The sequence below is a fragment of the Nocardia sp. NPDC052254 genome (genome assembly GCF_040679495.1).
In the GTDB taxonomy this organism is placed as follows: domain Bacteria; phylum Actinomycetota; class Actinomycetes; order Mycobacteriales; family Mycobacteriaceae; genus Nocardia.
The window spans coordinates 133,101-222,696 of the sequence record NZ_JBFAUW010000004.1; the positions used below are offsets into that span (position 1 = coordinate 133,101).

73 protein-coding genes and 1 pseudogene are annotated in these 89,596 nt (G+C 67.3%); 14 read left to right on the plus strand and 60 right to left on the minus strand.

Annotated elements, in window-relative coordinates; all coding sequences use genetic code 11:
- Together AB0L57_RS12790 and AB0L57_RS12795 are read right to left on the minus strand one after the other, a co-directional pair.
- A pseudogene (locus tag AB0L57_RS12790) lies at positions 1–1,941 on the minus strand (hypothetical protein); the annotation flags it as partial.
- Positions 1,942–1,946: 5 nt separating this feature from the next.
- Positions 1,947–2,420, minus strand: coding sequence for a YbaB/EbfC family DNA-binding protein (locus AB0L57_RS12795; protein ID WP_364960821.1), 474 nt, complete (start codon positions 2,418–2,420; stop codon positions 1,947–1,949).
- A 297-nt stretch (positions 2,421–2,717) separates the two neighbouring features.
- Between AB0L57_RS12795 and AB0L57_RS12800 the strand changes: the two genes are divergently transcribed.
- Complete coding sequence (locus AB0L57_RS12800) at positions 2,718–2,915, plus strand: hypothetical protein (protein WP_364960822.1); 198 nt, start codon at positions 2,718–2,720, stop codon at positions 2,913–2,915.
- Positions 2,916–2,976: 61 nt separating this feature from the next.
- Here the strand turns inward: AB0L57_RS12800 and map are convergent, their stop codons facing one another.
- From map to rpsH, 9 genes are all read right to left on the minus strand, one after another.
- Positions 2,977–3,777: a type I methionyl aminopeptidase gene (gene map / locus AB0L57_RS12805; RefSeq protein WP_364960825.1), complete on the minus strand. Its 801-nt coding sequence runs from the start codon at positions 3,775–3,777 to the stop codon at positions 2,977–2,979.
- 5 nt (positions 3,778–3,782) lie between these two features.
- The gene (locus tag AB0L57_RS12810; RefSeq protein ID WP_364960827.1) at positions 3,783–4,328 is read right to left on the minus strand and encodes an adenylate kinase; all 546 of its coding nucleotides are present in this window, start codon (positions 4,326–4,328) and stop codon (positions 3,783–3,785) included.
- Positions 4,325–5,644, minus strand: a complete 1,320-nt coding sequence (gene secY / locus AB0L57_RS12815; protein ID WP_364960829.1) for a preprotein translocase subunit SecY — start codon at positions 5,642–5,644, stop codon at positions 4,325–4,327. Before secY ends, AB0L57_RS12810 begins: the two co-directional genes overlap by 4 nt.
- A 200-nt stretch (positions 5,645–5,844) precedes the next feature.
- On the minus strand, positions 5,845–6,291 hold the full coding sequence (gene rplO, locus AB0L57_RS12820; RefSeq protein WP_364960830.1) for a 50S ribosomal protein L15: 447 nt from the start codon (positions 6,289–6,291) through the stop codon (positions 5,845–5,847).
- Positions 6,288–6,473 carry a 50S ribosomal protein L30 gene (rpmD, locus tag AB0L57_RS12825; RefSeq protein WP_364960832.1) on the minus strand — a complete coding sequence of 62 codons (186 nt, stop codon included), beginning with the start codon at positions 6,471–6,473 and terminating at the stop codon, positions 6,288–6,290. The genes rplO and rpmD overlap by 4 nt, the downstream gene beginning before the upstream one ends.
- 1 nt (position 6,474) lies before the next feature.
- Positions 6,475–7,113 carry a 30S ribosomal protein S5 gene (gene rpsE, locus AB0L57_RS12830; RefSeq protein ID WP_364960834.1) on the minus strand — a complete coding sequence of 213 codons (639 nt, stop codon included), beginning with the start codon at positions 7,111–7,113 and terminating at the stop codon, positions 6,475–6,477.
- Between the two features lie 49 nt (positions 7,114–7,162).
- Positions 7,163–7,570 (minus strand): 50S ribosomal protein L18, encoded by a 408-nt coding sequence (rplR, locus tag AB0L57_RS12835; RefSeq protein ID WP_364960835.1) that lies wholly within the window; start codon positions 7,568–7,570, stop codon positions 7,163–7,165.
- Positions 7,571–7,573: 3 nt separating this feature from the next.
- Positions 7,574–8,113, minus strand: a complete 540-nt coding sequence (gene rplF / locus AB0L57_RS12840; protein ID WP_364960837.1) for a 50S ribosomal protein L6 — start codon at positions 8,111–8,113, stop codon at positions 7,574–7,576.
- 14 nt (positions 8,114–8,127) lie between these two features.
- Positions 8,128–8,526, minus strand: coding sequence for a 30S ribosomal protein S8 (rpsH, locus tag AB0L57_RS12845; protein ID WP_364960839.1), 399 nt, complete (start codon positions 8,524–8,526; stop codon positions 8,128–8,130).
- Between the two features lie 307 nt (positions 8,527–8,833).
- On the opposite strand from rpsH, the gene AB0L57_RS12850 reads away from it, so the two are divergent.
- The 3 genes from AB0L57_RS12850 to AB0L57_RS12860 all read left to right on the plus strand — a co-directional run bounded on the left by AB0L57_RS12850 (position 8,834) and on the right by AB0L57_RS12860 (position 10,502).
- The gene (locus tag AB0L57_RS12850) at positions 8,834–9,088 is read left to right on the plus strand and encodes a prevent-host-death protein (RefSeq protein WP_364960840.1); all 255 of its coding nucleotides are present in this window, start codon (positions 8,834–8,836) and stop codon (positions 9,086–9,088) included.
- Positions 9,081–9,500, plus strand: coding sequence for a type II toxin-antitoxin system VapC family toxin (locus tag AB0L57_RS12855; protein WP_364960842.1), 420 nt, complete (start codon positions 9,081–9,083; stop codon positions 9,498–9,500). The genes AB0L57_RS12850 and AB0L57_RS12855 overlap by 8 nt, the downstream gene beginning before the upstream one ends.
- Before the next feature lie 252 nt (positions 9,501–9,752).
- Complete coding sequence (locus AB0L57_RS12860) at positions 9,753–10,502, plus strand: YoaK family protein (protein WP_364960844.1); 750 nt, start codon at positions 9,753–9,755, stop codon at positions 10,500–10,502.
- A 22-nt stretch (positions 10,503–10,524) separates the two neighbouring features.
- On the opposite strand, the gene AB0L57_RS12865 is transcribed toward AB0L57_RS12860, so the two are convergent.
- From AB0L57_RS12865 to rplN, 9 genes are all read right to left on the minus strand, one after another.
- On the minus strand, positions 10,525–12,441 hold the full coding sequence (locus AB0L57_RS12865) for an FtsK/SpoIIIE domain-containing protein (protein WP_364960846.1): 1,917 nt from the start codon (positions 12,439–12,441) through the stop codon (positions 10,525–10,527).
- Positions 12,442–12,752: 311 nt separating this feature from the next.
- Positions 12,753–13,124, minus strand: a complete 372-nt coding sequence (locus AB0L57_RS12870) for a hypothetical protein (RefSeq protein WP_364960847.1) — start codon at positions 13,122–13,124, stop codon at positions 12,753–12,755.
- A 22-nt stretch (positions 13,125–13,146) separates the two neighbouring features.
- Positions 13,147–13,614, minus strand: a complete 468-nt coding sequence (locus AB0L57_RS12875; RefSeq protein ID WP_364960849.1) for a roadblock/LC7 domain-containing protein — start codon at positions 13,612–13,614, stop codon at positions 13,147–13,149.
- Positions 13,611–14,387, minus strand: a complete 777-nt coding sequence (locus AB0L57_RS12880) for a hypothetical protein (protein WP_364960851.1) — start codon at positions 14,385–14,387, stop codon at positions 13,611–13,613. Before AB0L57_RS12880 ends, AB0L57_RS12875 begins: the two co-directional genes overlap by 4 nt.
- Entirely contained in the window at positions 14,377–14,766 is a 390-nt protein-coding gene (locus AB0L57_RS12885) for a hypothetical protein (protein WP_364960853.1), read from the minus strand. Before AB0L57_RS12885 ends, AB0L57_RS12880 begins: the two co-directional genes overlap by 11 nt.
- 514 nt (positions 14,767–15,280) lie before the next feature.
- Complete coding sequence (locus AB0L57_RS12890) at positions 15,281–15,466, minus strand: type Z 30S ribosomal protein S14 (protein ID WP_025347225.1); 186 nt, start codon at positions 15,464–15,466, stop codon at positions 15,281–15,283.
- A gap of 4 nt (positions 15,467–15,470) precedes the next feature.
- Entirely contained in the window at positions 15,471–16,043 is a 573-nt protein-coding gene (rplE, locus tag AB0L57_RS12895) for a 50S ribosomal protein L5 (protein ID WP_364960856.1), read from the minus strand.
- A gap of 2 nt (positions 16,044–16,045) precedes the next feature.
- Positions 16,046–16,360 (minus strand): 50S ribosomal protein L24, encoded by a 315-nt coding sequence (rplX, locus tag AB0L57_RS12900; protein WP_364960858.1) that lies wholly within the window; start codon positions 16,358–16,360, stop codon positions 16,046–16,048.
- A gap of 1 nt (position 16,361) precedes the next feature.
- Entirely contained in the window at positions 16,362–16,730 is a 369-nt protein-coding gene (gene rplN, locus AB0L57_RS12905; protein ID WP_025347222.1) for a 50S ribosomal protein L14, read from the minus strand.
- Between the two features lie 364 nt (positions 16,731–17,094).
- On the opposite strand from rplN, the gene AB0L57_RS12910 reads away from it, so the two are divergent.
- The gene (locus AB0L57_RS12910; protein WP_364960860.1) at positions 17,095–19,137 is read left to right on the plus strand and encodes a M13 family metallopeptidase; all 2,043 of its coding nucleotides are present in this window, start codon (positions 17,095–17,097) and stop codon (positions 19,135–19,137) included.
- A gap of 74 nt (positions 19,138–19,211) precedes the next feature.
- Here AB0L57_RS12910 and AB0L57_RS12915 read toward each other — a convergent pair whose 3' ends face one another.
- From AB0L57_RS12915 to AB0L57_RS12985, 15 genes are all read right to left on the minus strand, one after another.
- Positions 19,212–21,320, minus strand: coding sequence for a glycogen debranching N-terminal domain-containing protein (locus AB0L57_RS12915; RefSeq protein WP_364960862.1), 2,109 nt, complete (start codon positions 21,318–21,320; stop codon positions 19,212–19,214).
- A 231-nt stretch (positions 21,321–21,551) separates the two neighbouring features.
- On the minus strand, positions 21,552–22,739 hold the full coding sequence (locus tag AB0L57_RS12920; protein WP_364960864.1) for an alkane 1-monooxygenase: 1,188 nt from the start codon (positions 22,737–22,739) through the stop codon (positions 21,552–21,554).
- 224 nt (positions 22,740–22,963) lie between these two features.
- Positions 22,964–24,259, minus strand: coding sequence for a lipase family protein (locus AB0L57_RS12925; protein ID WP_364960866.1), 1,296 nt, complete (start codon positions 24,257–24,259; stop codon positions 22,964–22,966).
- A 128-nt stretch (positions 24,260–24,387) separates the two neighbouring features.
- Positions 24,388–25,287: an ABC transporter permease gene (locus tag AB0L57_RS12930; protein ID WP_364960868.1), complete on the minus strand. Its 900-nt coding sequence runs from the start codon at positions 25,285–25,287 to the stop codon at positions 24,388–24,390.
- 49 nt (positions 25,288–25,336) lie between these two features.
- Positions 25,337–26,140, minus strand: coding sequence for an ABC transporter permease (locus AB0L57_RS12935; RefSeq protein WP_364960870.1), 804 nt, complete (start codon positions 26,138–26,140; stop codon positions 25,337–25,339).
- Positions 26,137–27,120: an ATP-binding cassette domain-containing protein gene (locus AB0L57_RS12940; RefSeq protein ID WP_364960872.1), complete on the minus strand. Its 984-nt coding sequence runs from the start codon at positions 27,118–27,120 to the stop codon at positions 26,137–26,139. Before AB0L57_RS12940 ends, AB0L57_RS12935 begins: the two co-directional genes overlap by 4 nt.
- Before the next feature lie 119 nt (positions 27,121–27,239).
- The gene (gene nbtC / locus AB0L57_RS12945; protein ID WP_364960874.1) at positions 27,240–30,314 is read right to left on the minus strand and encodes a nocobactin polyketide synthase NbtC; all 3,075 of its coding nucleotides are present in this window, start codon (positions 30,312–30,314) and stop codon (positions 27,240–27,242) included.
- Positions 30,307–31,611: a polyketide synthase gene (locus AB0L57_RS12950; protein WP_364960876.1), complete on the minus strand. Its 1,305-nt coding sequence runs from the start codon at positions 31,609–31,611 to the stop codon at positions 30,307–30,309. Before AB0L57_RS12950 ends, nbtC (AB0L57_RS12945) begins: the two co-directional genes overlap by 8 nt.
- The gene (locus AB0L57_RS12955; RefSeq protein ID WP_364960878.1) at positions 31,608–32,363 is read right to left on the minus strand and encodes an alpha/beta fold hydrolase; all 756 of its coding nucleotides are present in this window, start codon (positions 32,361–32,363) and stop codon (positions 31,608–31,610) included. Before AB0L57_RS12955 ends, AB0L57_RS12950 begins: the two co-directional genes overlap by 4 nt.
- 138 nt (positions 32,364–32,501) lie before the next feature.
- Positions 32,502–36,896: a nocobactin polyketide synthase NbtC gene (gene nbtC / locus AB0L57_RS12960; RefSeq protein WP_364960880.1), complete on the minus strand. Its 4,395-nt coding sequence runs from the start codon at positions 36,894–36,896 to the stop codon at positions 32,502–32,504.
- A gap of 75 nt (positions 36,897–36,971) precedes the next feature.
- Positions 36,972–38,282 (minus strand): polyketide synthase, encoded by a 1,311-nt coding sequence (locus AB0L57_RS12965; protein WP_364960882.1) that lies wholly within the window; start codon positions 38,280–38,282, stop codon positions 36,972–36,974.
- A 44-nt stretch (positions 38,283–38,326) separates the two neighbouring features.
- Positions 38,327–39,073 (minus strand): alpha/beta fold hydrolase, encoded by a 747-nt coding sequence (locus AB0L57_RS12970; protein ID WP_364960884.1) that lies wholly within the window; start codon positions 39,071–39,073, stop codon positions 38,327–38,329.
- Between the two features lie 70 nt (positions 39,074–39,143).
- Positions 39,144–43,727 (minus strand): amino acid adenylation domain-containing protein, encoded by a 4,584-nt coding sequence (locus tag AB0L57_RS12975; protein WP_364960886.1) that lies wholly within the window; start codon positions 43,725–43,727, stop codon positions 39,144–39,146.
- A 70-nt stretch (positions 43,728–43,797) separates the two neighbouring features.
- Positions 43,798–49,899: an amino acid adenylation domain-containing protein gene (locus AB0L57_RS12980; RefSeq protein WP_364960888.1), complete on the minus strand. Its 6,102-nt coding sequence runs from the start codon at positions 49,897–49,899 to the stop codon at positions 43,798–43,800.
- A 43-nt stretch (positions 49,900–49,942) separates the two neighbouring features.
- Positions 49,943–53,425: an amino acid adenylation domain-containing protein gene (locus AB0L57_RS12985; RefSeq protein WP_364960890.1), complete on the minus strand. Its 3,483-nt coding sequence runs from the start codon at positions 53,423–53,425 to the stop codon at positions 49,943–49,945.
- Positions 53,426–53,572: 147 nt separating this feature from the next.
- On the opposite strand from AB0L57_RS12985, the gene AB0L57_RS12990 reads away from it, so the two are divergent.
- Together AB0L57_RS12990 and AB0L57_RS12995 are read left to right on the plus strand one after the other, a co-directional pair.
- Complete coding sequence (locus AB0L57_RS12990) at positions 53,573–54,271, plus strand: siderophore-interacting protein (RefSeq protein WP_364960892.1); 699 nt, start codon at positions 53,573–53,575, stop codon at positions 54,269–54,271.
- A gap of 99 nt (positions 54,272–54,370) precedes the next feature.
- Positions 54,371–55,162: an SDR family oxidoreductase gene (locus tag AB0L57_RS12995; protein ID WP_364960894.1), complete on the plus strand. Its 792-nt coding sequence runs from the start codon at positions 54,371–54,373 to the stop codon at positions 55,160–55,162.
- 48 nt (positions 55,163–55,210) lie between these two features.
- Here AB0L57_RS12995 and AB0L57_RS13000 read toward each other — a convergent pair whose 3' ends face one another.
- From AB0L57_RS13000 to AB0L57_RS13040, 9 genes are all read right to left on the minus strand, one after another.
- Entirely contained in the window at positions 55,211–55,456 is a 246-nt protein-coding gene (locus AB0L57_RS13000; protein WP_364960896.1) for a type II toxin-antitoxin system prevent-host-death family antitoxin, read from the minus strand.
- 162 nt (positions 55,457–55,618) lie between these two features.
- Positions 55,619–57,349: an ABC transporter ATP-binding protein gene (locus AB0L57_RS13005; protein ID WP_364960898.1), complete on the minus strand. Its 1,731-nt coding sequence runs from the start codon at positions 57,347–57,349 to the stop codon at positions 55,619–55,621.
- Positions 57,346–59,247 (minus strand): ABC transporter ATP-binding protein, encoded by a 1,902-nt coding sequence (locus tag AB0L57_RS13010; RefSeq protein WP_364960900.1) that lies wholly within the window; start codon positions 59,245–59,247, stop codon positions 57,346–57,348. The genes AB0L57_RS13005 and AB0L57_RS13010 overlap by 4 nt, the downstream gene beginning before the upstream one ends.
- 22 nt (positions 59,248–59,269) lie before the next feature.
- Complete coding sequence (locus AB0L57_RS13015; protein WP_364960902.1) at positions 59,270–63,889, minus strand: AMP-binding protein; 4,620 nt, start codon at positions 63,887–63,889, stop codon at positions 59,270–59,272.
- On the minus strand, positions 63,886–65,535 hold the full coding sequence (locus AB0L57_RS13020) for a condensation domain-containing protein (protein WP_364960904.1): 1,650 nt from the start codon (positions 65,533–65,535) through the stop codon (positions 63,886–63,888). Before AB0L57_RS13020 ends, AB0L57_RS13015 begins: the two co-directional genes overlap by 4 nt.
- A gap of 77 nt (positions 65,536–65,612) precedes the next feature.
- The gene (locus tag AB0L57_RS13025; protein WP_364960906.1) at positions 65,613–66,617 is read right to left on the minus strand and encodes an ABC transporter substrate-binding protein; all 1,005 of its coding nucleotides are present in this window, start codon (positions 66,615–66,617) and stop codon (positions 65,613–65,615) included.
- 113 nt (positions 66,618–66,730) lie between these two features.
- Positions 66,731–69,814, minus strand: coding sequence for an amino acid adenylation domain-containing protein (locus AB0L57_RS13030; protein ID WP_364960908.1), 3,084 nt, complete (start codon positions 69,812–69,814; stop codon positions 66,731–66,733).
- Positions 69,811–70,752, minus strand: coding sequence for a methionyl-tRNA formyltransferase (locus AB0L57_RS13035; protein WP_364960910.1), 942 nt, complete (start codon positions 70,750–70,752; stop codon positions 69,811–69,813). The genes AB0L57_RS13030 and AB0L57_RS13035 overlap by 4 nt, the downstream gene beginning before the upstream one ends.
- Positions 70,753–70,811: 59 nt before the next feature.
- Positions 70,812–72,101, minus strand: a complete 1,290-nt coding sequence (locus AB0L57_RS13040; RefSeq protein ID WP_364960913.1) for a SidA/IucD/PvdA family monooxygenase — start codon at positions 72,099–72,101, stop codon at positions 70,812–70,814.
- Positions 72,102–72,317: 216 nt separating this feature from the next.
- On the opposite strand from AB0L57_RS13040, the gene AB0L57_RS13045 reads away from it, so the two are divergent.
- From AB0L57_RS13045 to AB0L57_RS13070, 6 genes are all read left to right on the plus strand, one after another.
- Entirely contained in the window at positions 72,318–72,782 is a 465-nt protein-coding gene (locus AB0L57_RS13045) for a hypothetical protein (RefSeq protein ID WP_364960915.1), read from the plus strand.
- A 67-nt stretch (positions 72,783–72,849) separates the two neighbouring features.
- Positions 72,850–73,815, plus strand: a complete 966-nt coding sequence (locus tag AB0L57_RS13050) for an RluA family pseudouridine synthase (RefSeq protein WP_364960917.1) — start codon at positions 72,850–72,852, stop codon at positions 73,813–73,815.
- 69 nt (positions 73,816–73,884) lie between these two features.
- A complete protein-coding gene (locus AB0L57_RS13055; protein ID WP_364960919.1) occupies positions 73,885–74,688 on the plus strand; it encodes a CPBP family intramembrane glutamic endopeptidase in 804 nt (267 codons plus the stop codon).
- 204 nt (positions 74,689–74,892) lie between these two features.
- Positions 74,893–76,950, plus strand: coding sequence for a hypothetical protein (locus tag AB0L57_RS13060; RefSeq protein WP_364960921.1), 2,058 nt, complete (start codon positions 74,893–74,895; stop codon positions 76,948–76,950).
- Between the two features lie 249 nt (positions 76,951–77,199).
- On the plus strand, positions 77,200–78,462 hold the full coding sequence (locus AB0L57_RS13065; protein ID WP_364960923.1) for an acyltransferase: 1,263 nt from the start codon (positions 77,200–77,202) through the stop codon (positions 78,460–78,462).
- A 60-nt stretch (positions 78,463–78,522) separates the two neighbouring features.
- On the plus strand, positions 78,523–79,014 hold the full coding sequence (locus AB0L57_RS13070) for a DUF4231 domain-containing protein (protein WP_364960925.1): 492 nt from the start codon (positions 78,523–78,525) through the stop codon (positions 79,012–79,014).
- Positions 79,015–79,079: 65 nt separating this feature from the next.
- Here AB0L57_RS13070 and AB0L57_RS13075 read toward each other — a convergent pair whose 3' ends face one another.
- Both AB0L57_RS13075 and AB0L57_RS13080 read right to left on the minus strand, forming a co-directional pair.
- Positions 79,080–79,751 (minus strand): YdcF family protein, encoded by a 672-nt coding sequence (locus tag AB0L57_RS13075; protein ID WP_364960927.1) that lies wholly within the window; start codon positions 79,749–79,751, stop codon positions 79,080–79,082.
- 195 nt (positions 79,752–79,946) lie between these two features.
- On the minus strand, positions 79,947–80,765 hold the full coding sequence (locus AB0L57_RS13080) for an NAD(P)H-binding protein (protein ID WP_364960929.1): 819 nt from the start codon (positions 80,763–80,765) through the stop codon (positions 79,947–79,949).
- 81 nt (positions 80,766–80,846) lie between these two features.
- Between AB0L57_RS13080 and AB0L57_RS13085 the strand changes: the two genes are divergently transcribed.
- The gene (locus AB0L57_RS13085) at positions 80,847–81,236 is read left to right on the plus strand and encodes a helix-turn-helix domain-containing protein (RefSeq protein WP_364960931.1); all 390 of its coding nucleotides are present in this window, start codon (positions 80,847–80,849) and stop codon (positions 81,234–81,236) included.
- Between the two features lie 7 nt (positions 81,237–81,243).
- On the opposite strand, the gene AB0L57_RS13090 is transcribed toward AB0L57_RS13085, so the two are convergent.
- From AB0L57_RS13090 to AB0L57_RS13155, 14 genes are all read right to left on the minus strand, one after another.
- Entirely contained in the window at positions 81,244–82,494 is a 1,251-nt protein-coding gene (locus tag AB0L57_RS13090) for a flavin-dependent oxidoreductase (RefSeq protein ID WP_364960933.1), read from the minus strand.
- A complete protein-coding gene (locus tag AB0L57_RS13095; RefSeq protein ID WP_364960935.1) occupies positions 82,491–83,039 on the minus strand; it encodes a hypothetical protein in 549 nt (182 codons plus the stop codon). The genes AB0L57_RS13090 and AB0L57_RS13095 overlap by 4 nt, the downstream gene beginning before the upstream one ends.
- 268 nt (positions 83,040–83,307) lie before the next feature.
- The gene (gene rpsQ, locus AB0L57_RS13100) at positions 83,308–83,604 is read right to left on the minus strand and encodes a 30S ribosomal protein S17 (protein WP_364960937.1); all 297 of its coding nucleotides are present in this window, start codon (positions 83,602–83,604) and stop codon (positions 83,308–83,310) included.
- Entirely contained in the window at positions 83,601–83,840 is a 240-nt protein-coding gene (gene rpmC / locus AB0L57_RS13105) for a 50S ribosomal protein L29 (RefSeq protein ID WP_227984360.1), read from the minus strand. Before rpmC ends, rpsQ begins: the two co-directional genes overlap by 4 nt.
- The gene (gene rplP, locus AB0L57_RS13110) at positions 83,840–84,256 is read right to left on the minus strand and encodes a 50S ribosomal protein L16 (RefSeq protein ID WP_025347180.1); all 417 of its coding nucleotides are present in this window, start codon (positions 84,254–84,256) and stop codon (positions 83,840–83,842) included. Before rplP ends, rpmC begins: the two co-directional genes overlap by 1 nt.
- A gap of 3 nt (positions 84,257–84,259) precedes the next feature.
- Positions 84,260–85,066 (minus strand): 30S ribosomal protein S3, encoded by an 807-nt coding sequence (gene rpsC, locus AB0L57_RS13115; RefSeq protein WP_364960940.1) that lies wholly within the window; start codon positions 85,064–85,066, stop codon positions 84,260–84,262.
- Positions 85,067–85,474, minus strand: a complete 408-nt coding sequence (gene rplV, locus AB0L57_RS13120; protein WP_364961355.1) for a 50S ribosomal protein L22 — start codon at positions 85,472–85,474, stop codon at positions 85,067–85,069. It abuts the gene before it with no gap.
- A gap of 26 nt (positions 85,475–85,500) precedes the next feature.
- Complete coding sequence (gene rpsS, locus AB0L57_RS13125) at positions 85,501–85,782, minus strand: 30S ribosomal protein S19 (protein ID WP_364960942.1); 282 nt, start codon at positions 85,780–85,782, stop codon at positions 85,501–85,503.
- Positions 85,783–85,796: 14 nt separating this feature from the next.
- The gene (gene rplB, locus AB0L57_RS13130) at positions 85,797–86,627 is read right to left on the minus strand and encodes a 50S ribosomal protein L2 (RefSeq protein ID WP_364960944.1); all 831 of its coding nucleotides are present in this window, start codon (positions 86,625–86,627) and stop codon (positions 85,797–85,799) included.
- A gap of 33 nt (positions 86,628–86,660) precedes the next feature.
- Entirely contained in the window at positions 86,661–86,966 is a 306-nt protein-coding gene (gene rplW / locus AB0L57_RS13135; protein WP_025347175.1) for a 50S ribosomal protein L23, read from the minus strand.
- Entirely contained in the window at positions 86,963–87,634 is a 672-nt protein-coding gene (gene rplD / locus AB0L57_RS13140; RefSeq protein WP_364960946.1) for a 50S ribosomal protein L4, read from the minus strand. The genes rplW and rplD overlap by 4 nt, the downstream gene beginning before the upstream one ends.
- Positions 87,631–88,296 (minus strand): 50S ribosomal protein L3, encoded by a 666-nt coding sequence (gene rplC, locus AB0L57_RS13145; protein WP_364960948.1) that lies wholly within the window; start codon positions 88,294–88,296, stop codon positions 87,631–87,633. The genes rplD and rplC overlap by 4 nt, the downstream gene beginning before the upstream one ends.
- A 41-nt stretch (positions 88,297–88,337) precedes the next feature.
- Positions 88,338–88,643, minus strand: coding sequence for a 30S ribosomal protein S10 (rpsJ, locus tag AB0L57_RS13150; RefSeq protein ID WP_003938093.1), 306 nt, complete (start codon positions 88,641–88,643; stop codon positions 88,338–88,340).
- A 399-nt stretch (positions 88,644–89,042) separates the two neighbouring features.
- Entirely contained in the window at positions 89,043–89,561 is a 519-nt protein-coding gene (locus AB0L57_RS13155) for a hypothetical protein (RefSeq protein WP_364961357.1), read from the minus strand.
- Between the last annotated feature and the right edge of the window lie 35 nt (positions 89,562–89,596).

Genomic DNA, 89,596 nt, shown 5'->3' on the forward strand with positions numbered 1-89,596 from the left:
ACGAAACCCACCACCATGCACCGGCGGCACAGGCGCAGGCCGCGACGGCGTCATATAGTTCGGATCCGACGGATCACGAAACCCACCACCATGCACCGGCGGCACAGGCGCAGGCCGCGACGGCGTCATATAGTTCGGATCCGACGGATCACGAAACCCACCACCATGCACCGGCGGACCATTGTGTGTCGTCCCGACCGACGGGTGCGGTGTCGATCCATCTCCGCCGCCCAGCAGAGTCGACTGCAGCCCGGTCGGTATCCGGCTGTTCGGATTCGGCGGCATCGGCTCGAACAACGGAGTGCGACCACCGCCTCCCCCGCCAGCATTCACCGGCGGCGCGGGAGCGGGCCGCGACGGCGTCATGTAATTCGGATCCGACGGATCACGGAAACCACCACCACCCGCGGCATTCACCGGCGGCGCAGGCGCAGGACGCGACGGCGTCATGTAATTCGGATCCGACGGATCACGGAACCCACCCCCACCGTGACCACCATCGTTGTGCACCGGCGGCGCGGGAGCCGGCCGCGACGGCGTCATATAGTTCGGATCCGACGGATCACGGAAACCACCACCACCCGCGGCATTCACCGGCGGCGCAGGCGCAGGACGCGACGGCGTCATGTAATTCGGATCCGACGGATCACGGAACCCACCCCCACCGTTGGTCGAATTCGCCCCGTTACCAACCGAATTCCCCGCTCCACCGGCCGGGTGGACCTGCCCACCGCCCGAGTTCGTCGTCGGGCTGTTGCCGGGTACCGGTCGCGGTGTCAGTGGGTTGTTCTCGGGTGGGGTCTTCGGCGGCGCCCAGGGCGCCTTCTTGTTCATCCACAGATTGAATCGGGGGTCGTTGCTGTTGGGGCCGGTCGTCTTCGTGCCCAGACCACGCATCCCGCCGACCATGCCGCCGCGGGCCGCACCACCGACCCAGCCCTCGGGGCTGGCGAATGCGCCCGCGATATCGCCGGTCACCGCACCGGCGCCGATATTGCCGAACACATTGCCGAACACGCCCGCGGTCGCACCGATGGTCGCGCCCTGCAGGAAGAACCCGGACCGGAATGGCATATTCGTGATCGCGCCGCCGAATTTCTTGTCCAGATTGCTGATCCCGAAGCCCATATAGCGGCCGAGTTCGCGGCTGGGGATGGTGCTCAACGCCGATGCCGCCCAGGAAGCGCCGAACTCCTTCCAGTTGAAGCCGTGCCGCTTACCGTCCGCGATCTGCGCACCCTGCACGATCGCATTGGTCACCGGCCCCCACAGCGCGCCCTCGCCGAACTTCAGCGTGTAGACGCCCATCCCCTTGGCCGTGGGCAGGATCGTCTTGGCCTTGTACTTCCAGGTCTGTCCGCGCATCCCCTTCCAGGTATCGGCGGACAGGATGTGCTTGATCCAGTACCGCGAGGCACCGTTGAGCTCGGCGCGGGTGGCGAATCCCAGCTTCGACCAGGCGCGTTCGAGCGCATTCTGCAAGGCGTCGGCGATGAATTTCACGATCGAACGGGTGGTGCCGACGGCCGCCGCCTCCACGGCCGGCGCGGTCGGGGGGAACAGCCAGGCCCAGGCGATCTCGACCAGCAGAATGCACAGCGACACAATGATATTGATCTTCGCCGACTGCAGTTCGGTACCGACGTCGAAGGTCGAATCGCTGATCGTCTTGAAGCCCTCGGCCATCGTGGCCAGCGACTGATCCCCCTGCAGGAACGCGTCGAACAGGTGACCGATCTGATCGGCCGCATCACCGGACGGAAATGCCGCCATGGCAGCCGATTTCGCGCTCTCTATCCCGGACACCTGCGCCGCGAGGTCCTTGTGCGCCTGGTCCCACGCGCGAGACACCGCCCACATCTTGTCCTCGTCACCATCGGGCCAGCTCGCGCCGGCGACCCAGGCGATCGGTCGCACCGGCGGCGGAAGGTACAGGCTCACGGGGATCAGTCCTCGTCGGAGACCATCGAGCGGCGCACACTGCCGTCCGCGGGTCCGTCGGGTTGCGATTCGCGATAGTCCTCGACTCGCTTCGGTACCGGCGGTGCGGTCGGCATCATCTCCCCCAGATCCGGTGCACCTTCGATGATTTCGGACATCTTGGGCAGCTGCATCTTCCGCTCGCGCAGCGGTTGCATGAGCTCGGCGCCCAGCCGCAGTGCCTCCGCGGCGGCCTGCTGCACGGCCGCGGTCATACCCGCGGCGATCTCGTCGTAGGTCAGATCCGAGATGTCGTCGGCGAACGTCGTATCGATCAGCAGGCCATCGGCATTGACGGTGACCTCGATCCGCTGTTCACAGGTGCGAGCGGTAGCGGTCAGCCGCGATCGGCGCAGCTGGATCTCCGCGATCCCGCGCAGTTGCTCGTCGAGGCCCTCCAGGACCGTCATCATGTCGGCCTGCAACCGTTCGTTGACCACCGTCACCTCCGCCGTCGACCCCCGCAGCGACTACGACAACACACCCGGTTGAATATCCGATGGCGCACAATGAAATTCGACAGAACAAGACGAAATCGTCGAGGTCGGGCGTCATTCGGCCGCCCCGCACACCCGCTGTGGCACACCCGCAGCATTCGGCCGACCCGGTTGTGAGATGTCCAATGCCGTCCCCGGAACGGACAGATCGTACGCGGTGCCGAGTTAGGTTCTCGACCGGCGGACATCGCGCCACCACCTGACGAACCGCGGGTGGCGCACCGGAGGCTAGGAGAACCCGTGACCGACCAGAGAACCACCATGAGCCCGGGGCCGCACGAGGTACTCGACTATTTCGGCAAATGTCCCGAATGCGGTTATCCCGCACATGCTTCGGCGGCGTTCGCCGGTGCCACGACCGTGGTCGCCAGCTGCGACCGGCCGTGCGGCTGGACCGGCATGGTCCCACTGACCACCATGACCGGACACAGCCGCTAGACAGCGCGACGCACCTGCGCCATCCGGCGGCAGGTGCGTTGCGCGAGAGATCTTTTCGAGCCTATTCGGGCCGCAGGGTCAGAATGCGCGGACCGTCCTCGGTGACCGCGACGGTATGTTCCCAGTGCGCGGCCCGGGTGCCGTCGGAGGTGACAACGGTCCAGTCGTCTTCGAGCACAACGGTTTCCGTCGTTCCCAGCGTCAGCATCGGTTCGATGGCCAGCACCGAGCCCACCACGAGCTTGGGCCCGCGGCCGGGCGCTCCCTCGTTGGCGAGGAACGGATCCATATGCATCTGCCGGCCGATTCCGTGCCCGCCGTAACCGTCGACGATGCCGTAGGCCCGCCCGTGTTCGGACTCGGCGGCCCGGGTACCGAGCTCGATCGCGTGCGAGACATCGGTGAGCCGGTTACCCGGGAGCATCGCCGCGATCCCGGCGTCCATCGACAACCGGGTGGCATCGCTCAGCAGCCGATCGGCCTCGATGATCTCACCGATACCGAACGTCCAGGCCGAATCGCCGTGCCAGCCGTCCAGAATCGCACCACAGTCGATGGATACCAGATCGCCGGGCGCCAGGACCTCGTCCTTCGACGGAATCCCGTGCACCACACGGTCGTTCACCGAGGAGCAGATCGAGCCCGGGAAGCCGTGATAGCCCTTGAAGGACGGCACGGCACCCGCCTCGCGAATGGTCTGCTCGGCGACCTCGTCCAATTCCAGCGTCGACACGCCCGGCGCGGCGGCCGCGCGGACGGCGACGAGCGCGCGGCCGACGATCGCACCGGCCGCGGCCATGGCATCCAGCTCACCGGCGGTGCGGAACGGCACCACCTTCTTCTGCTTGAGGCCGAATACCATCGGCGTCAGCGACCCAGGACGCGTAGGACGCGGGCGTTGACCTCGTCGACCTCACCGATGCCGTCGACCGCGAGGATCAGGCCGTCGTAGTGCTGCAGCAGCGGCGCGGTCTCGTCGCGGTAGACCTGCATGCGGTTGCGGATGACCTCTTCGGTGTCGTCGTCGCGGCCGCGGCCGAGCATCCGCTCCACCACGACATCGTCGGCCACCTCGAAGCTCACGACGGCATCCAGCTTCTGGCCGGACTGCTGCAGCATCTTCTCCAGCGCCACCGCCTGATCGACGGTGCGGGGATAGCCGTCGAGCACGAAGCCCTTGGCGGCATCCGGTTCGGCGATCCGCGACTCCACCATGCGGTTGGTCACATCGCTGGGCACGAGATCGCCGGCGTCGAGGTACTTCTTGGCCTCGCGGCCCAGCGCGGTCTGCTGGGAGATGTTCGCGCGGAACAAATTCCCCGTGGAGATGTGCGGAACACCCAGATTGTCCGACAGCAGTTCGGCCTGTGTCCCTTTACCGGCACCCGGCGGTCCGAGCAGTACGAGTCTCACTTGAGGAACCCTTCGTAATTTCTGTTCATCAGTTGGCTCTCGATCTGTTTGACCGTATCGAGGCCGACACTCACCACGATCAGTACCGACGTACCGCCGAACGGCAGGAAGCTCGACCCACCGCCACCGCCGCCGATGTGGATCAGCAGGTTGGGCAGTACGGCGACAGCACCGAGATAGAGAGAACCGGGGAGGGTGATTCGGCTCAGTACATAGTTGAGATAGTCGGCGGTCGGCTTACCCGGACGGTAACCGGGGATGAACCCGCCGAACTTCTTCATCTCGTCCGCGCGTTCCTCCGGGTTGAAGGTGATCGCGACATAGAAATAGGTGAAGAACACGATCAACGCGAAGTAGACCAGGACATATACCGGGTTGCCCGGATTGACCAGATACTTCTGGATGATCTTCTGCCACCAGCTGTCGGAGTTCTGCGACTGCGTCAGCTGGGCGACCAGATTGGGCAGATACAGCAGCGAGGACGCGAAGATCACCGGGATGACACCCGCTTGGTTGACCTTCAGCGGCAGATAGGTCGACGACCCGCCGTACATCTTGCGTCCGACGACGCGTTTGGCGTACTGCACCGGAATCCGGCGCTGGCCCTGTTCGACGAAGATGACACCGACGATCACCGCGAAGGCGGCGACGCAGACGAGGCCGAAGATCAGCCCGCCCTTGGTGTCGAGGATCTGCTTGCCCTCGGACGGGATCCGGGATGCGATACCGGCGAAGATCAGCAGCGACATACCGTTGCCGATACCGCGCTCGGTGATCTGCTCACCGAACCACATCACCAGCGCCGCGCCGGCGGTCATCACCAGCACGATGATGATCATGCCGAAAATGCTGGTGTCGGCGAGGATGTCCTCTTTGCAGTCCTTCAGCAGCAGCCCGCGCCCGGCCAATGCGACCAGACCCGTGGCCTGCAGAACCGCCAGTGCGATCGACAGATACCGCGTGTACTGCGTCATCTTGTTCTGACCGGACTGGCCCTCCTTGCGCAGTTCCTCGAACCGCGGGATGACCACCGTCAGCAACTGGATGATGATGCTCGCGGTGATGTAGGGCATGATCCCGATCGCGAACACCGACAGCTGCAGCAGCGCGCCACCGGAGAACAGGTTGATCAGCTGGTAGATACCGCCACTGTCACCACCGTTGACGACATCGATGCAGCGCCGGACGGCCCCGTAGTCGACACCGGGAGACGGTAACGCGGCACCCACGCGGTACAACGCGATCAGGCCCAGCGCGAAGAGAATCTTCCGCCGTAAGTCCGGGGTCCGGAAAGCCGACACGAAGGCGGAAAGCACAGATCCTCCTGGCTGACGACACGGGGGTCACGCCCACTTCCGTCACCTCGGCACATACCGGTGCCCTCACGAATGAGGATTATCCGGTCCTGTGCCACGACGACGGGGCAGACTGGTTGGCAGACAACAATTGAACTCTAACAGCGACGCCGGACGGGCATCTCACCCGTCCGGCGTCCACACCGTACTAACCGTAACTGTCAGGCCAATTCGGTGGCGGTACCACCGGCGGCGGCGATCTTCTCCTTGGCGGAGCCGGAGAACTTGTCGGCGCTGACCTGAACGGCCACACCGATCTCACCCTCGCCGAGAACCTTCACCAACTGGTTCTTGCGGACGGCACCGGCAGCGACGAGCTCGTCCTTGCCGATGGCGCCGCCCTGCGGGAACAGCCGGGCGATATCGCCCACATTCACGACCTGGTACTCGACGCGGAACGGGTTGGTGAACCCCTTCAGCTTCGGCAGGCGCATGTGGATCGGCATCTGGCCGCCCTCGAAGCGGGCCGGCACGTTCTTGCGAGCCTTCGTACCCTTGGTACCGCGACCGGCGGTCTTGCCCTTGGAGCCCTCACCGCGACCCACACGGATCTTCTCGGTCTTGGCACCCGGGGCAGGCCGCAGGTGGTGCAGCTTGATGGGGGTCATGCGGTTTCCTCCTCTACGGAAACGAGGTGGCGCACGACGTTGATCAGCCCGCGGTTCTGGGCGTTGTCCTCGCGGAGCACGGACTGGCGGATTCCGCGCAGGCCGAGGGTGCGAAGCGACTCCCGCTGATTCTTCTTGGCGCCGATCGTCGACTTGATCTGGGTCACCTTGAGCTGTGCCATATCAGGCTCCCTGTCCGGCACGCGCACGCAGCATGCCCGCCGGGGCAACGTCCTCGATCGGCAGACCGCGGCGGGCGGCCACCTCTTCCGGACGCTGCAGCATCTTCAGGGCAGCGACGGTAGCGTGCACGACGTTGATGGCGTTGTCGCTACCGAGCGACTTGGCCAGGATGTCGTGGATACCGGCGCATTCCAGCACGGCACGGGCCGCACCACCGGCGATCACACCGGTACCGGGCGAGGCCGGACGCAGCATGACGACACCGGCGGCAGCCTCACCCTGCACGGGGTGCGTGATGGTGCTGCCGATCATCGGGACGCGGAAGAAGCCCTTGCGAGCCTCCTCGACACCCTTCTGGATGGCCGCGGGAACTTCCTTGGCCTTGCCGTATCCGACACCGACCAGGCCGTTGCCGTCACCCACGATCACGAGGGCGGTGAAGCTGAAGCGACGACCACCCTTCACGACCTTGGACACACGGTTGATCGCGACTACGCGCTCGAGCTGGTTCTTCTCGGCGGCATTGTCCCGGCGGTCACCGCCGCGGCGGTCGCGACCGCCACCACGCTGATCGCGATCGTTACTGCCACCCTGTCCGGCGGGTCCGTTGCCGCCGTCACGCCGCTGACGTCCCGGCATCAGACGTTCCCTTCGTTCATGGTCATTCGGTCCATGGGCTGAATTCGCATCAGAACTTCAACCCACCTTCGCGAGCGGCATCGGCCAGAGCGGCGATGCGGCCGTGGTAGTCGTGTCCACCGCGGTCGAACACCGCGGTCTCGACACCGGCAGCCTTGGCACGCTCGGCGAGCAGTTCGCCGACCTTCTTGCCCTTGGCGGTCTTGTCGCCCTCGAGGGCCCGCACATCGGCTTCGACGGACGAGGCGGAGGCAAGGGTCTTGCCGGCCAGGTCGTCCACGAGCTGAGCGTGCAGGTGCCGCGAGGAGCGGAACACGACCAGACGCGGGGTCGCGGCGGTGCCGGCGACCTTCTTGCGCAGACGGAAGTGACGGCGCGCCTTGGAAACTCGGCGACGGGTCGACGCATCCTTGCCGAGCGGCTTGCGCGCGGCTTTCTGAGTCTCGGTTTGTGCCATGGCTTACTTACCCGTCTTCCCTTCCTTGCGACGCACGACCTCACCCTCGTAGCGAATGCCCTTGCCCTTGTACGGGTCGGGCTTACGCAGGCCGTGGATCACAGCGGCGATCTGGCCGACCTTCTGCTTGTCGATGCCGGACACCGAGAACTTCGTGGGGGCCTCCACCTTGAAGGTGATGCCCTCGGGGGCCTCGATCGGCACCGGGTGGCTGTAGCCCAGGGCGAACTCCAGGTTCGACCCCTTCTGCTGCACGCGGTAGCCGACGCCGAAGATTTCCATCTTCTTCTCGTAGCCCTGGGTCACACCGACGATCATGTTGCTGATCAGGGTGCGGCTCAGGCCGTGCAGCGAGCGGTTGCGGCGCTCGTCGTCGGGACGGGTCACCTCCAGTTCACCGCTGTCGGCCTTCGCGATGACGATCGGCTCGGCGATCGTGTGCGAGAGGGTGCCCTTGGGCCCCTTCACTGACACGGCCTGGCCGTCGATGGTCACCTCGACGCCGGTGGGAACCGGGATCGGCTTCTTACCGATACGCGACATTGTTCCTACCTCCCTTACCAGACGTAGGCGAGGACTTCCCCGCCCACACCTTGCTGCTTGGCCTGACGGTCGGTGAGCAGGCCGTTCGACGTGGAGATGATCGCCACGCCGAGGCCGCCCAGCACCTTGGGCAGGTTGGTGGATTTCGCGTACACCCGCAGACCCGGCTTCGAGACGCGACGCACACCCTGCAGGCTGCGCTCCCGGCTCTGGCCGTACTTCAGGTCGACGATCAGGGTCTGTCCGACGGGCGCCTCTTCGGTGCGGTAGTCGGAGATGTAGCCCTCGCGCTTGAGAATCTCGGCGATGTTCGCCTTGAGCTTCGAGTGCGGAGCCTTCACCTGATCGTGGTACGCCGAGTTGGCGTTGCGCAGACGGGTCAGAAAGTCTGCGATCGGATCAGTCATGGTCATGTGTTGACCGTTACCTTTCTCGCCGCGGTTCCCATACAGCACCGTCACACGGGGCGGTCGTGGGCCTACGACAATTTCGGCTGGTCCGGACGACAGCATTGCCGGCCGGATTGGATTGCAGTCACCCGGAGCTTCGCGCACGCAAAAGGGCACGGTGGTGCCCGAGCAACCGGTCTAGTGTAGGCGAGGCGCTCGAACAGCCAAAATCGGGGGCAGCGGCCGAGAAAGCTGGCCCTCTTTCTTCCCTGCCGTATCTCACGTCGCCAGATGCATAGCATCTTATAGCATCAGTAGCTATATTCGAGGTATGGTGAAGACTATTACTCAGGCCGAGTTGCGCAACGGGAGTGCAGGTGTCATGGACGCACTGGAAGCAGGCCAGGAATTCGTCATCACCCGGAACGGTCGCCCCGTCGGCACACTGAACCCCATCACCGCCGAGCGGGACATCTCCACCACCGAACTCAAGAAGCGACTGGCCCGATTCACCGAAGGCGCCGACAGCGCGACAGAACGCGCCGAGCTCGATGCGGCATTCGGCGAGGACCGATTGGATGACTGATCCACAGTCGGGGTTCCGGTTCCCGGTCGGCCTGCTCGACACCTGCGTCTTGATCGACCTGCCCACCATCGACGACCACGCCTTACCGGTTGGATCGAGGATCAGTACCGTGACCCTCGCGGAACTCGGCATGGGGATAGCACTGGCCTCATCGCCCTCGACTCTCGCTCTGCGCACCGAAAGGTTGATGGAGATCGAGCACAGTTTCGACGCTCTACCCTTCTCTTCCATCGCGGCACGACGATTCACCTCCATGGCGAAACTGGTGGTCTCATCTGGACGAAACCCCAAGCCGCGCAGAATGGACCTGATGATCGCGGCAATCGCGTCGGCGAATGACATCCCGTTGTTCACCCGCAACGCGGACGATTTCAAAGGGCTCGACGCACTGCTGACCCTCGTTTCGATCTGATTCACGGCACGCGGACGTCTGCGGCATGGTCTCACCCAGTTCTCTGCCCGCCCGATCGGCCGATATCACCTCGACCGCGATTCGGATGCCGTATCCGGCGGCCAAATGTAGCCGTGCGACACGAGCCGCACTCGCCGTGATCACCAGTGGTGGTAAGGAACCGAGCATCGTTCACAGGTTTCTCTGAGATTGCCTTGGTACCTTTTGCCCGTATTCGCCCAGGCAAGACGACACACGGGGAAGCCGCCTGCCATGAGCCACGACCAATTACATCGCCTGCTCGTTCTCAGCTACGGATCGCTGCTCGCGGCCGTCGCGGGATTCGTCAACGCGGTCGCCATTCTCGTTCTCGCGTTCCCGGTCGGCAACCTGACCGCAACGACGACCAAACTGGGGATGGATGTCGCCAATCCGGTGCTCTACGAAAGCGGCATTCTCGCGTTCATCATCATCGGGTTCCTGATCGGCGCCGCGATCGCGGGCGCCGCACTGGGCCCGGCCAAACGACATGCGGGAGCGCGGCACAGCGGGGTCATGATCTGCGAGGCATTTCTGCTGGTCTCGGCCTTCATATTGGCCGAGGACAGCGTGGCGGTCATTCTGGCGGCCATGGCGTGCGGCATGCAGAACGGAACAACCTCCAGCCTGCGCGCAATGCAGATCCGCACAACCCATTTCACCGGCACCCTGACCGACCTGGGCCTGCTGATCGGCCGCTCATCGCACCACGGTTTCGACGCGTGGAAGGGAATCGTCCTGTCGGCCACGGTCGTCACGTTCATCGCCGGCGGCATCGCCGGTACGGTGGCGGGCAGCCGAATCGGCGATGTGGCGCTGCTGATTCCCGCCGGGATGTGTATCGCCGTCGCTGTCGCCGGACTGGGATATGACCTCTGGCGCACCGCGTGCATCCGGAACCAGCCCGAACCAGCACACGGAATCGACTACGAGGACGACGAGATCGGGGACGACGCGACAGCCACGCGTCACCACGTCGGCTGATCCGGACGCACGGCCCGGCGCCTCAGCCCTCATCCGGCCAGGAGTGCGGGTCGTGCACCAGGTTCGAATGGTAGCGGGCCAGTATCGAGGACAACGCTGTCGTCAGAAAGACGCCGCACCCTTCCACCTCCTCGGCGATGCGGTTCGAGTGCACGCGATAGGACGAGGTCGGAGCCTGGAACCGGGTCACGGTGCCACCGGCGGTTCGAATGTATCCGTAGTTCTGGTATTCGGGCAGATCGTAGGCGTCGGGTATGCCCACGATCTGCCGCGAAGCGCGTGGGCTGAATTGCTTCATACCGATCCGATAGGTCCGAACGGCCTCGACAGCATCCTGAAAACTGTGCAGATCGGAAGCGGAGCACAGCAGATGGACACCGACTACACTCCCGAGGCGGTCGATGCGATCCAGCACTTTCGAAAATTTCGCCCGGTTCTCTTCGCTGAAGACCAGAATCTGATCGACATCATCGATCACGATGACCAGCGCCGGCAGCCGTGGGATCGGCGGGCGTCGAGCGTCCACCGCTTCGGCGTACCCGACGAAGCTTCGAAAGTCCCCGGCAGCCCGGACGACGTCCCACCGACGGGTGATCTCATTGTCGATGACGTCGAAAATGTCCCCCTCCGCTGCGATACCCGAAGGTTCCCACAGTTCCGGCTCGATCATCTGGGACGAGAGTTCGGGATAGAAGCCGATGATGTGCGGAAGCTCTTCGATCTGATTGAAGGTCTGCTGAACGACGACCTGGCCGAGCAGGATGCTCACCTGTTCCGGCGGATTCTCGACGACAAGTCCCAGCACCGCCGACATCAGGATCTGCGACTTACCGGACCCCGAGAACCCGGTCACCACGCCGATCGGCGCCGAGTCGCTACCCGCCGGTGATTTCAGGTCCAGAACAACCCGAGTCCCGTTGTCCGCCACACCGATCGGCACCCGGAGCCGATCCCGATACGGCTTGCGCCGCCATCGATACTTCACATCCAAGTCACCGACATCGCCTATCCGATGAAAGGGAGCGAAGTCGAAGCCGCCACTCAGGTTCGGAAACACGTCGGCCGGATCCTTCTTCATACCGTTCCTGCGACGTATCTCCGCAACACGCGCGTACGTCGCGTGGCGATCGGTCAGCACTGCCGACAGTGCCACGGGCAGGGCGACGCCGGAACCCGCGACTTCCTCGGGCACACACTTCGTATGGACCGAGTAGGAGGTGTGCGGAGCCCGGAACCGGGTGACGGATCCGTCTGCGAGCCGCAGGTAACCGTGCCCCGCTGTATCGGGGAGGTCGTCGGCATCGGGTATTTCGCCCGTCTGCCGAGAACCGTTGGCAGACAATGCCTCGAGGCAGATCCGGTAGGAAGCGACAGCGCCGCGATCGGCCGCCGGTCCGATGAGATCACCGACCGAGATCAGCAGTTGCGCGCCGACCGCGTGCCCGACCCGATCGACGAGGCCGACAATGGCGGAAATCGTGTCCTCGCCCCCGAACGAATCGGCGTCGTCGATGATGATGACAAGTGCCGGAAGACGACAGGCCCGGAAGTCACCGCCGGCGGGAACGATCTCGCGGCGCCGGATGATCTCGCTCTCGACGACATGGAAGAAATCGACCTCCGAATCGTCACGATCGTTCGCAACGCAGTGTCCGATCACATGCGGCAGATTCTCGATCCCGGACAGCGCACTCCCCTCGCGCCCTTGGCCGAGAAGAAGATTGACCTGCTCCGGCGGATTGCCGAGTGCCAGCCCCAACGCGACCACCGACAAGATCTCGGACTTGCCCGACCCTCTCGCCCCGATCACCAGACCGAAGGGCCCCGCCCCACCATCAGCCGCCGAATTCAGATCCAGGACCAGTGCCGGCCCGCTGTCCTGCGCGCCGATCGGTAATCTCAGTCCCTCCGGATACGGCCTGTCCCACCGATTGTTCACATCGACATCATCGATCCGCCCCATTCCATGAAACGGGGCGAAGTCGAAGGCCCGATCCCCAGCCGGAAACACACGCGTCCTGTCGATCCCCATCCCCGATCCGATCCGGTCGTGGCAGTGCGACAACCTTGTCGATGTGAAAGTCGTTGCCCAACAGTCGGTAACGGTACCCAGGACGCCGAACAGTCATCGATATCGAGGGCACCGAGATCGCTCAGCGGTGGTCATGCCCACCGTCTATCCGCACCACGCTGCCACACCGTCTGCTCCGAGGATGGCTCCACTCACCCCCGGGGCAGGGCGGTGTGGGATCAGACCTCGAGTTCGGCCTCGATGGCCTTCAGGCGGTGGCGGGCCAGAGCCAGATTCGCGCGGGATCGATCCAGCGCGAGGTAGATGAACAGCCCCTTGGCCGTCCGGGCCGTCATCGGGCGGATGATGTGGTACTGGCTGGACAGCGAGATCAGGATGTCCTCGATCTCCTCGTTGAGCCCGAGCTGTTCGATGGTGCGCAGCTTGGCCCGCACCACCTCGGTGTTGCCGGCACCGGCGACCTGCAGATCCAGGGCCTTGGAACTACCGAGCATGCCCAGCGACATCCCGCTGTTGTAGTCGACGACGGAGGCGCCGAGCGCGCCGTCGATCGCCATCATTTCCTTCAGTGCCAGATCGAGATTGGACATGGGTGTTCCCTTTCATTCGGTGTTACTGATCCGGGTCGGCGCGATGCTTGCCGCTCGGAGTCGTCAGGCGCTCGGCGATCGCACGAGCCGCCGGACGCGATTCCAGGTGCAGCCGACCGACATTCACCTGTGGTTCGGCCAGCACGGTCAGCGAGGCCCAATCCGCCGCGTAGACCACGACGTGCCCGCCGGGACCGCGCACCACGACCTCGTGGAATCCGCCGCCGACCGCGGTCGCGACGAGCCGCTGCGACAACGCCAGTTGCGATGCGGACAGCGCGGCCATTCCGGTGGGTTCGATCTCGGGCGGTAGGTCGTGCGCGATGAGGAGCCCGTCACTGGATGCCACCAGCGCACCGATCAGTCCCGGGACGCGCTCGCGCAACGCCTTCAGTTCCGCCAGCACCGCTTCGTTCGACTCGGGTTCCGAGTTCGACACCTTGCTGAACCTTCCCATCAGATCGCCGAGCAGCTTCTTCCGCGCGGTCACGCAAGTTCCTCCAAGGCCGCCCGCAGGCGGACCAGCACGTCCAGGTCGACCGGGGACTCCCACTGTTCCGGCGGCGCAACCGAAATCGCGCTCCGGCGGCGACGGACCAGCGGCGGCGGTGTGCCGTTCCCGGAGTCGGCCGGTGCCGACAGCGCCGGAGGCTGGAACAGCCCCGCCAGGGTCAGGTCCCGGACAGCCACCAGACAGCCGTAGCTGGTGCGCCCCAATTCCTCGGCTATCTCGGCGATGGTGCGCCGTCCATCGGCGGCCGCGAGCACTTCCGCTTGGCCTCCGGTCAGCGCGACGCGCCGGCGTCGCACCCGCCGGACCGGCACCACCGGTGCCCGGGAAACCAGCTCGGCCGGCCACGGACCCATCTCCGGATCGCCCCGGCGCTCGCATTCGTGCACGAGCAACCGCGGATTGATATGGCAGACCGGCGCGAGCCAATGCTCCGGCGCGGGTTCGAACTCGGCGATCGCGGGCGCGGAGAGCAGAAAGTAGGCGGCATCGAAAACAGCAAGCAACGCAAGGGTTTCCAGCGCCGGCCGGGCAAGGACGGGCCCGGGATCGCCAGCTCCGGCTCGCTGCCAGTCCTCGGCGGTCGCGACGCCCGACTCCACCAGCAACCGGTCCAGTCCGGTTGTGCGCCGGCAATTCGCCGTCACGACCTCACCTCGGGTGAAGTAGAACGACCCGTCCGCCGCGTGCAGCACCCCCGTACTTCTCTGCTCCTCCAGCCGCGTCATCTCCACGACCAGATCAGCGCCCATGACTACCTTCGGCCAGTTCGGACAGGATGCCGCGTAGTTGATATCTGGACATCGCCAGATTGCCGGTCTCCTCGTCGAAGAGGACGTGTACGAAGAGCCTGCCGTCGAAGTCGCCGTCGACCAGGTTCAGCAGGTGATAACCGCGGGTGCCGCACACCATGATCTCGGTGACGTCGTCGTCGGGTTCGGCACCCAGCGCCGGGCAGTTCAGCACGGCGCGCACCACATCCGTTGTGGCAGCGGCATCCTCGTGTTCATCGATCGGATCGTGCCGACCGGCGGAGGCGACGGCGAGTCCACTCGCTCCATCCACCAATGTCACTCCACGCGCACCCGGAACATCCATGATGCGCTGCAGGCACTCGTCAATACTGGTCACAACGCCACCGCTCGTCGACTTCGGCCCTTCTGAAACGGCGACGTTACACACAGGTTCCACAGATTGCCATTTGGAGGGAGAATCTCCGGCAAATTTTTCGAGCCGAACTACAGCCGACCAGCATCAAGCCAGATGCAGCCGATTTCCGCTACTCACACGGTTTTTGCCGCCGATCTCGCTCACCGGGCGGCATCCGGAAGGAACAGCGAGCAAACCATGATCCGGCCCGGCGGCGCCACCATGTCGACCGTTCCCACAACGAGCACGACACATGGGCGACAAGCGGGCTCGCTACGCGCGGGGAGGTGACTCCGTGGCGATCAGACGAATTTCCCTTTCCCCATCCACATCCCGTGGTCGGACCTCGAATGTCGACGCGGAGGAGCGATTCGCGGCGGTCATATCGACGACGCCGAGTCCTCGACGCAAGAAAAGGTACGGACTCGACGGAGTCCGTACCTTTCCTCGATTCGATTGTCGCGCTCAGCGCGGGCGCTGCCTCAGCAGCGCGGGCTCACCAGGAGCTCTTGTGCACGCCCGGCAGCTCGCCGCGGTGCGCCATCTCACGGACGCAGACGCGGCACAGGCCGAACTTGCGGTAGACCGCGCGGGGGCGGCCACAGCGCTGGCAGCGGGTGTAGCCACGAACGGCGAACTTCGGCTTCGCGGCGGCCTTGTTGACGAGAGCTTTCTTAGCCATGTGCTCAGTTCTCCTTGAACGGGAAGCCGAGGTGCTTGAGCAGGGCACGGCCCTCCTCATCGTTGGTCGCCGTGGTGACGACCGTGATGTCCATACCGCGCGGGCGGTCGATGGAGTCCACGTCGATCTCGTGGAACATCGACTGCTCGCTCAGGCCGAACGTGTAGTTGCCGTTGCCGTCGAACTGCTTCGGCGACAGACCACGGAAGTCACGGATACGCGGGAGGGCGATGGACACCAGACGGTCCAGGAACTCCCACATACGGTCGCCACGCAGCGTGACGCGCGCACCGATCGGCATGCCCTCACGCAGCTTGAACTGCGCGATGGACTTACGGGCCTTGCGGATCTCCGGCTTCTGACCGGTAATCAGGGCCAGGTCGTTGACGGCGCCGTTGATGAGCTTGGCGTCACGGGCGGCGTCACCGACACCCATGTTCACGACGACCTTCACCACGCCCGGGATCTGCATCACGTTGGCGTAGTCGAACTCGCTGTTCAGCGCGTCCTTGATCTCCGCCCGGTAGCGCAGCTTCAGGCGCGGAGCGATCTTGTCTGTGTTCTCTGCGGTGGTCATGCTCAGATGTCCTTCCCGTTGCGACGGGAGATGCGCACCCGCTTGCCGTTCTCGTCGGTGCGGTAACCCACGCGGGTCGGCTTGCCGTCGGAGTCGACAACCATCACGTTGGACACGTGAATGGGCGCCTCCTGGGTCACGATGCCGCCGGAGCTGGCGCCGCGCTGGTTCGCGGAATCCGCGACATGCTTCTTGATCCGGTTCACGCCCTCGACCAGAACCCGGTTGCGCTCGGGGTAGGCCTGGATGACCTTGCCCTTGGCGCCCTTGTCCTTACCCGAGATGACGATCACGGTGTCGCCCTTGTGCACCTTCATGTCAGAGCACCTCCGGGGCCAGCGAAACGATCTTCATGAAACGCTTGTCGCGCAGCTCACGGCCCACGGGGCCGAAGATGCGGGTGCCACGCGGATCGTTGTCCGGCTTGATCAGCACCGCGGCGTTCTCGTCGAACTTGATGTACGAACCGTCCGGACGACGACGCTCCTTGACGGTGCGCACGACGACCGCCTTGACGACATCACCCTTCTTGACGTTGCCGCCGGGGATCGCGTCCTTGACGGTCGCGACGATGACATCGCCGATACCGGCATAGCGGCGCGACGATCCACCGAGCACGCGGATGCACAGAATCTCCTTGGCACCCGTGTTGTCGGCGACGCGCAGCCGCGACTCCTGCTGAATCACTTCAGCTCCTCCTAGACCTGGACGTAATGCACGCCGGATTACCGACCCGACGGGCATGGTCAGTTGCCCTTCAAACGCACGCCTGCCAGCGGTTATGCATGATCCGGAGAGACCAACCACTGTGGGTTCGCGGCCAAAGTGCGGGCACAACACCCGCAGGCAACCCGACAAGTGTAGCCAAGCCGCAGGTAGGGCCCAAATCAGGGGGCGAATCCAGAACTTGTCACCGCGAGCAATTCGGACTCAGCCGATCTTCAGCGGGTTCGGTTAGCCTCTCACCGACGCAATCGGCCCCGTCCGCGGGCGGGGCCGCGTGATGCCGCCGGCATCGCGGGTGCATGAGCCGTCGGGGAGAGGATTATCTGTGACATCGCCCGGTCGCGACCTCCAGTTGGGTCGCCGCTCGTTCCTGATCGCGCTCGGTGCGGTGCCGGTGGCCGCCGCACTGGCGGCCTGCAACAGTGACGACGCGAAACCGAAACCGCTGACCGGGCCCGACCTGTCGGGCGCCGACAACGCGGTGCGCCCGCAGGACGATCTGTACCGCAATGTCAACGGCACCTGGCTGCGGACCTATCAGCTGCCGCCGGACAAGGTCTCCTACAGCACGTTCAGTGAGGTGTCCGACCGGATCGAGGGCCAGCTGCGCCAGGTCATCGACGACATCCACAATCCGGACGACGGCTCGGAGGGCCAGCAGATCCGCGATCTCTACGACGCGCGGATGGACGAGGCCACCCTGGAGAAACTGGGCGTCACCCCGCTGCAACCGCTGTTCGAGCGGATCGACGGTGCGGCCACCAAGGCCGATCTCGCGAAGGTGATGGGTGGGCTGCCGCTGGGCGGGCTGATCGCGCTGAGCCTCGGCATCGACCGCAACGACTCCAACGCCTACCTCCCCTCGGTGGATCAGTCGGGCCTCGGCATGAGCGAGCAGTACTACCGCAAACCCGAATTCGCGGAGCGCCTCGCCGCCTACCAGACCCTGCTGCACAAGCTGGCGGCCGGCGGTGGTCTGCCCGATCCGGACGGCGCGGCCGAGCGCACCCTCGATCTCGAGAAGCGGATCGCGGCCGGCTTCTGGGACAACGTCCGCACCCGCGACGCGGACGCGACCTACAACCTGATGTCCTGGGAGGACATGACCAAGTCGGCACCGGGTTTCGACTGGGATCCGTGGCTGACCGGCACCACCGACCGCCCCCGGGAGTTGTTCGCCAAGATCGTGGTCGGCGAACCCTCCTTCCTCACCACCGCCGCGCAGCTGTGGACCGAGGTGGATGTCAACATCTGGCGAGAGTGGTTGAAGCTCAGCCTGCTTCGCAAATACGCGAAATACATGAACAAGACGCTGTCCGACGCCAATTTCGAATACCTCAAGGCCACCAGCGGACTGCAGCAGCGTCCCGAACTGTGGAAGTCGGCGGTCGGCGTGGTCGACGCCAGCCTCGGTGAGCAGCTGGGCAAGCTGTACGTGGCGAAATACTTTCCGCCGCAGGCCAAGAAGCAGGCCGAAGAACTGGTCGGCAATCTGATGGCCGCCTACCGCGAGAATTTCCGCAATTCGTCGTGGATGTCACCCCAGACCCGCGAAGCCTCGATTGCCAAGCTGGACAAGATCACCACGAAGATCGGTTACCCGGACAAGTGGGTCGACTATTCGAAACTGAAGGTCACTCGCGGCAAACTGGTCGAATCCTTGCTCGCCATCGAGGCATTCGAGAGCAAGCGGGAGCTGAACAAGCTGGGGAAGCCGGTGGACAAATCCGAATGGGGTATGTCGCCGCAGACCGTCAACGCCTACTACCAGCCCACCTCCAACTCGATCAATTTCCCCGCGGCGATCCTGCAGGCGCCGTTCTTCGACGCCAGTGCCGAAGCGGCGGTGAACTACGGCGCGATCGGCGCGGTCATCGGCCACGAGATCGGGCACGGCTTCGATGATCAGGGCTCGAAATACGATGGTGAGGGCAACCGCAAGGACTGGTGGACCCCGCAGGACCAGGCTGCTTTCCAGGCCAAGACCAAGCAGCTGATAGACCAGTACAACGGTCTCGTTCCCGAGGGTCTGCCGCCGAGCGACCATGTCAACGGCGAGCTGACCGTCGGCGAGAATCTGGCCGATCTGCGCGGCCTGATGATCTCGCTGGCCGCCTTCCGCATCGAGGAGGGCAAGAACGGCCGCGCCAACCCCGACTACACGCCGATGTTCCAGTCCTGGGGCCGCAACTGGCGCGAGAAGCAGGACCCGAAATCACTCGAGCAGCAGATCGCCACCGACCCGCACTCCCCCAGCGAATTCCGCTGCAACCAGGTCGTCCGCAATCTGCCGGAGTTCTACTCGACCTTCGGTGTCAAGGAAGGCGACAAGCTGTTCCTGCCCGCGGACCAGCGGGTGAGCCTGTAGCCACCTGTCGGCGGCAGCCTCGCGCGCTGCCGCCGACAACGCGTGCCGCACCCCCGGCGGTCACCGAGATGTCGTCAATGGGTGACCAGGTTCCAGTCGTCCGGGAGGTTGGTGGCGGTGACCTGGTCACCATTGACCGCGATATCCACCGTGGTCCCGCCCAGGCGCAGGTCGGTCAGTTCCACACACCCCCACTTCGGCGGGAGGTGCGGGAGGACGGTGACCGTGCGGTGCGGGACATCGGGGGCCAGGCCGAGGAAGGAGCGGACCAGCAGGAGCGGGGCCGCGCTCGCCCAGGCCTGGGGTGAGCACGAGGTGGGGTAAGGCACCGGAGCGGAGAAGCGGGTGCGCTGGAAGCCGCAGAACAGCTCCGGCAGCCGGCCGCCGAAAGCGGTTGCGGCGTCCAGCAATCCGTTGGACAGCCGGGTGGCCAGCTCGACCGCACCGGGAATGTGGCGGTATCGCAGCAGGCCCGCGACCGTGATGGCGGTGTCGTGCGGCCAGACCGAACCGTTGTGGTAGCTCATCGGGTTGAACGCACCCATCCCGGAAGACAGTGTGCGCAAACCGAATCCGGAATCCATCTCCGCCGTGGACAGGTGGTGGATCAGCTGTTCGGCGTGTTCGTCCGGCACGATCCCCGACCACATACAGTGCCCGACATTGCTGGTGAGCGCGTCGACGCGCTGTTTGCGACCGTCCAGAGCTATCGCGTACCAGCCTTTTTCGGGCATCCAGAACGCCTCGGCGAATTTCGTGCGCAGTTCCGCGGCCCGGTCGCGCCATTTGGCGGCCTTGTGGGCCTGGCCGAATTCCTCGGCCAGTTCGGCGCGGGCCAGCATGGCCGCGTAGACGTAGCTCTGCACCTCGCACAGCGCGATGGGCGCCTGGGCCAGATGACCGCTGGCGTCGTTGATGCCGTCGAAACTGTCCTTCCAGCCCTGGTTGATCAGGCCGCGATCGGTGGCCCGCTGATATTCGACGAAGCCGTCACCGTCCCGGTCACCGAAGTGCGATATCCAGTCCAGGGCGGCATCGGCGGCGGGCAACAGGGTCTGCACCGCTTCCGGTGAGGCGCCCCAGCGTCGGGTCTCGGCCAGCAGCATCACGAAAAGCGGTGTGGCGTCGACGGTTCCGTAGTACACCTCACCACCCAGCGCCAGGCCCCCGGAGGGACCGCGCCGAATCTCGTGCATGATCCGGCCGGGCTCCTCCTCGGTGAGGGCGTCGACCTGCTGGCCCTGCATCTCCGCCAGCTGCTGCATGGTGCCCAGCGCCAGTGAGGAATCCAGTGGCAGGGCCATCCACGCGGTGAGCAGCGAGTCGCGGCCGAACAACGTCATGAACCAGGGCGCGCCCGCGGCGACGAAGGTCCGATTCCGGCGTTCCTCCCGGATCTGCAGGGCGCCCAGATCACTCTCGGTGCGCTGTAGAACGGCGGTGAGCTGGGGATCTCCGGTGGTGAGCTTGGTGGCGGTATCGCGCCACGCCGCCATCTTGCGACCGGGTTCACTGCTGCGATAGTGCTCGCCCGGCCGCAGCGCGACATTCACCCGCTGATTGGCGACAGTGGGCTGGGCGAGAACTTCGGTCTGCCACCGGCCGGTGGCCGGAACCACGATGCGCCAGGTCAGCGAGCCGGGCAGGATGGTGGGCAGCTCCGAGGACGAAATCGCCAGGCCGCGAGCACGATCGGAGCGATCGTTGAGCAGCAGTTCGTTGTCGGTCACCAGGGTTTCGGCGCGGCCGTGCCCGGCACGCCCCTCCTTGACCGCGAACAGATCCACGAAATCGGCGTCGGCGCGTAGTTCCAGGACGACGGCCGTGGGTTCGCGGCCGAGGTTCTCCAGCACGATCGTCTCGCGCATACCGTCGGCGACCAGCCGTTCGCGGACCACCAGCAGACTCGAGTCCGCCGCACCGGCCCGCGGCGGGCGCCGCAGGATGAACCGCGCCGTGAACGCCTCCGGGCTCAGCACCGACAGCGGTTCCAGGCGCTGACCGTCCACCCGCAGCTCCCAGCGCGACACCACGCGGGCGTCGCGATAGAACAGGCCCTGGGAGGTACCCGACTCCACATCGCCGACCCGGTCGGACAGGCAGAAGGTACTGCCCTCGACAAGGGTCACCGAACCGTTCAACAGCGCCGGTTCCCCGGCATTGAGCGGGGACGGACCGGTCATCGCGCAGCACCCCCCTCGCGGCGAGACCTCGGACCGTCCATGGCGGACGGGGCGATCGACTCGAGTGACACCATTGCGAACGGCTCCTCCCTGGATACCGGATCAGCCGATCCGGCGTGGGGGTCTGTGTGGGCCTTCCGACAACCTTCGGACGAGAAACGAGCACTTCGACATTCGAGCGTAACCGCTACCGGGCGCTCGACAGGAGCAATCCCCCGACCTCGCCGCAATTCACGCTGCCGGTGAGTCGTGTACCGCCGGGTCCGCGGGGTGCCGGGCGCGCCGGTGCGGTAGGAGACCGCGACGGCGCGGTTTGCTGTTGACCAGTGTGCGGTCGCCGCCGTAGTGGGCGAGCACCCGATGATCGATCACCGCCCGCCACAGCGGGGGCACCACGGCGAGCAGGATCACGGCGGCATAGCCGAGCGGCAGCTGCGGCGCCTGCTCACTGCTGCGCAACGTCTGATAGCGGCGGCCCGGATTGGCGTGATGGTCGCTGTGCCGCTGCAGATGGAAGAGGAACACATTCGTGACGAGACTGTCGCTGTTCCAGCTGTCGCGCGGTGAACATCGCAGGTACTGGCCGTCGGCACGGCGGGCACGGAGCAGTCCGTAGTGCTCGACGTAGTTCACCGTCTCCAGCAATGCCACACCGATCACGGCCTGCAGTGCCAGGAACGGAATCACCCGGTGGCCGAAGACGAGGATCAACGCGGTGAACAACACGATGCTCATCGACCATGCCTGCAACAGGTGGTTGGCCGGGCTGAACCAGCGCCTGCCCTTCCGGGACAGGCGCTCGCGCTCGAGGGCCACAGCCGAACGCAGACCGCCGAACGTGCTGCGGGGAAGAAATGCCCACAGCGATTCGCCGAATCGGGCGCTGGCGGGGTCCTCGGGTGTCGCGACCCGGGCGTGATGGCCACGGTTGTGCTCGACGAAGAAGTGCCCGTACCCGGACTGTGCGAGGGCGATCTTGGCCAGCCAGCGCTCCAGGTGCTCGGATCGATGACCGAGCTCATGAGCGGCGTTGATGCCGATACCCGACACCACCCCCAGGGTCACGGCGAGTCCCAGCCCGTCGACGACGGACAGTTCGCTGCTGGACCACAGCCGGCATGCGATGGCCAGCCCCGTGAACTGCATGGGCAGGAAGAGGTACGTACACCAGCGGTAGTAGCGGTCGTTGGACAGCGCCTCGTAGTCCGCGTCGTGCGGATTGCTCCCGTCGTCCCCGACCACCCAGTCCAGCAGTGGAATGACCACGAACACGATGATCGGACCGATCCACCAGAACAGCTCGAGCCCCGTCAGGGACACGAGTTGCGCCGGGAACAGCGCGCAGACCGGCGCGATCAACCCCAATGTCCACAGATAACGCTTGGGGTCGCGGGCTTTTGATTGTGCGAAAATCGCCATACGTCTCTCGCCATCCGGAAGAACAACAGCGGAACGAGTGCGCGGACACCGAAAACGGTTGCGCTGGCCTGATTTCTTCCAGAGTAACCGTTTCATCGGAGTCTGCTGGCGATCCAATGAATTGGCCCCCGGACCTGGGGGCCGACGCTGCCACCCCGACAGTCGGCTCCGGCGCCGTCCCCGCTGGGAGTCCGGCGCCGGAATCGGCTGTGTGACTGCCGCGTCTAGGGCAGTGCGGCGCAGTTACTCGGCGCCGGCAGACCCGCCAGCCGATCCGTCATCCACGACTGCGCTGCCGCCAGGGACGGAAAGTAGGCCAGGTCGTGCGTGCCCACGATGCCCGTGATAGGGGGAATCTGGGTATTGGCGTCCAGCTGAACCGGCGTACCACCGGCGCACCACCCGGCGGCCACAGCCCGAACCGGCGGATACGGCGTCCCCTCGTCGTTCATGGCCGAGGAGATGAGCACGGGCATCGACGGCGCACGAGATCCGATGCGCTGTTCGTCGAATACCGATTTCAGTTCCGGCGACCGGTCGATCACCTCGGTGAGAGGCTGTCCACTTGTGGTGATTTGAGAAATTTGCCGCAATTGAATATCGAGCGATGTCGCAATGGCACATTGCCCCAGCGCATCGTTCATCAACCCCTTGCCGACATCATTTATCTCGGCATCGAGGATCGGACGCGTTTCGGGATAGTCGGCGGCGATGCCGTTGAGCGTCAACGGCGCGGCGGATCCGACGCCGGGCCGACCGTAGTTGTACCCGATGAAATTCTCCGGATCGACGATGGGCCCGCCGACATAGGCGCCACGCACATTCAGATCGGGTGCGTAGCTCGACTGCAATTCGGCCGCACCGGCGGAAGCCATACCGCCCTGGGAGTATCCGAACAACATCACCGGTGTCCCCGGGTGCAGGCCGGTACCGGGCAATTGGAGCGCGGCGCGCGCGGAATCCAGAACCGAATAGGCCTGCGCCTTCCGGTTCAGGAAATCGTGCACGTCGGGCGTGCCCAACCCGTGGTAGTCGGTGAGCACGACCGCCATCCCGCGCGACAGCAGCGAATACAGCGCCACCACGTCGTATTCGGCGATGACGTCGTACGGCGGCCGGAATTGGGCGAGCTGCGGCAGCACCTTCGACGGCGCGCACTGATCGCCCTGCCCCTGCGAACCGACCCCGTAGGCGATCAGCGGGCGTTCACCAGGGCCTGTCCAGGGCAGGACCGGCTGGAGATAGGTCGCCACCACCGCGGTCGGTGCGTCATGGGTGTCGCTGCTGAGGTACATCATCCGGGTCGCCATCGCGGGAATGACACCCGCCTGGCCGGGAGCCGACATCACCACCGACGCGGGCTCGGCGCGAAGAATGGTGCCCGGTGGTCCCCCCGGTAATGGCGGTGGTATGTAGAAATCGTCGGCGGCCGATGCAGGTGCGGCCGACAATGCCGCACCTGCGACGAGAACGAGAGTTCCGAACAGAACTGCGGTCCAACTGTGTATCCGGCTCCTCACAATTGATCCTTCCTGCGCGTCCGAGATGCCCGGGATAAACAATCGGATGCCGACAGTACCGCTGAGTGAGTGCTCAGTCGGTGCGAATCAGGAAGGACCGTGGGGTGTGTCTGCCGGAACGGCCCGGGTCAGCTCTGCACGGCGCGACGATAACCGCGCACCGCGAGAACTCCGAACACCGCGATCAGGCCCACCGCCCACGCCACCGTTTGCAGGAACGGCACCAGCACCGGACCGCCGACGGTGAAGTTGCGCATCGCCTCGATGGCGCAGCTCATCGGCTGGGCCCGCACCACCGGCTGCAACCAGCCCGGGTAGTTCTGCACCGGGACGAATCCGGAATTGAAGAACATCCCGACCAGCACCACGATCGCGAACAACTCGGTTGCCTTGTCACCGGCACTGCTCACGCCGACCATCACCACCACCGGTGTGAATCCGGCGATCACGATGACCGGCACGATCAGCACCCCGATCACGCCCGGCCAGCCCTCGTGGAAGCGCAGGCCCAACGCGATGCCCACCACGACCACCACGATCGTGGCGGCGAGAGCGCGACCGCATTCGGCCAGCAGCCGACCGGCCAGCCCGGCCGCCCGATGGATCGGCAGCACCCAGAATCGGCGCAGCAGACCGCTCTGACGTTCCTGATACAGCGACATGGCGGTGCCCATCGCGCCGTACATGGCACCCGCGACCGCGATCATCGGCACGAAACCGTAGATGGCGTCGGTCTCCTGCATGGCGCCCAGCGATCTGCCGAGCACCAGGTCGTACATGAGCAGCAACAGAATCGGGAAGATCAGGGTGGAGGTGATCACCTCCGGCTGCCGGGACCAGCGGCGCAGCAACCGACCGGCCTCCACCAGACTCTGCGACACCAACCCGGCCGTGGCCTGGTCGCCCAGTACGGACGACGTCGAAAGATCGACCCGCACAGCCTCGTCCACGGCCGCTCCGGTGGAGGCATTCTCCGCGTTCCCGCCGCCTACGCTCGCGTCGTTCATGGCAGGGTCTTCTGCGGGCATTACCGGCTCCCTCCGTGGTTACGCGCGCTGCCGCCTACGCTCGCGTCGTTCATGCCCGGTGTCCTTCCGCTCGTACCGCCAGGACGGACCCGACCACGAGAAGGCCGATGATCCATGCCGCGGTGACGCCGAGTTCGGAGACGTAGCGGCCGTCGGCCAGGCCGCGCAGGGCGGCGATGATCTGCGATACCGGCTGATTGCGCACCCAGGGCTGGATCCAGCCCGGGAAACCCTGCGCCGGCACGAGTCCGGTCGAGGTCATGACCAGCAACAGCTGCGGGACGAACAGCACGGTCCCGCTCAGCTCCGGGTTGCGGGTCACGGTGCCCAGCGCGTCGGTCGCCACGACCAGGGCGGCGCCGAAAGCGAGCACCACCACGACGAATACGACCGCGGCCGCGGCGGCGTGGAATCGGAATCCGAAGATCGTGCCGATGACCAGCGCCCCGACCAGTGCCGTGGCCGAACGCAGCAGACTGGCCGAGGTCCGGGCGATCACCGGGATCCACGCCGGCACCGGCATGGAACGCAGCCTCGTCGCCATCCCGCCGACCACCTCGCGCGCGGCCCGGTCACCGGCGAACATGGAAGCGAAGAACATCGCGAACACCGCGATGATCGGCAGCAGGTACTGGGCATAGTCGACCCCGGGCACCTCCATCGATCGGCGCAACGGCACATAGAAGCAGACGAAGAACACCCACGGCTGGAGGAAGGCGAGCACCAGATCGCCCTGACGCAGGGCGCCGCGGACACTGCGTCCGCTGAGCGCACTCAGCTGCAGTGTGACCGGAACCCGAAAATCCTCCTCCGGAATCACCTGCGCGGCAGTGGCTTTCGTTGCGACCGTCATACATCGGCTCCCACGGTCGGCTGGGTGAGCCGGATGAAGACCTCGTCCAGCGACGGACGACGCAGTGCGATATCGATCAATTCGATACCGCCGGCGTTGATCCGGTCCAGCGCCTGCGACAATGTCACCGCACCACCCGGCGCCGGAATCGACACCCGATCCTGCGATTCCGCGACCGTGGTCTGCCCCAGTTCGGACAGCGCGGCGACCACGGCGGGCACGTCCGCGGCGTCGACCGGAACCACCTCGCAATAGCTCTCACCCGAACGCGCCTTCAGCTGATCGGCGGTGCCCTCGGCGATGACGGTGCCCTTGTCGACCACGATGATGTTGTCGCTCAACGCATCCGCCTCTTCGAGGTACTGGGTGGTGAGCAGGATCGTGACGCCCTGTTCCTTGAGCGATCGGACCAGGGCCCACAGACTCTGGCGGCTGACCGGATCCAATCCGGTGGTCGGCTCGTCGAGGAAGACCACCCGCGGCGGACGGACCAGACCGCAGGCGATGTCGATACGGCGGCGCATACCACCGGAATACTGGCCGACCCGCCGATCACCGGCCTCGGTGAGGGAGAACTGGTCGAGCAGTTCCTCGGCCCGCGCCGCGGCGGCCTTGCGCCGCAGGCCCATCAACCGGCCGAACAGCACCAGATTCTCACGGCCGCTGAGCATTTCGTCGAGCGCCGCGTACTGACCGGTGAGCATGATCGACGACCGCACCCGCGCGGCGTCGGTCACCACGTCGTATCCGGCGACCACGGCCCGCCCGGCATCCGGGCGGGTGAGGGTGGACAGGATGGATACGGTGGTGGTCTTTCCGGCGCCGTTCGGGCCCAGCACCCCGAGCACACTGCCCGTGGGCACACTGAAGGTGATGTCCCGCAAGGCTTTCACCTCACCGAACGATTTCTCGACCGATTCGACGACGATCGCGGTGTCCGCTCCCGAGACCCCGCCCGATTCTCCCACTGGTTCCGACACAATGTTCTCCGTCTGAAGACGACAAGCCCGATTACTTTGGTAACGCTAACCTAATGTGCACGCGCACTCCACCCCTTCGTCGGCATTTCGCCGACACCGGGGTGGCGCGACGCGACGGATCAGACGAGCAACGATACGACCTCGTCCAATGAGGCCCCGCCCAGGATGGCGGTGACCGGCAGATCTCGACGCAACTCCGATTCGATACGTTTACGCAGGTCGAGCGCCTGCAGCGAATCCAGCCCCAGAGCGACGAGCGGAATGGTCCCGTCGATGGATTCCGTACTGCCCAGGCCCATCACCGTGCGCAGGGCCGACCGCACCGCATCGGCGGTATCGGCGCCGGGCGCGGAAACATCCGGCTCGGCCGGACCGGCATCCTTCGAATCTGGCACGGCGACAACCGGATCCGTGCTCGGCACGGGATCGGGTCGCTCCTGCACGGGCAGCTCCACGAACAGCGGCTGATAGCCGAAGACCGCGTACAGGTCCGAGATCCGCGCCCAATCCGCCGCTACCACCGCGACATTCGCGGATTCGGGTGCGAATCCGGCGGAGACCGCCGCGGCCGCGTCCATCGGTTGCAGGCCGGTGCCGCTGATCTTGGCCAGCGCTTCGGCATTGTCCGCGCCGACGGCGCGCCACAACCCCCACTGCACCGACGAGCACGCGATGCCCTGCGCCCGGTACCGCACCGCGGCCGCGTCGAGCAGTCGGTTGACCGCCGAATAGACCAGGTGGCCGCGACCGCCGAGGGTGGCCGACAGCGAGGAGCACAACACGGTCCGGCCGTCCTCGGCGAGTGGAAGATGGCGCAGCAGCCGATCCAGGGCGATCGATTTGGCCTGTGCCGCAACCCGGATCGTCTCCGGCGTCACCGTCGCCTCGGCCGCCGCGTAGTCGACGGCGGCGTGGACGAGCAGGGAGATCGGAGTATCGCCGAACTCGGCACCGAGTGCGCGCACCGCGTCCTCGTCGCCGACATCGCACCCGCGCCGCACGATCTCGGTCTTCCCGATGCGCTCGATCTCACCGATCCGCGCCACCGCGGCGGCGTCCCCGCCCGAGCGGCTGATCAGGGTGATCCGACCGGCCCCGGCGGCGGCGAACCGCGCGCAGAAGTCCAGTCCGAGTTTGCCCGTCCCGCCGACGATCACGACCTCGCGCAGCGCGGCGGCATCCAACGGGCGATCCGCGGTGGTGTCGTCGACGACGAGACGCTTGGCGTGGACACCACCGTCGCGGACCGCGATCTCGGGCTCACCGGCGATGTGCACCGCCCCGACGAGCGCCTTGGCCGACGCCGCCGGATCGGCACCGGCGGGCAGATCGACGTGCCGGACCGAGACGCCGAGGTATTCGGCTGCCAGGCAGCGGAATCCGGCCTGCGCGGCGGCGTGGAACGGGTCGGGCACCTCACCGTCGAGGACCTGTTCACCACCGGTGGTGACGAGCCAGATATCGCTCACTCCGGAGAGTTCGGCCGGCCACGCCGGCTCGCCCAGGAAGGCCGCGAGATCGTCGACGGCGCCCGCGGGGGTGGCATCCGACGGCGGCGGAACCAGGACGACGAGGGTGTCGGCGGACCCGGCGGCGATATCGGTGACGACGGTGGCCCCGTGCCGGGGCGCGGCAGCACCGAGGGCGGCCACCAGCTCACCGCAACGCCCGCTGTGGTCGACCACCGCGATCGTGCGCGGCGGCACCAGTTTCCGGCGCCGGAGCTTGGTCCACTCCTCACGGTAACGCTGCGGTACGACGGTGCCGTCGGCATTGTGCGCACCCGCTGCGCGCGGCGCCGCGGCGGCGGCGTACGGGTAGGGGGCCCACAGCGTCTTGGGATTCATCTGGGTATGCGGGAAATCCAATAGCGGAAGCGCAGGTCCGGCGTCGGCCGCCCGGTCGCGCAGGCTTTCCCACGCGTAGTCGGCGTCGTGCACCGCGACGGTCGCCAGGTTGCGGGTGAACTCCCGCAGATCCTCGGCACTGCGCCGCGAGGTACCCAGGGCTTGATACGGTTTCGCCGATCCGGTGCCGGCGAGGTTCTCCTGGATCGCCAGCATCAGTGTGGGATGTTCGGAGATCTCGATGAAGGTGTCGGCACCGCGTTCGGCGGCCACCTCGATGGCGCGATCGAAGCGAACCCGGTTGCGCAGGTTCAGATACCAGTAGTCCACGATCGACTGATCCGTGCCGACACTGTCGCCGAAGGTGGCGCCGATGAAGTCGACCTCACCGGACAGGAACGAATCGTTGTCCATGTCGTTGCCGACGGTGCGGCTCAATTCGTCGCGCAGACCGCTCACGTAGGAGGTGTGCGCGGGATATTTCACCCGGATCTCCTTGGCGAATTTACCTGCCGCATTAAGTGATTCGACGACATCCAGGACGGCCGGACGCTCACCGGAGATGGCGATGATGTGCCGCGAGTTGACCACCGACAGCTCGGCGAATCCCGCGTGCCGGGCGAGCAGATCCTCACATTCGTCGCGATCGATGCCGAGGACGGCCATCGAATAGCCGGACAGCTTCAGGCCGTCCACGATCTGCGCGCGCGTGGTGACGATCCGGACCGCGTCACGCAGCGTCTGCGCACCGGAGACGTAGGCCGCGGTGATCTCACCCTGTGAGTGACCGACGGTGACGGCCGGATCGACCCCGGCCGCCCGCCACATCGCGGCCACCCCGACCATCTGCATGAACAGCGCCGGCTGCACGGTGAGCGCGTCGTCGTCGGCGGGCATGTCGGCTTCCAGCAGATACGGCAGCGGCGACCATCCGTAGAGCTCGTGGAAGATCGTGTCGCATTCGCCGACCGCGGTCCGATATGCCTCGGAATGGTCGTGGAGCATCCGCCCCATCCCCGGCCGCTGGCTACCCTGACCGGGGAAGACGTAGGCGACACGGCCGCGACCGGCCGGCCGGGTGGACACCACCACATCCGGATGCGGCTCACCGCCCGCGACGGTGCGCAGGGCCGCGAGCAGCGATTCCCGATCCGAGGTCATCACCAGGGCCCGGTACCGGCGTGCGACCCGGGTACGGAAGAGCATGTCGGCCACCCGGTCCGGGGTGGCGGTCTCGTGCGAGTCCACATATCCGGCGACGGCTGCCGCCTCCCGGCCGAGCCCCTCGGGTGTATCCGAGGACAGCAGGACCGGAACACTGCCGTCCGGAAGTCGGTAGCTAGACATGGATCTCCTCTTCCACGGCCGGGATCGCCAGCAGTGCATGCGCATTCGTGCCGGACACGCCGAACGACGAGACCGCGCCGTAGCGGATGCCGTCCTGCGGCTCCCAGTCCTCGAGTTCGGCGGCCAGTCGCAGGCCTGTCGCCGCCCAATCCACATCGTCGGTGGGATTGTCGGCGAACCGGGTGGGCGCGATCTGCCCGTGCAGACCGCTCAGCAGCACCTTGATCAGGCCGAGCATGCCCGCGGCCGCCTGTGCGTGACCGAGATTGGATTTCACCGAGCCCAGCCGCGCCTTGCCGCCGCCGTAAACCTGTTGCAGCGCACGCAGTTCCAGCGGATCGCCGACGGCGGTGCCGGTTCCGTGCCCTTCGATCATGCCGACCAGTTCCGGCGAGATACCGGCTGCCGCGACGGTTTTGCGGATCAGCCGCTCCTGCGCCTCGGTGCTGGGCACCGCGATCGGCGCACCGCTGCCATTGTGATTGACCCGGGTCGCGAGGATCCGGCCGTAGATGCGGTGGCCCAGTTCCCGGGCGCGCGATTCCCGCTCCAGGACCACGATTCCGGCGCCCTCACCCCACAGCGTGCCGGTGGCATCGGCCGAATACGGCTTGCACTGTCCGTCGGCGGCGAGGGCGTTGTTCTTGGAGAATTCGAAAAAGGCTCCGGCCGAACCCATCACACACACCGCACCGGCCAGCGCCCACTCGCATTCCCCGTCACGGATCGCGGCCGCGGCCATGTGCAGGGCCGACAGGGACGAGGCGCAGGCGGTGTCGACCACGATCGACGGCCCGCCCAGACCGAGACAGTTGGAGATACGCCCGGCCACCGCACCCAGCGCGGTGCCGGTGGCGCGATAGCCGCTGAAATCGTTGACCTCGGCGGCGTGCGGCCCGTATTCGGTGTGCGAGGCGCCCATATAGCAGCCGACGTCCTCGCCGTCGATGGCGCCGGGATTGATACCGGCGTTCTCCAGCGCCCGCCACGCCACTCGCAGCGCCACCCGCTGCTGCGGATCCATGGCGACCGCCTCGCGTGGGGTGATGCCGAAGAACATCGGATCGAATTCGGCCGCGGTGTAGAGGAATCCACCCGCATCGCGGACCTCCGACCAGCCCTCGACGTCCGACAGGGTGAACAGTCGTTCGAGCGGCCAGCCCCGGTCGCGGGGGAACGGGCCGATCAGATCCAGGCCCTGCGACACCGCCGCCCAGTAGTCGGCCGGGGTCTCGATACCGCCGGGTGCGTCGATTCCGATGCCGGTGACGACGATCGGATCCTGGCGATCACTCATCTCACCGTCTCCAGTTCGGCGGTGAGCAGTTCGGTGATGCCCTCGACCTGATCGTGCAGGTAGAAATGCCCGCCGTCGAACATCTCGACAGCCAGATCGGCGGTGGTGTGCTGCTGCCAGCCGTAGAGCTCGCCCATGGTCACGAACTCGTCGTCGCTGCCGCCCATGGCTTGAATCGTGGCCTGCACCTTGATGTCCGGTGCACACGAATAGCGGTCGAAGGCGGCGTAGTCGGCCTTCAGCACGGGCAGGGCCATCATCATCAGATCGCGATTGCCGAGCACATCGGCACCGGTGCCCTGCAAACCGGCCAGATGGTCGAGCAACTGTTCGTCCTCGGTCGGATGGTCGGGCATATCTGCCACCCGCGACGGCGCGACCGCACCGGAAACCGCGAGCAACCGGACCGGCACACCGGCGGCCTCGGCGAGCCGGGTGAACTCGAAGGCCACCATCGAACCCATGCTGTGCCCGAAGACGGTGATGGGCTGGTCCCGGTGGAACGGCGACCGGACGAACTCGTCGAATGCGCCGGCGGCGATCTCCGGCAGCGTCTGCAGCGCGGCCTCCCGGGCCCGGTCCTGACGGCCGGGGTACTGCAGGATCGTGACGTCGAAATTCTCCCGCAGCTGCTTGGAGAACGGCCGGTAGGTCGAGGCACCTCCGCCCGCATGAGGGCAGATCACCAGCGGTGCGGCGGCGGCCGCGCGCGGCTTGTGGAACTGCCGGATCCAACCGGGTGTTGTTGCCATATCGCACATCTCTCTTCACACGGGCAGGCCGGAGCACCGGCCACCTTAGGTAGGTGAGGCAAACCTAATATACCTGTCGGTGATCTACCCCGACAGGGGGTGGCCGGTGCGCGCGGGCGACCGGTACGCAACCGCCGCTCAGACCTCCCGGACCGCGACGAACAGATGCTGGTCGAGCGCCGAGAGTGGATGATCGGCGGCCGGCAGCACGTGGCGCGGGGTGAAACCGGCAGCGGCGAGTTCGTCGCGCCACTCCCGCTGGGTCAGGAAGATCCGATCGGTACCGGCCCGGACATCGGTGGCACCCGCCCGCTCCCCCTCGGCGCGCGGCGACATCAGGAAATGCACCGAGGTGAGCATTTCGCAGTGCGCGGCACAGAATTCGAGGAAGACCACCGCACCGCCGGGCGCGATCAGATCGTGCAGTTGCCGCAGCGTATGCCCGATATGCGTCGCGTTGTGCAGCACATTCGAGGCCAGGACCACATCGCAGGCCGGCTGCGCGGGCAGATCCGCGTTCATGTCGACGATCCCGAATCGCATCCCCTCGACCGCGGCGAAACGATCGCGGGCGGCGTTGAGGAAGAACGCGGACAGATCGGTGAAGTGGTAGTCCACCGCCACATCCGGCAGGGCGGCCACGATCCGATCGGTCATCCCGCCCACGCCCGCACCCAGTTCCAGCATCCGGACCGGGGTGCCGCGGCCACCCAGCTCCCTGGTGAGTTCGGCGACCGCCGCACCCGCGGCGACATTGAGATAGCGGCTACCGAGATTGTCGCGATAGAACGTGTCGGCGGTGGCCCGATCACCGTTGGGGAACAACAGTTCCTGCACCGGCCGGTGGTCCTGAGCGATGGCCAGCAGATGGTCGTCGGTGGCCGACAGGAAGGTCGCGAACGGTGGTTCGAAACCCAGATCGGCGCATACCTCGGACAGCGACGCACGCAGCGGTTCCGGCGCGGGGGCCAGGTACCGATAGCCGCGATCGGGCACGAACTCCACACAGCCGTTGCCGGTCAGTTCCCGGAGCCAGGCCCGCAGCAACCAGTGATGGCGGGGCGCGAATTCGAGTGCGGCGGAGACGGATTCCGGGGTGTGGAAGTCGCCGTCGCTCAGGACCGGCTCGAGTACCGCCAGCATGGCGCGCAGGCCGAACAGATCCATGTCCCGGCGGGCGGTACGGATACGTTCCGCGTCCAGATCGCCGGGCAGCACACGCTGCGCCGCGGCCGGTGCGGTGCTCGTGGGCGCCGAACCGTTCCCGGAGGTCACGCCGGCGGCGGGCGCCGTCCGGTCGACCGAATTCCACTGTCCGGCAGCGCCGTTGGTGGTGGCCGGTACCCGTCCCGTGCCGGTTTCCGACGTGCCGAGCAGACGCAGCACGTCGTCCAGGGAGGCACCGCTGATCAGATCGGCGACCGGTAGTTCGCGGTGGAACTCCTCCTGGACCCGGCGGCGTAGTTCCAGAGCCTGCAGGGAATCCAGGCCCAGCGCCACCATCGGCCGGGTGGTGTCGAGGGCGTCGGGATCGTCCGATCCGATCACCGCGGCCAGCATCCCCGCGACCACCGACTTCGAAGCGGATACCGCCGCTGCCGCTGTCGGCGATCGGTCGTCCGGATCGGCGGCGATGACCACGGGCGCGGTGCGCAACTCCGACAGCAACGGACCGTAGCCGAACTGCCCGAGTACCGACCGTCCCCTGTCCCAGTCGAAGGCCGCCACGATCGCGGCCGGCGGCAGCTCGCCGAGGCTCATGGCGATCGCGTCGGCCGGGGCCATCGGCAGATAGCCCACGCTCGCGAGTACCGAGGTCTCCGAGGTGCCCGCACCGCGATGCATCGACCACTGTCCCCATTGGATCGCCACCGCACGCGTACCGGCCGCACGCAGCCGGTACGCCATCGCGTCGAGCATCCGATTGGCCGCCGCGTACACGGTCATGGCCCGGCCGCCCAGTGTCGCGGCGAGCGAGGAGCACGCCACGATGTGGCAATCATCGGACAGCACAGCGGAATTCAGCAGATTGGCGAAACCGGCGACCTTGCCGCGCAGCGCCCGCTCGACACCTGCGGCGGTGATCTCGCCGAGCTCGACATTGGTCAGCTCGCCGATATCGGCCGCCGCGTGTATGAGCAGATCGGCCGGGGCGGCGCGCAATTCGTCCGCCAGCACTCCGATCGCCGCGGGATCGCCGACATCGCAGCCGATCACACGAATCTCCACGCCGGAGCCCGCCTCGATCCGGCGCAGGCGTTCCGATACCGGTGCTCGCGCGCCGGAACGAGAGACGAGGGTGATCCGCTGGGCACCCGCATGGGCGAAATGCTCGCAGTACTCCAGGCCCACCCCGCCGGTACCACCGACGATCAGGATGTTCGCCGGTGCGGCCGTATCGGTCGCGGCGCTGGATTCGGCTTCGACCAGCCGCTTCACATAGGTCGCCCCGGCACGCAGCGCCAGTTCGGGCTCGCTCTCGGTGTGCAGTGCCATGATGATCGTCGAGGCCTCCTCGGGACCCGCCTCGTGCGCGGCCAGATCGAGATGCCGGAAGGCGATGCCGGGATATTCGGCTCCGAGGCACCGGAATCCGGCGGCCGCCGCGGCGCCCACCGGATCGGGCGCCGGATCGTCGTCGACAACCGCCTCGCCACCGACCGTGATCAGCCAGTAGTCCGTCACCGCCGTGGGCGGTTCCGACCACCAGCGCCGATCCCCGAAGAACCGCGCCACATCCGTGATCGCCTCACTCGTGGAACTCGGGTCGGCCGTATCGGCGCCCGGGAGCAATACGACGACGGTGTCGGCGTCGCCGAGGTCCCGGCCGGGGCTGCCGGGCGCGCCGGTGGTGTCGAGGAAGCGTGCGACCGCCCCCTGGTCGGCCGCCTGCGCGCACAGGGCGGCGGCGAGATCGGAGCAACCGCCGGTGTGGTCGACGACGGCGATCGTGCGCGGCGCGGTCAGCGAACGTCGCTGCGGGCGCTGCCACTGTTCGACCACGAGTTGTGGCCGGGCAGTGGGCGCGTTCGCGGACGAGGTCGGGGCTGCCCGGTGCGCCAGCTGTCCGGGCCCAGTGGAATCGGCGCCGGAATGCGCGCCGGACGATCGCGCAGCATTCGAATCGCCCTGCCCGAGGGCCGGCCGATCGGCCGCGGAGTCGTTGTACGGCAACCAGAGCCGCTGCTCGTGCATCGCGATGTTCGGGAACCCGTCCAGCGGCAGTGCCATCGGGGCCTCGGGGTCGCGGCACAGCAGGTCCCAGTGAAAACCCAGCTCGTTCACCGCGAGCGTCGCCAGATTGCGGGTGAGCTCCGACAGATCGGTCGCGGCGCGCACCGAGGTGCCGACGACCGTGGCGGTGGCACCCGCGGCGGCGATGTTGTCCTGTATCGACAGGGCCAGCGTGGGATGCTCGGACAGCTCGACGAAGGTGTCGATCTCGCGGTCCAGCGCGGCCGCGACCGCCAGATCGAAGCGCACCTGGTTGCGCAGATTCCAGAACCAGTACTCGTCGACCGGCAGATCGGTGGTGATCGCGTCACCGAGAGTGGCTCCGAGACAGTCGATATCGGATTCCACGAAGTGCTTGTGCGCCAATCGGCCGTGCACGGCATCGCGAAGATCGTCGCGGAGTTCGGCGACCCGATCGGTGTGGGCGGGATAACCGACCCGGATCACGCGGGCGAACCGGTCGTTCGCGGCGAGGGCGTCGACCACGTCGAGCACCGTCTGCCGCTCACCCGAAATCCCCACCAGGCCAGGCGAATTGATCACCGAGACCTGCGCCCAGCCCGAGTTGCGAGCCAGGATTCGCTCACACTCCGCACGACCGGCGGCGACCACCGCCATGGCGTAGCGATCGGAGGCGATGGTGTCGACCGCGGCGGCCCGGGTGCCCACCACGAGAATCGCGTCGGCGAGGGTCATGGCGCCGGACACGTAGGCCGCGGCGATCTCGCCCTGACTGTGTCCCACGACGGCCCGCGCATCGATACCGAAGGCCCGCCACATCGCGGCGAGGGCGGCCATCTGGGTGAACAGTGCCGGTTGCACCACGCGAGCGCTGTCGGTGTCGGCCGTGTTCTCGTCGAGCAGATACGACCGTGGCGAGGCTCCGAAGAACTCGTCGAAAAGCTCTGTGCAGCGGTCCATCTCGTCCCGGAAGGCCGGCACGTTCTCATGGAACATGCGCGCCATGCCGGGTCGCTGGCCCCCCTGACCGGGAAAGACGAAGGCCGTCCGATGTTCGGCGGCGGGTACGGACGGGCGGATCACGGCGGGATGGGCGCGGTCGTCGGCGATCGCGCGCAGCGCGGCGAGAAGTTCGTCACGGGATCCGACGGTGGCCAGAGCGCGGTAGCGACGCGGTATGCGGGTCCGGAAGAGCATGCCGGAGATACGATCCGGCGTGACCTCCGGATGGTCGGCGGCATAGGTGAGCACCGCCGCCGCCTCGGCGCCCAGCAGGCCGGGATGGTCCGAGGACAGCAGCACCGGCACGGTCCCGTCCGGCAGTCGACGCTCAGACATGGCCGACCTCCTGAGTTCCGCGGGACACCCGCACCCGGTCACGGCGACGATCAGCTGCGCAATTGTCGGTCATGGTCACTCCTCCCCCGCGGGCATCGCGACGATCACATGCGCGTTGGCACCCCCGGCGCCGAACGCGGACACCGCTCCACATCGCATCCCGGCACGGGCCTCCCAGGGCCGCAGGTCGGTCGCCAGCCGCAGGCTGGAGCGCTCCCAATCCACCTTGGACGTGGGCCGGTCGGCGAACAGGCTGGGCGGGATGCGCCCGTGCCGGCCGGCCAGCAGCACCTTGATCAGGCCGAGTACACCGGCCGCGGCCTGGGTGTGCCCGATATTCGACTTCATCGAACCGACCAGAGGCGTGGATTCCGGCGCGCCGTAGGTGTTCTGCAGCGCGGTCAGCTCCACCGGATCACCGGCCCGGGTGGCGGTGCCATGGCCCTCGATCAAGCCGATCTCGGCCGGATCGATCCCCGCGAGCCCGATCGTCCTGCGAATCACTCGTTCCTGCGCGTCCACGCGCGGTGTGAGGATCGGTTTGCCCTTGCCATTGTGGTTGTGCGCGGAGGCGAGCAGACGACCGAAGATCCGGTGGCCCAGCGCACGGGCACGGGATTCCCTCTCCACCAGGACGAATCCGGCGCCCTCACCCCACAGCGTGCCGGTCGCGTCGTCCGAGTAGGAGCGGCAGTGCCCGTCGGCGGACAGTGCGTTGTACTTGGCGAACTCGTAGAACAGGATCGGTGAGCCCATCACGCACACACCGCCGGCCAGCGCCCAGTCACATTCTCCGGCGCGCACGGCGGCCGCCGCCAGATGCACCGCTGTCAGCGACGAGGTACACGCGGTGTCGACGGTCACCGAGGGGCCGGTGAGCCCGAGGCAGTGTGATACCCGGCCCGCCACACTCATCGTCACCTGGCCGACCACGCGATATCCGGTGTAGTCGTTGACCTCCGCACCGCGCGGGCCGTATTCCATCGGCAGCGTCCCGACGAAACAGCCCCCTTCCTCGCCGTCCACCGCACCGGGATTGATCCCCGAGTTCTCCAGGGCCTTCCACGCCACCCGCAGCGCCACCCGCTGCTGAGGGTCGGCCGCGAGCGCCTCGCGCTGTGCGATACCGAAGAAGGTGGGGTCGAATTCGGCTGCGCGGTCGAGAAACCCACCCGCATCCGGTACGTCACCCCAGCCGTCCATGTCGGACAGCGACAGCATTTCCTCGATCGGCCAGCCACGGTCCCGCGGGAATGGCTCGATCATTTCTCTCGCACCCGCCAGGGCGGACCACAGGTCGCCCGGTCCGTCGATTCCGCCGGGCGCTTCCACGGCCATTCCCGAAATGACTATGTGGTCGATGTCCGCCTTCGTTGCCGATGTCATCGTTGATCCCCGCTCTTTACTTTTCGGTCGAACTTCCCTTGCATCTACACGGATTCCGCATTTCTTGCGGTGGCTTCCGCGATCGTCTGGACGTGATCGTTGAGGAAGAAATGGCCGCCTTCGAATATCGAGACCTCGGCGGCGTCGGTGTGTGTGCGCCAGCCGTGCAGATCGGCGATCGAGACGATCGGATCGCGATCGCCGCCCAAGGCGTGCACCGCGGCATTCAGCCGGGCGTCCGGCGGCCCGGTGTAGGTATCGGAGGCGCGATGATCGGCTTGCAACACCGGCAGGGCCAGCCGCATCAGTTCTCGGTTGTCGAGAACATCGGCGCCGGTGCCCTCGAGCATGGCGATGTGGTCGAGCAGCTCCTCGTCGCCGGTGGGTGTCCGCGGCCGGAACTCCGCGCGGCTGGGCGGTACCGCGGCCGCCACCGTCAACAGGCGCACATCCATTCCGGCGGCCTCGGCCAGCAGCACGAATTCGAACGAGACCAATGCGCCCATGCTGTGCCCGAAGGTGAATATCGGCACGCCGCGGTCGAAAGCCGAATCACGGAATTCGGCGAATGCGCCGCAAGCGATCTCCGGAAGCGAGACCGGCAGTGGTTCGTGCGCCCGGTCCTGACGCCCGGGATATTGAAAGACGATCACATCGAATCGCTCGCTGAACGCCTTGGAGAAATTGCGATACGTCGATGCCCCGGCGCCGGCGTGCGGAAATATCAACAGCGGCGGGCTGCCGGGGGCTCGGGGTTTGTGAAACTTCCTGATCCATCCCGGTCTGTGCATATGTTTCCCCTTCGTTCCGTCCACGGCGTCCGCCGCACCGCCCCGTGTGGGTGTGCGCGGGGTGCCGGAGTCAGTACTCGAGAGCGGCCGCGACCGCGGCCACGCTCCGGCTCCACAGTGCGGCCAATGCGGCCGCCTCGGATTCGGTGAACAGCGCTGCACTCCAACGCCATTGGGTGATCAGCCGCGGAACACCCGCATCGCTCTCGATACCCGTGACGACGTCGACGGCGTAGCGCAGCGGCAGATCGGGCTCCGGCGCGATCGGCATGGCCTCGGCGAACGCGGCATCGGTCACGATCGACCATTCACCGTCGTGCCGGACCAGATCCGACCGTCCGAGATAGTTGAATTCGATCTGGGGTTCGGTCGCGCCGGCGAGTTCGGGGACCTGCCGCACCGCGTCCAGAAGTCCGAAATCCAGTCCCTGCCGGGGTATCTCACGCACATGCGCGGCGACGGCGGCGATCAGCCGGGCGGTGCCCACGGGGTCGGCCTCCGCGGTGTCCACATCGATCGCATGCTCGCCGACACCCACCCGGACCGGGAAGACGGTGGTGAACCAGCCCACGGTGCCCGAGGTGTCGGCGCCCACGACCTCGTCCGCGCGGCCGTGATTCTCCAGCGCGATCAGGGCACCACCGGTGTGTTCCTGTGCGCGGGCACGCCGCCACGAGATCATCGTCATCGCCAGCGCGGCCAGCAATGCCTCGCGTACTCCCTCGTCGCGGGTGGGTCCGCGCAACAGCGCCGCCGTGACATCGATGGGTGTGCGAATCATGGTTGCCCGCAACGATGCCCAGGTATCCACGGCAGGATCGGGTGCACGACTGCCGATCGCCGGATCCGGGTCGCGCACCTGTGCGGCCCAGTACCCGAGCCCATCGGTCACCTCGGGGCGTTCGGCGCGCTGCCACAGCAGTCGCGACCACGCGCGATAGCTGGTCGGCTCGGCCAGCACCTTCGGCTGCGTGCCCGCCCGGATCTGTTCCCAGGCAGCGGTCAGATCGGCGGTGAGGATGTGCCAGGACACCACGTCCACGGCCAGATGATGAATGGCCAGGAACAACAGATCTCCGCCGCCGGAGCGCCGGAACCACACCGCGCGCAGCATATTTCCGGTGTCGGGGTCGATCTCGTCGAGGGCGGCATGGGTGGCCGCGCGCAGCTGCGATCCCGCCGCGTCCGCCGCTACGTCCACGATCCGGGTGAGCACCTGTGCCGCGGTGACCGTTCCGGGTTCGCGCGTCACCAGGCGCGGCCCGTCCGCCGTGCGCGTCAGCTGCGACCGCAGGACGTCGTGCCCGTCGAGCAGTACCCGCAGCAGCACACCGAGATCGGCCTCCGTCACCCCCTCGGGAACGGTGAGCAGCATGTTCTGGGTGAAGCGCCGATAGTTGCCGTGCGTGTACATCCAGGAGACGATCGGCAGCGGCGGCGCCTGTCCGTAGGCGTCGCCCTCGACCGAAACCACCTCGGCCACACCCCGATCGACGGCGGCGGCCAGATCGCGGATGGTCGGATTGGCCAGCACCGTCCGAGCGGTGACGGCCAATCCGTTGCGGCGGGCCTGGTTCACCAGCGCGATGGCGACGATGCTGTCCATGCCGAGTTCGAAGAAGTCCTCGTCGACACCCGGCGTGCGCCCGTCGAACACCTCGGCCAGCAGTGCGCCGAGCGTCTTCTCGGTGGGGGTGACCGCGGCGGCTCCCGCGGATCCGCCGGCGGCGAGTGCGATGTCGGCGAGGCGGTCGAGTTCGCGGGCGTCGAGTTTGCCGTTCACGGTCACCGGCAGTCGCGGTACGACCACGATCCGCGCGGGAATCATGTACGCGGGCAATCGATTCGCGAGTGCACCGCGCAGGCCGATCGGATCGACCGCGGCACCGGCCTCGCCGACCACGAATCCCACCAGGCTCGCACCGGCGCCGCGGCGGGTCACCGTGGCGGTCGCGGCGGCGACCCCGGGCAGGGTACGCAGGGCCGTATCCACCTCGCCGATCTCGATACGGTATCCGCGCACCTTCACCTGTGCGTCGGCGCGGCCCAGATAGGCGAGCCGGCCGTCGGCACGGCGGCGCACCAGATCACCGGTGCGGTAGGCCCGGCGCCCGGGATGGAACGGATCGGCCACGAAGCGCGCGGCCGTTCCGCCCGGCCGGTCCGCGTACCCGCGCGCCAGCTGCGGGCCCGCCAGATAGAGCTCGCCGATCACCCCCACCGGAAGCGGGCGCAGCCGGGAATCGAGCACGTACGCCGACATTCCCGCGGTGGGCGCTCCGATGGTCGGCGTATCGGACTGAGGCTCGGCGGCGTCGATCGCGGTGACATCGGCGACCACGGCTTCGACGGTGGTCTCGGTCGGTCCGTAACAGTTGTGCACCGCCACCTCCGGCAGCGCCCGCAGCCGCGCCCACAGCTGGGTGTCGATGGCCTCGCCACCGAGTGCGACCACGGCCGGTGGCCGGTTCAGCAGACCGGCCGCGGTCAGCTGCCGGAACAGCGACGGTGTGGTGTCGATCATGTCGATCGCGTACCGCGCCATCCCGTCGACCAGCCGTTGCGCGTCCCGCACCGACTCGTCGTCGAACAGGTGCAGCGCGTGCCCGTCGAGCAGGCCTACCAGCGGCTGCCAGGACGCGTCGAAGCTCAGCGACCAGGCGTGCGCGATCCGCAACCTGCGCCCGAGCCGGGCGGTGGCGGGGCGATACACCCGTTCACGGTGGTCGAGGAAATAGCTGATCAGCGCCTCGTTGGTACCGATGACGCCCTTGGGTTCACCGGTGGAACCGGAAGTGAAGATGAGATAGGCGACTCCACCCGCGTGCCGGGCCGCATCGGGTGCCGTCGCGGGGCGGGCGGCGATGCGCTTGCCGACGGCCGGGTCGTCGAGCCGCAGCACCGGCCGGTCCCCCGGCAGATCGCCGTGGTCGGCGTCGGCCACCACCAGTCGTGGCCGGGCCTGTCGCAGGATGGATTCGATGCGGGCGGCGGGTAGCGAAAGATCCACGGGCACATACGCGCCTCCGGCGGCGAGGGCGGCCAGCACGGTGACGATAGCCTGCGGCCCGCGCGGCAGCAGCACCGCGACAACGCTTTCGGGCCCCACCCCGGCGGCGGCGAATTCCCCGGCCAGCCGGACCGCCCGCTCGTGGAGATCGCCGTAGGTGAGCAGCCCGGTATCGGTGGTGAGCGCGACCGCGTCCGGGGTGCGGGCGGCCTGGCGCGCGAACACATCGAAAACCGTTGGCGCCTGGGCACTGCCGGGATCGCCCGGGGACGGCACCGCGGGCGTGGTGGACGACCGCAGCAGGGCCGCGGGCTCCGAAGCGGGCAGCACCTCCAGTTCGTCACCGGACCTGCCGGTCGCGTCCGGCAGGCCGCGTAGCACCGCCAGCATGCTCGCACCGATGTCGGCGGGCAGATACGGCACCGACTCCCGGACCGCCTCCACGACGACCAGCAGTTCCTCGCCCAGCAGGTGCGACACCACGGTCAGCGGATAGTGGGTCAGGTTCTCGGTCATCACCGGGTGCAGGGTGACCCCGCCGTCGAGGGCCGCGGTGCCGAAGGCGTCCTCCATCGGCGCGTTCTGGAAGACGAACATGGTGTCGAACAGCGCACCGTGCCCGGCCGCGCGCTGCACCGACGACAGGCTCAGAAATCCGAGCTCGCGCATGGCCGCCGATTCCCGTTGCAGCCGTGCGCATTCCGCCACCACATCGGCGTCCGGATCGAACCGGAAGGCGACCGCCACGGTATTGAGAAACAGGCCGATGATGCGGTCCACGCCGGGGATCCGGTCCGGTCGCCCCGTCACCACGGTGCCGTAGACGACGTCGCGGCGGTCGGTGAGGCGGGAAAGCACCAGCGTCCACGCGAATTGGACGGCCGTATTGAGCGTCAGCCCCCGCGACCGCGCCCACTGCGCGAGGCGGGCCGTATCGGCGGCCGACAGCGCGAAGCGGGTGATCTCGGCGGGAGTGCTGACCTCGGCGCGATCGATTCCCATCGCTCCGCCACCATCGGCGACCATCAGTGGCCCGTCGAGCACACCCAGGTAGTCGACCCAGCGACGTTGGGCGGCCACCATGTCCTGGGTGGCGAGCCAGGCGATGTAGTCCCGGTAGGGCCGGACCGGAGGAAGTGAATCATCCTGTCCCCCCGACTGATACAGCGCACGCAGCTCGGTGAAGAACAGCCCGAGCGACCACCCGTCGATGAGAATGTGATGGATCGTGACGATCATCCGGCCCCGCCGGGTGCCGTCCGGATCGGGTGGCAGCATCACCACCAGGACCCGCAGCGCCGGACCACTGCTCAGATCGAACGGCCGGCGGATCTCGGCGGCGGTGACATCGTCCAATTCCTGTGGCAGCGCGTCGATCTCGCGCCACGGCAACTCCACCTCGGCGGGCACGATCTGCACCGGGCGCGGCACGTCCTCATCCCAGAACACCGCCCGCAGATTCGAATGCCGTCGCAGCACCGCCTCGATGCTGCGTCGCATCCGCGCGCCGTCCAATGGTCCCTCGATGTCCACGACGAACGGAATCGTGTACACGTCGTCGTCCCCGGACAGGTGGGACAGCGACAGCAGCCCCTCCTGCAGCGGGGCCAGTGCCAGCACATCCTCGATCCGCGCACTGCTCATCGCTATCGCCTCCCGATCCCCGTATCGTTGGGCTCTGCGGCCTGGCCGCGGGTTGTCTACCTCAGTCGGATCACTGCCACATCCGTCTCATGACCAGCAGGCCCTGGTCCTCGTCGTCGAGCACCGGAACCGAGCTGATCGGCTGGTTCGGTGCGTCGGCGATGGCCCGCAGGGTGTTGTGGAAGGCGGTTTCGATGATCCGGGCGTCGTCGGCCTCGAAGGCGTCCTCGGCGTAGAAGATCGCCGCCTGTACCGAATCGCTGGGCAGCAGCGAGTTCGCCGGGAAGATCATCAGCAGCAGCGCGTTGTCGGTCGCGCCCGCGCCCTCGAAGGAGGCCAGCTGCAGCCCCGCGGTGCCCAGCAATCGCTCGAGCTCCTTGCGGCCGGGCGGGTAGGACTCGAAGACGAACATGGTGTCGAACAGCTTGCGGCTGCCGGCGGCCCGCAGCGCCGAAGTCAGCGGATAGCTGTGATACTCCATCAGTTCCATGCGCCGGGACTGGACCTCGCCCAGGTGCTCACGCCACGTCCGGTCACCGGAGAAGCCGATCACCGCCGGGATGATGTTGGCGAAACAGCCGATGGCGTTGTCGACCTCGTCGAGATCTGCCGGGCGGCCCGATACCGCCTCACCGAAGACCGTCGTCTCCTCACCCGCCACGTAGCGCAGCGCGTTCGCCCAGGCCAGCTGGCACACCACGCTGAAGGTGGTACCCAGTTCGGAGGCCAGCACGGTGAGCCGGTCGACGAGCTCGTCGTCGATCGCGAACGAACGCTCGACCGGAATACCGTCACTGCTCAGTCCGCGTCCCGGCGCGACGAGGCACGGCTGCACACCCTCGAGCACCGGACGCCAGGCGGCCTCGACCGCCTCCTGACCGTCCTCGACCATGGCGAGGAATTTCCCGAAGGTCTCCGGGGTGGCGATCGGATCCGCGCCCGCGACGGCGTATTCGGCGAACACCTCACGCGCCACCAGCTGTCCGGACCAGCCGTCGAGCAGCATGTGGTGCATGGTCAGCACCACGGTGTGCACGCCGTCGGGCATGTGTACGACGGTGACCCTGGTCAGCGGGCCGTGTGCGAGATCGAACTGCTCGGCCTGGTCGGACCGGTAGAACTCGTGCAGGCGCCCGGTCGCATCCGCCACATTCGACAGGTCGATCTCGCGGACCGGGATCGGCACGCGCCCGGCCACGATGGCGTAGGGACGCCCGGCATGCGACACCGACAGTGTCACACGCAGATTCGGATACCGGTTGAGCACGGTGTCGAAGGCACGGCCCAGCCGCGGCACATCGAGATCACCGCGCACACCGATCAGGGTCTGCACGTTGTAGACGTCGCGGGCACCGGCGCTGAGCGCGGTCAGGTACAGACCGGCCTGCATGGGCGCCAGCGGATACACGTCCTCGAATTCGCCGTAGATGTCGCGCCAGCGGTCGAGGTCGAGCTGGGTCGGTCCCACGGCGAGCACATCACTGGGGCTCAAGCGGCGTGTCTGGTTGTCGCGCACCGCCTTGGCCAGCTCCGCTAGCCCGGATTCCCAGAGCTCGGCCAGTTCGCGGACATCGTCGTCGGACAACGGCCCGGCCGGGAAGCGGAACGACGCCTGCAGTGTCACCCGGTCGTCCTCGGTCAGCGCCACCGTGTTGATGTCCAGCAGGGCGGGCGCGGGCATCGTGGGATTCGCGTGCCCGCCCATATAGCCGAATTCCGGTGCCGCCGAGAAGTTCTCGATACTGTCCTCGGCGCCCGCGGCGGCGAACCGGCCCATGTAGTTGAAGCTGATCTGCGGGGTGCGGTACTGCTCGAGCGCGGTGCGGGTCTCGGTGTTGAGCCAGCGCAGCAGGCCCCAGCCGATACCGGATTCGGGCACCGCCAGCAGCTGCTCCTTGACCGCCTTGACCGCCGGCTCCACCTCCGAGCCGCCCGTGACATCGAGGGTGACCGGGTAGGTCGTGGTGAACCAGCCCACGGTATTGGCCAGATCGACACCGGCGAACAGGGTTTCGACGCGGCCGTGCCGTTCCATGGTCAGCGACACCGTGGCGGCATCGGAGTCGCGGCGCTGCCGGAACCGGTGCACCGCCACCGCCAGCGACGCCACCTGGATGTCGAGGAAATCGCAGCCGAAGGCCGTGGTGGCCGTGGTCATCAAGAAGGCGGTGTCGTCGGAGTCGAGCGAGGTGGTGATCTCGCGGACGGTGGCGACGGTGTCCACCGCGGGATCGAGTTCGCGCCCGCCCAGCAGCGGGTCGACGCCCGCGGCGGCGGCGGTCCAGTACGGCAGGGTGTCGAGCACGCTGCCGGCCGTCGCCAGCCCGGTGAGACTGGTGTTCCAGGTCTTCACCGAGGTGCCGGATTCCGCGGCCGCGGACGGGTCGTCCCACAGCTGGCGCAGATCGTCGTGGATGATGCGCCAGGACACGCCGTCGACCACCAGATGATGGATCACCAGCAGCAGCCGGCCCTGGGCACCGTCATCGGAGCGCACCCAGATCGCGGCGACCATCCGCCCGTCGGCCGGGTCGAGCAGTTCGCTGCCGTGCCGAAGATGTTCACGCAGTTGCGAACCCGCGGCACGATCCCACTGGGCGGCGGGCACGACGATCTCGGTGAGGGTCGGTTCGGCGATCTGCTCGCCCGGGCCCGGGATGTAGAAGGCCGTTCGTCCGCCGGTATCGATGGCCAGCCGGGCCCGCAACATCGGATGCCGGTCCACCAGTGCCGCGACCACGGCGGTGACCTGCTCGAGGCTGCCGTGCGGCGGTGTCACCACCGCGGTGGCCTGACTGTAGGCGCTGTGATCGGGCGCGGTCTCGGTGAGCACGGTGGCGATCGGGTTGAGCGGAATCCACCCGGTCTGCTCGCCCACCTCCGCCAGTGCCGGGGCGCCGCCCGCCACGATCGGTTCGGCCGCCGCCGCGATCCGTGCGATCGTGCGCGCGTCGAACAGCGCGCTGGTCGTGATGAACAGTCCGCGCTTCTTCAGCGCGGACGCCATCCGGATGGCGGTGATGGAATCGCCACCGAGGGCGAGGAAATCGTCGTCGGCGGCGAGTTCGGCCGTCTCCGCGATGCCGAGCACCTGGCGCACCGCGTCGGCCACGCTGCGTTCGGCCTCGTCGCGCAGTGCGCGGCCACGGCCGGTGCTGCCGCCGAGATCGGGTGCGGGCAATGCCCGCCGGTCCAGTTTGCCGTTCGCGGTCAGCGGCAACTCATCGAGCCGCACCAGCGCGGACGGGATCATGTACTCCGGCAGTCGTTGCGCCAGATGGGCTTTGATCTCCGCGACGTCGTCGCCGGTACCGAACTGCGAATCGGCCTCGGGCACGTAATAGGCCACCAGCGCGAGGTCGCCCGCGCTCTGCGGTGTCGTCACCGCGACCGCCGAGGCGATACCCGGCATCCGGCGCAGTACGGTGCCGATCTCACCGAGTTCGATGCGGTGACCGCGGACCTTGACCTGATCGTCGACGCGGCCCAGATACTCCATGCGGCCCTGCGAATTCCAGCGCACGATATCGCCGGTGCGATACATCCGCGCTCCCGGCTCACCCGCGAAGGGGCAGGCCACGAACGCACCCGCGGTCAGATCCGGACGTCGGTGATAACCGCGGGCCAGCTGCACACCACCGAGGTGGAGCTCGCCGACCACACCGGGCGGCACCTGCCGCAGGTGCTCGTCGAGGACGTACACCGACGAATTCCATTCGGGCGCACCGATGAGCGCGGAGCGAATCGTGTCCTCGTGCGGATCGATGCCGGCGAAGTCCTCGTGCATGAGGTCCATCGCGCCCTCGGTCGGGCCGTACAGCCCGAGCACCGTGCCGCCGAAGAACCGGCTCGATTCCTCGACCAGCGCCGGTGGCACCGATTCGCCACCCAGGTACACATAGCGCATCGACTGCAGCCGCGACGGATCCGGTCCGGCGTCGATGAAGGCGCGAACCACACTGGGCACCAGCGAGATCTGCGTGATCCGGTGCCGGTGGATGATGCCGGCCAGCGCCTCCACATCCGCCTGCCACCAGTCCGGCGGCGGCAGGACGGTGGCCGATCCGGTGCACAGCGCGTTGACCAGTTCGAAGACCGAGACGTCGAATCCGATCGGCGCCTTCTGCAGAATGCGCTCCTCGCCGAATTCCAGGTAGTCGCGCATCCACTGCACGTGGTTGGTGACACCGCGCTGCGGAACCACGACGCCCTTGGGGCGGCCGGTGGTACCGGAGGTGTAGAGCAGATAGGCGGCGTCGAGGCCGTGGATCGGCCGCTCGAACGCGGCGGCCGGTAGTTCCGCCCCACCGGCGGCGGTCAGCTCGGCGACCACGGCAGGATCGGCGAGATCGACGACCGGAACGGTGATCTCGACGCCCGGCGCCTGTGCGGCGGTCACCAGCAGCAGGGACGGCTGCGCGTCGGCCAGCATGTATTCGATGCGATCGATCGGATAACTGGGATCGACCGGGAAGTACACCGCGCCGACCCGCTGCACCGCCGCGAAGGCGATCGGCAGCCGCTCACCACGCTCGGCGTACACCCCGACCCGGTCGCCCGGACGGACACCGCGTGCCAGCAGCACCCGCGCGAGTTCGTTGACCCGCGAATCGAATTCGCGATAGGTCAGCTCCAGGTCACCGAATACGACGGCCGTGCGGTCCGGATATCTCGCGGTGGCCGTGCGGATCATCGAGTCGATGGTGTCGGCTTCGATATCCACCACGGTGCCGTGCGACCACTGCGACAGCGCGGCGGCATCCGAACGGGACAGCGTCGTCAGCTCGGCGATCGGCCGGTGCGGGGCGGCCGCGGCCAGCACCTGATCGATGTACTCGTGCAGCCGGTCGACGGTCGCGGCATCGAAAAGGTCGGTGCGGTAGGTGATCTGCACATCGGTGCGGTCGCCGTGCATGAACGTCTCGACGACCAGCGGCAGCAGCGCGGCACCGTTGTGCATCAGCTCCCAGCTGGTGGTCGCTCTGGCGAGCTGCGGGCCGTCGATCTTCTGGTGCAGGAACAGCACCATGGTGTCGAACAGGCTCGACCCCACATTGCCCGTGACCGCGTTGACCGCGCGCACGATGCCTTCCTGCGGAAAGTGCTTGTGGCCGAAGCCGTCGGTGATCACGCCGCGAACCTGTTCGACCAGTTCGTCGAACCTCGTCGCACCGTCCGCGGAGATGCGCAGCGGGAGCATGTTGCTGAGGTTGCCGATCAGCAGCTCCATACCGGATTCCTCACGGTTGGCGACCGTGGTGCCGATGACCATGTCCGCGCGGCCGGTCATCTGCCGCAGCGCGAGGTAGTAGGCGGACAGGAAGACCGAGAACGGCGTGGTGCGCAGCCGGCCGGTCAGCTCACGCAGGGCGGCATCGGCGGGGGCGCTCAGTGGTTTGTCCGAACGCTCGCCGCGCTCGGTGACCGCCACCGGACGCCGGTCGTAGGGCAGCTGCAGTTCGGGCAGCTCCCCGTCGAATCGGCTCTGCCAGAAGCGGATGTCCTCGTCGTGGTCGTCGGCGGCGAACCGGTCGGCCTCCCATTCGGCGAAGTCGGCCACCTGTAATCGCAGCGGTTCGACCGTGATCGGGCCGGTGCGGGCCTGGCGGTAGAACTCCTCCACATCGCGCGAGAGGGCAGGCAGCGTCATACCGTCCCACGCGATGTGCTGCATGACCACGATCGCGACCAGCTCGTGCGCGTGTACCCGGGCGAAGGTCACCCGCAGCGAGGATTCGGCGGTCAGGTCGAAGCTCTCCCGGGCCGCGGCTTCGGTGAGCTCACGGACCTGCGCTCGCGCCGCCTCGTGCTCGGCCGCGGACAGATCCACCTCGCGCAGCCGAGGCGGCAGCTCGGTGTGGATGCGCTGGTAGGGCTCACCGTCGTCGTCGGTGTGATAGGTCGTGCGCAGTACTTCGTGCCGCCGCACCAGCGCCTCGAACGCCGCGCGCAGTGCGGAGCTGTCGACCGCACCCTCGAAGGTGAGCGCCAGGCACAGGTTGTAGGCGGTGCTGCCGGGCGAGATCTGTTGATGGGCCCACACATAACGCTGCCCGAACGACAGCGGTGCGCGCTCCGGATCCCGCCGGGCCTCGACCGCGGCGGCGGTGGCCAATCCTTCCTCGGCGAGCCGAGCCGCCATCGCTGCCTGCAGGTCTTCGAGCGAACGCATGTGACGAACCAATCTTCCTACGACGAGATATCGCGGACCGCGCTCAGCGGTCGCTTCCGGCCAGGGCCGAATCCGTTTGTGGCACATCGACCTCGGCGAGTTCGAGCAGAATTCGCGAGACCCGCGCCAGCCGGCCGGGGGCGGTGTCGGCAGCGACCAGTCCGGCGCTGATACGCCGTACCGTGCGGCCACCGAAAACCTCGGTGACACCGAACTTCTCGACCGCGAGCAGCCCGCGGACCTTCGCGGTGAGAGTGGTGGCGAGAATCGAGTTGCCGCCGATTTCGAAGAAGTCGGTGTCGACACCGATGCGTTCGATGCCCAGGATCTGGGCCGCGATATAGGCCACGGCCGCCTCGACCTCATCGGCGGGCGCGACGTATTCCTGTGCGGCCGCCGGTGATTCGCTGTCCAGACCGCGCTTGATCGCCGCGCGGTCGAACTTGCCGTTCGGGGTGAGCGGAATGGCGTCGAGAACGTCGATGATCTCCGGAATCATGTGCGCGGGCAGGAGGTCGCGCAGCTCCGCACGCAGTGCGGCCGCATCGGCACCCGGTGCGCTCACCGCGGCGGCCAGGCGGCCGGAGTCGGTCACCAGCGCCACCGCCTGCTGCACCCCCGGCAGTGTGGTCAGCGCCGATTCGACCTCGCCGAGTTCCACCCGGTAGCCGCGGATCTTGACCTGATGGTCGGCGCGGCCGAGGAAATCGACGGTGCCGTCGGGCAGATAGCGGGCGAGATCGCCGGTGCGGTACCAGCGCACGCCGTCGATCTCGACGAAGCGCTGCGCGGTGCGTTCCGGATCGCCGCGATAGCCGTCGGCGACACTGGTTCCGCCGAGCCACAATTCGCCGACCACCCAGTCCGGGCAATCCTCACCGCGTTCGTTGACCACCCGCATCGCCACATTGGCCAGCGGGGTGCCATACGGCACGCTGGCCCACTCGGCCGGGAATTCGTCGGTGACCTCGCAGACCGTGGAATGGATGGCCGCCTCGGTGGCACCACCGAGACCTGCGAACCGCAGGCCCGGGACCAGTGCCCGCAGGCGGTGGCCCAGATCGGCGCCGACGCGATCACCACCGGTGATCACCAGGCGCAGCGAACGCAGCTGCTCGGCGTCGCTGTCCGCGGTGGCGGGAGCGGCTCCCGCCACGGTGTCCAGCAGCATCCCGATCAGCCCGGGCGCGCAGTTGAGCACGGTCACACCGTGATCGGCGATCAGTCGCGCCCAGCCCTGCGCATCGCGCTCGATCTCGCCGTCCACGCAGACCAGTGCGCCGCCGAGGGCGAGCGGGGCGAAGATGTCGTAGACCGACAGATCGAATTCCAGCGACGACAGCCCGAGCATGCGCTCGTCGGCGCCGAGCCCGAAATGGGCGGCGAGGGCGTCGATCGTATTGGCGGCGGCGCGGTGACCGACCTCGACCCCCTTCGGCTCACCGGTGGATCCGGAGGTGAACAGCACATAGGCGGTGCTGTCGGGCGATGGCGAGTGCGGGCCGTCCAGCTTCGGACCGGTCAGCGCCGCTTCGATATCCACGGCGGTGACCTCGGCGGGCAGCTCGGTCGCGGTGTCGACGAGGGCCACCCGGGCACCGGCGCGGGTCAGGATCCGATCGCGGCGGACCGCGGGCTGCCCGGTGCCGATCGGCACATAGGTGGCACCGGCGGCCAGCACACCCAGGACAGCCGGAATCTGCCGGTGCCCCTTGCCGATCACGACCGCGACGGTGTCACCGGGCCGCACACCGGCATCGCTGAGCGCCCGGCCGACGGCCAGGGCCTGATCGGCGAGTTCGCCGTACCCGGCGGCACCACCGTCCCGCCACAGCAGCGCGGGGCGCTGCGGATTCTGTTGTGCCCGTGCGAAGAACGCGTCGTGCAGGGTGCGGCGGCCGAGATCGGCCGCCGTGTCGTTGACCTGCGCGCGGACCGCGGCCTGCTCGGGCGGCAGTGCGATGGACAGCGGCGCGTTCCAATCGGCGCCGGGTTCGACCAGGGCCAGCAGCAACCGGCGGAACTCGGCGAACATCGCCTCCACCACGCCCTCGGGCATCGCATCGCGGCGCACGTCCCAGTTCACCAGCAGGCCGCCGGACAGCTCGGCCACCTGGGCGTCCAGATCCACCTGCGGCCCCTGCGAGAGGACCCACACCGGCTCACCGAAAAGGCGAGTCACCTGGTCGGAGAACAATTCACCGAGATTCAGGCCCGAGGTGAAGACCACCGAGGGGGTCACCGGGGCACCGCGCAACCGGCCCAGATCACGCAGAACATCCAGGCCCTCATAGGTGGAATGGGCCGCGCAGGTGTGCAATTCGCGCTGCAGCCGCTTGGCGCGCGCCACCGCCGACTCGGACGCCCGGGCATCGACGTCGACGAGGACCGAATTGGTGAAATCGCCGACCACCCGGTCGATGTCGTCATGGAAGGGTTCGCGGTCGAACAGCGGCACGTTCAGCAGGAAACGCTGCTGGGCCGACCACCGCGCGATCGCCTCGGAGAACACGGTGGCCAAGGTGACCGCGGGCGTGACGCCGTGGCTGTGCGCGACCTTGTTCAGCTGCGCCTTCGCCTCGGGTGAGAACCAGTGATGCAGGCGGATGCTGCGTGCCGGATCGCGCCGCTCGTCCTCGGGCAGCACGGGCAGGGCGGGGATGTCGGGCAGATCGGCGAGCCGGTCCTGCCACCAGTCGCGCGCTGCCGAATTGTCCGGCGCGGTACGGCCTTTCGTGTCCAGATATTCGCGGAAGGTGTAGCCGACGGTGTCGGCCGCCTCGGCGTCGGTGTCGTAGAGGGTGGCCAGATCGTCGAGAACTCGCCGATAGCTCTGCGCGTCGCCGGCGAGCATGTCGACGTCCACGTGCAGGCGATGCGCGCCGTCCGGCAGCCGGGTGAGGGTGATGTCGACGACCTCACCGGCCTCGACATCCATGCGCTGATGACTCTTGTCGTGGCGCAGCCGTTCCAGCTCGGCGGCCGGGTCTGCCGACGCGGTGAGATCCACCGCGCGGAACACCGGTCGCTGCGGTTCGGGCAGCACCCGCTGGGTTCCGCTGTCGGTGAACTGCACCCGCAACTGTGGATGCCGCCGCACCACGCGCGCGACGGCGCGTTCCATCCGATCGGCATCCAGGCCGTGCCCGTCGAATTCCACGTACAGATGCGCGGCGACGCCACCGAGCCGCTGATCCTGGCGACGGCCCACCCAGTAGGCGTGCTGCATGGTGGCGAGCGGGAACTCCTCCCCCTCGGCCACCGAAGTCGGTGCCGCGGGCGCGGATTCGACCACCGCGGGTTGCGCTTCGGCGCCCAGCAACTCCGCCCAGGCCGAGATCGTCGGCTGCAGTGCGAGCTCGGAACTACGCACTTCGTGGCCCTGTTTACGCCAGCGACCGGCCAGTCGCATCAGTAACATAGAGTGCATACCGAGGCCGACCAGATCGTCGTCATAACCGATCGATTCGGGTTGTATCCCCAGCTCCGCCGCCACGATGTCACGTACATCCGCTGTGCCGAGCATCAGGTAAAACTCCTTACCGGCCGGAAATCTGGCCTCACCACACACTTCAAAGGCTAGGCTTGCCTAACCTCCAAGCATGGTAACCCAGATGCCTTCTCATGTCGTAAGGATGTGGTTTGGCTAACCTAACCCAGATACTCTAGCTCTATGGGCAAAGGCTTCAATGGCGTCGTTCTGAAGGCGCTCGGCGCCGACGACTACCGGTTCACGGTGACCTCGACGCAGCAGATCAGCGACAAGTACCTGCGTATCGGGTTCACCGGTGGTGGCCTGCTGACCGCACATCCGGTACATCCCACCCAGTGGGTGCGGATCTGGTTCGCCGAGGACAGCGGCAACCTGGTCCAGCGCGGCTACACCCTCGTCGACCCGAATCCGGACGCCGACACCTTCGATATCGAATTCGCCCTGCACGGCGGCCCCGCCTCCCGCTGGGCCCAGAAGGCCGCCGTCGGCGACGAGATCGATGCCACGGTGATGGGCTCGAAATTCGCCGTACCCGAACCGACCCCGTCGGAATTCCTGATCTTCGGCGACAGCGCCTCCCTGCCCGCCATCAACTCCCTGCTCGATGCCATCGGCGAAACCCCCGCGCGGGTCTGGCTGGAATGGCAGGAGGAATCCGAACAGTCGCTGCCGGTGCGCACCGGACCGAAGACCGAGGTCACCTGGGTACAGCGCGTCAACTACGGCCAGTTGCTGCGCCAGGCCGCCGAATCGGCGACCTGCGCTTCCGACGCCTTCGGCTGGGCGGCCTGCGACGCCGCCACCACCCGGGCCATCGGCAAATCACTGAAAGGCAAGCTGCCGAAGGGGAATGTGGCCGTGCGCGGTTACTGGCGGTGAGCCGTCACCCACTGATACCGGTATGACAGATTGACTCCGGACGTACCGGCCGTACGGGCACATCGCCCCCACCGATCACGGCCGGCCGGAGAGGATGTCATGACTTCGCCAGCAGGTTCGGACGCACGGACCTATGTGGTCACCGGCTCGGCATCGGGTATCGGCGCCGCGACCGCCGCACTGCTGCGCGAACGAGGGGCCCGCGTCATCGGCTGCGATATCGACGAGGCCGATGTCCGCGCCGATCTGTCGACCGCGGCCGGCCGGCAATCGCTGGTCGACCAGGTCGGCGAGTTCGGCCGCATCGATGCGGTATTGGCCGTCGCCGGTGGTGGCAGAACGGGAATGCTCGAAACCAACTATTTCGGCGCCGTCGCGACCTTGACGGGATTGCGCCCGCTGCTGGCGCGCGGCACCGATCCCCGTGCGGTCGTCGTCTCGTCGACGTCGTCGCTGGCACCGGCGGACGAACGACTCGTGCAGGCCTGCCTGGACGGCGCCGAAGCAGCGGCCGTGGATCTGCTCGCCGCCGATCCCTCGGCAGGTGGGTCGACCGCCGGTTACGGTCCCGCCAAACGCGCGCTGAACCGCTGGGTACGCAGACAAGCCCCGACCGCCGAGTGGGCCGGGGCCGGTATCGCCCTCAATGCCGTCGCCTCGGGCGTGGTCGACACCCCCGCCGCGGCCTGGATATTCGCCGACGACAACATCCGCACGGCCGTGGAAACCGCTGCGCCCCAACCCTTCGGCGGCTTCCCCGGCCGCCCCGAATGGGTCGCCGAAGCCCTCTGCTGGCTGGGTGGACCCGACAACCGCTTCATCACCGGCCAGATCATCTTCGCCGACGGAGGTTCGGAGGCCGCGGCACTCGGCGACCACCACTGGCGGTGAAGCTCCGCCCGATCGACCGCCTGGTTTTCCGACAGCTGATCACCGCCGTTACTCGTCGATCAGATCACTCACCGACCCTGCCGCGGGAATGGGTTCGGGCGCAGCCATTTTTCGTTGCGACGCCGGCCGAACCGCACCCTGTTGACGCAGTCGCTCCAGCGGGGACAGCGCGTCGACAGGAACAATACGAGCAATGGGGCGCCCGTGGTCGGTCACGGTCACCGTATGTCCGGAACGCACCTCGGCCAAGTGCTGACTGAGGTGATCACGAAGCTCGCGTACACCAATCTCCATCACAACCCCCGTTGTGGCTACATGTTATCGCCACATCGACGGGCATCGGGCTCGGCCTCGACCGACTTGCCGACGACAGCTGGGTACCCGAGTTCGGAACGCACGCCGGGCTCGGTCGTTCCGGATATCCGGAACGACCGAGCCCGCACGAGCTGATTCCGATCAGGCGTCGACCAGGTGCCACCCCGTCGCACGCGAACGCTCCGACCAGAAGTGGGCGTAGCGCCCGCCCAGTTCGAGCAGTTCCGCGTGTGTTCCCCGCTCGACGATCTGCCCGCCCTCGACGAACAGGATCTGGTCGGCGTGGGCGATGGTGGACAGCCGATGTGCCACCACCACGACGGTCTTGTCGCGGGACAGCTCGTGGATGCCGCGGACCACGACGGCCTCGCTGTGCGGGTCGAGGGCGCTGGTGGCTTCGTCGAGCAGGACGATCGGGGCATCCTTGAGCAGGGCGCGTGCGATCGAAACTCGTTGGCGCTCACCGCCGGACAGGGCCGCACCGCCCTCGCCGACCGTCGCTTCCCAGCCATCGGGCAGATGGTCGACGATCTCGTCCACCCGGGCGATTTCGGCGGCCCGGCGCACCTGTTCGTCGGTGGCCTCCGGATTGCCGAGGCGGATGTTGTCGGAGATGGTCTCGTTGAACAGGTAGACGTCCTGGAAGACCAGCGACACCTGGCGCAGCAGGGTTTCCGACGGCTGCCGCCGGACGTCGTGACCACCGACGGTGATACTGCCGGAGCCGACGTCGTAGAACCGCGAGGCCAGTTTCAGCAGCGTGGTCTTACCACCGCCGGACGGACCCACGATCGCGGTGGTGGTGCCGCTCGGGACGGTGAAGGAGACACCGTCGATGACCTTTTCGCCCTCGCGATAACCGAATTCGACCTTGTCGAACACGATCTCGGGTGCTCCGGGCGTCACCGGTTCGGTGGCCTCCGCGAGGTCGTGCTCGGCCAGGAAATCGGTGATGCGGTCGGCCGCGTCACCGGCGCTGCGGATCGCCGTGCTCAGTTGTGCGGCACGGTTGATCGGCTCGATGAACCGGGCGGTGACCGCGATCAGCGCGATGGTGGCGGGGATGGACAGCTCACCGCCGGTCCCCCGGCCCACGATCACGGCCACCACGACCAGGAAGACGATCTGCACGCACAGCGCGAAGACCATCAGGCCGGGAACGCTGGCCGCGATCATCCGGCGCGCGGCAGCGCGCTGTTCCTCCAGCGCTCGTCCCAGCGCCCGGTTGCCGGCGCCGACCGCGCCGAAGGCACGCAGCACCGGCTGCGCCTGCGCAAATTCCACGACCCGCGAATTCGCCTCGGCCGCAGCCGCATCGAGCCGGCGGTCCGCACGGGTGTAGCTGTTGTTGGCCCAGTTGCTCACCAACAGCAGGATCGGCAGGCTGACCAGCATGACCAGCGCGATCCGCCAGTCGATGAAGGCCACCCCGATCGCGACGCCGACGGGTACGAGTACCGCGGTCACCACCGGCGCGAGCAGATAGTTGACCACGCCCATGATCTCGCGTACACCGCCGACGACCATGCGCGAGAGGGAACCGGAGTTGGCGGTGGCGAACCAGCCGAGCGGCAGCGTGCTCAGGTGGTCGCCGAGCCGCGTCTGCACGCCGCGCATCATGCCGACGCCGATCCGCAGACCGACCAGCAACTGCTGATACGTGCACGCCGACGCCACGATCACCGCGAGCGCCAGCCACGCCGTCCAGCGCCAGGCCCGCCCGAAGTCACCGTCGAACAGTGCCTGCAGCACGGGAATCAACAACAGGTAGGCCGCGATCTGCCCCAGTGCGCCCGCACCGATCAACGCCAGCTGACGCGGCACGAAGCGGCGCAGGTCCGGCGGGACGAGCGCGTAGATCTTCCTGATCACCGCAGTTCCCCTTCCGCGTCACGAGCCGCCACCGGGGATTCGCCGAGCACCCCGATCGACGCCTCGTTCTGTTCCCACAAGCGTTGGTAGAGACCACCGGCCACCGACAGGGTCGCGTGGTCACCGGATTCGGCGACCGCGCCCTCGTCCAGCACCAGGATTCGGTTCACTCCGGTGATGGTGTGCAGGCGATGCGCGATCACCAGCACGGTGCGGCCCGCGACCAGCACCGCGAGCGCGTCCTGCACCGCGGCCTCCGATTCGGGATCGGCGAAGGCCGTGGCCTCGTCGAGTACCAGGATCGGCGTATCGGCGAGTAGTGTGCGCGCGATCGACAATCGTTGCGCCTCACCGCCGGACAGCACCGCGTCCACCCCGATCTCGGAGTCGTAACCGCGCGGCAGTTCCAGGATCCTCTCATGGATCTGCGCGGCGCGAGCGGCCCGCTCGATATCGGCGCTGTCGGCCTCGGGGCGTGCCAGCGCGATGTTCTCGCGGATCGTCCCGCGAATCATCCGCACATCCTGCAGCACGAAGCCCACGGTGCGGTACAGCTCCTCGGTGGAGAAGTCGCGAACATCGTTGCCGCCGATGGTGATCCGGCCGTCGGTCACGTCGTAGAAGCGCGGCAGCAGCCGGGCCAGCGTGGACTTACCGGACCCGCTGGGGCCGACGAGCGCGGTGATCGTGCCCGGGGCGAGCTCGAAGTCGAGCTCGCGCAGGACGGTTCGATCGGCGCGATAGCCGAAGCTCACACTCTCGAATCGCACGGCCAGCCCGACCGGCGCCTCGCTCGTCTCCGCGACGGCCGCGGCACCCGAGCGCACCGTCAGCTCCGGTGTCTGCTGCAACTGGTGCAGTCGCAGCGCGGCGGCCGAACCTTCGCGCAAGGCCTGGCCACCGAAGCCGATCCCGAGCAACGCTGCGCCCAGCCCGATTCCGAGCAGCAGGAACGGCAGGATGTCGACCGGATCCATCCAGCCCAGATCGGCGAACCCGAGGCCGGCCACCACGACGACGAGCATCAGCAGGACCGGCGTCAGCAGCAGCTCGGAGGCCGACTGCAGTTTGGTCATCGGGGTCTTCCACGCCAGCAGGCTGTCGGCGGTGTCGTCGACCGCGCGCTGGAAGGTGCCGTGCGCCTTGCGCGCCCGGCCGAATGCCCGCACCACCTGGATGCCGTCGACGAATTCGATGATCGACTGCTCGATGGCGCGCTCACTGGTGTTGAACACCGCGAACCGTTCCTGATGCGCCTTACCCATCATGGCCGCCAGACCGCGGGTGTAGAGGAACAGCGGCACCAGCAGGATCAGGCTCAGCCGCCAGTCGACGGTGAACAGGTAGATCAGCGCGACCAACTGCACGGTGACCGCACCGACGAATTCCAGCCGGGCGTGGGCCACCAGATAGTGCAGTGCCTCCACATCGTCCTGCAGGAACTTCTTGACCTCACCGGAACTGCGGTCCGTGAACCAGCCCAGCGGTACCCGGGTCAGCTTGGCGGCGAGCATCTGCCGCAGGCTGAGCTGGAAGGACGCGTCCACCGCATGGGTCCACACCAGCGCGACCACCTGCAGCAGTCCGCGCAGCACGAGCACGACGACCGCCGCGATCACCAGCCGCCACACCCGGCCGGTGTCGACGGGCGCCGACAGCAGTTCCCGGCAGGCCTCGACGATCAGGATGAACGGGACCACCGAGCAGATCGACGACAGCAGGACCACCAGACTCGCCCAGTTCAGCGTGCTGCTGACCGGTGCGAGGATCTGCTTGCGCGCCAGCCCGTCGGCTCGCTTCTGCTGTTTGAGCGCCACCCGATCGGGCGGTAACGGCTCGGCCGGTATCGCAGTGGTCTGTTCCGTCTGCGACTCGACCGGCTCGGTGTCGACCGTCATCGGCTCGTCCCTCCCATATCTGTCACCCTGCTCCTGCCTGGCCCGCGAATTCGGGCACCGCGAACTCGCTCAGGACGGCCCGCCAGCGCTGCGCGCGCTCATCGGCTCCGGCCTCGTCGAGCACCGCGGAGTTCATGTCGAACACCGCCACGAGTGACGGTCTGGAATCCCGGGACACCACAGCAGTATTCACATCGATCGTGAACCGCAGTGGCAGATCGGGATGGACGGCGATGCCGAATTCGGCGCTGAGATCCGAGAGCGGCACCGGTGACCAGGGCGCATCGCCGAACTGCAGCACATCGAAACGGCCCAGGTGATTGAGCCGGATCTGCCCGCGAGCGGTGAGCGTCCGATCGTCCAGCGGTGCGGGCCCCGATTCCGGTGTCCAGACCGCGAGCTCGGCCGCCGGCACCAGCACCGTCTCCTCGACGGTGAACCAACCCACCCGGCGGGTCTCGTCATCGGGAGCGCGACCGTGCGATTCCCGGGTGATCGCGATCCGGCCGGATGCGTCGCCGGTGTCGGAGACCAGCCGCGCACAGCCCATCAGCAGCAATTCCTCCAGGGCCACACCGGTTTCCGCACAGCGCCGCAGCAGTGTCGCGGTGACGTCCGGGCCCAGCTCCACCGTGCGGTGGATGGCCTGGCGGGCCCGGTCGCGACGCGGATCGGTGAATCGGCCCGACAGCGGTTCACCGAGTGTCGGCGGGACGGTCGCGTCCGGGCCGGCCGGTGTCGCCGGTGCGGCCGCGGCCTCGTTCAGCGGCGACTGTCCCTGCTCCATCCGGCGCAGGTCGTCGACGAGAATCAGCCAGGACACCACATCCACCGCGAGGTGATGGATGGACAACACCAGGCGCGGCCGCGGCCCGGCGAGCACGGTGGCGGCGACCATCCGGCCCCGATCAGGATCGAGGCGGCCGACGGTATCGGCCAGATGCGTTGCGGCACCGGCATCGTCGCGCTCGTCGACCACCGTGAGCAGTTCCGCGGCGCTGGAACTCTCCCCCACGATCAGCGCCGGACCGCCCTCGGCGGCGAGGTCGAGTCGCGAACGCAGACTCGGATGCGCGATCGCCAGCGCCTCGAGTCGCTCGATCACCGACTCCGCTGTGGCCTCGGCGGCGAGCGAGATGACCTGTGATTGGGCGAGATAGCGGTAATCGCCATGCGAGATGATCTCGTGCGCCAGCGCGGTCAGCGGCAGGACGGCACCGGCGCTCCTGACCTCTGCCGCCTCGCTCTCGTCGCCCACCGGGTGGTCCAGCCGCTGCGCCAGATCACGAAGATCGGCCGCCGCAAGCACTTCCCGCGCCGAGATGCGATATCCGCCGCCGCGCAGCCGCGACACCAGATCGATGACGCCGATGCTGTCGATCCCCAGATCGACCAGGCTGTCCAGGATTCCGATCCGGGATCCCGCCGCGCTCTCGCCACTCATCGCCGCCAGCACCGCGAGCAGGGCACGTTCGGTGTCGGTGCTCGGCTCGGCCGCCGCACCGGTGGCCGCCGGCCGAGCCAGCAGTGCGGTGGCCGCGTGCACATCGAGTTTGTCGTTGCGATTCAACGGGATCTCGTCGACCCGCACGATCCGGGTCGGCACCAGGAACTGTGGCAGCCGGCGTGCCAGTTCGGACCGGATACCCCCGACCGGGCGATCGCCCACCACCAGCGCACCCAGGCGGGTACGGCCGTTGTCGGTGAACGCCAGTGCGGCGGCGTGCCGCACCCCGTCGAGTTCGCGAAGTACGACGCTCACCTCATCGGGTTCGACACGGTAACCGTTGATCTTCACCTGGGAATCGATACGGCCTTCGTAGGAGACCGTGCCGTCGACAGCTCGGCGCACCAGATCACCGGTGCGGTAACGCCTTTCGCCCGCGTCACCGGCCACGAAGGTCGAGGCGGTGGCACCCGGCCGAGCCAGATAGCCGAGGGCGAGCTGCGGACCGGACAGATACAACTCGCCCTGACCGCCGGGCGGCACCGGCCGCAGCCGATGGTCGAGTACATGCGCGATCATCGCGTCGAACGGCCGGCCGATGGTGGGAGCGTCGTGGGAGTGCACATCGGCCATCAGGGCCTCGACCGTGGTCTCGGTGGGGCCGTAGAAGTTGATCACCCGGGTGGTCGGCAGCCCCTGCAGACGCCGCCAGGTATCCGGGCTGATCGCCTCCCCGCCGAGCGCCAGAATCGCGAGCGGACAGCTCTCCGCGCCGTCGGCCGTGCGGAACAGTCCAGCGGCGATCAGGCGATTCAGCATCGACGGTGAGGTATCGAAGATGTCGATGCCGAATTCGTCGATGGCACCGACGATCCGCTCGGCATCGGTACGCACCTCGTCACCGAGCAGCACGACCGTATGCCCGCTCAGCAGGGCCACCGTGGGCTGCCAGGCGGCATCGAAGCCGGTCGACCACCCGTGCCCGATGCGCAGCGTGCGGCCCAGCGCGGCCGAGGTGGGGGCGAAGATGCGGCGTTCGTGATTGGACCAGTGGTCGAGCAGCGCGCGATGCGGGACCGCGACGCCCTTGGGCCTGCCGGTGGTTCCGGAGGTGAAGACCACATAGAAGGGAGCATCGGGATATCCACGCGGGGCACGAGGTCGCTCGACGAGCTCCGGTGACACCGTTGCGGCCGAGCGGTTCGGGAACGCCGAGTTGCTCGGTGCCCCTTGAAGATCCGCACTGGACGAGTCGTCGACGATGTCGGCGCGGACTCGCGGACCGGGGGTGGCACCCGCACCGCTGTCGGGATCGGCGAATCGGAGCCTGCCGCCGTTGTCCGGAATGCCGTGACGGCACTGCACCCCTTGCGCCCGCACCTCCGCGAGCACCTCCGCGCGATCGGCATCGGCCAGCACCACCCGAGCACCACTGGTCGTCAGCAGGTAGGCGACCCGGTCGGCCGGTGTCGCCGGATCGATGTGTACGCAGACCGCACCGGTGGATCCGACGGCGAAGGGCGCCTGCAGAACCCGGCGATCACGCGGCAGCATGGAGGCGACGGCAGCACCGGGACCGACACCGGATGATTCGAGTGCGGTCGCCAAAGTGCGCACAGCGGCGCCGAATTCGGAGTAGGTGTGCGCGCCGAATCCATCGACCACGGCGGTGGTACCGGCTGCCGCGTCGACGGCGGCGCACAGCGCCTCCGGAACGGTCCGGAAGCCCCCGGCCGCAACCCGGTGGGCGGCACCGGCGCTGCCCGCCACATCGGCGGCGGGCGCACCGGCGATCGAATCATCGGCCGCACCGGTCGCCGTGGCACGATCGGTCGAGCCGGCCCGCGCACCACGTTCCACATGCGGCGACGCGCCGTCCGCGCTCAGCGTGACGGATTCGTCCGGCAGCAGCACCTCGACCGCGCTGCACCGCGGCGCCCGCGCGATCCGGGTGGCGACCGCCAGCACGCGCCGCGCCATCCGGTCCGGGTCGAAGGTCGTCAGGACGTCCGGGCGGGTTTCCACGCGGCAGATCAGCTCGCCGTTCTCCACCACCGGCACGATCGCGAGCGGATAGTGGCTCGGCGAATCCACCCGGCGGGGCGTGAGTGTGGCACCACCCCCCATCGGCATCGCGGCGGTCACCGACCCGGTGGGCGAATTCTCGAAGACCAGCAGGGTGTCGAACAGCTGCCCCACCCCGGCCGCGCGGGTGATCTCGGCGATTCCCAGATACTCGTGCGCTCGGGTCTGCGCGACCGTGCGCTGCAGCAGCGCACCCACCTCGGCGGGAGCGCGATCGTCCAGGCACACCCGCACCGGGATCGTGGTGACCAGCGCGCCGACCAGCCGCTCGGCATTGGGCAGGGAGGCGTCGCGGCCGGAGGTGGTCTGCCCGAACACCACATCGTCGCGGCCGGTGAGCCCGGAAAGAATACGGCCCCAAGCCAATTGGAGCACGGTGTTGAGGGTGAGCCCACTGGCCCGGGCCCAGGACGTCAGCGTCTCGGTGGCAGCGCGGTCCAGCCGGGCCTCGCCGATGACCGGCAGATCGAGTTCGGCCGGCGCGGGCGGACCGATCATCGGCATGGGAGCCAGCCCGTCCAGTGCCGCAGCCCAGGCCCGGCCCGACGCCTCGGTGTCGCGGGTGGCGAGCCAGGCGGCGTGCTCACGCAACGGCGGGGCGGGCGGCAGGGCGGCGCCGGCACCGCTGTGCAGGGCGATCAGATCGGAGAACAGCAAGGGAATGGACCAGCCGTCGACCACGATGTGGTGTGCGGTGCAGACCAATTCGTAGTCGTCGGCGCCGACCCGGGCGGCCACCACGCGGAACAGCGGACCACGGTCCAGGTCGATGCGACGGCGCGCCTCGGCCCAATAGAGGTCGCGCGCCGCCGCGTCCGGATCGGGGGTGTCGCGCAGATCCACCTCGCGCCAGCCGATCCGGCCGTCGGAGGTGATCACGAGCACCGGATGCGGTACATCCTCGGCGAGCACGGCCGCACCGAGGTGCGGATACCGTTGCAGCACACCGTCGAACGCCTCCCGCAGCGCGGGCAGATCGGTGAGCCCGGAGACCCGCACCGCGAAGGTGACCAGATAGGGATCCACTCCCTGGGCCAGCGAGCTCACCGTGTACAGCCCGCGCTGCAGCGGCGACAGCGCGACTACATCGAGAATGCTGGGACTGTTCACCGGGCGGCGAACTTCCCGGCCAATGCCTGTAGTGCCGCCGCGTCCAGCCCGGAGGCGCTCATCGGAGCGACGGCGGCGGGTTCGGCGGCCTGCTCCCCGCCGGGTTCGGCCGCGACCAGCTGCGCCGCCGCGTCACGCACGGTGGGGAATTCGAACACCTGCTGCACATCGAGGGTGTAGCCGCGTTCACCGAGCAGGGTGACCAGCCGCAGCGCGGCGATACTGTCACCACCCAGCGAGAAGAAGGTGTCGGACCGGCCCACCGGATCGTCCTCGTCGAGATCGAGCACCTCGCGGATGCAGTCGGCGAGCAGACGTTCGGCATCGGTCTCGGGTTCGCCGCCCAGGCCCGTCATCCCCGCGAAGGCCACGTCCGGACGTTCGAACAGGGCCGGGACCGACGACTCGGACGGCACCGTCGAATCGTCGAGGGCGACCGCCCAATCCGCGAAGCGCTGCTCGAAGGCCGAAGCGACGGCGTCGATGTCGGCGTGGCCGGCCAGCACCGCGGGGAAGTCGACGGTCACCGTCGCCCCGTCCGCGCCGGAGGCGATGTCGACCACGATGTCCGCACCGTGCGGCCGGGCGATGCGGCGCGCCAGCTCGCGTACCGGGAGATCGGCGTGCACCGCACCGTCGCGCACGTTCACCAGCGCCTGGAAGGGCACCCCGTCGGCCACCGCGGCCGCACCGCGCAACTGGTGGGTCAGCTGCTCGATTCGGGTTCCGGCGTGTGCGCGCGCCGCGCCGGCGAGTTCGGACACCGCGGCGATCCGCTCGCGCGCAGTACCCGCCGAGGCCGTATCCACCCGCAGTATCAGGTAATTCGCGTAGGCGCCCAGGGCGAGGCCCGCGTCGTCGCGGTTCGCGTCGACGATGCCCACCGCCAGGTCCTCGCCCAGACCGGCGTCGGCCAGCACGGTCGCCAGGACCGCGGTGGCCGCGGCCTCGAGATCCGCCCCGGAGGTGAGCGCGGTGACGGCGGCGGCGGACAACCCGACCACGCGCCGCGCCGAGGGCGCGGCAACCTGTCCGGCGGTGTCCTCGGCGGCCGGCTCGGGCACCACGACGGTCGCGCGCTCGGGCAGCCCGTCCAGTCGCTCCAGCCAGTAGTTCAGGTCGCCGTCGGCGGCGTTCCCGGCCAGCGTCTTGACCTGCGCCAGCGCATACGACCGATACTGCTGTACGGATTGCGCCGCACCGGAAGCGGTTTCGGAGCCCAGCAGCTCGGTGATGAGCAGATCGACCGTGCGGTCGTCGGCGGCGATCGGATGCAGGGTCACCGACAGTACGGTGCGCTCCGGCAGGCGATACAGCCGCAGCCGGACCGGGAGATCGGCGGCGAGATCGAACCGGTGCCCGGCATCGGCGAGCAGGCCCGCGGCGAGATCCTCGTCCGCGGCGAGCGCTGCCACCTCGAGCACCGATTCGGGCGCGTCGGCGACCTGCTGATAAGGAATGCGGCGGTCACCCGGATACACCGTGCGCAGAATCTCGTGCCGGGTCAGTGCGGTCACCGCCGCGCGGCCGAGTGCGTCGACGTCGGCGTCGGCGGTGATCTCCAGTGCCACGAAGAGATTCGCCGCCGGCGTACCCCGCAGGCGTTCGGGCAGCAGGGAGGCCTGCTGTGCCGGGGACAAGGGCACGCCCCGCCCACCGGACCGTGCGGCAGAGCCAGGACCTGCGGGGTTGAAGACAGACGAGTCGGACATGACTGGACCCCTTACTTGGCGATGTTGGCCAGCGTCGGCTCGAGCTTGCCGAGCACATACGGCACCGACAGCGCGGTCGGCAGGTTGATGGCGTTGATCGTCGTCATGTCGACGAACGAGATTCCACCCTGACGCACCGACGGCAGATCCGAATACCCCGGCAGCTGAGTGAATTTCTCCTGCATACCCGGCACGGCACCGCACACCAGCAGATCGGAGGTCAGATCGCCGAGCCGCTCCGGCGACAACGCCAGCCGCCCGCCCGCGGGTGCCTCGGCGACGAGCTTCTCCGGCATGGTCAGGCCGAGCCGGATGAAGGTCTGGGCGGATCCGTCCTTGGGATCGGCCAGCACCATCAGCTGGGTCGGAGTGGAGAGCAGGCAGGTGAGGAAGGTCTTGCCCTTCAGCTTCGGGTATTTCGCGGCGACGGCGTCGATCTTGCCGTTCACATCCGCGACGACCTGCTGTGCGGCATCGTCCTTGTGCAGTGCTTTGCCCAGCGCGGTCACCTCGTCCTGCCACGGATCGATCTGCGCGCCGGAGATGTTGCCGACGGTCGGGGCCAGCTTCGAGAGCTTCTCGTACATGGCCTTGTCCATCAGGTAGTTGGGCGCCAGGATGAGATCCGGCTCCAGCGCGGCGACCTGTTCGACGAGGTCACCACCGGAGGTGAGCGCCTTCGCGCCGTCGAGCTGCGCGGCCGGCAGCCATGGCGCCGATGTGTTGGGCCCGGCACCCGGAATCAGATAGCCGACCGGCTTGACGCCCAGTGCCACAGTGGTTTCCACCCACTGGTTACCGATCGCCACCACCCGCTTCGGCGTGCCCTCGACCTCGGTCTTGCCCAGGCTGTGGTCGATGGTGACCGCGCCATCGGAATTGGCGTCGTCATCGCTGGAACCGCAGGCGGCCGCGGTGGCGACCAGACCGAACGCCATCACGACCAGCCCCGCCCGCCGCAGCGCGATGCGCACACGCCCTCCGGCGCGCGGCGCGGTAGCTCGATCTCGATTCATGACGTCAACTCCTTGCATTCACAACTCCGCCGAGCACGAGGCACCGCGGCGATCATCCGATCTGCACAGATCGTAGCTTAGGCTAAGCTAATAAAAGCTGGAAGGGAACCCGATCAGTAGACATCGACCGGGGCTTCGTGCTCGGTGCGCACCTCCACGCGCGTCGCCAGACCCGACACCGTCGGATTGTCGAACAGTTCACGAATCCCGATCCGCACCCCGAATTCGGTACGGACCCAAGCCAGCAGCCGAGCGGCGAGCAGCGAATGCCCGCCCAGTTCGAAGAACGAATCATCGGCACCGATGCGCTCGCGGCCGAACATCTGCCCGAACATCTCCGCGATCCTGATCTCCACGGCGGTACCCGGCTCCCGGAACAGTTCGGCACCTGCCAGTTCCGGTCGCGGTAGCGCGGGGCGATCGAGCTTTCCGTGTTCGGTCAGCGGGATCTCGTCGATACTGGCGTAGGCCGCCGGAATCATGAAGCGCGGCAACACCGTCGCGGCATGGGCGCGCACCGCGTCGAAGTCCACGGTGGTAACACCCGGGGCCGGCACGATGTAGGCGGCCAGCACCGAGCCGATCGAGGCATCGGATATCGCGGCGACGACACACTGGCCCACATCCGGATGTCCGGCCACGGCTGCTTGCACCTCGGCCAGCTCGATCCGATAGCCGCGCACCTTCACCTGCTCGTCGGCACGCCCGAGGAATTCGAGGGCACCGTCACCGTTGCGGCGGGCCAGATCGCCGGTGCGATACAGGCGACCGCCCGGCGTGAACGGATCGGCGACGAATCGTTCGGCACTCGCCCCGGCGCGGTGCAGATAGCCCCGCGCCAATTGGCTTCCGCCCAGATAGATTTCGCCGGCGGCACCGGTGGGCACCAGCTGCAGGCGCTCGTCGAGCAGATACAGATGGACGTTGCGGTTGGGATGGCCGATCGGCACGATCCTCGTGCCCTGCGGTCCCTCCACCGTGAAATGCGTGGACGAGACCACCGCCTCGGTCGGCCCGTAGTGATTGCGCAGTTCGGCGTCGAAGTGGCCGGCGAAGCGGTCGGCGACCTCGCCGTACAGCGCCTCACCGCCGACCGGCACGTGCCGCAGGGCGCGCCAGTGATTCACCTCGGGCAGCATCAGCAACGTGCTCAGCAGCGAGGGCACCATGTGCAGCACCGTGACACCGCAGCGCGAGATCACATCGGCCACATACGGAATATCGTCGAAGGCATCGGGTTTCGGCACGACCAGGCAGGCACCGAGGGTGAGCGTGACGAAGACGTCGAGCAGCGAGGCGTCGAATCCCACCGACGAGGACTGCAGCAGGCGGTCCGCGGCCGTCATGTCCCATTGGGCACAGAACCCGTCGAGATGTTCGGCGATCGCGGCGTGCGATACCGGCACGCCCTTCGGCGTCCCGGTCGATCCGGACGTGTAGATCACATAGGCCAGCTGGCCGGGACGCAGCGGCCGGACCCGTTCGGCGTCGACGGGATCATGGCAGGGCAGTTCGGCGGCGGCTGCTGCGGCGGCACGCAATTCGGCGATTCCGAAGACCGCCGCCGGTCGCGCGTCGGCGAGCAGGAAGTCCGCGCGGTCCGGCGGATAGGCCGGATCGATCGGCAGATAGGCGGCACCGGCTTTCAGTACGGCCAGTACCCCCACCACGAACTCCACCGAGGTGCCCATCCGCAGCGCCACCACATCCTCGGCGCCGATGCCCTGCCGGATCAGATGGCGCGCCAGGCGATTCGCACGCCGGTTCAGCTCGCCGTAGCTCAGTTCGAGATCGACGTCGGGCGCGGCGACCGCCACCGCTTCCGGATCGGCGGCGACCCGGCGCTGCAACAGTTCCACCAGCGTGGCCGGGGCCACGTCGACGAGTTCACCGCGAGACAGCTCCAGCACCGCATCGCGATCCCGGCTGCCGAAGATGTCGAGTTCGCCGATGCGCCGATGTGGCTCACGTACGGCGCCATCGAGAACCCGCAGGTAATGACCCAGGAACCGCTCGACGATCCGCGCGTCGAATTCATCGGCCTGATAGGCGATCTCGACCCGGGCCCGCCCGGGATCGGTGACCACGGTCAGCGACAGCGGCATCCGCGTGGTCGGACTGCGCAGCGCCATCTGCGCGGCTTCGATACCGTCGAAGCCGAAGGCCGGACTGCGGCGGACCGCGAATTCCATCCGGGCCAGCAGTTCCAGCCCGTCCCGGCCGCCGGTCCGCTCCGGGTTGAGTTCGGCGACCACACGATCGATACCGACGCGCCGATGCTCGAGCGCCCCGGTGACCCGGTCGTGCACGGATCGCACGCACTCGTCGAAGCCCGCGGCCGGATCCAGGGTGGAGCGCAGCAACAGCGTATTGCCGAAGTAGCCGATACCCGACACGGGTGCGTCCGGGCGCATCGAGGCCGGTACACAGACCAGGAAATCCGTTGCGGCGGTGTAGCGATGAACGAGGACGTCGTAGGCGGCGAGCAGGACCGCGAAGGTGGTGGTTCCCGCCGCCCGGGCGAATGCCTCCATCTGCTCCGCGGTATCGGCCGGCAGGACCGCCGCGATGTGCGCGGTCCGCAGCGTGGCCGTGACCGCCGGCGCGATCCGGCCCGGCAACTCGACCGGCTGCGGCAGCGGAATCAACGCATCGCGCCAATATCGCAGGCCCACATCGGATTCGGCTTCCGCCGCCGTGACCGGAGGCACCGACGGCAGAGCCTGCCCGTTGTAGCGCGCACCGACCTCGGCACAGAAGGGTTCCCAGGACAGCTCGTCCCAGCCGATGGCGTGCACCACCAGCGCGAGGACGAACTCGACGTCTCCCGTACGAATCACGGTGCAGCGCAAGGGTGTTTCGACGGCGAGATCGAACGGCCGCCCGGCCTCCCGGCGGACCAGCACCTCCACCCGCCGATCGCGGCCGGTGGCCGCGAGCTCCCGCAGATCGACCTCCTGCCATGCGGGCGCGGCCGTGGGCCGGACCACCCGGCGCGGCTCGTCGTCGCCGTCGCAGCTGTAGGTGCTGCGCAGAATATCGTGTCGCGCAACGACATCGGCGACGGCGCAGCGCAGGCGTTCGGTATCGAACGCACCCGTGAGCCGGAAGACCGCACAGCTGTTGAGCGTGGTGTCCTCCGGATCCCGGGTCTGCAGGAACCAGATACGGCGCTGGGCCGCGGACAGCGATATCACTGCGGTGCGTCGGTGAGATATCCGCCGCGCGCGAAGAATTCGGCGGCGTCGTGCTCGGTGCCGTCCACGGTCCGCACCCGGGTGATGCGCAGACCGAGGTTGCCGCCGCGATGAGCGTCCGGACCACAGATCACCACACCGCCGTCCTCCTGGACCACGACGCGACCGGGAGTTCCGCCGTAGCGGGCCTGGGACAGAGTCGCCGCGAGGACCTCGATCTTCTCGCCGCGGTAATAGGAGAACGCCCGTGGATACGGTTCCGACAGTGCGCGCACGAATCGCTCGAGATCCACCGCGTCCCACTGCCAGTCGATCCGGCCGTCACGCTCGGAACGCTTGTGGAAGTAGGTGCGCTGGGACTTGTCCTGTGGACGCCACACCGCGGTACCGGACTCGATGGCCGACAGGGCCTCGTTCACCGCGCCGGGAATCAGCTCCATACCGGCTATCACCAGTTCGGTGCCGGTGGCGGTGGGGCCGATCGGCAGCGAATGCTGCACGATGATGTCGCCGGTGTCGAGTTGCTCGTCCATCCGGTGCACGGTGAGACCGAATTCGCTCTCACCACTGATCAGCGCCCACAGCACCGGAGAGAAGCCGGTGAACTTCGGCAGCAGCGAATCGTGCAGGTTGATCGTGCCGTGCTTCGGCATCAGATACAGCTCCGGCGGCATCCAGGTGTACCAGCTGTTCACCACGATGATGTCGGGCTCGGCCTGCTTGACCAGGTCGATGGTCTCGGCGTCGGCCCGCTCGGTCAGATGCACCGGGATGCCGTGCTCACGGGCGAGATCCTCGACCGAATCCGACCAGATGCCCTTGTAGGCGTGCTCGCTGGCCGGATGCGTCACCGCCAGCACCACCTCGTGATCCGAATCGATCAGGGCCTGCAGCGTTTTCCGACCCCAGGTCTGATAGCCGAACGACACGATACGCATGAAACCGAACCTCATTCCCTTTAACTAAGGGTAGCCTAGCCTACGGATATTTCTCGTGGTCAGCGCGGCCCGGCCACACCGGCCGCACGCGCCGCGGGCGCCACCGCACGATCCGGCACCCCGCCGAGCACCCGGTCCGAAAGTTCGCCCAGACAGCTCAGATTCGGGAATCCGGGCCCCTGCGCCACCCCGGACAGATTGGGCAGATACAACTTGGCGTCCAGTCCGGCGACCGCGAGATCATGGCCCATCGCGGCCTCCAGCCGACCCTGCGTGATGGGCCCACCGACGGCCAGCTCGACCAGATCGGCCGCATCGGAATCGAACAGATCCAGGAACCACAGCGGCTGCCCGCCGGTGGCATCGACGACCAGGTCGAAAGCGTGCAACTGATCGGGCCGGCGTTCGTTGCGCAGCGTGAGCGAGACTCCGTCACCACGCTCGGCCACCCGCACCACCCGGCCCTGCAGATGATGAACCCGGTTGTCCGCCAGCACGTTCTCCTGCACCCGCACCGAGAACACGCCACGATCGGTGCGGCGGATGACATCGCGGCGTTCCTGCAGGCTCAGCGCCCGCCACTTCGCTGGATCGCTGAACAGCGAGTTCTCGAAGTAACTCTCACCGCGGGTGTAGATGGTCGCGCCGGGCGAGATCACCGACACGGTCAGCACATCGTGGCGGACCAGCTCGTCGACCGCGGAACCCGCGGTCTCACCACCACCGATGACCGCGGCCCGCGAGGACACCGGCAGCCTGCGCTTGCCCGCGAGATCCCAGAAGTCGGAGATACTCAGCACTTTCGGATGCTGCGCCAGCGCCCGGCGACTGTTGCCCGGACCGGTGATCATCAGCCCGTCGGTGTCGATCTCGGTCTCGCCACCCTGCGCATCCGCGACGGTGACCAGCCAGCCGTCGGCGGCCGCCCTGACCCGGCGCACGGCGCCGAGCACCAGTTCCACCTCGGACTTGCGCGCCACCCACTGCAGATAGTTGGCCCAGACGTGATGATGCGGACTCGGCCGGCCGCGGTCGACCCATTCGGCGTAGGTGCCGTTCTCGACCAGGAAGGAATTCCAGCTGTAGGCGACCATCTCCCGATCGATGTCGCGATTGTGCCCGCGCGCCCACGTCGAGTGGTACGGGAAGCCGACATCCTTCTCCGGACTGGTACCGAGCCGATGCTGACCGTCGGTCCAGCCGCCGGTGGGCAGCCAATTGCCACCGACCGCATGCGATTCCACCACCACCACGCGTGGCGCGGGCAGTCCCAGGTCTCGCAGGACCCGCGCCTTGGCCGCAACTGCCATCGCCTTCGGCCCGGCTCCGACCACGAGAAGCGTCTTCACTGGTTCTCCCGTTCTGTGATTCCAGCCACCGCGCAACCGGCAATATCGACGCTCAGCTGCGCATCTCCGACAAACCGGGAGTCGATACTCACCGCACTGCCGATTGAGTGTTACCTACCTTTGCATAGGCTTACCTTATATTGCTAGGTGGTGCCAGACGTTGCGAACCGATTGCGAGGTATGGCACTCCTGTCCCACGACCGATCGGAAACGACCATGATCAAGATCAAATCCCGTGCCGTTGCGGCCTTTTCGCTGGCCGCTGTGGTCTTCGCCGGTGGAGTCGCCTCGGTGACCCCGGCGGTCGCCGCGCCGATCGCCGCACCCGTCCACGCAGCGGCGCCCGGCGTCGGTGAACTGCAGAGCAAACTGCAGTTGATACTCGACCCGAACGGCTCGCGGGGCGCCCGCGCCAACGAGCTCGAGGCCGGCGAGGCCGGGTTGCCGCTGCTGGATCAGGTCGGCGGCGTGATGGCCTCGGTGCCCGGGTTCCAGTGGCAGGCCGTGGAGCCGGTCAGCGTCAACGGTGACACCCTCACCCACAACCTGCAGATCAACGTGCCCAGCTTCGACGCCATGTTCATCGAGCTGAAGTGGAAAGAAATCGACGGCACCTGGAAGCTGACCCGCGAATCCGAGTGCACCATCGCCTATTACGCGAATCTGCCCTGCACCGTATAGCCCGTAGCACCCGACGACACCCTCACCTGCGCGATCACCCCTCGTCGCGGGTGGTTAGTGTCGTCGGGTGCGACGCCGGCAGAAACCGCCGCTGCCCAAGCGCAACGGACTCGATCCGGCGCGGCTGCGGCTCCCCGAAGACACGGAAGGAACCTGGGCCACGATCCGCGACCATCTGGTCGAGCGGCTACCCCGGGTTCCCGCCGCGCGCATCGACGAACTGCTCGCCGAGGGCGGCATCGTCGACCTGGACGGCCCGATCGCGCCGGACGCGCCCTATGTCCCCGGTGGCGCGGTGTGGTTCCATCGCGATCTGCCGGACGAGACGCCGGTGCCGTTCGAGGTCACCGTCGTCCATCGCGACGAGACTCTGCTCGTCGTCGACAAACCGCATTTCCTGTCGACCATTCCGCGTGGTCAGCACATTCTCGAGACCGCGCTGGTGCGCTTGCGCCGCGACCTGGATCTCCCCGATCTGATCCCCGCACATCGCCTCGACCGCGCGACCGCCGGACTGATCCTGTTCGTGATCGATCCCACCCGGCGCGGGGCATATCAGACGCTGTTCCACAAGCGCCGGGTGCACAAGCGGTACGAGGCGATCGCGCCGCACGATCCCGGACTCGATCTCCCGCGCACGGTACGCAGCCGGATCATCAAGGAGCGCACCGTGCTTCGCGCCTTCGAAGTCGAGGGTGCGCCCAATGCGGAAACCCTGGTGGAACTGCTCGAGCACCGCGACGGACTGGGACGGTACCGATTGAGCCCGCACACCGGGCGTACCCATCAGCTGCGCGTCCACATGAACGGGCTCGGCATCCCGATTCTCGGCGACGACTTCTATCCCGAACTCACCGATCGACCGGTCGACGATTTCACCAGACCGCTGCAACTACTGGCGGCCACCCTCGCGTTCACCGATCCGATCACCGGGGCCGAGCGCCGGTTCGAGACCACGCGGACGTTGCAGGCGTGGACCGATCACGAGGGCTGGGCGGCAGCGGCCGGTCCGTCCGCCGACGAACCGCACTAGGGCGGCGATGCCACGATCGTGACCCGTGGAACACGGCGCGTCCGCGCACATGAACGTAGACTGGCGGCGATGTCTCGAAACGATAACGGGGCTGTGCCGTCCGGCGTTGTTCAGGCCGGATCCGCTCAGAACGCAGTTGTTCAGACCGCCGCCCCGGCCGTACCCGGGCGTCGGCTACACGCCTATATCGACGTCGCCGTCGTCGTGGTGGTGCTGGCCGGAACCAATCTGATCGCGCATTTCACCTCGCAATGGGCCAATATCGCGACCGTTCCGGCGGCCGCGCTGATTCTCGTGGCGCTGATGCGCCGCCGCGGCCTGGGCTGGGCAGAACTGGGCCTGTCACCGCGGCACTGGCGACGCGGCACGCTGTACGCGCTCGGCGCGGTCGCCATCGTCGTCGGCGCGGTGGTGATCGGCGCGCTACTGCCGGTGACACGGCCGTTCTTCCTCGCCAATCGGTACGCCACCCTCTCCGGCGCGCTGATCGCGTCGATGATCGTCATTCCGCTGCAGACGGTGATCCCGGAGGAACTCGCCTTCCGCGGCGTTCTGCACGGCGCCCTCGACCGGGCCACCGGTGCGCGCGGGGTGTTCATCACCGGATCGCTGCTGTTCGGCTGCTGGCACATAGCCTCCTCACTCGGACTCACCAGCGGCAATCGCGGATTGAGCACACTGCTCGGCGGCGGCCTTCCCGGTCAGATCGCCGGCATCGGCCTGGCCGTGCTCGCCACCGCGGCGGCCGGTGTGGTGTTCACCTGGCTGCGCCGCCGCAGCGGCAGCCTGCTCGCACCGATCGCGCTGCACTGGTCGCTCAATGGCGCCGGAGCACTCGCCGCCGCCATCGTCTGGCACACCGCCGTGCACTGAATTCCCGCCCGCGGCAATTCCTTTCCGGGCGCGTCGTACGAATTACCCCGGCGATCAGCCGATTTGCACATTCACCCGAACTGATGTTCGGTGAAAGCGTTGACCGCGAGTTGGTCACGGATTACTCTCACCTCGATCACACATATGTTCGAGTTCTCGGGTAATCGACCTCGGTAGCGCGGCTGTTACCGGGAAAGGCACGCCATGCTCGACGAGCAGTCGACCGGAACAACCGCAGATCAATCGGCGGATTCCGCACACCGTTCGCGCGGCCAGGCCGCATCCTCTCCCGCCGCGCGGGTCGCGACCCCCACCTCGGTTCCGGCCGAGTTGAGTGCCCTGGCCCAGCGGGTGGCCACCGCGCGCAACAAATTGCCGCTGCAGGCCGATCCGGCGTTGTTCGCCGAATTGTCCGACCGGGAAATCACCGCGGAACGCGAGCTCGCCGAATGGATTCGCACCCAGCGCCGGCAGCAGCGCAAGCGCGCCGTCAGCGCGGAATTGACCGCCGAGAAACGTGACCGCCGGGTGGCACTGACCTTGCGCCGTGCCGACGAATCCGATGCCCGCTGGCATCGCCGCGCCCGGGCCGCGCGCATGCGGGTCTCGAACTCCGATGCCCGGCTGGCGCAACTGTTCCGCCGCGCCGAATGGTCCTCGCGGGCACTGATCGGCGTGGTGATTCTCGGCATGGTGTGGGCCGGGGTGAATGTGCAGCACAACCTGGTACCCAGCGGTGACATGTCGGATCCGCTGTACTGGCTCAGCTACGGCTTCGAGGCGATGATCTCGATCCCGATCATCACCATCATGGTGGTCGCCACCACCGCCGCCCGCTGGGGTCGCGAGATCGATCGCGGCAAGGTGGTGTTTCTGGAGACGGCCCTGCTGGGCGTCACCATCGCCCTGAACGCCGGTCCTCACCTGGTGGGCGGTGAACCCGCCCGCGCGGCCGAAGCCGCCGTCGCCCCGGTCATGGTCGGCGTGGTGATCTGGCTGCATTCCTGGGTTTCGGCCAGATATGCGCAGTTGATCGACGATATTCCGGTCGAGGAGATCGATTCCGACGATCCCCGGCCCTCGGGATACCGGCCGAGTTACCGGCCGGACGACCACGCCACCTGGGCCGGCCAGGATGCCCTGCCGGTCGTGGATCCAGATTTCCACAGTTATCCCCAACTAGCACAGATGCTCGCGACCGAAGGCGTTCCGCTATGCGACAGTCCCGGCGTCGATCACTGGAATACTTTTGCGCCGCACTCTGATTCAGCGGAACCCACGCAACGCGAACACGACACCGAACCGGCGCATCCGAATATCCGGGACCTTCGCCCATCGAGCGAAATCCCCATGTCACCCGTGGATTTCACGAATTCAGAGGTACCGAATTCGACACATTCCTCGAATTTCCCTGCAATCAAAGACAATTCGGCCGCACCGGCCATGCCGGTCTCCGCCGCCACCGAACAGCCCGCCGCCGCCACCGAGAGCGCATCGCATTCGCTTCCGGACACACCGGTCACGACCGCCCAATCCGGCCGCTCCGAATCGCCGGCGGCCGACACGCTTCGACACCACACGCAATCCCCCGGATCGCGCTCCGCGACAGTGGCACAACCAATTCCGGCGCCGGCATCGCCCGAACCGGCCGGAGAATCCTCCGACTCGACAAGCCCCGGGGCAGCAATGGAATCCGAGCGCGCGCCGCGCCGGACCGACCAGCGCGAGGGCACCGCACTGCACATCGTCTCCGATGAGCCCCGCAAAACCCGCACCCGGCGCGCGGTGGACGATGCCGTGCAGCTGGTGCTCGGCGAGCCGATCGCCGAATCGCCGCGTACCACCCACCCGGCCGCACCGGCGACGAGCACCGTCGCGGACACGGCATCGGAGCCCACGGACCGTGGCCATCGCCCCGTCGGAAACCTCGGCGCCGCCGCGGCGGAAGATCCGGCCGACGCGGAATCGGACGCGCCGGATGTCGTCGACGACGAGTTCGAACCCGACGACATCGACGCCGTCGCCGACGAGCACGCCCAAGCCGAAGGCAGCGATATCGCCATCTGGTCGGTGGCCCGTCAGATCCGGGAGCGCGGCCTGTCCAAGCTGCCCGTGGAACAGCTCGCGGAGATCCTCACCCTGACCGATGAATCCTGGACCCCGGCGGCGATCGGCGCGGCTGTGGGCCTGCCCGGCTCGCGCATCCTGGGCATCCTCGAGACCGCCCGGCGGATCAGTCTGCCGCTGGCCGTCGGAGGCTGAGTCGGCCGCACGATATCGCAACAGCGCAGCAATCCTGACCGGCATCCGCTGACACGCCGGTTTCAGGGCCTCTACCAGGCGATTCAGTTGTCTCGTAGGGGGCGATGAGGATCCTCACAGGTTCGGCCGCGATCATGGAGTGGCGACCGACTCGAGGAAGTACATGATCGACACCTTTCCGCGAGCGCATTCGTCGGCGATCTTGCTGCGCGACGGACGGTGCTCCTACCCATGGATCCCGGCTGCGCGATGAGCTCAGTATTGGTGACCTCGGCCCTCGAGCGGCCGACGGCCGACACCGCGACGCCGCAACCCTCCCGTCCCTATCTTCACCAGGTCAATCTGTTCCGGATACTGACCTTCGCCTGTGTCATCGGTGTGCACGTGATCGACAGATCCGCCGATCCCAACAGCGTGTCGGCCAACGGCGTGATGGTGCTGCTGCACTTCCCCCGTGAGGCCTTCTTCACGCTCACCGGATTCGTACTGATCTATCAGTACGCCGACCGCTCCTTCGCGGCCCGTCGTTTCTGGCGACGACGATTCGCGCTGGTCGGCATCCCCTACGTGCTCTGGTCGGTGTTCTACTGGGGATATTCGATCGTGGCCGGAATCCACCAGGAAACCGCGGCCCAATCCGTGCGCCGGCTGGCGCTGGAACTGGTGACCGGCGAAGCCTGGTACCAGCTCTACTTCCTGCTCGTATCGATGCAGATCTACCTGTTGTTCCCGCTGCTGCTGCGTCTGGTGCGCCGCACCGCCGGGTATCACAAGTGGCTGCTCGGGGGAAGCGCGATCGTCCAGCTGGGCATGGTGTGGGCGCTGTCGCACCCACCTGCCCTCACCGGGATTCCGCAGCAACTGTGGGACCACCTGTACGTAACGGTACTTCCGTACCAATTCTACGTACTGTTCGGCGCCGTGGCGGCCTGGCACATCGGTTCGGTCGATCGGGTGGTGCGGCGCTTCGGCCCGCTCGTACTACTCGGCACCGTCGTGGCCGGACTCGGCGCGGAGCTGTGGTACCAGCGATCGGTGGCGGGCGGCGCCACCCCGTGGCAGGCCGACAACGTCTTCAATCCGTATATGGCCGGGTATTTCATCGCGCTGATCGCCGGCCTCTACACCCTCAGCACCTGGTGGTCGTGGCTGCGGCCCAGGTACCGGGCCGTGCCCGTCATCTCGCGCTACGGCGCCGACCGCTCCTTCGCGGTCTTCCTCATCCATCCGATCATGCTCGAACTACTCATGCCGCTGTCCCCGCGCCTCAACAGTGGCCTGGGCGCGGGCTGGGGCACCGCGATGCTGTTCGTGGCGGTCCTCGCCTCGACGCTGGCAGTCGTGGAAGTCGTGCGGCACGCTCCCGGCAGCATCTGGCTCACCGGTCGCGCGCGTATCGAGGGACCCACCGCGCTGGGTCGCTGGGTGCGCTCCCTCCCGCTGTCCGGCCGCCCGGCGGCGGACCGGGCCCGCGAACACGGCCCGTCGCTCGCCGAGCCCGACCGGGCGTGACGATCACGCCCCGAACACAACAGCCCTGCACACCAACGGGTTTCGTGCTAAGCCTGACCGGTGACCGACGCACGCGAGCAACCCCGCGACCGGGAGGATCCGGTCCTGCGGCGGCTGCACGATCAGCTGGACTGGTATCGCCACAAGAGCCGGAGTGCTCAAACCGCTTACAAGCGGGTGAAATTCGGTCAGATCGCCGTCGGCGCCATCATCCCGGTGATCGCCGCGGCCGGCGTCGCCGGCTGGATCACGGCGACCGTCGCCGCCGCCGTCGTGGTAGCCGAGGGCGCACAGCAGCTGTTCCAATGGCACACCCATTGGCTGCTGTATCGTTCCGCCGCCGAGGAATTGAAGCACGAGGACTTCCTGTATTCGATCCAGTCCGGGCCCTACGCGGGCGACGATCGACGCATGATTCTCGCGGAACGCGTCGAAGCCGTGACGAACAAGGAACACACAGCCTGGGTGGCCCGCGGACGATCACAGGCCGCGGCACCGTCGATGACGCAGCTCGCGGGAACGCCGGTGGCGAAACCGTCCGACCTTCCGTGAGCGACATCGCCGCGGGCACAGGTCGATGGACAACCACCGCGTGACCAGGTACGACGCCGACCGGCTCACTCCCCGGACAGCAGGCGCCCGGTGAATCCGGCGGCCACCAGGCGGGCGTAGGCCGCGTCGACCTCCGGCGGAATCCTCTGCTCGACGGCCCATCCGCGCGCCGCATAGACCCGCACCCGCTGGGTATCACCGACGAGCATCGAGATCACCCGATCCACATCGCCGATCCGCGCCACATGGTCCTCGACACTCTCCGGCAGCGACCCGCACACCACATCCACTGCGGGCCAGCGCTTGCGGCAGGTCGCGTAGCTGCGCCGCTGCTGGTACGGGCGGCAGATCAACATCACCGACCGCACCGAATGCCCCGATGCCGACAGCAACGCGCGAGTGAAGTCGATGTTCTCCCCGGTATTGGCCGCCTGCGTCTCGACCAGGACCGCGGGCTCCGGAACCCCCAGTGCCACCGCGTGTTCGCGATAGTGCACCGCCTCGCCACGCGGAAAGGCGGCCACTGTCGTCGGCGCATTGGCACCGGTGAACACGATCGTCGGGAAGAAACCACGCCGATACAGCTCGGCGGCGTAGGTGGCCACTCCGAGATCGTGGCTACCCAGTCCGATGGCCGTATCCACCCTGCGGGGTTCGTGCCCCATGAGGTTGTAGTCCCACAGGGTGTGCACATCGGCACGGATATCGTCCGGGAGACTCGACAGTGGGGGCGTCACGATGCGACGGTACCGAAGCGGCGGACGACGCCCAGCATGGCGAACCGGGACCGTGGCCTCGGCTGCGCGGGCGCTATGCCGACCAGCGCAGCGTCCAATCGTTGTGGCAGCACTCCAGGCTCGCGGAAACCCGGCATCATCCTCGGATGGCCGAGAGATTCCGAGGACGCCGTCCGCGACCCGGATGCCCACGGCCTATCGGAACGCCGCGATGTGGCGGGCGGCCCACTCGGTGAAGGTACGGGCCGGACGGCCGAGGACTCGCTCCACGTCCGACTGGACCGATTGCTCAGCGGCCGTGGGCGTTCCGAGCACGTCGAGAGTCGCCTCGACGACGAGCTCCGGCATGAATCCGAGCATCCGGGTCCGTGCCTGCTCGCGACTCTCCTCGACGAATCGGACCGGCTCACCGAGCACATCTCCGATCGCCTCGGCCTGCTGCCGCGGTGAGATCGGCTCCGGACCGGTCAGCGTGTAGATCGCACCGCCATGTCCCGGCTCACGCAGGGCGACGGCCGCGACCTCGGCGATATCGACGGGATCGACGGCCGGCAACGCGACATCGCCGAACGGCGCCACCACCACGCGTCCGGTGCGCACCGATTCGGCCCATTGCAGAGCGTTGGAGTCGAAGTTGCCCGGGCGCACCATGGTCCATTCCACATCCAGCTGCCGCACAGCGTCTTCCAGATGCGGAGAGTGCCGTTTCGTGCCGACGCCCTGGGACGAGAGCAGCACGACCCGCGGCACGCCTGCTTTCTCGACCACCTTGGCGACCTTGGCGATATCGCCCTTCGCCAAGAAGTCCGGTCCCGTCAGCAGGAACATCGCCTCCACACCGCGGAGTACGGGCGCGAGGCTTTCCGGCTCGATCAGATCGGCCTGCACGGACCGGACGCCCGCGGGCATCTCGGCAGCTCGGCGCGCCACGGCCGTCACGGGTGCACCCGCATCCACGAGCGCCTGCACCAGCGGTCGCCCGACGTTTCCGGTAGCTCCGGTTACCACGATCATCTGTTTCTCCTGTTCACCGAATGACCAGGAAGACGCTACTATCGTCGAGACAGTAGGTACCTACAGGAAAGTGGCTCGCAAGTGATCGACGTCACAGCAGATCTGCCGCCCGAGCTGGCATGCCCGATCGCCCCGGTGGTCGACCTCGTCTTCAGCCGGTGGACCACACCGATCCTCTGGACACTGCACACATCGGGCCGTATGCGGTTCGTGGAACTGGAGCGCCACATCACCACGATCTCTCCCAAGGTCCTGACCCAGCGCCTGCGTCAACTCGAACGCGACGGCATGATCGAACGCACCCACTACCCCGAGGTGCCGCCCCGAGTGGAGTACGAGATCACCGATCTGGGTCGCAGCCTGGCCCCCTTGTTCGCCGCTCTCGGCGAATGGTCGGTCAACCTCGACAAGGTCGAGCAGGCTCGCCGCGAATACGACTCCCGCACAACGACATCCGTAACCCACCGCTGACGGGGCGCTACTCCGGTTCCGGGCCGGTGATCGTCGAGGTCGTCATGCCCGCACTCGTACGCCGGTAAGCCGCGGAGATACCGCTCAGTTCGGACGTGCTCAACACCTCGTCGATCGAGTCGAATCCGTCCGGCGCGCGTTCGGACACCATGTGCATGATCCGGTCCATCGGCATATCCCGATTCGCGAGCACGATGGCGTTGACGGCCGCACGCCGCACCGCCTCGTAACGGGCCAGCCCCGTGATCACGTCGCCCGCGGCCGACAGTTCGGCCGCGAGCACCCGGGCATCGAGGATGGCCTGGGAACCTCCGTTGGAACCGATCGGATACATCGGATGCGCGGCGTCACCGATCAGGTTCACCCGATCGGTTCCCCACCACGGCAACGGATCTCGATCGACCATCGGATATTCGAGGATCCCCTCGCTCCCGGAGATGAGCTCGGCGATATCGACACCGGCCAATCGCCACCCCGCGTAATGCGGTAGCACGTCGCACAATTCACCGGTGCGATTCCAGTCCGGCGTCGGCGCGGACTCGTCGTGCACCCGCACCTCGGCGACCCAGTTCACCAGCGATTGCCCGCGCTGCTGCGCCGCCCGCGAAATCGGATACATCACGAAGCGCGCGGCGCGATTGGACCCGGCGAGAATCATGGTCCGGCCGTCCAGGAACGGCGCGGTCTCGGTGACACCGCGCCACATCCGGATTCCATTCCACAGCGGGCGGCCCTCACCGGGATGCAGCCGCGCACGCACGGCCGAATGCAGGCCGTCCGCGCCGATCAGCGCGTCGGCGGTCACTTCGACCACCGCGCCGGCGGTGCGATCCAGCACGCGGCATCGCACGCCCGTGGCGTCCTCGGTGAACGATTCGAGACTCATCCCCGTGCGCACGGCCGCGGCACCGAGACGGTCCCGAACCCCGGCCAGCAGCAGCGACTGTAGTTCACCGCGGTGAACGGAGTACTGCGGCCACGGATTTCCCGCGGCGAGTCCGCGCGGCTCGCTCCAGATCCGGTTGCCGAATCGATCGAGATGCCGCACCTGCCCGGTGGGAATGGCGCAATCCTCCAGTGCCGCAGCGAATCCCAGCTCGGCCAGTTCACCGACGGCATGCGGCAGCAGGTTGATCCCGACACCGAGGGGACGCAATGTGGTGACCGCGTCGATGACCGTGGCCTCGATCCCCACCGCGTGCAGGCTCGCCGCCGCCGTCAATCCCGCGATCCCGGCCCCGGCGATCAGTACCTTCATCGCGCTGCCGCACTGGGCACATGGATGGGATTGAACCGCTCGTGAATGTGGGCGATCGCATTCCTGGATTCGTCGGTGAGAACGTATTCCTTGTAGACGCAATCGATTTCGTCGTCTCGCGCCGGTTCGTCGACCGGCCATCGCGCCCAGCCGGTGGCCAGCAGCGTGCGGCCGAGATGCCGGCCGGATGCGTCGAGCCCGTGACCGATGGGGACCCGATCGTCCGTGAGAATCGCGGTCAGCTCCCGATCGCGACAGGCGACGGTCACCTGGTTCCGGGAGACCGGGCGAGCGTCACCCAGTTGCAGCATCGAACTCCTGCGCACGATCCGGTCGTCGCCGTCGCAGGCCAGCACATCGCGCAGCCGCGCGGGCAACGGCGCCGCCGTACCCCACGACTGCTCGATGATGTTGAGCGACAGGCTTTCTCCCAACAACGCTTCCAACAGTCGTGTGGTGGAACCGTCGGCACGCAACAGCATGCGCGTCACGGGCGGCAGCACACCCAGGTCCCAGCCCGCACCACTGTCCACCAGATGGACCATATGAGTCTCCACCCCAGCCGACCTGAGCGATGCGCTCGCGGAATTGCAAGCCGATCAACAGCTTATGAGACTTCACAGGCACCCGCACGGCCAGTGAGCCATCACACTCGATCCACGGATGCCATCCTCCGGCCCCGCGACCAGCGGGTGAAGGTGACGCGGCGCCGCCGAGCGAACACACGACAGGGTCCGGACAGACGAAGGCCCGCTTCCCGATCGGGAAGCGGGCCTTCGTATTTCGACTACACAGCCGAGGTGCGAAACAGGCCTACTTGGCCTTTTCGAGAACCTCCACCAGCCGCCACCGCTTGGTGGCCGACAGCGGACGGGTCTCCATCAGCTGCACGCGGTCGCCGACACCGGCAACCTCGTTCTCGTCATGCGCCTTCACCTTGGAGGTGGTGCGGATGATCTTGCCGTAGAGCGGGTGCCGGTTACGGTCTTCCAGCTCGACGACGATCGTCTTGTTCATCTTGTCCGAGACGACATAGCCGACGCGCACCTTGCGCGAGCCACGCTCGGTTTCCTTGGCCGGCGTCTTGGCCGGGCCCTTTACGTCGCTCATGCGGCGTCTCCCTTGCCTTCAGGACCGGAGGCCAGGCCGAGCTCGCGCTCACGCATGACCGTGTAGATGCGCGCGATCTCGTGGCGGACCACACGCAGGCGCCGGTTGTTCGTCATCTGACCGGTCGCCATCTGGAAGCGCAGGTTGAACAGCTCTTCCTTGGATTCACGCAGGCGGGCGACGAGCTCGTCCTCGTTGAGCTCGCGCAGGTCTGCGGCCGGAGTTCCGGTAGCCATCAGAACTGCTCCTCCCTGGTCACGATCCTGCACTTCATCGGGAGCTTGTGCATCGCGCGGCGCAGGGCCTCACGAGCGATCTCCTCGTTCGGGTAACTCATCTCGAACATCACCCGGCCGGGCTTGACGTTCGCGATCCACCACTCCGGCGAACCCTTACCGGAACCCATGCGGGTCTCGGCGGGCTTCTTGGTCAGCGGGCGATCCGGGTAGATGTTGATCCAGATCTTGCCGCCACGCTTGATGTGGCGGGTCATCGCGATACGCGCCGACTCGATCTGCCGGTTGGTGACGTAGGCGGGCTCGAGAGCCTGGATGCCGAACTCACCGAACGCCACCGAGGTGCCGCCCTTTGCCATACCGGAACGACCGGGGTGATGCTGCTTGCGGTGCTTGACCTTGCGGGGCATCAGCATGGGTCAGCCCTCCTTAGAAGACGGGGCCTCTGCAGGCTCCGCCACCGCGGTGGCGGCCCGGCCGGCCTCGGTGCTGGTCGCGGTGGTACCGGACGAACCGGACCGCCGCGGACGGCTCGGCCGCTCCCGACGCTCGCGACGCTCACCGGACGGAGCAGCGTTGGCCGTGACCTCACGCTTGCCACCGACGATGTCGCCCTTGTAGATCCAGACCTTCACGCCGATCCGGCCGAAGGTGGTCCGAGCCTCGTACAGGCCGTAATCGATGTCGGCGCGCAGCGTGTGCAGCGGCACCCGACCCTCGCGGTAGAACTCCGAGCGCGACATCTCGGCGCCACCGAGGCGGCCCGAGCACTGCACACGGATGCCCTTGACGTTCGGCGAGCGCATGGCCGACTGGATGGCCTTACGCATCGCGCGACGGAACGCCACACGGTTGGAGAGCTGCTCGGCCACACCCTGGGCAACCAGCTGCGCATCGGACTCGGGGTTCTTGACCTCGAGGATGTTCAGCTGAACCTGCTTACCGGTGAGCTTCTCCAGCGCGGCACGGATGCGGTCGGCCTCGGCGCCACGACGGCCGATCACGATGCCCGGACGCGCGGTGTGGATGTCCACCCGGACGCGATCACGAGTGCGCTCGATCTCGACCTTCGAGATGCCGGCCCGCTCCATACCGGTGCCCAGCAGTTTGCGGATCGCTACGTCTTCCTTGACGTATTCCTTGTACTGCTTGTCCGCGTACCAGCGGGACTTCCAATCGGTGGTGATACCGAGGCGGAAGCCATGGGGGTTGATTTTCTGTCCCATTTACTTAGCCCCTCCCTTCCGGCGGCTACGTGAGGAGGCGCTGGCAGTGTTAGGCAAGCTCTCGACCTCGATCGTGATGTGGCTGGTGCGCTTGCGGATCCGGAACGCACGCCCCTGGGCGCGCGGCTGGAAACGCTTCATGGTCGCGCCCTCGTCGACATACGCCGTCGAGATGACCAGGGTGTCGGGGTTCAGGCCGAAGTTGTTCTCGGCGTTCGCCGCGGCGCTCGCCACGACCTTGGCGACCGGCTCGCTGGCAGCCTGCGGCGCGAACCGCAGGATGTTCAGCGCGTCCTCGACTCGCTTGCCGCGGACCAGGTCCACGACGCGGCGAGCCTTCATCGGAGTGACGCGAACGTGCTTGGCGGTCGCGCGCGCGGTCGTGTTCTGAGGTTCGGATTCGCTCAGCTGTTTTGTTTGGCTCTTCGCTTCGCTCATCGCCGCTTGCTCTTCCGATCGTCCTTGATGTGGCTCCGGAACGTCCTGGTCGGCGCGAACTCACCGAGCTTGTGTCCGACCATGTTCTCCGAGACGAACACCGGCACGTGCTTGCGGCCGTCGTGGACCGAGAACGTGTGGCCGATGAAATCGGGGATGATGGTCGAACGACGCGACCAGGTCTTGATGACCTGCTTCGTGTTCTTCTCGTTCTGGACGTCCACCTTCTTGAGGAGGTGTTCGTCGACGAACGGGCCCTTCTTCAGGCTGCGTGGCATGTCTAACCTCCTCCTTAACGCTTCTTGCCGCGGCGGCGGACGATGAGCTTGTCGCTCGGGCGGTTGGGCTTACGAGTACGGCCTTCGGGCTTACCCCAGGGCGAGACCGGGTGGCGACCACCGGAGGTCTTGCCCTCACCACCACCGTGCGGGTGGTCGACGGGGTTCATCACGACACCACGGACCGTGGGGCGACGACCCTTCCAGCGCATACGGCCGGCCTTGCCCCAGTTGATGTTCGACTGCTCGGCGTTGCCGACCTCGCCGACGGTGGCGCGGCAGCGCACGTCGACGCGCCGGATTTCACCGGAAGGCATACGCAGCACGGCGTAGGAACCTTCCTTACCGAGCAGCTGGATGCTGATGCCGGCGGCACGGGCCAGTTTGGCGCCACCGCCCGGACGCAGCTCCACCGCGTGGATGGTGGTACCGGTCGGGATCGAGCGCAGCGGCAGGTTGTTGCCGGGCTTGATGTCGGCACCGGTGCCGGACTCGATCTTCGTGCCCTGGGCGATGCCCTTGGGCGCGATGATGTAGCGCTTCTCGCCGTCCGCGTAGTGCAGCAGGGCGATGTTGGCGGTGCGGTTCGGGTCGTACTCGATGTGAGCGACCTTGGCCGGGATGCCGTCCTTGTCCAACCGGCGGAAGTCGATCAGACGGTACGCCCGCTTGTGACCGCCACCGCGGTGACGAGTCGTGATGCGCCCGTGCGCGTTACGACCACCGGACTTGCTCAGCGGACGCAGCAGCGACTTCTCGGGAGTGGACCGGGTGATCTCAGCGAAGTCCGAAACGGACGACCCGCGCCTACCCGGCGTAGTCGGCTTGTACTTACGGATTGCCATGAGTTCTTCTCTGCTTTCTGGAGCACCGACCGCTTACGCGACCGGGCCTCCGAAGATCTCGATGGGCTTGCTGTCGGCCGAGATGGTCACGAGCGCGCGCTTGGTGCTCTTGCGCTGGCCGTAACCGAAGCGGGTCCGCTTGCGCTTGCCCTGACGGTTGGCAGTGTTGACGCTGGTCACCGTCACGCCGAAAACCTTCTCGACGGCGATCTTGATCTGCGTCTTGTTCGAGTCCGGGTGCACCAGGAAGGTGTAGGTGCCCTCTTCGATCAGCCCATAGGACTTCTCGGAGATCACCGGCGCGAGCAGAATGTCGCGCGGGTCGGCGATGGTGGTCACTTGCTTTCCTCCTGTGCAGACTCGGCCGGGCCGTGCACGAATGCGTTGAGCGCCTCGACGCTGAACACGACGTCGTCGCTCAGGAGCACGTCGTAGGTGTTCAGCTGGTCCGGAGCGATCGGGTGCACACCCTGCAGGTTCGCCACGCTCTTCCACGCGGTGATGTCTTCGCGGCCCACCACGATCAGAACCTTCTTGCGGTCCGACAGCTCGGCCAGGAAGTTACGGGCCGACTTGGTGGACGGGGTCTGACCGGCGACCAGCTCGCTGATCACGTGGATGCGCTCGTTGCGGGCCCGGTCCGACAGAGCGCCACGCAGGGCGGCGGCCTTCATCTTCTTGGGCAGACGCTGCGAGTAGTCGCGCGGCTGCGGGCCGTGCACGGTGCCACCGCCGGTGAACTGCGGAGCGCGGGTCGAACCCTGACGGGCGCGGCCGGTGCCCTTCTGGCGGTACGGCTTCTTGCCACCACCGCGAACCTCGCCGCGGGTCTTGGTGGCGTGCGTGCCCTGGCGCGCCGCGGCCTGCTGGGCCACGACGACCTGGTGCATCAGCGCGATGTTGGCGGTCGCGTCGAAGATCTCCGCGGGGAGCTCGACGGTGCCGTTGGTCTTGCCGCCCGGCTCTTTGACCGGCAGCGTCAGGTTGGTCTTAGTGTCGGTGCTCATGCCCGGGCACCACCCTTCGCAGCACTCTTGACGATCACGATGCCGCCCTTGCGGCCCGGGATCGCGCCCTTGATCAGCAGCAGGCCGTTCTCGGTGTCCACCTTGTGGACCGAGAGGTTCTGCGTGGTGACGCGGTCGTTACCCATCCGGCCGGCCATCCGCATGCCCTTGAAGACACGGCCCGGGGTGGAGCAACCACCGATGGAACCCGGCCGGCGGTGCACGGCCTGGGCACCGTGCGCGGCGCCCTGGCCCTTGAAGCCGTGACGCTTCATGACACCGGCGTAGCCCTTGCCCTTGCTGGTGCCGGTCACGTCGACGTAGGTGCCCTCTTCGAAGACATCCGCCGACAGCTCCTGGCCCACCTCGAACGAGGCGGCGTCGGCGACGCGGATCTCGGCGACGTGGCGGCGAGGAGTGACACCGGCCTTGGCGAACTGCCCGGAGACGGGCTTGTTCACCTTGCGCGGGTCGATCGCGCCGAAGGCGATCTGAACGGCGGAGTAGCCGTCGCGCTCTTCGGTGCGGATCTGGGTCACGACGTTCGGTCCGGCCTTGATGACGGTCACGGGAACGACGCGGTTCTTCTCGTCGAATACCTGGGTCATACCGAGCTTGGTACCGAGGATCCCCGCGGCGGGCCGCGTTTTGGCGTCAGCCACAGGCCCTTGCTTCTTGTTCTCAGTCATATCTGCAATCCCCGTCACTGAATGTTGACGTCGACGCTGGCCGGCAGATCGATACGCATGAGCGCGTCGACCGTCTTCGGCGTCGGGTCGAGGATGTCGATCAGCCGCTTGTGCGTGCGCATCTCGAAGTGCTCGCGCGAGTCCTTGTACTTGTGCGGCGAGCGGATGACGCAGTACACGTTCTTCTCGGTCGGCAACGGCACCGGCCCGACGACGCGGGCACCGGTGCGGGTCACTGTCTCCACGATCTTGCGCGCAGACGCGTCGATCGCCTCATGGTCATAGGCCTTGAGCCTGATGCGGATCTTTTGTCCCGCCACGCTAAGTGTCCTTTTCTCCGCTTTACGTTGTGTCCCAGAGGTTTTCACTCCGAAACACCCTCATTTGCACTTGCCCATCGAGACTCTCAGTCGAAATCGCAACCGGGCGCTGCCCAGTCCTCGCCGCTGTTCATCTGTCATGGTTCTTCCGGTCCACGCGGTCGGGCGTGTCGCCTATCCGCTCATTCTTCGGCCCAGGGCATATTTCACCTATTGGCCTCGGAACTTCGTCCCGGTCGTACCCGCGCCGGACTCGACGCCGATACTTCAGTGGGTGCTGCTCGCCTGCTGCCGATGAACGCACGCCATCGCTACAGGCAACCCGAACAGTATGCCCGAGCCCCCCGGATGCCTCCAAATCGGGGGTCGGATAACCCCGCACAGGCCGCAAATAGCAGGTCAGACCGTCAGCGATCGCAACCTCGGCCGAGTGCGCCGCCACACTACCGCACCGAAGACGAGCAGTCCGAGCAGTGGCAAGGTACCCAGGATCCAGCTCAATCCGATCGGCGGCCCGGGCTGATCGAGCACCCGCAGGCCGTCGAGCGCTCCCGCACCGCGACCCTGCGGACCGTCGATCGTGAAGGCGAACCGGTAGCTGCCGGGCGCGTCGAGCGCCTTGACGTCCAGGCCCCAGGAATCGCGTTTACGGGGATGACGGACCAGCGGCTGGGTGCGCACGGTCTTCAGCCCGGGACCACTGATCTGCAGCGTGCCGGATTTGCCCGCGATGCCGCCGTCGGGCAGAAAAGTGAAATCCAGGGACTGCATCGCACGCAGCGGCCACGTGGAGAAGCCCACGGTGACCTCGTACGGACCGGCCTGCACACGCTCGGTGTGCACGACGTTCACCGGCTGATAGGCGCCCGCCGGTCCCGCGCCGATCGTCACCAGCGCCGCGAGAACCAACAGCACCAACGGATACCGGGCGATACGGCGGGCACGGGACACCC

Excerpts from the sequence above, each read along its gene's own strand:
- map (WP_364960825.1), bottom strand. The coding sequence starts at position 3,777 with ATGGTATTCGGCCTCAAGCAGAAGAAGGTGGTGCCGTTCCGCACCGCC.
- rplO (WP_364960830.1), bottom strand. The coding sequence starts at position 6,291 with ATGACCCCCATCAAGCTGCACCACCTGCGGCCTGCCCCGGGTGCCAAG.
- rpmD (WP_364960832.1), bottom strand. The coding sequence starts at position 6,473 with ATGGCACAGCTCAAGGTGACCCAGATCAAGTCGACGATCGGCGCCAAG.
- rpsE (WP_364960834.1), bottom strand. The coding sequence starts at position 7,113 with ATGCCGGGACGTCAGCGGCGTGACGGCGGCAACGGACCCGCCGGACAG.
- rplR (WP_364960835.1), bottom strand. The coding sequence starts at position 7,570 with ATGGCACAAACCGAGACTCAGAAAGCCGCGCGCAAGCCGCTCGGCAAG.
- rplF (WP_364960837.1), bottom strand. The coding sequence starts at position 8,113 with ATGTCGCGTATCGGTAAGAAGCCGATCCCGGTTCCCACCGGCGTCGAG.
- rpsH (WP_364960839.1), bottom strand. The coding sequence starts at position 8,526 with ATGACCATGACTGATCCGATCGCAGACTTTCTGACCCGTCTGCGCAAC.
- AB0L57_RS12850 (WP_364960840.1), top strand. The coding sequence starts at position 8,834 with ATGGTGAAGACTATTACTCAGGCCGAGTTGCGCAACGGGAGTGCAGGT.
- AB0L57_RS12855 (WP_364960842.1), top strand. The coding sequence starts at position 9,081 with ATGACTGATCCACAGTCGGGGTTCCGGTTCCCGGTCGGCCTGCTCGAC.
- AB0L57_RS12860 (WP_364960844.1), top strand. The coding sequence starts at position 9,753 with ATGAGCCACGACCAATTACATCGCCTGCTCGTTCTCAGCTACGGATCG.
- AB0L57_RS12870 (WP_364960847.1), bottom strand. The coding sequence starts at position 13,124 with ATGTCCAATCTCGATCTGGCACTGAAGGAAATGATGGCGATCGACGGC.
- AB0L57_RS12880 (WP_364960851.1), bottom strand. The coding sequence starts at position 14,387 with ATGGGCGCTGATCTGGTCGTGGAGATGACGCGGCTGGAGGAGCAGAGA.
- AB0L57_RS12890 (WP_025347225.1), bottom strand. The coding sequence starts at position 15,466 with ATGGCTAAGAAAGCTCTCGTCAACAAGGCCGCCGCGAAGCCGAAGTTC.
- rplE (WP_364960856.1), bottom strand. The coding sequence starts at position 16,043 with ATGACCACCGCAGAGAACACAGACAAGATCGCTCCGCGCCTGAAGCTG.
- rplX (WP_364960858.1), bottom strand. The coding sequence starts at position 16,360 with ATGAAGGTGCACAAGGGCGACACCGTGATCGTCATCTCGGGTAAGGAC.
- AB0L57_RS12915 (WP_364960862.1), bottom strand. The coding sequence starts at position 21,320 with ATGACCGGTCCGTCCCCGCTCAATGCCGGGGAACCGGCGCTGTTGAAC.
- AB0L57_RS12920 (WP_364960864.1), bottom strand. The coding sequence starts at position 22,739 with ATGGCGATTTTCGCACAATCAAAAGCCCGCGACCCCAAGCGTTATCTG.
- AB0L57_RS12930 (WP_364960868.1), bottom strand. The coding sequence starts at position 25,287 with ATGCCCGCAGAAGACCCTGCCATGAACGACGCGAGCGTAGGCGGCGGG.
- AB0L57_RS12935 (WP_364960870.1), bottom strand. The coding sequence starts at position 26,140 with ATGACGGTCGCAACGAAAGCCACTGCCGCGCAGGTGATTCCGGAGGAG.
- nbtC (WP_364960874.1), bottom strand. The coding sequence starts at position 30,314 with ATGTCTAGCTACCGACTTCCGGACGGCAGTGTTCCGGTCCTGCTGTCC.
- AB0L57_RS12950 (WP_364960876.1), bottom strand. The coding sequence starts at position 31,611 with ATGAGTGATCGCCAGGATCCGATCGTCGTCACCGGCATCGGAATCGAC.
- AB0L57_RS12955 (WP_364960878.1), bottom strand. The coding sequence starts at position 32,363 with ATGGCAACAACACCCGGTTGGATCCGGCAGTTCCACAAGCCGCGCGCG.
- nbtC (WP_364960880.1), bottom strand. The coding sequence starts at position 36,896 with ATGTCTGAGCGTCGACTGCCGGACGGGACCGTGCCGGTGCTGCTGTCC.
- AB0L57_RS12965 (WP_364960882.1), bottom strand. The coding sequence starts at position 38,282 with ATGACATCGGCAACGAAGGCGGACATCGACCACATAGTCATTTCGGGA.
- AB0L57_RS12970 (WP_364960884.1), bottom strand. The coding sequence starts at position 39,073 with ATGCACAGACCGGGATGGATCAGGAAGTTTCACAAACCCCGAGCCCCC.
- AB0L57_RS12975 (WP_364960886.1), bottom strand. The coding sequence starts at position 43,727 with ATGAGCAGTGCGCGGATCGAGGATGTGCTGGCACTGGCCCCGCTGCAG.
- AB0L57_RS12980 (WP_364960888.1), bottom strand. The coding sequence starts at position 49,899 with ATGCGTTCGCTCGAAGACCTGCAGGCAGCGATGGCGGCTCGGCTCGCC.
- AB0L57_RS12985 (WP_364960890.1), bottom strand. The coding sequence starts at position 53,425 with ATGCTCGGCACAGCGGATGTACGTGACATCGTGGCGGCGGAGCTGGGG.
- AB0L57_RS12990 (WP_364960892.1), top strand. The coding sequence starts at position 53,573 with ATGGGCAAAGGCTTCAATGGCGTCGTTCTGAAGGCGCTCGGCGCCGAC.
- AB0L57_RS12995 (WP_364960894.1), top strand. The coding sequence starts at position 54,371 with ATGACTTCGCCAGCAGGTTCGGACGCACGGACCTATGTGGTCACCGGC.
- AB0L57_RS13000 (WP_364960896.1), bottom strand. The coding sequence starts at position 55,456 with ATGGAGATTGGTGTACGCGAGCTTCGTGATCACCTCAGTCAGCACTTG.
- AB0L57_RS13010 (WP_364960900.1), bottom strand. The coding sequence starts at position 59,247 with ATGACGGTCGACACCGAGCCGGTCGAGTCGCAGACGGAACAGACCACT.
- AB0L57_RS13025 (WP_364960906.1), bottom strand. The coding sequence starts at position 66,617 with ATGAATCGAGATCGAGCTACCGCGCCGCGCGCCGGAGGGCGTGTGCGC.
- AB0L57_RS13035 (WP_364960910.1), bottom strand. The coding sequence starts at position 70,752 with ATGCGTATCGTGTCGTTCGGCTATCAGACCTGGGGTCGGAAAACGCTG.
- AB0L57_RS13045 (WP_364960915.1), top strand. The coding sequence starts at position 72,318 with ATGATCAAGATCAAATCCCGTGCCGTTGCGGCCTTTTCGCTGGCCGCT.
- AB0L57_RS13055 (WP_364960919.1), top strand. The coding sequence starts at position 73,885 with ATGTCTCGAAACGATAACGGGGCTGTGCCGTCCGGCGTTGTTCAGGCC.
- AB0L57_RS13060 (WP_364960921.1), top strand. The coding sequence starts at position 74,893 with ATGCTCGACGAGCAGTCGACCGGAACAACCGCAGATCAATCGGCGGAT.
- AB0L57_RS13065 (WP_364960923.1), top strand. The coding sequence starts at position 77,200 with ATGAGCTCAGTATTGGTGACCTCGGCCCTCGAGCGGCCGACGGCCGAC.
- AB0L57_RS13080 (WP_364960929.1), bottom strand. The coding sequence starts at position 80,765 with ATGATCGTGGTAACCGGAGCTACCGGAAACGTCGGGCGACCGCTGGTG.
- AB0L57_RS13090 (WP_364960933.1), bottom strand. The coding sequence starts at position 82,494 with ATGAAGGTACTGATCGCCGGGGCCGGGATCGCGGGATTGACGGCGGCG.
- AB0L57_RS13095 (WP_364960935.1), bottom strand. The coding sequence starts at position 83,039 with ATGGTCCATCTGGTGGACAGTGGTGCGGGCTGGGACCTGGGTGTGCTG.
- rpsQ (WP_364960937.1), bottom strand. The coding sequence starts at position 83,604 with ATGAGCGACGTAAAGGGCCCGGCCAAGACGCCGGCCAAGGAAACCGAG.
- rpmC (WP_227984360.1), bottom strand. The coding sequence starts at position 83,840 with ATGGCTACCGGAACTCCGGCCGCAGACCTGCGCGAGCTCAACGAGGAC.
- rplP (WP_025347180.1), bottom strand. The coding sequence starts at position 84,256 with ATGCTGATGCCCCGCAAGGTCAAGCACCGCAAGCAGCATCACCCCGGT.
- rpsC (WP_364960940.1), bottom strand. The coding sequence starts at position 85,066 with ATGGGACAGAAAATCAACCCCCATGGCTTCCGCCTCGGTATCACCACC.
- rpsS (WP_364960942.1), bottom strand. The coding sequence starts at position 85,782 with ATGCCACGCAGCCTGAAGAAGGGCCCGTTCGTCGACGAACACCTCCTC.
- rplB (WP_364960944.1), bottom strand. The coding sequence starts at position 86,627 with ATGGCAATCCGTAAGTACAAGCCGACTACGCCGGGTAGGCGCGGGTCG.
- rplD (WP_364960946.1), bottom strand. The coding sequence starts at position 87,634 with ATGAGCACCGACACTAAGACCAACCTGACGCTGCCGGTCAAAGAGCCG.